Here is a 114,306-nt window from a genome sequence, read left to right as displayed (position 1 = left end):
TTGCCGCCCGCGTGCAGGACGGTCAGCACGACCTCGACGGCCGGCTTGCCCTCGGAGGGCACGATGCCCACGGGGATGCCACGGCCGTTGTCGACGACCCGGACACCGCCGTCGGCGAGGATCGTGACGTCGATGGTGTCCGCGTACCCGGCCAGCGCCTCGTCGACGGAGTTGTCGACGACCTCGTACACCAGGTGGTGCAGACCGCGCTCGCCCGTGGAACCGATGTACATGCCGGGCCGCTTGCGGACCGCGTCCAGCCCTTCGAGCACGGTGATGGCGCTGGCGTCGTACGAAGCCGAGGTGGCGGCCTCACTGTTCACGCCGGCGTCGGTGGACGGGATGTTCTCGTTGGGGTTGCCGGAATCGGCCACGAAGCGCCCTTTCTGGCACAGCACGAGCCGGGCTCCTGGGGGTACCCCCTCTGGGGGAGGGTGTGCCGGAGCGGCTGCGGCATGTTGCGGTGGTAAGCCTTGATCAGCGTGTTGCTCAGCTTTTCCCGGGCGGTCCCCACATTGGGGCGGGATTGTCTTCCAGTCTACCGGTAGGTCTGACATCGATGGGGGTTTGCCGGTACCTGAGTCCCCATGTGCCGCCCTGAACCGGCCTCGATCGGGTCCCGATATGCGGATGGGGGCTCCAAGGGGCTCACAGCGGCACTCAGCGCTTCGAGGCGTCAACCCTTGGCTACTGGGGGGTCAGATGGCGATCCGCCGGTGCCACAGCGGCACTCCGCACCCGTGGTACGGCGCGGCACCGACAGCGCGACCCCCTTGTTCGACGTGATGTACGTCACCCGTACGTATCGCCGGGCCCGGAGCTCCCCGGGGCCCGCAGCGGACCGTAGCGGCGGGCCGGCCCGCCCGGGTTGAGCACCTTGATCATCCGTACCGTGCCGTGCCCCAGGTCCTCGTTGAGGCGGGCGACCAGCGCGGGCGCGAGGTGGCGCAGCTGGGTCGCCCAGGCCGTCGAGTCGCAGCTCACGATCAGCACGCGCTCGTCCTCGTCGTACCGCTGCGGCACACAGTGCTTGGCCAGGTCCTCGCCGACGATCTGCGGCCAGCGGCCCATCACCCCGCCCACCGCCGCGGGGGTCTCCCAGCCGCGCTCGGTCAGCAGCCGGTTGATCGCGGCCCCCAGCGCCATCGGGTCACGGCCGTCCGCGCGCGCGCCGGAGCGCAGCCCGCCACCGCGCCGGGCCTGCTTCTTCTGCCGCGCCGCGTCCCCACGCGCGCGTGCCTGCTCCCTCGCCGCGCGCAACGCCACGCGCGCGAGGTCGACACCGGAGGGTTCGTTCCCGCTCTTCTCCGGGCCCTGGGGGGTGGATTCGCCGGTGCTCATACGCGCTCCACCGTCCCGCCCGACACGGTGTACCGCGCCCCGGCCAGTACATGCGGTACGTCGTCGTCCACGGCCGCGGTGACCAGCACCTGCTCCCCGGGCGCGACCAGCTCGGCCAGCCGCTCCCGCCGGCGCGTGTCCAGCTCGGCGAAGACGTCGTCCAGGACCAGGACCGGCTCGTTGCCCTCGGCCCGCAGCAGGTCGTAGGAGGCCAGACGCAGGGCGAGCGCGTAGGACCAGGACTCGCCGTGGGAGGCGTACCCCTTGGCGGGCAGCTGACCGAGTTTGAGAATCAAATCGTCCCGATGAGGGCCTACGAGGGTGACACCGCGCTCGATCTCCTGCTTGCGCGCCTCCGCCAGGGCCGCCATCAGCTGGACGTAGAGATCCTCGCGCGCGTGGGCCTCGCCGGGCGCGGACGGCTTGTACTCCAGTGCCAGCGGGCCGCCACCGGGGGCCAGCTGCTCGTACGCCTTGTCGGCCAGCGGCTGCAGCGCGGCGATCAGGTCCAGCCGCTGGGCGAGCAACTCGGCGCCCGCGCGCGCGAGATGCTGGTCCCACACGTCGAGCGTGGACAGGTCCATGGCCCGGCCGCCGTGCCGGCGCGCCAGGGCGGCGGTCTTGAGCAGGGTGTTCCGCTGCTTCAGCACCCGCTCGTAGTCGGAGCGCACCCCGGCCATGCGCGGCGACCGCGCCGTGATCAGCTCGTCGAGGAACCGCCGCCGTTCCCCGGGATCCCCCTTGACCAGCGCGAGATCCTCGGGGGCGAACAGCACGGTCCGTACGATCCCCAGCACGTCCCTCGGTCTGACCTGCGAGGACCGGTTGATGCGGGCGCGATTGGCCCTGCCCGGGTTCAGCTCCAGCTCGACCAGCTGCTGCCGCTCGCCCTGCCGGACCTGCGCCCGGATCACGGCCCGCTCGGCCCCCATGCGGACCAGGGGGGCGTCGGAGGCGACCCGGTGGCTGCCGAGGGTGGCGAGGTATCCGACCGCCTCCACCAGGTTGGTCTTGCCCTGCCCGTTGGGCCCGACGAAGGCGGTGACGCCCGGGTCGAGCGGAACCTCGGCCCGGGCGTACGAGCGGAAGTCGGCCAGCGAAAGATGCGTGACGTGCATGGTCGTTTCGCCGGCCTTCCCCAGAGTGCTGTGAACTGTGGATCACGGGGCCCGCGAGGGCGGCCCTGTGGATCCCTGTGGACTACTTCTTCTCTACGGCGTGACCGCCGAACTGGTTGCGCAGCGCGGCGATCATCTTCATCTGCGGCGAGTCCTCCTGGCGGGAGGAGAACCGCGCGAACAGCGACGCGGTGATCGCCGGCAGCGGCACCGCGTTGTCGATCGCGGCCTCCACAGTCCAGCGTCCCTCACCGGAGTCCTGTGCATAACCGCGCAGGCCCTCCAGGTGCTCGTCGTCGTCCAGCGCGTTGACCGCGAGGTCGAGCAGCCAGGAACGGATGACGGTCCCTTCCTGCCAGGAGCGGAAGACCTCGCGGACGTTCTCCACGGAGTCGACCTTCTCCAGCAGCTCCCAGCCCTCGGCGTAGGCCTGCATCATCGCGTACTCGATGCCGTTGTGGACCATCTTCGCGAAGTGGCCCGCGCCGACCTTGCCGGCGTGCACCGAGCCGAAGCCGCCCTCCGGCTTGAGCGCGTCGAAGGCCGGCTGCACCTTGGCGACGTACTCGGCGTCGCCGCCGTACATCAGCGCGTACCCGTTCTCCAGACCCCAGACGCCGCCGGAGACGCCGCAGTCGACGAAGCCTATGCCCTTGGCCGCCAGCTCCTCGGCGTGCTTCTCGTCGTCCGTCCAGCGGGAGTTGCCGCCGTCCACGACCACGTCGCCGGGCTCCAGCAGCTCGGCCAGCCGGTCGATGGTCGACTGCGTGGGCTCGCCGGCCGGGACCATCACCCAGACCACACGCGGACCGCTGAGCTTGCCCACAAGCTCTTCCAGGCTGTGGACATCCGCGAGGTCCGCGTTGCGGTCGTACCCGATGACGGTGTGGCCCGCGCGGCGGATCCGCTCGCGCATGTTGCCGCCCATCTTGCCGAGGCCGACGAGACCGAGCTCCATCAGTTGTGTTCCTTAGGTCGCTGTGGCGGGACAGGCACCTTGGTGCCGAGCCGAGCCTAAACCGCCCTCTTCACGCACAGTTGTGGGCATACGCGCTCATGCGTAGGCCCTGCGACCTGTACTTTTTCCACAGACGCTGCCGAGCCACAGGCAGTGGGTGCCGGGCCCCCGCAAAGGCGCCCGGCACTGTGCACAGCTGTGGAAAACGGTCAGCCGCTGAGCCGCACCGGCATGATCAGGTACTTGTACGCGTCATCGGCCTCGGCATCCACCGCCGGCTTCCCGCTGAGCAGCGCCGGCTTCGTGGAGGTCGTGAACGACAGCTGGGCCACCGGGGAGTCGATCGCGCTCAGGCCGTCCAGCAGGAACGTCGGGTTGAAGGCGATGGAGATGTCGTCGCCCTCCAGCTGGGCGTCGACCCTTTCCACAGCCTGCGCGTCGTCGCTGGACCCGGCCTCCAGGATCAGCACGCCCTGCTCGAAGCTCAGCCGCACCGGGGTGTTCCGCTCGGCCACCAGCGCCACACGCTTGACGGCCTCCACGAACGGCGCGGTCTCGATCACGGCGACGGAGTTGAACTCGGTCGGGAACAGCGTGCGGTACTTCGGCAGGTCACCCTCGAGCAGCCGCGTGGTCGTACGACGCCCCGCGCCCTCGAAACCGATCAGGCCCTCGCCCGCGCCCGACCCGGACAGTGCCAGCGTCACGCTGTCACCGGCGCCGAGCGACTTGGCGGTGTCCAGGAGCGTCTTGGCGGGGACCAGGGCGACCGCGGAGGCGTCCGGGTTCTCCGGCTTCCACAGGAACTCGCGGACGGCGAAGCGGTAGCGGTCGGTGGAGGCCAGGGTGACGGTGTCGCCCTCGATCTCGATGCGCACACCGGTGAGGACGGGCAGTGTGTCGTCACGGCCGGCGGCGATGGCCACCTGGGACACGGCGGCCGCGAAGACCTCGCCGGGGACGGTGCCCGTGGCGTTCGGCATCTGCGGCAGCGCCGGGTACTCCTCCACAGGCAGGGTGTGCAGGGTGAACCGGGAGGACCCACAGACCACGGTCGCCCGTACACCGTCTGTGGAAATCTCCACCGGCCGGTTGGGGAGGGCGCGGGAGATGTCGGCGAGCAGCCGGCCGGAGACGAGGACGGTGCCCTCCTCCTCGACCTCGGCTTCCACGGACACGCGCGCGGAGACCTCGTAGTCGAAGCTCGACAGGCTCAGCTGGCCGTCCTCGGCCTTGAGGAGGAGGCCGGCGAGGACAGGCGCCGGCGGACGGGCCGGGAGGCTGCGTGCCGCCCACGCCACTGCCTCCGCGAGTACGTCGCGTTCCACCCGGATCTTCACCGTAAGCCGCCTCCTGCTGTTGCTACTGAGTCCTCCGACTCGGTGTCACCGCCCACTGCGGAGGGAAGGACACCGGGGACCAGTCTGACGCACCGCACTGACAGTAGGTGCCCGTCGGGGTCAAGTCGCTCCGGGAGGCAGCCGGGCACGAGACGGCGAGTTGTGCACAGCCCCCGCTTCAAAACGATTGCCGAGCTCTCTCTAGTCGGGAGTAGTAGTAGGGCCTGTGGATACCGTGGATAACCGCGTTTGCCCAGCTCAGAGCCAAGATTTTGTCCACGGGGCCTGTGGGTGACGGCGGTGGACAACCGGGGGTGTCTGTGGAGAACAGAAAGTTCTGCACACCCCGCCCACAGCCCGAGGGCAGTTCTCCCCAGCTGCGTCCCCAGGTTTACCCACGTTTCCCACACCCCAATCCGGCACCTTCGTGTGACGGCTTTCACTCGACGCGGTGAGCGGGTGCGTCGCGTTGCCGAACAGTGGACAGCCATGTGGAGAAGCCGGGGATCACTGGGGACAACAGGCTCCGGCCTGTGGGTCGTCAGTGGAAAACCTCGTACACAGCCTGTGGATCCCCGCTCGGTCCACAGCCTGTGGAGATCGTTCGTCCACGATTCCACAGGCAGCTGAGCTGGGCGAACGCCATATGAACACGTTCCCTGTGGATGCCGCTCGGGACAACTCCGCAGTCCCCAGCATGTGGACGGAAGAAACCCAGCGAATCTGTGGAGGATGGCCGTAACCCGGCACTTAATCGAACACCCGGTGGCGACCGAGGAACACTCCACAGCCCGCCGGCGGACCCGGGCAGCCGCGAGCAGCCGTGCCTCCCCCCGGTGCCTCAAGGGCCTGGGCGCCCCTCGGGCACCGACACCAGGGTCCCGCCACCCTGGACGGCGAATATGCCAAAGGGCGCCCTCAGGACTCGTGTCCCGAAGGCGCCCTCGACGTCGGCGCAAGCCAGGCGCAGCCGCCGTCAGCCGTTCTTGATCCGGTTCGTCAGCTCGGTCACCTGGTTGTAGATGGACCGCCGCTCGGCCATCAGCGCGCGGATCTTGCGGTCGGCGTGCATGACGGTCGTGTGGTCGCGGCCACCGAACTGCGCGCCGATCTTCGGCAGCGACAGATCGGTCAGCTCACGGCACAGGTACATGGCGATCTGCCGCGCGGTGACCAGCGCGCGCCCGCGCGAGGTGCCGCACAGGTCCTCCACCGTCAGCCCGAAGTAGTCGGCCGTCGCCCCCATGATCGCCGTCGCCGTGATCTCGGGCGCGCTGTCCTCGCCGCCGGGGATCAGGTCCTTCAGGACGATCTCCGTCAGGCCCAGGTCCACCGGCTGCCGGTTCAGCGAGGCGAACGCGGTCACCCGGATCAACGCGCCCTCCAGCTCACGGATGTTCCGGGAGATCCGTGAGGCGATGAACTCCAGCACCTCCGGCGGAGCGTTGAGCTGCTCCTGCACCGCCTTCTTGCGCAGGATCGCGATACGCGTCTCCAGCTCGGGCGGCTGGACGTCGGTGATCAGACCCCACTCGAAACGGTTCCGCAGCCGGTCCTCCAGCGTGACCAGCTGCTTCGGCGGCCGGTCGGAGGAGAGCACGATCTGCTTGTTGGCGTTGTGGAGCGTGTTGAAGGTGTGGAAGAACTCCTCCTGTGTCGACTCCTTGTCCGCGAGGAACTGGATGTCGTCGACGAGCAGGATGTCCATCTCGCGGTAGCGCTTGCGGAAGCTGTCGCCCTTGCCGTCGCGGATGGAGTTGATGAACTCGTTGGTGAACTCCTCCGAGCTCACGTACCGCACGCGCGTGCCCGGGTAGAGGCTCCGCGCGTAGTGCCCGATGGCATGCAGCAGATGCGTCTTGCCGAGCCCCGACTCCCCGTAGATGAAAAGGGGGTTGTAGGCCTTCGCCGGTGCCTCGGCGACGGCGACCGCGGCCGCGTGCGCGAACCGGTTGGAGGCGCCGATCACGAACGTGTCGAACAGGTACTTCGGGTTCAGCCGTGCCGTCGGCTCGCCGGGACCGCTCGCCGGTGCCGGCTGTGCGCCCAGCGGGCCGGGTGCGCCGGCCGTGGGCAGGTCCGGGCGGCCGGGGCCGCCGCGATGCGCCGGGCCGCCGCCCGTCGGCTGCTCGGGCAGCTCACGGCGGACGGGGTCGCGCTGGTCGTACTCGGTGCGGGAGGGGTCGTACTCGGGGCGCGCGGAGTCGTAGTCCGGGCGCCCCGGGTCGTAGTCGGCGCGCGGGTTGTCGTAATCGCCGCGCTGCTGCTCGTACGACGGCCGGTCCATGCCCTGCGAGCGGTAGTCCGAGGACGGCGAGCCGTAGGCGTCGGGGCCGGGGCCGTAGCCCTTCTGACCGGTGCCGTAGGCGTCCTGGGACGACGGCGACGCGTACGGGTCGCGCTCGGGGAAGCCCAGCCGCGGCTGCTGCCAGCCGTACTCGTCCTGCGCGGGCCGGGGCCAGGCCCCGGGATCGCGGCGCTGGTACTCGGAGGGATACGCCGGCCGTACGACGGGAAGCTGGTCCGCGCGGCCGGTGGGCAGCTGGTCGGCGCGGTGCTGCTCGGCCGACGGCTGCTCGGGGGCGCGGTGGCGGCCGTAGCCCTCGTACGGCCGTTCCTCGTACGTCGGGCCGGACGGCAGCTCGGGTTCTTCGTAGCGCGGATTGGGCGGCTGCTGCACCGGCGCCGCGGGGGCCGGCGGCTCGCCCGCGGAGTCGTCCACAGTGATCGCGATACGGATGGGACGGCCGCACTCGCGGCTCAGCGTCTCGCTGACGACCGGCGCGAGACGGCCCTCCAGTACGCCTTTCGCGAATTCGTTCGGTACGGCGAGCAGAGCGGTGTCCGCGACCAGCGCGAGCGGCTGGCAGCGCCGGATCCAGTGCTCGTCCTTCGCCTCGACACCCTGTCCGCGGCCCTCTCCGAGGAGCTGCTCGAGTACTCGCGGCCACACTGCGGCAAGATCGGCGGGTACGTCAGCCACAGGGCACGCTCTCTCACAGGTCCCACGAACGTGTGATCGCGGAACGGGTCGGGGGGTACTTCGGGTGGTGGGTGGGTCAAACCCGCCGGGGCGGGGGACAAAAGAACGAATCGGAGTTCAGCCACGGTAGTCAGCGTGGCGGGTGCGGTTCAAGTTGTTGTCCCCAGCCTGTGGATAGTGTCTCTCCGTGACCCTCGGTTTGACCGGATGGCGCAGCCCCGCGTACCGTAACCAGGTCGAGTTGTCGATGGCTGCTGCCGCCTGCCTCCGATGGGCACAGATCACGTCAGGTGATCGGGAAGCGGTGCACTCGGGCGTGACGCGAGCTACTCGTGGGCGCACGGTGACAGCCAAGACGGCACCCCGCAACTACCGATTTCTTTCTGGAGCCCCCGAGTGAGCAAGCGCACCTTCCAGCCGAACAACCGTCGTCGCGCGAAGACCCACGGCTTCCGGCTGCGTATGCGCACCCGTGCCGGCCGCGCGATTCTCGCGTCCCGCCGTAGCAAGGGTCGCGCCCGCCTGTCCGCCTGATCCCGATCAGGTCATGACGTCGTGCTGCCTACCGAGAACCGGCTGAGGCGGCGCGAGGACTTCGCGACCGCGGTTCGACGAGGACGCCGGGCAGGACGCCCGACTCTCGTCGTCCACCTTCGTAGCGGTGCCACGGACCCGCACGCGCCTGGGGAGAGCGCTCCCCCGACGCGTGCGGGTTTCGTCGTGAGCAAGGCTGTGGGTGGAGCGGTCGTGCGCAACAAAGTGAAGCGCAGACTGCGTCATCTGATGCGTGACCGAGTCGCTCTGTTTCCCCCCGGTAGCCTGGTAGTCGTACGAGCGCTGCCCGGAGCGGGCGACGCAGACCACGCACAGCTGGCCCAAGACCTGGACGCCGCCGTTCAGCGGCTGCTGGGAGGGGGCGCGCGATGAAGTACCCGCTGCTGGCTCTGATCAAGCTGTACCAGTGGACGATCAGTCCACTGCTGGGGCCGGTGTGCAAGTACTACCCGTCGTGCTCCCACTACGGCTATACGGCCATCGACCGGCATGGTGCGATCAAGGGAACGGCACTCACCGCCTGGCGCATCCTCAGGTGCAATCCGTGGTCGCTGGGCGGTGTGGACCATGTCCCGCCGCGCAAGCGCCCGCGGTGGCACGAAATGCTGCGCAACGCTTGGCGCGCACGCAAGGGCGGGCCCTCCGCCGCCGAACCGGCCACCGAAGCGAAGCCCGGGAGCCCGACTTCCGAGCTTCCTCCGAGCCCGGCCGCAGAGACCTCGTCCCATGCCCAAGGAGCATGATTAGTGGACACGATTGCCAGCCTCTTCAGCTTCATCACAACACCCGTTTCATGGGTCATCGTCCAGTTCCACAAGATGTACGGCGCGATCTTCGGCGCCGACACCGGGTGGGCCTGGGGCCTGTCCATCGTGTCCCTGGTGATCCTGATCCGCATCTGCCTGATCCCGCTCTTCGTGAAGCAGATCAAGTCGACGCGCGCGATGCAGACGCTCCAGCCGGAGATGAAGAAGATCCAGGAGCGCTACAAGAACGACAAGCAGCGCCAGTCCGAAGAGATGATGAAGCTGTACAAGGAGACGGGCACCAACCCGCTCTCCTCGTGCCTTCCCATCCTGGCGCAGTCCCCGTTCTTCTTCGCCCTGTACCACGTGCTCAACGCGATCGCGACGGGCAAGACGATCGGCGTCCTCAACGAGTCGCTGCTCGCCAGCGCCCGTAAGGCGCACATCTTCGGCGCCCCGCTTGCGGCGAAGTTCACGGACAGCGCGGACAAGGTCGCCTCGCTCGGCGCCACGCTGACCGACGTCCGGGTCGTCACCGCGATCATGATCGTTCTGATGTCGGCGTCGCAGTTCTACACGCAGCGCCAGCTGATGACGAAGAACGTCGACACGACGGTGAAGACGCCGTTCATGCAGCAGCAGAAGATGCTGATGTACGTCTTCCCGGTGATGTTCGCCGTCTTCGGTATCAACTTCCCGGTCGGTGTCCTCGTCTACTGGCTGACGACGAACGTGTGGACCATGGGTCAGCAGATGTACGTCATCCGCAACAACCCGACCCCGGGTTCCAAGGCTCAGGCCGCCTACCTGGAGCGCCTGACCAAGCACGTCACGCACGCCGGCAAGGTCAGCCGCCGCAGCGAGAAGACCATCGTCAAGGCGATCGTCGCCAAGGGCCGCGAGCGCAACGAGTTCGAGCGCCGGTTCATCAACGCCCTGAACAAGGCCGGTCTCGCCGCCCAGGCCGACGGCACCGTGGTGAAGAGCACGGCTCAGGCCGCGGCGCAGACCGCGGACGGTGCGGAGACCACCACGGAGGCCGGCACCGCGGCCCGGCGCCAGCAGCCCAAGCGCCAGTCCAAGGCCCAGCGCCAGTCCGGCGGACCCAAGCAGGAGGGCGGGTCCACCTCGTCCACCTCGCTGGAGAAGCCCGACGAGCCGCAGGACGCCAAGCCCGCGGCCGCCCCGCAGGCCCCGAAGTCCGGCTCCGGCACCCGCAGCAAGGCCCAGTCCGGCCAGCGCAAGGGTGGTCCGCAGCGGCCCAAGTCCCCGTCCAAGAAGTAAGAAGGAGCCCATCCCGTGACGGAAGGCACCACCTCCGCCGCTGCCGAGGCTGCAGACGCCCTGACCCGCCTGGAGCAGGAGGGTGAGATCGCGGCGGACTACCTGGAGGGTCTGCTGGACATCGCCGACCTCGACGGCGACATCGACATGGACGTCGAGGCCGACCGCGCCTCCGTGTCGATCATCAGCGACACCGGCAGCCGCGACCTGCAGAAGCTGGTCGGCCGGGACGGCGAGGTGCTGGAGGCACTGCAGGAGCTGACGCGCCTGGCCGTGCACCGGGAGACCGGCGACCGCAGCCGGCTCATGCTGGACGTCGCGGGTTACCGGGCCAAGAAGCGGGCCGAGCTGTCCGAGATCGGCGCCAAGGCCGCCGCCGAGGCGAAGAACACCGGCGAGCCCGTCAAGCTCAAGGCGATGACCCCGTTCGAGCGCAAGGTCGTGCACGATGCGGTCAAGGCGGCGGGACTGCGCAGCGAGTCCGAGGGCGAGGAGCCGCAGCGGTTCGTCGTCGTGCTGCCCGCCTGATCGGCCTCACGTTTCACCGGCCCCGTCTGTTGAGCAGACGGGGCCGAAGTTTGTCAGCCTGGTAGTTCTGGTGGCCGGTGCGCGAAGCGCCGGCGCTGTACGGAAGGACGGTCCCCGTGACGGAGGCAGCGGAGCTTCCCCCCGCGCCCGAGCAGGCTCGGGAAGTGTTTGGTGATCGCTTCTCGGATGCGGTCCGCTACGCGGAGCTGCTCGCCGAGGCGGGCGTGCAGCGTGGCCTGATCGGCCCGCGGGAAGTGCCCCGCCTGTGGGAGCGGCACCTGCTGAACTGCGCGGTGCTCTCCGAGGCCGTCCCCGAGGGAGTGACGGTCTGCGATGTCGGCTCCGGTGCCGGCCTGCCCGGCATCCCGCTGGCCCTGGTCCGGGACGACCTGAACATCACCCTGCTGGAGCCGCTGCTTCGGCGCACCAACTTCCTCACCGAGGTCGTCGAGCTGCTCGGCCTGGATCACGTCACGGTGGTGCGCGGGCGTGCCGAGGAGGTCCTGGGCAAGCTGCCACCGGTCCATGTGGTGACCGCCCGGGCCGTGGCCCCGCTGGATCGTCTGGCCGCCTGGGGCATCCCGCTGCTGCGTCCTTACGGCGAGATGCTCGCGCTGAAGGGAGACACCGCCGAGGAGGAGCTGAAGGCCGCCGCCACGGCGCTCAGCAAGCTCGGTGCGGTGGAGACCTCGATCCTGCATGTGGGTGAGGGCATCGTGGACCCGTTGTCCACGGTGGTGCGGGTTGAGGTCGGGGAGAGCCCGGGCGGTGTGCGGTTCGCGGCCAAGCGTGCCAAGGCGGCCCGGACGGGCCGGGCCCGCCGTCGCCGCTGAGCAGGAGCAGGGATTCAGGCCGGAGCAGGAGCAGGGGTGGCTCTGACCCGTCCTGACGACGAGACGTACTCCACACAAGCTGCCAAACCTACGCAGGCCGGAGTGTCGCGAGGATCCGGTCGCCGCCGCTGTGCATCGTGTTTCACGTGAAACGTCGCTCACTGCTCCACGGCATCATCAGTCGCGGCCGCGCTGCGGCCGAACCTCGCGACCGCAGGCCCCTCGGTTCCCTGGGCGAGGATCCCGTCTCCCAGGGAACTCCATCCCTGGCACAGGGCACTCCGTCCCTCTCCAGGGGCATGGAGTTGTCCACAGAGGTGGATTTCTCCACAGAACACCAGGCCTCACTGGTTCACGACCCCGAAGACATGGGAGGCTCTGTTCATTGCGAGCCTGAAGTCGAGGAGAGTGAATCCTTGCGGTCCGACGCCAACATCGCGGGACCGATGACCGATCCGGTCCCCGGTCCCCGTACCGAGTCGATGGGGGCGGATGTTTCACGTGAAACACCGCCTCCGATGGACGACACTCCGATCGGTCGTGCGGCCCAACTGGCGGTAGAGGCTCTGGGCCGCGCCGGCGAAGGCCTGCCACGGCCGGAGCAGACCAGAGTCATCGTGGTCGCCAACCAGAAGGGCGGTGTGGGCAAGACGACGACCACCGTCAACCTTGCCGCTTCGCTGGCTCTGCATGGCGGCCGGGTCCTGGTGATCGACCTCGACCCGCAGGGCAACGCGTCCACCGCCCTCGGAATCGACCACCACGCCGAAGTTCCCTCCATCTACGACGTGTTGGTGGAGAGCAAGCCTCTCTCCGAGGTCGTCCAGCCGGTCCCCGACGTAGAGGGTCTCTTCTGTGCCCCCGCCACCATCGATCTCGCCGGTGCGGAGATCGAGTTGGTGTCCTTGGTGGCCCGTGAGAGCCGGCTGCAGCGGGCGATCCAGGCGTACGAACAGCCGCTGGACTACATCCTCATCGACTGTCCGCCCTCGCTCGGCCTGTTGACGGTCAACGCGCTGGTCGCGGGTCAGGAGGTCCTCATCCCGATCCAGTGCGAGTACTACGCACTCGAGGGCCTGGGTCAGCTGCTGCGCAACGTCGACCTGGTGCGGGGGCACCTCAACCCCACGTTGCATGTGTCGACGATCCTGCTCACCATGTACGACGGCCGGACGCGTCTCGCTTCCCAGGTCGCGGAAGAGGTGCGCACCCACTTCGGCGACGAGGTGCTGCGGACAAGCATTCCCCGCTCGGTCCGTATCTCCGAGGCGCCGAGTTACGGGCAGACGGTGCTGACTTACGATCCTGGATCGAGCGGTGCCCTCTCGTATCTTGAGGCGGCCCGAGAAATCGCGCTGAAGGGCATCGGCATCAGCTATGACGCGAGCCAGGCCCACATCGGCGTCCAGAACGATCCAAGCATGGTGGAGGGGATCCAGTGAGCGAGCGACGGAGGGGGCTGGGCCGTGGTCTCGGCGCACTGATCCCCGCTGCCCCGACGGAGAAGACCCCGGCTCCGGCCGCGCTGGGGGGCGGGGCTTCTGCCTCCCCCGCGGCCGTCCCGGTGCTGACGACCGACCGCGGGGTTGCCGCGGCGAAGGTGGCGACGCTGCCGCCTGTTTCACATGAAACCGAGGAGCCCGCGGCGGGCCCCGTCATGGAGGCGTCGGCTCCTCCGGTGGGCGCGCACTTCGCCGAGATCCCCCTCGATGCGATCTCGCCCAACCCGCGCCAGCCGCGTGATGTCTTCGACGAGGACGCGCTCCAAGAGCTGGTCACCTCCATCAAGGAGGTGGGGCTCCTCCAGCCCGTCGTCGTACGGCAGCTGGGGCCCGCCCGCTACGAGCTCATCATGGGTGAGCGCCGCTGGAGGGCGTGCCGCGAGGCCGGCCTGGAGGCCATCCCGGCGATCGTCCGGGCCACGGAGGACGAGAAGCTCCTCCTGGACGCGCTGCTGGAGAACCTGCACCGCGCGCAGCTGAACCCGCTGGAAGAGGCTGCCGCCTACGACCAGCTGCTGAAGGACTTCAACTGCACGCATGACCAGCTTGCCGACCGGATCGGGCGCTCCAGGCCTCAGGTCTCCAACACGCTGCGTCTGCTGAAGCTCTCGCCGGCCGTACAGAAGCGGGTGGCTGCCGGTGTCCTCTCCGCCGGACATGCCCGGGCACTGTTGTCCATCGAGGACTCCGAGGAGCAGGACCGGCTGGCTCACCGCATCGTGGCCGAGGGGCTGTCGGTGCGAGCGGTCGAGGAGATCGTGACCCTCATGGGCTCGCGGCCCCAGAAGCCTCAGCGTCCCAAGGGGCCGCGCGCCGGCGCGCGGCTCTCCCCGGCCCTGAACGAGCTGGCGACCCGTCTGTCGGACCGCTTCGAGACACGGGTGAAGGTCGACCTCGGCCAGAAGAAGGGGAAGATCACCGTCGAGTTCGCCTCGGTGGACGATCTTCAGCGGATTCTGAGCACGCTCGCTCCGGGCGAGGGGCCGGTGTTGAGCCAGGAGCTGCAGAACGTTCCGGACGACGAGGACGACTGATCCCGGCCCGACCCACTCGGCCGTATGCCGTATCAAGAGCGGGCCGTGTCCGGTGTGTACCGGAACACGGCCCGCTCTTTGCTTTGAGGCGCTATCGAGTGAATCGCATCGTGGATACGATGCGAGTGGGTATGGCGCATCCACCGGACAGCATCTGCATCTCTGAGTGGGGAGACGGGGCCATGCGATCGATGAGCCGCACCGGACTGGTGAGCGCGGGCCTGAGCCTTGGAGCGGTCGGCGGATTCGTCGGCAGCCTGCTCAGGGAGCGAAGCGCTCTGACAGCCGCTCGTGACGCGGCGGGCGAAGGAAGCGAGGAACAGCCTTCATGGGGCGTCGGCTCGTGCCGCTCACGCTGGACAACCTTCAGGACCTTCCCCAACGCTGTCGGTCGTGTGTCTTCTGGGAGCTTGACCCGGTCAGCGGAGAAGCAGCCGTAAGGGCGGGGACCTCGGCGCTGGAGAAGGAATCGTGGATCTCCGCCGTCCTGCTGGACTGGGGATCGTGCGGCCGGGTGGTGTACGTGGATGACCTACCGGTCGGCTTCGTTCTCTACGCCCCTCCAGCCTATGTTCCACGCTCGACGGCCTTCCCCACGAGTCCCGTCTCGCCGGATGCCGTGCAGTTGATGACGGCGTTCATCATGCCCGGCTATCAGGGGCAGGGGCTGGGGCGAGTCCTCGTGCAGACGGTCGCCAAGGATCTGCTGCGTCGAGGCTTCAAGGCGATCGAGGCCTTCGGCGACGCCCGCTGGAAGGAACCCGCCTGCCTTCTGCCGGCGGATCACCTTCTGGCTGTCGGCTTCAAAACGGTCCGGCAACATCCCACGCATCCCCGACTGCGACTGGAGCTGCGGTCGACGCTCTCCTGGAAAGAAGACGTGGAGATGGCCCTCGACCGGCTTCTCGGGGCGGTCCAGAAGGAACCGGCGCTGAGGCCGCTGTAGCGTCAGCGCAGCGCCATAAGCGAATGGGCCAACCCGGAGGGGTTGGCCCATTCGTGTTTCACGTGAAACACGCACCGTCGCTTGGACGGCACCGCTCGGTTCTTCGCCTTACTCGGCGATGAACTCCTCGAGGTCGCGAACGATCGCAGCCTTCGGCTTGGCACCGACGATGGTCTTGGCGACCTCGCCGCGCTGGTAGACGTTCAGGGTCGGGATCGACATGACGCCGTACTTCGCGGCCGTACTCGGGTTCTCGTCGATGTTCAGCTTGACGACCTCGATCTTGTCGCCGTACTCGGCAGCGATCGCCTCCAGGGACGGGGCGATCTGACGGCACGGACCGCACCAGGCGGCCCAGAAGTCCACCAGGACGGGCTTGTCGTTCTTGAGGACGTCCTGCTCGAAGGAAGCGTCGGTCACATTCTTCAGGGTGCCGGCCACGGCGGGCTCCTTAACTCGATCGTGCGGTGGGGCGGGGGAAGGGGGAAGGTCAGACGGCGGCGGTCTTCTCGGGCTCCGCCTTGTCCTCGTCCGCGAGCGCGGCGAGGAAGCGCTCAGCGTCCAGAGCGGCGGAGCAGCCGGTGCCGGCCGCGGTGATCGCCTGGCGGTAGGTGTGGTCGACCACGTCGCCGGCGGCGAAGACACCGGTCACATTGGTGAGGGTGGTCGGGGAGGCGACCTTCAGGTAGCCCTCCTCGTCCAGGTCCAGCTGGCCCTTGAACAGCTCGGTGCGCGGGTCGTGGCCGATTGCGATGAACAGGCCGGTCACGGGCAGCTCCGACAGTTCGCCGGTCTTGACGTTGCGCAGCTTCAGACCGGCGAGCTTCTGCTCGCCCTGGATCTCGGCGACTTCGCTGTCCCACACGAACTTGATCTTCGGGTCGCCGAACGCGCGCTCCTGCATCGCCTTGGAGGCGCGCAGCGTGTCCCGGCGGTGGACGATCGTCACGGACTTGGCGAACCGCGAGAGGAAGGTGGCCTCCTCCATCGCGGTGTCACCACCGCCGATCACGGCGATGTCCTGGTCCTTGAAGAAGAACCCGTCGCAGGTCGCACACCAGGAGACACCGCGGCCGGACAGGGCGTCCTCGTTCGGCAGACCCAGCTTGCGGTGCTGGGAACCGGTGGTGACGATGACAGCCTTCGCCTTGTGGACCGTGCCCGCGGTGTCGGTGACGGTCTTGATCTCACCGGTGAGCTCGACGGAGACGACGTCGTCCGGGACGAGCTCGGCGCCGAAGCGCTCGGCCTGCGCCCGCATGTTGTCCATGAGCTCGGGGCCCATGATGCCGTCGCGGAAGCCCGGGAAGTTCTCGACCTCGGTGGTGTTCATCAGCGCGCCACCGGCGGTGACGGCTCCCTCGAACACCAGAGGCTTCAGCGACGCGCGCGCGGTGTAGAGCGCCGCCGTGTAGCCTGCGGGCCCGGAGCCGATGATGATCACGTTACGGACGTCGCTCACGGCTTGATTCCTCGTCTCTGGTCTGCGTCAGTCGACCGGTGGGAGCCCGTTTCCGAACTCTCACCCCACCCAACGGATCCTACGGGGCCCGCATTCCCGGTGTGTCGGGGCACACGCATGCGGCGGGGCAACTGACGGAGCAGCCGAGGTGGCCGGGTGCTTTCAAGGACGGGGATAGGACTCTTTCGCCAGGACCTTGCCCGTAGAGGTGGGATCTTGACGCACGCAAGCCGCGTCGACGACATAGGCCGTGACCTGGGCACTGTCATGGCTATCGGGCAGGACGACGAGGTAGGCGCTCTTCCCGGCGTAGGTGCCCACCTTCGAGGCCAGGGCCCGGTCACCCTCGGGAATCGCCCGCCGGACACAGTCCGGTACCGGGACCTCCGTCTGAATCAGCGTGTTCGCGCTCTCCGTCGTCCCCGGGGTGTTCTGCTCGGAGTCGGCGCCGGACCGTGGTCGCTGACTGGTGTATCCCCGCTGGGTGCCCTTCTTCGAAGCCAACAGGTCCCGTACCTGGCTTTGGACACTGGCATGGGAGAAGACACCGATCGACGGACTTGGCTTGCCATGAGCGGTGATGGTCGATGTACCACTGTCGAGCGCCTGGAGCATGAGTGCCCCGGCTCCCAGCACGGCCGCCGTCAGAACACTGCCGAGAACGACGGTCCTGCGGCGGCTGCGCGCGCTCTTCTTCCGCCCGGGTCCGGTCGACGCGTGCGGGCGCCCCGCCGGGCGATCGGTCGGAGCCGATGTTTCACGTGAAACACGTGCCGCGCTCTCCTCTCCGGAGGCGCTGAGCAATGCCTCGGCGGCAAGCGCGGCATCGATCCGGCCGGCCACCTCGGCAGGCATGCGCACCGCTGTCGATGTGGATCCCAGCAGTCCTCGGATCTCCTCCAGCGAGCTGTGGACGTCCGCGCACAGCTCACAGGTCTCCAGGTGGCGCTGTATGTCGGCGCTGCGGCCAGGAGGCAGAAGGCCTTCGGTGAGGTCGGAGATCTCCTCGACGTCCGGGTGCCCGGCCGTGTCCGTCGTCGAAGTCACGCTCGCCCACCTCCGCCCTTCACTACGGCTGAATCGCTCGGTCCCCTGCCCTCGCGGCCCTCGCTCGGAGACCCCGTTGCAGGTGGGACGGATGCCCCCTCCACCCGGTTCCGTCCCTCGCCGGGTTCTTTTCCGCTTCCGGGACCTTCGGGCCGTAGATGAGTGAGCAGAGGCAGCAGTCGCGCTCTGCCCCGGGCGCACCGGCTCTTCACCGTGCCGGTCGGCACGTCGAGAATCCTGGCGGCCTCGGCCACGGGATAGCCCTGCATGTCCACAAGCACCAGCGCGGCCCTCTGGTCGTGCGGGAGGGTGCCGAGCGCTTCGAGGAGCTGACGCTGGACATCGTTCCGCTCTGCCGGCGCCGAGGCCGACTCGTGCGGCTCCAGCAACTGCTCCAGCCGCTCGGTGTCGTCGACGAGTGAGGTCTTCCGTGAGGCCACTTTGCGGGCGCGGTCCAGGCAGGCATTCACCGTGATCCGGTGCAGCCAGGTCGTGACGGCCGACTGGCCCCGGAAGGTATGGGCGGCCCGGTAAGCCGACACCAAGGCGTCCTGGACCGCGTCCGCGGCTTCCTCGCGGTCCCCCAGCGTCCGCAGCGCGACCGCCCAGAGCCGGTCCCGATGCCGCCGCACGATCTCGCTGAAGGCATCGGGGTCGCCTTCCACATGGCGGGCGAGCAGATCCTTGTCGCTCACTCCGTCGTATCCGGCGCCGTCCGCCATCTGCCCCCTCCGGTCCGGGTGAGACGTCAGCCCGTGAACTTCACTTCGCCGATGGCCTGCTTGTAGCCGGCGCCGGCGTACAGCGTGGAGTCATACCCCGAATTCGGCACGGCTGTCAGCCAGACGAGGACATACCGCGTCTTCACCGACTTGGTGACCTTCACGGTAGCGGTGTTGGTCGTCGTCGTGACCTTACCGATCTGCTGCATCGAGTCCAGCGACGGCGGTGTCAGAGAGTCGGCCGCGTACAGCTCGACGGTCGTGTGGTCCCCGCCGTAACGCATGTCGAGGGTGGCCGTGCCGAGTTTCGTGGGCGAGCCGAGGTCGTAGACGATGCCGACGCCCGGCTTGAGCGGAGCGATGGACGGTCCCTCGGTGAAGCTCTTGGTCCGCCAGTACGACGAGGGGTCGCCATCGTAGGTCTTCTGGACGTCGCCCGGGTGCTGGGCGTCTCCCTTGGCGACGAACTCCTGGCTTCCCTGGATGTTTATCGCCGTCTGCTTGTGGTTCGCGCCGCCCTTGTCGCCGTCGCCCGTCGTCTGGCTCCTGTTGGTGTCGTCGGACTTGCCGCTCTGGTTCATCAGGGCGTCCGCCAACTGCCAGCTGCCCAGGCCCAGGGCGGCGATGAGAAGCGCCGACACCGCCCATTTCAGGGCCTTGCCGGTGCGGCTCTGCAGCGGGGGCGGCGGAGTCGTGAGCGGCTGGGTGGCACCGGGATGCGGCGCCGGGCGGCCGTACGTGCCCTGCTGGTAGGTCGTGCGCTGGTACTCCGGCGGGGTGGTGAAGGCCGGCTCGGGTGGGCGGATGCGCGGCATCTCGCCGATCGCCTTCACCAGCTCCTCCGGCGTGGTGCACGGGGCCTCGTGACGGGAGGCGGTGGCACCGTCGTTGACGAGTGCGCGCATGGCCAGTTCGGACAGGCCCCGGTGAATACCGGCCCGCACCTGGTCCGGTGCGATGAGGCCGACACCCTTGGGAAGTCCGGACAGGCCGTACGCGTCGCTCTCGTACGGCCAGCGCTGGGTCAGCGCCGCGTACAGCAGGGCGCCGATCGCCTCGGTGTCGGTGCGCTGCGGGGTGTCGGAGCTGATGCCACGCAGCGCGGCGTTCACGGCGAGGCCCCGGATGCGCCACTGACCGGTCGAGGCGCGCAGGACGGCGTTGGGGTTGAGCCGGAGATGGGCGAGGCCCTCGCGGTGCGCGGCGGCCATGGCCGAGGCGACCTGACTGACCATCTGGTAGGCGTCGTGCGGCTCCAGCGGGGCGTTCGTGAGGAGCGTGGTCAGCTCGGTGGCGTCGGGCAGCCACTCGTGCACGACGTAGACGAGGTCGTTCTCCTCGACGGCGTCGAGGACCTGAACGAAACGGGGGTCGCCGAGCAGCGCGGAGGAACGCGCGGCGGCGAGGACGGAACGGGCCCGCACATGCTCCGCGGGCAGGATGTGGACGCCGACGGCGCGACGGAGTTTCTCGTCGACCGCACGCCAGCTGCTGAATCCGTCCAGACGGGTGACGCACTCCTCCAGTCGGTAACGTCTGGCGAGCTTGTGACCGCTGTGTAGTTCCGGAGGCGAGGCCTTCCGCCCGGAACCGTCGCTCCCGCTCCCTTGTGCCTCGTCGTTGTCCGTGTCCCGCTCCGGGTTCATGGCCACCCCGTCGGCCGTGGACTGGTCCGCCTTGGCGGTCAGCGGCTGCTCACCGCTGTTGTCTGCCACGTCGACGGCAGCCGTGCTCCGTTCCGCCACCGTCGTCCCTGCCTCCCCATCTGTTGCACGCTGTCCGACGCCGAAACCAATTGTGCCCACAGTCCGCCGCTATGCACGACACACGACGGCGGACGATGGTTGTGCGCCTACCCCCGCCTTAGCGGCCCAGACGCCCGCGGACCATGCCCACGAGTGAGTTGAGTTCCTCGATGCGCATCCGGCGGGCGGCCACGAAGAAGATGCCGAGCAGAACGGCCCCGCCGATGATCAGCGCGGCGAAGGAGCCGATGACGCCCTGGCCGAGGGTGCGCCCGATGCCGTAGCAGGCCGCGCCGCTGAGCAGGGCCGCCGGCACCGAGGCGATGCACAGGCGCGCGTACGTCCGCATCACCCGGACACCGTCCAGGTCACCGGCGAGCCGCTTGCGCAGCCGCCGCCAGGCGACACCCACACCGATCGCGTAGGCCAGCCCGTACGCGGCCGCCATACCGGCGACCGCCCAGCGGGCGGGCAACAGGAAGTAGCAGAGCGCCGAGGCCCCCGCGTTGACGACGGCCACGATGACAGTGTTGTAGAAGGGCGTGCGGGTGTCTTCGTACGCGTAGAAGGCGCGCAGCACGACGTACTGCACCGAGTACGGGATCAGGCCGAGGCCGAAGGCCATCAGCATGTAGCCCATGTTGGTGGCCGAGTCGGTGCCCGCGGAGCCGAAGATCAGCGTGCACATCGGAATGCCGAGGGCGAGGAAGCCGAAGGCGATCGGGACGATGGCGACGGCAGTGGTGCGCAGGCCCTGGGAGATGTCGTCGCGGACAGCGCCGGTGTCGCCCTCCGCGGCCGAGCGCGAGATGCGCGGCAGCAGGGCGGCCATCAGGGAGACCGTGATGATGGCCTGCGGCAGGCCCCAGATCAGCTGGGCGTTGGCGTAGGCGGCGAAGCCGGTGCCCTTGACACCGGAGTCCTTGCCTGCGGCGGTGGACAGCTGGGTGACGACCATGGCGCCCGCCTGGTTGGCGAGGACGAACAGGACCGTCCACTTGGCGAGCATCGCGGCCTTGCCCAGGCCGTGACCCCTCCAGTCGAACCGCAGCCGGATCCGGAAGCCCGTCTCGCGCAGGTACGGGATCATCGCCAGCGCCTGGACGACCAGACCGAGCAGCACACCGATGCCGAGCAGGCGCTGGCCCTCCGGCGGGATGTTCGTGACGGTCAAGCCGGAGTGCGAGGCGGTGCCGTAGACCCAGATGAACGCGCTGAGCGACACGATGATGACGATGTTGTTCAGGACTGGAGTCCACATCATCGCGCCGAACTTACCGCGCGCGTTGAGGATCTGACCCATCACCACGTGGATGCCCATGAAGAAGATCGAGGGCAGGAAGTAGCGCGTGAAGGTGACCGTCACGTCGTTGGCGGCCGGGTTGCCGGCGATGGTGGGCGACAGCGCCCGCACCAGGAGCGGCGCGGCGAACATCGCGAGGGCGGTGAGAGCGGCCAGCGCCACCATCACGAGGGTCAGCAGACGGTTCGCGAAGGCCTCGCCACCGTCCTCGTCCTCCTTCATGGACCGCACCAGCTGCGGCACGAAGACCGAGTTCAGGCCGCCACCGACGGTGAGGATGTAGATCATCGTCGGCAGCTGGTAGGCCACCTGGAAGGAGTCGCCGAGGAAGTAGAGGCCGAGTGCCGAAGCGATCAGTGCGGAGCGGACGAAACCGGTGAGGCGGGAGACCATCGTGCCCGCCGCCATCACGGCACTGGACTTCAGCAGCCCGGTGGCCTTGCCGCCCTTCTTCGCGGGTGCGGCGGAGGCTGCGGGAGCCGCTGTCGGCTCGGGTTCCGCGTCTTTGTACGGCCCGGCGGGATCCGGTGCCGCGGCCGGAGCGGGCACGGGCGGTTGCGCCGGGTTCCCCGGGGCAGCCGGGTAGGAGGCCGCGGCGTACGGGTTGCCCTGCCGGGGGCCCTGGCCGGGCGCCGGCGGGTACTGGCCGGCGGGGCCGTAGCCGGTGCCCGCAGCGGTGGCCGGCTGGGAGTAGCCGGGCGGATCCATGGGCGCATGCCCGCCGCTCTGCTGCTGGTCCTTGAAGAGATGCGCGAAGGCGTCCGGTTCGTGGTACTCCTCGCCCGAGTGCGTGACCAGGTCGTCCACGCCCACGAACTGGGTCGTGCGGGGGTTGTCGCCGTACGGCAGGTACGGGGTCGCGCCCTCCGGCTCCGGAGCCGGCGTCTGTGCCCACACCCGCGGGTCGGGCGCGTACGGCGACTGGGCGGGCTGTCCGTAGAGCGGCTGCTGCCCGTAGCTGTCCTGAGGGGGCGGCGGGTGCGCGGCGCGGTCGTAGAGCGCCTCGGCGACCGGATCCTGAGCGGCGAGGTCGCGCCCCCGGTAGGGGTCCTGGTCGTAGGCGTCCTGGAGGTACATGTCGGCCGCTTGCTGCGGCGGCACCTGACCGGGCTCCGGCGGCGTCTCGGGGTAGCCCGAGCCGGCCGCGCCCTGGCCGCGATCACCGTCGTACGGCGCGTTCATGCTTACCCCACCTCATCGTCCCTGGCCCACCGGCCACGACATCGCTCAACGGTCCACTCTCTCACCCGTCCCGGACGGGTCGGGGCTTTCCGGTGCGGTGTCCGGCGCAGGGTCACTCCGGTGCTCCGGGTCGTCTGCCCCGGTGGGCAAGACGGAATCCTCCGGTTCCTCCGAGAGACGTTCTGCGGGGGTGTCGGGGTTCCCGGGCTCGTCGGCGGCCTGATCTTCCGCGTCGGGTCCGTTCTCCTCCGTCTGGCGGGCGGATGCGCGCTTGCGCTGGGTGTACATCCGGAATCCGGCGAGCACGAGGAGGAGCACGCCGCCGCCGATGACCAGCATCACGGTGGGGGTGATCTCGGTGACCTTCACGTCGAAGCTGACGGGATCGCCGTACTTCTGGCCGTCCTCGGTGTACAGCTGGGCGATCACCGTGACCCGGCCGTTGGCATTGGCCGACGTGGTGAACTTCACGGACTGGCTGTGCCCGCCGGAGATCTCCACCGGCTGCTCGGAGTAGGCCTTGCCGCCGATCTTCAGGCGCGTCGGCATGGTCGAGGTGAGGCGCAGGACCAGGTGGCCGACCGGCTGGACGAGGTTGTTCTGGACAGTCACCGGGATGGTCGCGCTGCGTCCGGAGAGCTTGGTCTCCGACTTGTCGATCAGCTTGACCTGGTCGGCCAGCTCGTCGAGCCATGCCTCCACGCCGTCGCGGTAGCTCTGTGCGTGCCAGCTGCTGCCGTGCCACGAGGTGGACATCTCACGGTTTATGGCCCGTCCGAACGGTGTGACGACGCGGGACTGGTCGGAGAGGATCACCTGGAAGCTGTTGAGCTTGTCCTGGGTGCGCGCGATCTGCTCGAAGGCCGTCCGCGGCAGTTCCTGCGAGCGCAGCGAGGAGGGATAGGCGGAACCCCACGGGATACGCGTGGTGGCGTTCGGATCCGGCTTGTCCTTGGCCGCCGCGGAGAGGTTCTGGGACTGGGACCAGTTCCCGTCCTGGAGCGTCTTCAGCGCCGCCGCCATCGCCTGGGCCTGGCTCGCGGTGGGCATGCGCTGCGGGGCGACCACGATGCTGCGCTGCTTGTCCGTCTGCGCGTTCACCTCGAGGCTCTGCGCCAGGAACTCCTGCACGGCGAGGGTGGCGGAGTCCGCTTTCGTCAGGTCGCCCTCGAAGGCCGTGGACAGCCGGGCGTCGGAGACCACTGCCGTGGTGCCGCCGCCGACCGGGCGGGCGGCGGAGGGCGTGTACGGCAGCCCGGCGGTCTCCTGGAGGCTGTCGCTACGGGCGATCACGCGGTCGGCCCCGGCGGAGGTGGCAACCTTCATGATCGCCGGGTCCACGGCGCCCTCCACCGGCCAGGCGAAGTCGGTGCTCGGTGTGACGTGGAGCACCGTCTTGACGGTGGTGGCGGCGACCTCGGTGGCGTCCTTGAGGTGGCTGAGCGAGCCGGTGACGCTGATGCCGTTGTGCGCGAGGGATGCCAGGTCCGGGTCGGCGAAGGGCAGGGCGACGACCTCCTTGCCGACCACTGCGTTCTGCAGGTTCGACAGCCACTGCTTGGCGAGCGCCTGGTGGTCCTTCGGGCCGGGCGTGGTGGTGCCCGCGTTGCCGGGCAGCCGGTAGTTGCCGGTCGCCATCGCGTCCACGGAGGCCAGCAGGTCCGGGTCGATCACCCAGGTGACGTCGAGGTCCTTGCCCAGTTCCACCATCTGGGCCAGCCGGCCGCCCGGTGCGAGCTCCTTGGCCAGGCTGTCGTTGAGGAACACCGGCGTCTGGAGCTCGCCGGCGCCCGTCTTGGCCGTCATGTGGACCGTAGAGATCAGCGGCCACAGGTACGTCGTCTTCGTCTTGGTGTCGGCGTCGGACGGCTGCCACGGCAGGAACGTCCGCTGGATGCCGAGCATCTGGTCCCAGGGCTGGGCGGCGGTCTTGCCGGAGAGGGAGACACCGAACTCGTAGACGCCGTTGTCGCCGAGGTCGAGCTTGTCCACGGGGACAGAGATGCTGAAGTGCTCGGCGACGCCCGGGGTCAGCTTGGCGAACTTCTCCACGTACTTGCCGCCGACCTCGGAGCCGATTTCGCCCGGCAGGTCGTCGGAGTGCTCGGCGACGGAATCGATCGCCGAGCGGGTGCTCAGCATGGGACCCACCTGCAGGCCCACGTGAGCGCCGGTGACGGTCTGCTTACCGTTGTTGGTCACGGTGCCCGACACGGTCAGCGTGTCCCCGTCGGTGGGGGCGCTGGGGGTCAGTGAGTCCAGGGCCACGGACACCGCGTCCGAGGAGGCGGCCTGGGCGGGCGCCGCGGCGGGCAGCTGGAGCAGTCCGGCCAGCAGCGGCGCACCAGCGAGCAGTGCGCCGGTGCGTCGCAGCCACCGGCGGGCAGGTGAGGCACTGGTCCCCTGGAATTCAGCCGCCTCGGCCACGCGCTCGCCCGTCCCTCGTCGTCAGTGGTCGTCGGAATGTGCGTCCACGCATGGTAACGATGCGCGCGGAGGGGAAGTGCCGCGGTCTCCGTCACAAGATCGAGGAACGACCGCGTCCCGTCCTCTATATCCAGTATCGAGGGGAGAGCTTCCGTACGCCTCGAGGGCAGTGCTTGCGACGGGTATGCAAGGAGCTGTCCGCGGCCCCTGGCGGCCGCTGCCCCTCGATCACAGGGAGGTCGCTCCGGGGCGTAAATGGAGGCCGCCCCTGGTCGCCGGGGCACGTACCCTCTTCTGTTGTGCCGAACCCCAACGAAGACACTCCCTCTGCCCTGAGCCAGGCGCAGCAGCGCGCGGTCGCCGAGCTGCTGCGGGTGGCCCCCGTCGCCGACGATCTCGCCCGCCGATTCCAGGAGGCCGGGTTCTCCCTCGCCCTGGTCGGGGGGTCGGTGCGCGACGCGCTGCTCGGCCGGCTCGGCAACGACCTGGACTTCACGACCGACGCCCGCCCCGAGGACGTTCTGAAGATCGTCCGGCCCTGGGCGGACGCCGTCTGGGAGGTCGGCATCGCCTTCGGCACCGTCGGCGCGCACAAGAGTGCCCGTGTCGGAGACACTGATGTGAACTTCCAGATCGAGGTCACCACCTACCGGTCGGAGGCCTACGACCGAACCTCGCGCAAGCCCGAGGTGTCGTACGGCGACTCCATCGAGGAGGATCTCGTCCGCCGGGACTTCACGGTCAACGCGATGGCCGTGGCACTGCCGGAGAAGGAGTTCATCGACCCGTACGGGGGCCTGGAGGATCTCGCGGCGCGTGTGCTGCGGACGCCGGGCACGCCCGAGGAGTCCTTCTCGGACGATCCGCTGCGGATGATGCGGGCCGCCCGGTTCGCCGCCCAGCTGGACTTCGCGGTCGCCCCCGAGGTCGTCACCGCGATGACGGAGATGGCCGGACGCATCGAGATCGTCTCGGCCGAGCGGGTCCGGGACGAGCTGAACAAGCTGATCCTGTCCGACCACCCGCGCGAGGGGCTGGCCCTGCTCGTCGAGACCGGGCTCGCCGACCATGTGCTGCCCGAGCTGCCGGCGCTGCACCTGGAGCGCGACGAGCACCACCGGCACAAGGACGTCTACGAGCACACGCTCATCGTCCTGGAGCAGGCGATCGCCCTGGAGCAGGACGGTCCCGACCTCACCCTGCGCTTGGCCGCGCTGCTGCACGACATCGGCAAGCCGCGCACGCGCCGCTTCGAGAAGGATGGCCGGGTCTCGTTCCACCACCACGAGGTGGTCGGCGCCAAGATGACCAAGAAGCGCATGACCGCCTTGAAGTACTCCAACGAGCTCGTGAAGGACGTCTCTCGGCTGGTCGAACTTCACCTGCGCTTCCACGGCTACGGCACCGGGGAGTGGACGGACTCGGCGGTGCGCCGCTACGTCCGTGACGCGGGCCCGCTGCTGGACCGCCTGCACAAGCTGACCCGGTCCGACTGCACCACGCGCAACAAGCGCAAGGCTGCCGCGCTGTCCCGGGCCTACGACGGTCTGGAGGAGCGTATTGCCCAGCTGCAGGAGCAGGAGGAGCTGGACGCGATCCGCCCGGACCTCGACGGCAACCAGATCATGGAGATCCTGGGCGTGGGCCCCGGCCCTGTCGTCGGCAAGGCGTACAAGCACATGCTGGAGCTGCGTCTGGAGAACGGTCCGATGGAGCACGACGCGGCGGTGAAGGCTCTCAAGGAGTGGTGGGCCGAGCAGAACTGATCTCTGCCGAGCCGGGCGGTGCCATGTTTCACGTGAAACACCCGCCTGGATCAGAACGTGCCGAGGGGCGATGTTTCACGTGAAACATCGCCCCTCCACACGTTCAAGCGCTACTTCTTGTTGTCTCCCAGGCAGAGAACGAATGAGTCGCTGCCTTCTCGCCACGAGATGGCAGCGGTCGTTCCCTGGACCGACTGGCAGGCGAGCATGGCGAGGCTGGTGCTGCCGTCCTTCTTGAGCACCTTGTAGTCCGCCTTCGGATCGCTGCAGTCCAGCTGCTCGATGTTCGGGTCCTTGGCGGTTCCCTTGTTCGTCAGGCAGTCGCCGACGGCCAGCTTCTGGGTGTCGTCGCTGTGGCTGCCGAGGTAGCCGCCGGCCGCCGCGATAAGACCGACGACGATGATGGCTATGCGCACGTACAGCTTGACGTTGCGCTTCGGCCGCTGAGGAGGCACTGCTGCATACGGTGCCGTGCCCTGCTGGGGAAACCCAGGCTGGCCCGGCTGCTGCGGGTAGCCGCCCTGCGGAGGGTGCGGAGCCTGGGGCTGGCCGTACGCCTGCTGGCCCTGTGCGAATGGATTCTGGCCCTGGGGCGGCGGAGTCGTCACTTGTGGGTCCCCCTAGGAGAGTTGGTGAGCAGCGCACATAAGCGGCGCGTAAGACGCACGTAAGTTACCGGGCTCCACTGACACTTCTGTAGCTCAGGGGGCCTCTGTGGCTTTGATGTGACACTCACCGGCGTTCAAAGCGGGCCATAGCCGCAGCAACCGCCCCGTAGATAACGGCGACTGTGACGACCAGCGTTGCCGAGCGTCCGTCCGGGGGCAGCATCAGGGCCGCCACTCCGGCCGCTCCCACGAAGGCCACGTTGAACAGCACGTCGTACACGGAGAAGATCCGGCCGCGGAAACCGTCGTCGACGCAGGCCTGGACGATCGTGTCCGTGGCGATCTTTGCGCCCTGGGTGATCAGCCCCAGGACGAAGGCCGCGACCAGGAGGGGCCCGGTGGCGAACGGGAGGCCGAGGGCGGGCTCCAGTACGGCGGCGGCGCCGGAACACACCATGATCCAGCGCCCGGGCCTGAGGCGTCCCGCCGCCCATGGCGTCACCGCGGCCGCCGCGAAGAATCCCGCACCCGACAGCGCCAGCGCGAGGCCGAGCAGCCGGAGCCCGCCCTCGGGACTCGCGGAGAGGGCGTACCGGCACAGCATCAGCAGAAGCACGAGGAGCGCGCCGTAGCAGAAGCGCATCAGCGTCATCGCGGCCAGCGCCCATGCGGCTTCCCTGCGCCTCGGCGCGGCCAGATGACGGACGGCTGCCCGCAGTTCGCGTGCCGTCGCGGCGAGGGCGGTGGCCATGTGCGGTCGTGTCGGCTGCCGGTCGGGACCGAGGAGCGCGGGAGGCATGGTCAGCGATGCCAGGCCGGCACACAGATATAGGAAGGCACCGAGGAGTACCACCGCCGCGTCGGAGTCGGACGCCAGAAGCCGTACGGCGAAGGCGAGACCGCCGCCCAAGGTCGCGGCCAGTGTTCCGGCCGTCGGGGACAGGGAGTTGGCGAGCAGAAGACGCTCGGTGTCCACCACGCGGGGCAGGGACGCGGACAGCCCGGCGAGGACGAAGCGGTTGACGGCCGTGACGCACAGCGCCGAGACGTAGAAGAGCCAGTCCGGGACCTGGCTGACCATCAGCACGGCGGTGGCCGCGGCCAGCAGGGCGCGCAGCAGGTTGCCGTAGAGAAAGATCTGCCGGCGGCGCCAGCGGTCCAGCAGAACGCCCGCGAACGGGCCGACCAGCGAGTAGGGGAGCAGCAGGACCGCCATGGCCGAGGCGATGGCGGTGGCCGAGGTCTGTTTCTCCGGGGAGAAGACGACGTACGCGGCGAGCGCGACCTGGTAGACGCCGTCGGCGCCCTGGGACAGGAGGCGGATGGAGAGCAGGCGTCGGAAGTACCGCAGGCGCAACAGGACGCGCAGGTCACGGACGACGGGCATGGGGCACAGCCTCACATATGCGGAAGGTCCCCGGGTCATGGGACCCGGGGACCTTCACAGCCCTGGCAGGAGCGTTCTGGTGCGAGTGATCGCCCTCAGGCGCCTTGGCGCTCCGCGGCCTTGTCGAGCTAGCGCTCGACCTCACCGCGGATGAACTTCTCGACGTTCTCGCGGGCCTCGTCGTCGAAGTACTGGACCGGCGGGGACTTCATGAAGTACGAGGACGCCGACAGGATCGGGCCGCCGATGCCGCGGTCCTTGGCGATCTTCGCGGCGCGCAGGGCGTCGATGATGACACCCGCGGAGTTCGGGGAGTCCCAGACCTCGAGCTTGTACTCCAGGTTCAGCGGGACGTCGCCGAAGGCGCGGCCCTCGAGGCGGACGTAGGCCCACTTGCGGTCGTCCAGCCAGGCCACGTAGTCGGACGGGCCGATGTGGACGTTCTTCTCGCCGAGGTCCCGGTCGGGGATCTGGGAGGTGACGGCCTGCGTCTTGGAGATCTTCTTGGACTCCAGGCGCTCGCGCTCGAGCATGTTCTTGAAGTCCATGTTGCCGCCGACGTTCAGCTGCATCGTGCGGTCGAGGATGACACCGCGGTCCTCGAACAGCTTCGCCATGACGCGGTGCGTGATGGTGGCGCCGACCTGGGACTTGATGTCGTCACCGACGATCGGCACACCGGCCTCGGTGAACTTGTCCGCCCACTCCTTGGTGCCGGCGATGAAGACCGGGAGGGCGTTGACGAAGGCGACCTTGGCGTCGATGGCGCACTGGGCGTAGAACTTCGCCGCGTCCTCGGAGCCGACCGGGAGGTAGCAGACCAGGACGTCGACCTGCTTGTCCTTCAGGATCTGGACGACGTCGACCGGCTCCTCCGCGGACTCCTCGATGGTGGCGCGGTAGTACTTGCCGAGGCCGTCGAGGGTGTGGCCGCGCTGCACGGTGACACCGGTGCTGGGCACGTCGCAGATCTTGATGGTGTTGTTCTCGGAGGCGCCGATCGCGTCCGCGAGGTCGAGGCCGACCTTCTTGGCGTCGACGTCGAACGCGGCGACGAACTCGACGTCGCGCACGTGGTAGTCACCGAACTGCACGTGCATCAGGCCGGGGACCTTCGACGCCGGGTCGGCGTCCTTGTAGTACTCGACTCCCTGCACCAGCGAGGCGGCGCAGTTGCCCACGCCGACGATGGCTACGCGAACCGAACCCATTCCGGTTGCTCCCTGTGTGTACGAGTGAGGCCCTGAGTGGGTCTCACGTGGCGGTGTCGCCGGGCGTATCCGTGCGGGGGGTGTCCCCGCGACGGGGCAGGCCGCCCGTCGATCCAGTGGTGGTGTCCTGCTGAGCGGACCCCCCGGACGCGGAACCCTTCAGGTCCCGCCCGGCCCGCTCGCTCTCGATGAGCTCGTTCAGCCAGCGCACTTCGCGCTCCACGGACTCCATCCCGTGGCGCTGGAGCTCGAGTGTGTAGTCGTCGAGGCGCTCCCGCGTACGCGCCAGGGAGGCGCGCATCTTCTCCAGGCGCTCCTCCAGGCGGCTGCGCCGACCCTCCAGTACGCGCATGCGAACATCCCGCGACGTCTGCCCGAAGAAGGCGAAGCGTGCGGCGAAATGTTCGTCCTCGTACGCGTCGGGGCCGGTCTGCGAGAGGAGCTGCTCGAAGTGCTCCTTACCTTCTGCCGTCAATCGGTACACGATCTTCGCTCGGCGTCCGGCGAGGGGAGCGGCGTCCTCGTGGGTGCTGCCCGGCTCCTCGATCAACCAGCCGTTGGCGACCAGCGTCTTGAGGCAGGGATACAGAGTTCCGTAGCTGAACGCTCGGAACACGCCCAGGGACGTGTTGAGTCGTTTGCGCAGCTCATAGCCGTGCATCGGGGACTCGCGCAGCAGGCCGAGTACGGCGAACTCGAGGATGCCGGAACGCCGGCTCATCGTCGCCTCCTCTCGGTCCCGCTGATCGCTCACGCGGGTCTCGCAGTGCCTTCAGCGTCCTTATCTCGCGCTGATGTATCGACTCGATACATCATGACGATAGAACGGCCTTGCGCAAGCGACAAGAGGGGCGGTGGTGAACGGGGTCACATCACCGATTCGTACGGTGCGGGTTGCCTGTTTTGGGGTGAACTTCGGGGCTCGGCGGGTTTTGGCGGTGCGTAGTCTGTGCGGCATGCAGTCCACCGGGAACCAAGTGGCGCCCGGGGAGCGTCGTCGTCCCCGGTGCGGTACGGGTGAATGCAGAACCGACCACATCCGTACTTCGGGGGGACCGGAAACCAGCCGCCGTTCCAGGCGCGCACGGGTGCGCCTGCCCGAGGAGTAATCGTTCGATGAGCGAGCACCGTCGCAAACCGCCGCAGCCGCAGGGAGGCGGACGTGCCGCGGCCCGACGCGGCCAGCCCGGTTCGTCCTCCGGCCGCCGTGCGGCACCGCAAGGCGCCACCGGATCTCCAGCCGACTCCTATGGGTCGGGTTCCCGTGGCTCGGTAGGTGAGGAGCGTCCCTACGGCAGCCGGGCCGAGGCCCGCCGGGCGGCGCAGAGAGGCAACCGCCGCAGAGGTGCCGACAACGCGGGCCTGGGTGGCCGGCGTGGTGCTCCCGGCGGTCCGACCGGTCCCGGGCGTGGCAGAGGCCGTGCGTCGACCGCTCCCGGCAAGAAGCGGATCATCGACTATCCCCGAGCCGGGAAGTACGGCTGGCGCCGCTGGATCCCCTCCTGGAAGCTCGTCTCCGGGCTGTTCATCGGCTTCGTCGGCAGCCTGGTGGTGCTCGTCGGCGTCAGCTACGCGATGGTCTCGATCCCCAACGAGAACGACGCGGCCAAGTCCCAGAACAACGTCTACTACTGGGCCGACGGCAAGCAGATGGTGGCCACGGGCACGGGCATCAACCGGCAGAACATCGACATCTCCCAGATTCCCGACGCCATGCAGTGGGCCGTGATCTCGGCGGAGAACAAGAGCTTCTACCAGGACTCGGGCGTCGACCCCATGGGCATCCTGCGCGCCGTGGTCAACATGGCGCGGGGCGGCCAGACCCAGGGTGGTTCGACCATCACCCAGCAGTACGTGAAGAACACGTACCTGAGCCAGCAGCAGACCATCACCCGTAAGTTCAAGGAGATGTTCATCTCCATCAAGGTGGGGACGAAGCTCAACAAGAAGCAGATCCTCCAGGGCTACCTGAACACCTCCTACTTCGGCCGGGGCGCGTACGGCATCCAGGCGGCCGCGCAGACGTACTACGGCAAGAACGCCGTGGACCTCACGCCGGGCCAGTGCGCCGTGCTCGCGGCGCTGCTCAAGGGCCCGACGTACTTCGACCCGGCGGGCAACGCGGATCTCGACCCGTCGGCGACACAGCAGGCCAACACGCAGCGCTCGCAGGCCCGCTGGGCGTGGATCCTCGAGCAGATGCACAACGATCACCATTTGACCGACGCCCAGTATCAGGAAGCCAAAGCGCATTACCCCATGCCCGACGGCCGTAAGGCGACCAGGGGCATGACCGGCCAGATCAGTTACCTGGTGGACACGGCGAAGAAGTACGTTCTCGCGCACTCCGACATCACGGAGGCCCAGTTCGACCAGGGCGGCTACCAGATCAAGACGACCTTCCGGAAGGACAAGGTCAACGAGCTGGCCGCGGCCGTGAAGAAGGTCCAGAAGGACCGCATCGATCCAAAGCGCCGGGACCTGGACAAGTACGTCCAGTTCGGCGCGGCGTCGGTGGTGCCCAAGGACGGGGCGATCGTGGCCCTCTACGGCGGTGACGGCTACGAGAACGGCCACTTCACGAACAACGCCGACACCTCCGGTGTCCCGGTCGGTTCGACGTGGAAGCCGTTCGTGCTCGCCGCGGCCATGGAGTACGGGACCTACAGGTCCGGCGGGCAGGGCGTCTCCCCGCTGAGCAAGTACAACGGCGACGACCATCTCAAGGTGCTCAATCAGGACGGCAGCCCGGTTCTGAAGAAGGACGGCTCGGTCTTCTACCAGCGCAACGAGAGCGACCACAAGTGGGGCTACATCACGCTGCGCAAGGCGATGGAGCAGTCCATCAACACACCGTTCGTCCAGCTCGGCATGGATGTGGGGATGTCGAAGGTCCGGGACGTCGCCCAGTCGTCCGGCATCCTCAAGGACAGCTTCTCCACGCTCAATCCGTCCTTCGCCATCGGCACCTCGACCCCGAGTGCGATCCGTATGGCTGACGCGTACGCGACCTTCGCCGCGTCCGGTCAGCACGCGGACCCGTATTCGGTGACCGAGGTGAAGAAGAACGGCGAGCAGCTGCCGGGCTTCACCAAGCCGCAGGTCACCCCGGCGATGCCGGACAACGTGGCGAACAACGTGACGGACGTCCTGCAGAACGTGATCCAGAACGGTACGGGTCAGAACGCCAAGGCCCTGGGCCGTACGGCGGCCGGCAAGACAGGTACCACGGACAGCAACAAGTCGGCCTGGTTCGTCGGCTACACCCAGCAGCTGTCCACCTCGGTGGCGATGTTCCGTGAGAACCCGAAGGACCACGAGCTGCTGTCCATGAACGGCACGGCCGGTGTCCCCTCCATCCACGGTGGTGACATCCCGACATCGGTGTGGACCGAATACATGCAGGCCGCGCTCAAGGGAGACAACGACCTCGGCTTCCCGGCCGCCACCGCGATCGGCAACGTCCAGGACGAGGCCGGTGCCCCGACCCCGACCCCGACCGTCAGCATCACGCCGAGCCAGACGCCGAGCAACTCGCCGAGCCCGTCGCCCAGTGACACGCTCACGTCGCCCTCGCCGTCGGCGAGCCAGACGTGCAACGGCTGGAGCTGGAAGTGCGGCACCACTGGAGGCACCGACACGGGCGGCACCACCGGAGGCACCTCGCCGTCGCCCTCCGTCACGGATACGTCCGGGCCCGGAGGCAACAACCGGGGTAACGGCAACGGAGGCATCTTCGCCGGTCCCACTGGTTAGCCATCGGGTCTGACCGGTTGGCGGCCATATGGCGCGCCAAGGGTGTTTCACGTGAAACATGGGCCGCCGCACCCATCAGGTGCGGCGGTCCTCGGCGTTTTCCTGGACAGGTACGGCAGGATGTGCCTCATGCCCAGTGCAGAGATGATGCCCGCGAGCATGCACGAGCCCGAGCCCCTACGGCCCGCCACGGCAGAGCCGGTGCGGCCGACCAGTGAGGACGAGATCGCCCGGGCCGGCAGTGAGCTGATCGGCGGGCCCCTGGGACGACGCGCCCTGCTCGGGACCTCGTGGTGGACCCCCGTTCGGGTTGTCGCGCTCGTGGCGATCGGCATGTTCGCCCTCGGCCTGGTCCAGAAGGCGCCCTGCTACCACAGCGCCTGGTTCTTCGGCGCGAGCAGCCAGTACACAAAGGCCTGCTACTCGGACATCCCGCACCTCTACCAGGGCCGCGGGTTCGCCGACCATCTCGTGCCGTACTTCGACAGACTCCCGGACGACATGTCCGGCGGCATGGGTTACCTCGAATACCCGGTGCTGACCGGTGTGTTCATGGAGGTGGCGTCCTGGCTGACCCCGCACAGCGGCAGCATCCAGCACCAAGAGCAGTGGTACTGGTTCGTCAACGCCGGGATGCTGATGGTGTGCGCCGCCGTTATCGCCGTCTGCGTGGCCCGCACCCACCGTCGGCGCCCCTGGGACGGTCTGCTGGTCGCCCTGGCGCCCGCCTTCGTGCTCACCGCGACCGTCAACTGGGACCTGCTGGCGGTGGCGCTCACGGCCGCCGCGATGCTGATGTGGTCCCGGAGCCGTCCCGTTGCCTTCGGTGTCCTCCTGGGTCTCGCCACGGCCGCCAAGCTCTACCCCGTGTTCCTGCTGGGCCCGCTGCTCGTACTGTGCTGGCGGGCCGGTAAGTGGCGGGAGTACGCCCAGGCCGTGGGCGGCGCGGTGATCGCCTGGCTCGTGGTGAACCTGCCGGTGATGCTCTTCGCCTTCCAGGGCTGGTCGAAGTTCTACACGTTCAGCCAGGAACGCGGCGTCGACTTCGGGTCGTTCTGGCTGATCTGGGCGCAGAACTCCAGCAACCCGCCGGGCACGGGCTTTGTGAACGCCGCCGCGATGGTGCTGGTGGTGCTGTGCTTCCTGGGCATCGTCGCGCTGGCGTTCACCGCGCCGCGCCGGCCGCGCTTCGCCCAGCTGGCCTTTCTGATGGTGGCGGCCTTCATCCTCACCAACAAGGTCTACTCCCCGCAGTACGTCCTGTGGCTGGTGCCGCTGGCGGTCCTTGCCCGGCCCAAGTGGCGCGACTTCCTGATCTGGCAGGCCGGCGAGGTGGCGTACTTCCTGGGTATCTGGATGTACCTCGCCTACACGACCAGTGGCGACGCCCACAAGGGCCTGCCGACGCTCGGATACCACTGGTCGATCGTGCTGCACCTGGCGGGCACGCTCTACCTGTGCGCGGTCGTCGTACGGGACGTCCTCATGCCGGAGCGGGACGTGGTGCGCCGGTCGGGCGACGACGATCCCTCGGGCGGGGTGCTCGACGGCGCGCAGGACGTCTTCGTGCTCGGCGCGGCAGCCCATCCGCCGCGGCACGCCGCCCACTTCGAGGGGCCTCAGGTGGACTGGGGAAGGGCGGAGACGCCGTCCACCGAGGGCCGTTCGCTTTGAGTGAACGCGCCGTCGGAAGGCCATGAAGAAGCACGAAGAAGGCCGTACACGCGGGGCGCGTGTACGGCCTTCTCGCTGTCCTGGCCCGGGCTCAGTGGTCCACGAGCCGGTCGAACTGCGTGGTGGTGTGCCGCAGATGGGCCACCAGCTCGTCGCCGACCTTCGGCTCCGGGGCGTCCGCGGGGACGAACAGGATCGACACCTGCATGTGCGGCGGCTCGGCGAACCAGCGCTGCTTGCCGCCCCAGACGAACGGAGAAAGGTTCCGGTTGACCGTGGCGAGGCCGGCCCGTGCGACGCCCTTGGCGCGCGGCATGACGCCGTGGAGGGCCTTCGGGGCCTCCAGGCCCACCCCGTGCGACGTACCGCCCGCCACGACCACCAGGAAGCCGTCTGAAGCCGCCTTCTGCTGCCGGTAGCCGAACCGGTCGCCCTTGGACACGCGCGTGACGTCCAGGACGGCACCGCGGTACTCGGTGGCCTCGTGGTCCCCCAGCCACAGCCGCGTGCCGATGCGGGCACGGAACCGGGTCTGCGGGAACTGCTGCTGGAGCCGGATGAGGTCATCGGCCTTGAGGTGGCTGACGAACATCGTGTGCAGCGGCAGCCGGGCCGCACGCAGCCGGTCCATCCAGCCGATGACCTCCTCGACGGCGTCCGAGCCGTCGGTGCGGTCGAGCGGCAGATGAAGGGCGAAGCCCTCCAGCCGGACGTTCTCTATGGCCTGGTGCAGCTGGGGCAGATCCTGCTCGCTGATGCCGTGCCGCTTCATCGAGGACATCACCTCGATGACGACACGGGCGCCGACAAGGCCGTACACCCCGTCGATGGACGACACCGAGCGCACCACCCGGTCGGGCAGCGGCACGGGCTCCTCTCCGCGCCGGTACGGCGTCAGCACCAGCAGGTCACCGCCGAAGAAGTCCTTGATGCGCGCGGCCTCGTAGGTCGTGCCGACGGCGAGCAGGTCCGCACCGAGCCGCGTGGCCTCCTCGGCCAACCGCTCGTGCCCGAAGCCGTAGCCGTTGCCCTTGCAGACCGGGACGAGTCCCGGGAACTGCTCCTGCACGTGCTTGTGGTGCGCCCGCCAGCGCGCGGTGTCGACGTAGAGCGTGAGCGCCATGGCCGGACCCGGAACCTTTCTCGTGGCAGCGGTCTGTCAGAGGTGTGAGAGCTGTGAAGCCTATGGAATCAAACGCCCGGGGTTCAGCGGCGCGACATGTAGATGTCGAGTGCCTTGTGGAGCAGCTTGTTCAGCGGGAAGTCCCACTCGCCGAGGTACTCGGCGGCCTGACCGCCGGTGCCGACCTTGAACTGGATCAGGCCGAACAGGTGGTCCGTCTCGTCCAGCGAGTCGGAGATGCCGCGCAGGTCGTAGACGGTGGCGCCGAGCGCGTAGGCGTCGCGCAGCATCCGCCACTGCATCGCGTTCGAAGGCCGGACCTCACGGCCGATGTTGTCGGAGGCGCCATAGGAGTACCAGACGTGTCCGCCGACGATCAGCATCGTCGCCGCGGACAGGTTCACGCCGTTGTGCCGCGCGAAGTACAGCCGCATCCGGTTGGGGTCCTCGGTGTTGAGGGCCGTCCACATGCGCTGGAAGTACGACAGCGGGCGCGGCCGGAAGTGGTCGCGCACAGCGGTGATCTCGTACAGCCGCTGCCACTCGGCCAGGTCCTGGTAGCCGCCCTGGACGACCTCGACGCCGGCCTTCTCGGCCTTCTTGATGTTGCGGCGCCACAGCTGGTTGAGGTTCTTGTGGACCTCTTCCAGGGAACGGTTCGCCAGCGGCACCTGGAAGACATAGCGGGGCTGCACGTCGCCGAACCCGGCGCCGCCGTCCTCGCCCTGCTGCCAGCCCATGCGGCGCAGCTTGTCCGCCACCTCGAAGGCGCGCGGCTCGATGAAGTCCGCCTCCAGGTCCCGCAGACGCTTGACGTCCTGGTCCTGGATGCCCTTCTTGATCGTCTCGGCGTTCCAGCGCCGGATGATCACCGGCGGGCCCATCTTCACGGAGAAGGCGCCCTGCTGCTTCAGGTGCGCCAGCATCGGCTGGATCCAGTCGTCCAGGTTCGGCGCGAACCAGTTGATGACCGGGCCCTCGGGCAGATAGGCGAGGTAGCGCTTGATCTTGGGCAGCTGGCGGTAGAGGACCAGGCCCACGCCGACCAGCTCGCCGGTGCGGTCGTCGAACCAGCCGAGGTTCTCCGAGCGCCACTCCGCCTTCACATCGGCCCAGGCCGGAACCTGCATGTGGCTCGCCGCCGGCAGGCTCTGGATGTACGCCAGATGTTGCTCGCGGCTGATGGTCCTCAGGGTCAGGCTCATGTCGGGGCGCTCCTCGGGCTGGTGTGTCCCCATGGGTACAGGGGCTCCGGCTCTCGCGCCGAAGCCTACTGCGCCGTGCGAGCGCCCCGACTGGCCGTACTGCTTAGAACCCGACTGGGCGTCTTGCTAGAAGAGGCCGCCGAACAATCCGCCGTTCGCCATGCTGATGAGGAAACCGACTCCCGAGGCGCCCATACCCACTACGAGCCCGAAGCGCTCCCGCGTGGTCACCGAGATCCATTGTCCGTAGACCCCGACGAGCAGCCCCACCAGTCCCGTCCACGAGGACAGCAGGTGCAGGCCGGAGAAGAAGGACGTGATGAAGGACAGCACGCCGAGGGCGAGCGTGGCCGCCGTCAGTGCGTCCTGGAGCGGACGGCGCTTGCCGTCCGTGGCGAAGAGGGAACCGGCGACGTTGGGATGCAATGCCTGTGCCATGGGCACCTCCTGCGGAAGACGGCGCACAGTAGCGCCGTACACACCCGACGTGTACAGGGTGACGGCCTTCCCGGGCGGATTTCAACCGGAAGCGGGTGTGCGGGTAGTCTGTAGCGTCTGCACTGGTGTCTGCCCATGCCTGCCCAGGTAACACTGCGGGATCCCTCAGAGGCCCCCGATTGTCAGTGGCGGCCGATACCGTTGCGTACGCATCACGACCCTCCTGCCACGGAACGACCGTGGCCGCTGAGTCCAAAGGAGGTGGGTTCCACATGCGTCACTACGAGGTGATGGTCATCCTCGACCCCGATCTCGAGGAGCGTGCTGTCTCCCCGCTGATCGAGAACTTCCTGTCCGTCGTCCGTGACGGTGGCGGCAAGGTTGAGAAGATCGACACCTGGGGCCGTCGTCGTCTCGCCTACGAGATCAAGAAGAAGCCCGAGGGCATCTACTCGGTCATCGACCTGCAGGCCGAGCCTGCGGTCGTCAAGGAGCTCGACCGCCAGATGAACCTGAACGAGTCGGTCCTCCGGACCAAGGTCCTCCGCCCCGAGATGCACTGAGCCCTCGCGCTCAGCTGATCTCGGGATTCGAGTAGCAGCACCAAGCAGCCAGCAGCAAACCCGCCGAGAGGTTCCCCCATGGCAGGCGAGACCGTCATCACGGTCATCGGCAATCTTGTCGACGACCCCGAGCTGCGCTTCACCCCGTCCGGTGCGGCGGTCGCGAAGTTCCGCGTCGCGTCCACTCCCCGCACCTTCGACCGTCAGACGAACGAGTGGAAGGACGGCGAGAGCCTGTTCCTGACCTGCTCGGTCTGGCGTCAGGCGGCGGAGAACGTCGCCGAGTCGCTTCAGCGAGGCATGCGCGTCATCGTGCAGGGCCGGCTGAAGCAGCGGTCCTACGAGGACCGTGAGGGCGTCAAGCGCACGGTCTACGAGCTGGACGTCGAGGAAGTCGGCCCCAGCCTGCGCAACGCCACGGCCAAGGTCACCAAGACCGCCGGTGGCGCTCGCGGTGGCCAGGGCGGTTACGGCGGCGGTGGCGGCCAGGGTGGCGGCGGCTGGGGCGGAGGCCCCGGTGGCGGCCAGCAGGGCGGCGGTGCTCCGGCCGACGACCCGTGGGCGACCGGCGCTCCTGCCGGTGGCAACCAGGGCGGCGGCCAGGCCGGCGGTGGCTGGGGCGGAGGCTCCGGCGGCGGTGGCGGCTACTCGGACGAGCCCCCCTTCTAGGTCCTCGGACCAGGGGCGGGCCGTACCCCAAACTTCTTGATCACACAGGAGAAACACCATGGCGAAGCCGCCTGTGCGCAAGCCGAAGAAGAAGGTCTGCGCTTTCTGCAAGGACAAGGTCACGTACGTGGACTACAAGGACACGAACATGCTGCGGAAGTTCATTTCCGACCGCGGCAAGATCCGTGCCCGCCGCGTGACCGGCAACTGCACGCAGCACCAGCGTGACGTCGCCACGGCCGTCAAGAACAGCCGTGAGATGGCGCTGCTGCCCTACACGTCCACCGCGCGCTAAGGGAAGGGTGACCGACTCATGAAGATCATCCTCACCCACGAGGTCTCCGGCCTCGGTGCCGCTGGCGACGTCGTTGACGTCAAGGACGGTTACGCTCGCAACTACCTGATCCCGCGGAAGTTTGCCATCCGCTGGACCAAGGGTGGCGAGAAGGACGTCGAGCAGATCCGCCGCGCTCGCAAGATCCACGAGATCCAGACCATCGAGCAGGCCAACCAGGTCAAGGCTCAGCTCGAGGGCGTCAAGGTCCGCCTGGCGGTCCGCTCCGGCGAGTCCGGCCGTCTCTTCGGTTCCGTCACCCCGGCCGACATCGCGTCCGCGATCAAGGCGTCCGGTGGCCCCGAGGTCGACAAGCGCCGCATCGAGCTGTCCGCCCCGATCAAGACCCTGGGCGCCCACGAGACGTCCGTGCGTCTGCACCCCGAGGTTGCCGCCAAGGTCAACATCGAGGTCATCGCGGCCTGACGCTGCGCTCGGCTCGAGCCGCTAAGAGGGGCCGCCCCGCAGGGGGCGGCCCCTCTTCGTGTGCGGTGCCGGAATTCTCCGCGGTCAGGTGCGGCATGTTTCACGTGAAACCGGGACGGTGTGACGGCCCCGCCGATCCGGTCAGCGGATGGCGCCGGTGACGATCCAGCGACCTGAGCGCGCGCGTAGCCACAGGGTCAGCATGCGAATGGTCATCATCAGCGTCATCGCCGCCCACAGCGCGGTGAGCCCTCCGCCCAGGGTGGGGATGAGCAGGGCGACCGGAGCGAACACCGCGAGCGTGACGACCATGGCCCCGGCCAGGTATGGGCCGTCGCCCGCGCCCATCAGGACGCCGTCCAGCACGAAGACGATCCCGCAGATGGGTTGTGAGAGCGCCACCATCAGCAGCGCGGGCAGGGCCGCGTCCTTGACCACGATGTCATTGGTGAACAGTGGCAGGAACAGCGGGCGGGCGGCCACCACGAGCAGACCGAGGACCACACCGGTCGCGACGCCCCACTGGACCATGCGACGGCAGGCCTCACGCGCTCCTTGCGCGTCGTTCGCACCGAGATGGCGTCCGATGATGGCCTGTCCCGCGATCGCTATCGCATCGAGAGCGAAGGCAAGCAGGCTCCACAGGGACAGGATGATCTGGTGGGCGGCGATGTCGGCGTCGCCCAGATGTGCCGCGACCGCGGTCGCGATCATCAGGATGGCCCGCAGTGACAGTGTGCGGACCAGGAGCGGAACGCCTGCCTGGGCCGAGGCCCGGATTCCGGCGGCGTCCGGACGCAGGGAAGCCCCGTGCCTACGGGCCCCGCGTACGACCACGGTCAGATAGACGGCCGCCATGCCACACTGGGCGATGACCGTGCCCCAGGCCGAACCGGCGATGCCGAGCCCGGCACCGTACACGAGTCCCGCATTCAGGGCGCCGTTGGCGACGAAGCCCGCGACGGCGACAAAGAGCGGGGTTCTGGTGTTCTGCAGTCCGCGGAGCACTCCTGTCGCGGCGAGGACGACCAGCATGGCCGGGATGCCCAGTGAAGAGATGCGCAGGTACGTCGTGGCGTAGGGAGCCGCGGTCGCGGAGGCGCCGAAGAGCTGCACGATGCCGGGGGCCAGCGGAAGGACGACGGCGATGACGGCGATGCCGAGCAGCAGTGCCAGCCAGATGCCGTCCATGCCCTGGCGGATCGCGGCCTGCAGATCGCCGGCACCGACGCGCCGGGCCACGGCGGCGGTGGTGGCGTAGGCGAGAAAGACGAAGACGCTCACCGCGGTGGTGAGCAGGGCTGAGGCAACACCGAGGCCGGCGAGTTGGGCGGTCCCGAGATGGCCGACGATGGCACTGTCCGCCATGACGAAGAGAGGCTCGGCGACGAGTGCACCGAAGGCCGGTACGGCCAGTGCGACGATCTCTCTGTCGTGCCGCCGTCGGGAAGCCTCGGGTATCGCGGGAGCCTGTGTCATGTGCACTAATCTAATCGTCCACAGGTAAGTGATGCAATGCCTGAATGACCCTTACCCCTGCTCTCTGGGCGTGTCCTTTCGCGCACCGTTCGAAGCGATCTCGGCCCGACTGGGGAAGTTTTTCTTCTGCACAGCCGGTGGATGGTAAAGGTGCAGGTCAGAGCGATCTTGTGCGGGGGAGGGAGGGCTTGTTCACAGGCCCGTCCACCGGGTCGTGCACAGGTTTCGGCGAGTTCTCCACAGCATCCGGGCCGTCGTCCACATGGCCTGTGGATAACCAGATTGGCTGACGGTGCCGGCAGGCCTACCGTTGTCCGGCGCCCTCTCCTTTCCTCGGCTCGGAAAGCGTCGTTTCCTCGGCCTGGGAATCGTCACAAATCCGACGCGTCGGGACCGGAGTTGGGCCTCTCATTTGTCAGTGTCGTGCCGTACAAAAGAGGACACGGCGAGGTCCGCCGTGCGGACGGGAGGAGGTGGCTCGGTGAGCATTTCCGAGCCCTTGGACGATCCGTGGGCCGATGCCGGGCCCAGTGATCGTCTGCCGGCCTCCCGCCGGTCCGGTGGCGGCGGCCGGGGCCGTGACGAACAGCACGACCGGGGCCGGGAAAACGCTTCCTGGGACGAGGGGGGCCACTCCTTCGAGCGGGTCCCCCCGCAGGACCTGGACGCCGAACAGTCGGTGCTGGGCGGCATGCTGCTGTCCAAGGACGCCATCGCCGACGTCGTCGAGATCCTCAAAGGCCACGACTTCTACAAGCCCGCGCACGAGACGATCTACCAGGCGATCCTGGATGTCTATGCCAAGGGTGAGCCGGCCGACCCGATCACCATCGCCGCCGAACTCACCAAGCGCGGCGAGATCAACAAGGTCGGCGGGGCCGCGTATCTGCACAGCCTCGTCCAGACGGTGCCGACGGCGGCCAACGCCGAGTACTACGCGGAGATCGTCCACGAGCGGGCGGTGCTGCGCCGCCTGGTCGAAGCCGGCACGCGCATCACGCAGATGGGATACGCGGCCGACGGCGACGTGGACGAGATCGTCAACAGCGCCCAGGCCGAGATCTATGCCGTCACCGAGCAGCGCACCAGTGAGGACTATCTGCCGCTCGGCGACATCATGGAAGGCGCTCTCGACGAGATCGAGGCGATCGGCTCGCGCAGCGGTGAGATGACCGGTGTGCCGACCGGCTTCACCGACTTCGACTCGCTGACCAACGGTCTGCACCCGGGCCAGATGATCGTCATCGCCGCCCGACCCGCCATGGGTAAGTCGACGCTCGCGCTGGACTTCGCGCGGGCCGCCTCGATCAAGCACAACCTGCCGAGCGTCATCTTCTCGCTCGAGATGGGCCGCAACGAGATCGCGATGCGTCTGCTGTCCGCCGAGGCCCGGGTCGCCCTGCACCACATGCGGTCCGGCACGATGACCGACGAGGACTGGACCAGGCTCGCCCGCCGTATGCCGGACGTCTCGGCCGCGCCGCTCTACATCGACGACTCCCCCAACCTGTCGATGATGGAGATCCGCGCCAAGTGCCGGCGCCTGAAGCAGCGCAACGACCTGAAGCTGGTCGTCATCGACTACCTCCAGCTGATGCAGTCCGGCGGCTCCAAGCGCGCCGAGAGCCGTCAGCAGGAGGTCTCGGACATGTCCCGTAACCTCAAGCTGCTCGCCAAGGAGCTGGAGATCCCGGTTATCGCGCTCTCCCAGCTCAACCGTGGCCCCGAGCAGCGCACGGACAAGAAGCCGATGGTCTCCGACCTGCGTGAGTCCGGCTCCATCGAGCAGGACGCCGACATGGTCATCCTGCTGCACCGCGAGGACGCCTACGAGAAGGAGTCCCCGCGCGCGGGCGAGGCCGACCTGATCGTGGCCAAGCACCGTAACGGCCCCACGGCCACCATCACGGTCGCCTTCCAGGGCCACTACTCCCGCTTCGTGGACATGGCCCAGACCTGATCCGGAAGCCGGCCCGGGAGGACTGCGTCCGCTCGGGCAAATGGACTCGACGTCCGCCGCCCGAGCAGCTGAACTGGGCCCATGACGTCATCTCAGGAAGAGCTGCTCCCCGGAACGCGCCGCGCCCTGCTGCACCGGATCGCCGTCGCCCAGGCCGAAGGGCGGGCGCCGTCGCTGGTCGCGGCTGTGGTGCGGGGCGGACAGGCGGTGTGGCACGGGGCGCGGACCTCGGTGGACGGGCACGGGCCGGACGAGAACGTGCAGTACAGGATCGGGTCCATCACCAAGACCTTCACCGCCGTCCTGGTGATGCGGCTGCGCGACGAGGGCTTGCTCGACCTCGGTGACCCGCTGGAGAAGCACCTGCCCGGCACCGGCGCGGGCGAGGCGACGATTGCCGAACTGCTCGCGCACACAGCGGGGTTGGCGGCCGAGTCGCCCGGGCCCTGGTGGGAGCGGACCCCGGGCACCCTGCGCCCGGAGCTGAGCGATGTGCTTGGCGAGCAGCCCCTGCTGCACCCCGTCGGCCGGCGGCACCACTACTCCAACCCCGGCTACACGGTGCTCGGCGCCTTGGTGGAGGAGCTGCGAGGCGCTCCCTGGGAGGAGGTGCTGCGCAGCGAGATTCTCGAGCCGCTCGGACTGCATCGTACGAGCGCGCAGCCGCAGGCTCCGCATGCCGGCGGATGGGCCGTGCATCCGTGGGCGGACGCGATGCTGCCGGAGCCACTGGAGGACCTGGGCAGGATGGCGCCGGCCGGCCAACTGTGGTCGACCACGGGGGACCTGGCGCGGTTCGCCGCGTTTCTGGCCGCGGGTGACGACCGGGTGCTGAGCGCGGAGTCGGTGCGGGAGATGCGCACGCCTGCGGCACCCACCGAGGCGGCGGACCTGCTGGACGGGGCCACGTACGGACTCGGTCTGCAGATCCAGCGCCGTGACGGCCGGCTCCTGGTCGGCCACTCCGGTTCACTGCCGGGCTTCCTCGCGAACCTCACCCTCAGTGTGGAGGACGACGTGGCTGCGGTGGTGCTCGCCAACTGCACCAGTGGACCGCTGCTGGGAGCGGTGGGTGCCGACCTGGTGCGGATCGTCGCCGAGGCGGAGCCGCGGATCCCGGAGCCCTGGCGGCTGCTGAGCGAGGTCGACCCTGCGGTCCTGGACCTGGTGGGGCAGTGGTACTGGGGGACCAACGCCTTCGGTCTTCGGGTGAGCGCCGATGGCCTTCTCGCGCTCGGTCCGCTGACCGGCAGCGGCCGGCGCTCCCGCTTCCGCTCCAACGGTGACGGCACCTGGACGGGGCTGGAGGGCTATTTCGCCGGAGAGCTGTTGCGGCCGGTACGGCGCGCGGACGGGTCTCTGAGCCATCTCGACCTCGGCTCGTTCGTGTTCACCCGGCAGCCGTACGCCCCCGAGGCGCCGGTTCCCGGCGGCGTGGATCCGGAGGGGTGGCGGGGCATCGGCTAGCCGTCCTCGGTGTAGGGGGTGTGTTTCACGTGAAACACACCCCCTACGGTGTTCCTGGTCCGGCGGCGCTGTCAGAGCGGCAGTTTGAAGCCCTCGTGGGTGGCGCTGAAACCGAGCCGTTCATAGAAACGGTGGGCGTCGGTGCGCGTTTTGTCGGACGTGAGCTGCACCATCCGGCACTCCAGCCGGCGGGCGGTGTCGATCGCCCACTCGATCAGCAGGCTGCCCAGCCCGCTGCCCCGCTCATCCGCGTGGATGCGGACGGCCTCGATGAGCGCGCGGGTCGCCCCCTTGTGGGAGAGCCCCGGAATGATCGTGAGCTGGAGCGTCCCGACCACGCGGCCGTCGCGTACGGCCACGACGAGGTGCTGGTTCGGGTCGGCCTCCAGGTGTCCCAGCGCGACCTGGTACGGGGTCATGTTGTCGGGGGACTCGCGCTGGGCACCGAGTGGATCGTCGGCGAGCATTGCGACGATCGCCGGAAGGTCATCGGCGGTCGCACGTCGTATTTCAAGATCTCCCATGCGTGCACCTTATGCAGGCACGTTCAGGGACTCCACGACCCGTACGAGCGGGGCCAGTTCGGGATTCCTGGAAGCCTCGTCCAGGGCCTCGCGCAGGGCGGCGTCATTGGTGGGGCGTGCCTCCTCCAGCAGTCGCAGGCCCGCGTCGGTGACGTTGGTGTAGATGCCGCGCCGGTCGGTGGGGCACAGGTAGCGCTCCAGCAGGCCGCGGTCCTCCAGCCGGGTCACCAGGCGCGTGGTGGCGCTCTGGCTGAGGACGACCGCGTCGGCGACCTGCTTCATCTGCAGATGGCCGCCCTCGCCGTCGTGCTGGCGGCTCAGCACGTCGAGCAGTGAGTACTCGCGCACGCTCAGGTCGTGCTTCGCCTGCAGGGCGCGCTCGATATGCGCCTCGATCCTTCCGTGCAGGGCGGAGAGGGCGCACCAGCCCTGTGCGAGGGCAGTGAGTGCGGGGTCCGTCGCTGTCATGGGCGTTCTCCTCCGTCCCGGAACGGCTGCATCCAGGGTAGAGCAAGTCCGCAATAGAGCGCGATTGCATGTAGTCCGCGTCTGCAAGTATTGTTGGACGCAGGCAAAGCGCATCTGCAATCAATTGGGAAGGTACCCCCCATGCCTCTCGCGCTCCTGGCCCTCGCGATCGGGGCTTTCGGAATCGGAACGACGGAATTCGTGATCATGGGCTTGCTGCCCGAGGTCGCGGGTGACTTCGGGGTCTCCATCCCCACGGCGGGCCTGCTCGTGACGGGCTACGCCCTCGGTGTGGTCATCGGCGCCCCGCTGATGACCGTGCTCGGCACCAAGGTCTCGCGCAAGCGCATGCTGACGCTGCTGATGGGCCTCTTCATCGCCGGAAACCTGCTCTCCGCCGTCGCCCCCGCCTTCGCGATCATGCTGATCGGACGCGTGGTCGCCTCGCTCGCTCACGGTGCCTTCTTCGGTATCGGCTCCGTCGTGGCGGCCGAGTTGGTGGCGCCCCACAAGAAGGCCGGCGCCATCGCCATGATGTTCACCGGCCTGACCGTCGCCAATGTCATCGGCGTCCCGCTGGGCACGCTCATCGGCCAGCATGTCGGCTGGCGCGTCACCTTCGCCGTCGTCGCCGCGCTCGGGGTCGTCGGCCTCGTCGGCATCGCCAAGCTGGTACCCGAGATGCCGAGGCCCGAGGGTGTGCACCTGCGGCACGAACTGGCCGCCTTCAAGAACGTCCAGGTCCTGCTGGCCATGGCGATGACCGTCCTCGGCTTCGGCGGCGTCTTCGCGGCCATCACCTACATCGCGCCGATGATGACCCACGTCGCGGGCTTCGCCGACGGCTCGGTGATCTGGCTGCTGGTCCTGTTCGGCCTCGGCATGGTCGGCGGCAACCTCATCGGCGGCAAGTTCGCCGACCGCGCCCTGATGCCGATGCTGTACGTGTCGCTGGGCGCCCTCGCCCTCGTCCTGGCGCTCTTCACGCTCACCGCGCACAACAAGATCGCGGCGGCCGTGACCATCGCGCTGATCGGCGCTCTGGGCTTCGCGACCGTACCGCCACTGCAGAAGCGCGTGCTCGACCAGGCGCACGGCGCCCCCACGCTGGCGTCGGCCGTGAACATCGGCGCCTTCAACCTGGGCAACGCACTGTCCGCCTGGCTCGGCGGCACCGTGATCGCGGCCGGCTTCGGCTACACGGCCCCCAACTGGGTCGGCGCTGCCCTCGCCGCGGCCGCCCTGGTCCTCGCCGTCCTGTCGGCGGCGCTGGAGCGCCGTGACGGCGCCCGCAGCACCGTGGTCGCCTCCGGGACGCCCGCCGCCCGGCAGACGCCGGTCCACCACTGAGTCCCCTCGCACCACAGGGGCCTCCCCCCGGTATCCCAAGACCTCCGTGCCGCGGCTCTCGTTCCCGGCACGGCAAGCATCCCCTCTCAGCAACACCCGAGGAGAGAACCTCCATGAGCACCACCGCCGTCGCCCCGCTGTCCATCGAGGACGCCGAACTGCTCGTCGCCGCGGCCCGCCGTGCGGCCGAGGAAGCCGGGGTCACCGTCAGCGTCACCGTCCTGGACGCGGGCGGCCACCTGCTCGCCTTCCGCCGGGACGACCGGGCCGTACTGATCTCCGGCGAGACCAGCACCCGCAAGGCGTACACAGCACTGCAGCTGAACACCCCCACCGCCGACCTGGTCGACGCCGTGCAGCCGGGCGGCGTCTTCCACACCCTGCCCACGGCTCTTGACCGGCCCCTGCTGTTCATCGCCGGGGGAGTGCCCATCCACCGGGACGGACGGCTGATCGGCGCGATCGGCGTCGGCGGTGGTGCGCCCGATCAGGACCACGGCTTCGCCACCGCGGCCGTACGGGCACTCGCCTGAGCCACGAGCCCACAGTGACAACGCCGGTCCCGCCGCACGACGCGGCGGGACCGGCGTTCGTCGCACAAAGACTCAGCCCGCGGCGACAGTCAGCGGTGCGAACCTGCGGGTCCAGTCGCCCGGGAGGTCAGCGATGCCGTACGTCATCACGGCGTTGAAGGCCACGGAGGCGAGCCCTCGTGCCTTCGCCCATGTCAGCAGTTCCTCATGCCGTACATCGATGTCGGTGCGCAGGGGACGGTCCGTGTGGGCTGCCAGCGAGCTGATCAGGGCCATGGCGGTCTCCGTGTCCCGGGCCACCAGGGGACCGACAACATGGGTGTCCATGTTGGGCCACGCGGCCGTGTAGCCGATGATCCGGCCGTCCTGCTCGGCCACCCGCAACTGGTCGGCGAAGGCCGGCAGGCGGGTGATCAGGGGAGTGCGGTCGGCGCCGAACACCTCTTCGTCGAGACGCAGGATCGCGGGCAGATCCTCCGCGGCGGCGGCACGCGTGAACACGTGGGTCTCCGGCCCGCCGGGAGTGAAGCGGCCCCTCAGCATCTCCGCCCGGCCCGCCACCTTGAAGCCCAGCTCCTCGTACAGGGGACGGCCGTTGGGTGTGGCGTGCAGGGTGAGCGGTGTGGTCCCCATGGTCGACACGACATGGCGCATCAGGCGGCGCCCGACGCCCTGGCGGGCATGGCGTTCGGCCACCAGGACCATGCCGATGGCGCCGAGATCGGGGCGCCCCCATGGGCCGTACTCCGTAACGACGCATGCGGCGACGAGACCACCCTGAGGGTCGTCGATGCCGAAGCCCTTTCCGGCGGTGAGGAGGAATCCCCACTTGTGTTCCTCGCGTGGCCACCCCCGGTCCTCGGACAAGTCGGCGCAGGCGGTGAGATCGCGAAGCGTCAGACGGCGGATGGGCAGAGCGGCGAGGGAAGGAGTCGACACGCAGGTCAGGCTGTCCGACCGGCACCTTCGACGTCCACCCGTTTCCCTGCAGACACACGTGCTTTTGGTCATGTCGTGGCCCTGTGCACAGCCGGTGGACAGGCGGGAGTGTTTCACGTGAAACCTCGGCGGCCGGTTAGCCTCGGGCGCCATGGCGAGACTTCATCTCTTCGATCTTGACGGCACATTGCTGCACGGCAGTACGGCTCCGGTGGAGATTTCCCGCCAGTTGGGGCTGGTAGAGGAGACCGTGGCGCTGGACCTGGCGATCGCGGAGGGGCGGATCGGCGCGCCGGAGTATGCGGCGCGGGTGTACGACCTGTGGTCCGGTCTGACCGAGGCGCATGTGAGCGCGGCATTCGAGGCGGCTCCCTGGCTGGACCGCATCCGTGAGGTCTGGGCAGAGATCAGAGACGCCGGCGAATACTGCGCGGTGGTGTCGCTCTCGCCGTCCTTCTTCGTGGAGCGCCTTCTTGACTGGGGCGCTCATGCGGCTCATGGATCCCGCTTCCCGGCCGTCCCGTTCACCGAGCCCGTGGATCCGTCCGGGGTGCTCAGTGCCGCGGCCAAGGTGACCATTGCCGACCGGCTCTGCGAGGAGTTCGGCGTGGCACGGGCGGACTGTGTGGCGTACGGCGACTCGATGTCGGACAAGGACCTGTTTGCTGTCGTACCGGTTTCCGTGGCGGTCAATGGGGACGCCCACCTGGCAGAACTCGCTACGTACTGGTACACGGGGCGGGATCTGTGGGATGCCTATGAATTGGTTCGTCCTGCCCCGTAGTTGTCGGACTTCATGGTTCGCACCCTTGCCCGATTCGTGAGGAAGGAAGGGGGGACTTGTGTGCACGGCGACGGCCGGTAGGGTCGACTCCGGTTCACGTCCGGGATGGGGTCCACAGTCCCGTGCGGGCCGAGAGCAGGGCAAGCAGCCTAGTGGGACGGAAAGCGCGAGACCCGCGTTTCCGGGTATGCGACCGCGGCATCCGATCGGGATGTAACGCTGCGGGGTGCTACGGCAGGCCGCCCGCCGGGGGAAAGCATGCACCTCCTTCGAGGAGGGAGGTGCGCAGACCGACCGCTAGACGTTCGAGGCGAGGCAACCATGGATGCTCCGACCACCACGTCGGGGGAGAACGGAATGTCGGGCGGGTCCGGCTGGTTCACTCCGCGCACGGAACCGTCGGCTCCACTGCCGCCGGACAGCCCAGAGCGCGTGCCGGCTCAGCGACCGGCGTCTGTCGTCGAGGAGGGGTCTGCGGACGCCATCCTCATACGCCGCACGTTGGCCGAGATAGCCCCGATCGCCGACAAGGTCACCTCTTACTTCTACGCGCTGCTCTTCGTCCGCCATCCCGAGCTGCGGGCACTGTTCCCGGCCGCGATGGACGGCCAGCGGGAGCGTCTGCTGAAGGCGCTGCTCACCGCGGCCGAGCACCTGGACAACACCTCGGTGCTCGTCGACTACCTGCAGGGCCTGGGTCGTGGACACCGCAAGTACGGGACGCGCGCCGAGCACTATCCGGCCGTCGGGGAATGCCTGATCGGCGCGTTGAGCAACTACGCCGCCACCGTCTGGAGCCCGGAGGTCGAGGCGGCCTGGGTGCGGGCATACACGACGATCTCCCAGGTCATGATCGACGCTGCGGCGGCGGACGAACTGCGTTCTCCGGCCTGGTGGCAGGCCGAGATCGTCACCCACGATCTCAGAACTCCCGACGTCGCGATCCTCACCGTCCGCCCCGGCCAGCCCTATCCCTTCCTTGCAGGCCAGTACACGAGCGTGGAGACGCCGTGGTGGCCACGGGTGTGGCGGCACTACTCGTTCGCGTCCGCGCCCCGCTCGGACGGTCTGCTGACGTTCCATGTGAAGGCCGTACCGGCCGGCTGGGTCTCCAATGCGCTGGTGCACCGGGCGCGGCCCGGAGACGTCGTACGCCTCGGGCCGCCGACCGGCTCCATGACCGTTGACCATACGACCGACAGCGGACTGCTCTGTCTGGGCGGCGGCACCGGCATAGCGCCCATCAAGGCTCTGGTCGAGGACGTCGCCGAGCGTGGAGAGCGTCGGCCTGTCGATGTGTTCTACGGTGCCCGCACCGACCACGACCTCTACGACATCGACACCATGCTCCGGCTCCAGCAGAGCCACCCTTGGCTGTCCGTCCGGGCGGTCATCGACCAGCAGGCCCATGTCCAGCTCCCCGACGCCCTGCGCGACTACGGCCCCTGGTACGAGTACGACGCCTATCTCTCGGGCCCGCCCGGAATGATCCGTAGCGGCATCGACACGCTCCGGGACATCGGCATCCCGTCGAACCGCATACGGCATGACTCGGTGGAGGAACTGCTCGTCGTCGGGAACTGAGTGCGCTACCCGAGGTCGGGAGCGTGCATGGCGCGCACCCCCTCGATATTGCCGTCCAGATAGTGGCGCAATGACAGCGGCACCAGGTGGACGGAAGCGATGCCGACCCGAGTGAAGGGGACGCGGACGATCTCGTACTCACCGGCCGGCTCGTCCACTTCAGGGCCGTGCCGCCGGGTAGGGTCCATGGACTCCAGTCGGCAGACGAAGAAGTGCTGCACCTTCACGCCGGTCGCGCCGCCGTCCTCGCCGATGTGCTCGACGGTGTCCACGAAGCACGGCACCACATCGGTGATCTTGGCTCCGAGTTCCTCGGACACCTCCCGGTGCAGGGCATCCACGACGGTCGGGTCCTCGGGTTCGACCCCGCCACCGGGAGTGACCCAGTAGGGATCGACACCGGGCTTGGTGCGCTTGATCAGGATCAGGTCGTCACCGTCGAGGAGAATGGCACGGGCGGTGCGCTTGACCACGGGTCGGACGGTCATGGGAGAAATGTGGCCCGGCTGGTTCCACGTGAAACATCGCAAGGAGTCACCTTGTGATCGCCTTCCGTGGACGCTGTGACGGGAGGTCTCAGCACCAGGCCGTGGCCGCCCGCTGAAGCCACTCATGGGCCCGTGCAACGTGAGGCATGGCGAGGGTGCCGGTGCGCACCACCAGGAAGTAGGTGCGCAGCGGCGGCACGGCCGGATCGTGCAGTGTCGCGATCGTGCCGTCTTCGAGGGCGGAGGCACACAGATAGCGGGGCAGCACCGCAAGTCCGGCACCCGCGATCGCGCAGGCGAGCACCGCGCGTAGATCCGGAACGATGACCGTGCCCGAGGCGGCTGGGCGTGAGTCGAAGACGGAGGCCCAGTAGCGCGAGACGAAAGGCAGCGACTCGTGGACCTCGACGACGGGCAGATCCTCCAGTGCGGGCGCCCCCTTCAGGCGCAGTGCCTCCGCACCGATCCGCTCCACCCAGCGAGGGGCGGCGACCAGCACGTGTTCCTCGTCGCAGAGCGGAGTCGCGGTCAGCAGAGCGCCGCGCGGACGGGCCGTACTGATGGCCAGATCATGATGTCCGGCGGCCAGTCCCTCCAGCGTTTCCTCCGCCGTGCCGAAGGAGGCGCGGAGCGCGAATCCCTGGCCGTCGTCGCCGGTCAGCTCGGTCAGGGCGGGCAGGGCGCGTTCGGCGGTGAACTCGGGCGGGCCGGCGAGGTGGAGGGTTCTGAGCGAGGACTCGTCGTCCAGGCCGCTCTCGGCTATCTCGACCAGGGCGTCGAGATGGGGAGCGGCCTTGTGTGCGAGCTCGTCGCCGATGGTCGTCGGGGTCACCCCGCGCGCCTGACGGAGGAAGAGAGGCTTGCCGAGCTGTCGTTCCAGTGTGCGAATCTGCGAGGTGACGGCGGGCTGGGAGAGACCGAGCAGGGCGGCGGCGCGGGTGAACGAACCAGCCCGGTGCACAGTGACGAAAGTGCGCAGCAAGGCCAGGTCCATGGCGTGCCCTCCCTTTGTCTCTGCCCTCCTCCGGCCCCCAGGCAGGACCCAACTATAAATAAGTCGATAGGTCTTTGTCGCTAGCGTGATTGGACACTGACGGAGAGTCAACTAGCCTTGTTCGCACGGTTCTTCGCGCGCAGGAACCGAAGACGGTCCGAGCCACGAGGGGGGAGGCTCGGACCGTCGTGCGCCGTCGGCCGGACGGCCATGGGTCACTCGGCGGACTCGGCCGACTCGTCCAGGGCCCGCAGCACGTCGGCGATGAGATCCTCGGGATCCTCGGCGCCGACGGACATACGGATGAAGCCTTCCGGGACCGCGTCCCCGCCCCAGCGGCGGCGCCGCTCGGCCGTGGAACGCACACCGCCGAAGCTTGTGGCGTCCTCCACCAGGCGCAGGGCCTCGAGGAATCGTTCGGCACGCGCGCGTGTCGGCAGCGTGAAGGAGACCACGCAGCCGTAGCGGCGCATCTGCTGCGAGGCGGTCTTGTGCGAGGGGTCGTCGGGCAACCCGGGGTAGCGCAGGCCGGACACCTCGGGCCGCTGCTTCAGCGCCTCGGCGACCGCGAGGGCGGTGGCGTTCTGCCGGTCGACGCGCAGTTGGAGCGTGGCGATGGACCGGTGCGCGAGCCAGGCCTCCATCGGCCCGGAGATCGCGCCGACGATCTTGCGCCAGCGTCGTACGGCGGCCATCGCCTCGGTGTCGCGGCCGGCGACATAGCCCAGCAGCACGTCACCGTGGCCGGTGAGCTGCTTGGTGCCGCTGGCCACGGAGAAGTCGGCGCCCAGCTCCAGCGGACGCTGCCCGAGCGGGGTGGCGAGGGTGTTGTCGACGGCCACCAGGGCGCCCTGCGCGTGGGCCGCCTGCACCAGTCGTCGGATGTCGCACACGTCGAGCCCCGGGTTCGACGGGGACTCGATGCACAGCAGCCGGGCGCCGTCGAGAACTCCCAGCTGGGCCTCGCCGCCGGTGGGGGCGGTGCGCACCTCGACGCCGTACGCCTCCAGCTGGGCGCGGACCAGCGGCAGCACCTGATAGCCGTCGGAGGGCAGCACGACGGCGTCCCCGGCGCGCAGCTGGGAGAACAGCACGGAGGAGATCGCCGCCATGCCGGAGGCGAAGACCAGCGTCTCGACATCGTCCCGCCCGGGCGCCTCCAGCTCGCCGATGGCCCGTTCCAGCAGCGTCCAGGTCGGGTTGTCGTCACGGCCGTACGAGTACGGGCCCGTCACCTCGCCGGGCAGATGGAAGTGCGCCGCGAACACCGGTCCGGGCAGGGTCGGCTCGTGCTTGACCGGTTCGGGCAGTCCGGCGCGTACCGCGCGCGTACCGTCGCCGGTACCGCCCTGGTCCCCGGGGGTGTCGCTCATGCGGCCCGTCCTTCCAACTGCTCGCGTACGGCGGCGAGCAGACCGACGCTCGCCGCCTCGATCATCCCAAGGCATTCCTCGAAGCCGTCCCGGGGTCCGTAGTACGGATCCGGCACGTCGAGGTCGTCCCCGGCGGAGGGATCGTACGAGCGCAGCAGGCGGACCTTGCGCGCGTCCTCCTCGGTGGGCGCGAGGCGGCGCAGGGCCTTGAGATGGCCGGCGTCGAGGGCGATCACCAGGTCGAGGCGGGAGAACCACGACGGCTGGAACTGGCGGGCGATGTGATCGCTGTCGTAGGCGTGCTCCTCGAGGACCGAGACGGTCCGCGGGTCGCCGGGCTCGCCCTCGTGCCAGCCGCCGGTGCCGGCGCTGTCGACCTCCACCCGGTCCTCGAGGCCGGCCTCCGCCACGCGCGCGCGGAAGACGGATGCGGCCATCGGGGAGCGGCAGATGTTGCCGGTGCACACGAAGCAGACGCGGTAGGCCATCGTGTGCTCAGTCCTCGTCGGGCAGGACGACGTGCAGCGCCCAGGAGACGACGGAGACGATCAGGCCGCCGACGACGGCCGTCCAGAACCCCTGCACGTGGAAGCTCAGGTCGAGCTTGCCGCAGACCCAGGAGGTCAGCAGCAGCATCAGCGCGTTCACGACCAGGGTGATCAGGCCCAGGGTCAGGATGAACAGCGGGAAGGTGAGGACCTTCACGATCGGCTTGACCAGCCAGTTCACCAGGCCGAAGATCAGCGCGACGACGATCAGCGTGCCGGCCTTCTTGGCCGTGCTGTCACCCGTCAGAGTGATCTTGTCCAACAGCCAGACGGCAACCGCAAGGGCGCCCGCGTTGGCGATCGTCTTGACTACGAAATTCTTCATGTGTCTGATCGTGGCAGACCGGATCGGAACAGTGCAGAGGCGAGGGCGACAGAGGCGATGAAGGCATTCCGGCTGGACGAACTGGAGACGGAGCGAGCCGCCAACGAGGGGGCGTACCTTCAGTTCCTGCGGGAGCGGAACATGTCCGTCGGCCTCTACGCCCTCAACGCGGGCGAGCACGACCCGCAGAAGCCGCACAACCAGGACGAGGTGTACTTCGTCGTCAGCGGCAGGGCGTCGATCACGGTGGGACTGGAGACGACCGAGGTGGCGCGGGGCAGCGTGGTGTACGTGCCGGCCGGGGTTGCCCACAAGTTCCACCACATCAGCGAGGACCTGAGGGTTCTCGTCGTCTTCTCTCCGCCCGAGGCGTGAGCCGGGGCCCCCGGGTTCCCTAGGGGACGGGTCAGGGGAGGACAAGGGGCGCGAGGCCCCCGCGGGACCCCTCGTCGGCCCTAGCATCGAGTGCAGAACATCAAGGCCGTACGTGAAAAGGCGTACGAGCACTCAGACGTACGAGACGCAAAGGACGAGGGCGATGCGAGAGATCTTCGCGGGACTGCCGTGGTGGGTGAAGTGGGTCGCGGTGCCGGTCATCGCCCTGGTCGTGTTCGGCGGCCTGATAGCAACCGTGGTCGGGTTCGTGATCGGTCTGCTGTTCAAGGCGCTGATCTTCGTCGCTCTGGTCGGCGGACTCATCTACATCGTGCGCAAGTTCATGTCGAGCTCCTCGTCGCGCAGTGACTGGTGACAGCCCCGGGGACTGGTGACCGGTGACGGCATCACCGGTTCCCGGCAAGGCGATCACCGGTTTCCCTCGGGCGAGGGAAGTTTCCCCGTGTGGCCGTCTGCGTGCGGCGGCGGACGATTAGAGTCCGGAACTCCCGCGGGGTCCGGCCCCGCGGGCGGCGCAGATCCCCACCGTGCTCTTCCCCTGCACGGGCTGCCCCTCGCGCTCCGGGAGTGACCCTTGGCCACGGTTGAAACCGCACCTGCAGATCCGCACGCACCCCCCACCCCACCGCGCTCCTGCGCGCCGCCGGCCCAGCGGCCACCCTCCGTCGTGGTCCCGGGACAACCACACCCCAACGCCGCCTCCGGTCCACCGCACACCATCGACATCCCCGGAGCACCCCACCCAGCGGACACCTCCGGACCGCAGCACACCACCGACGCCCCCGGCCCGCCGGCGGCCGCGACACTCATCGGATCCGTCCAGCGCGCCATGCGCCTTCTCGAGGCCGTCGCCGCACATGCGTACGGCGCCCCCGCCAAACAACTCGCGCGCGAGACCGGCCTCGCCCTCCCGACGACGTACCACCTGCTGCGCACCCTGGTGCACGAGGGCTATCTGCGGCGCGAGAAGGGGCTGTTCTTCCTCGGCGAGGCAGTCGAACGACTGGGCAGCAGCGGAGCACAGCAGAAACGTCGCAGCGCGGTGGCGGACACGCTCGCGCACTGGCGCGATTCCATCGGAGTGCCGGTGTACTACGCGATGTACCGGGACGGCGAGATCGAGGTCATGTGCGTCTCCGAGTCCCCCGAGGCGCCGGCGGTCGAGGAGTGGGCCGACTTCCGCGAGACCGGCCACGCGCACGCCATCGGGCAGTGTCTGCTCTCCCAGCTGGACGAGGACGCCCGCCGCGACCATCTCGCGCGCTACCCCGTGCAGTCCATCACTCCGTACACGGTGCGTGACAACAACGCCCTGTTGCGACGACTGGCCCGGATGCCACGCATGGAACCGGTGGTGGAGCGTCAGGAGTACGCCCTCGGGACGGTCTGCGCGGCGGTCCCGATCACGGTCGGCACCACGGTGGCCACGATGGCCATGTCGCTGCCCGCCCACCAGGCCGACCGGCTGCTGCCCGCGGCGCGCCAACTGCAGGCGGAGATCGGGCGGCATCTGGGGGCGCTCACCTTCCCTATCAGTATCTGAAAACTTACTCCTTGTGATCTGCCGTGTACGTTCAGCAAGATTTGACCACGGTTAGAGGGATCAGGCCCGGCCAGTCGACGTCCATACGACGGGGTAGACGATGCGCGAGTCCGTACAGGCAGAAGTCATGATGAGCTTTCTCGTGTCGGAGGAGCTCTCCTTCCGCATCCCGGTGGAGTTGCGCTACGAGACCAGTGATCCCTATGCCGTCCGGCTCACCTTCCATCTGCCCGGTGACGCACCGGTGACCTGGGCGTTCGGGCGTGAGCTGCTGATCGACGGCGTCGGCCGGCCGTGCGGGGAGGGGGATGTGCACATCGCGCCCGCCGATTGCGAGGTGCTGGGCGAGGTGCTGATCAGGCTTCAGGTGGGCAGCGACCAGGCCCTGTTCCGGTCCTCCGCGCCGCCGCTGGTGGCCTTCCTGGACCGCACGGACAAGCTGGTGCCGCTCGGTCAGGAGGGCGCGCTGGCCGATTTCGACGCCCATCTGGAAGAGGCCCTGGACCGCATCCTGGCCGAGGAGCAGAGCGCCGGCTGAAGCGTTACGGCACGGGCGCCAGGTGCTCCGCCGTGCCGCCTGGAATCGTGCAGGAACGCTTCTGCAATGGGGAGCTGAGGTTCGGTCGGCTACCTCGGCGCGCATCGGCCGCGCCGGCACCGGCTCACTGCTTGCGTGAGTCGGCCATGGACGGGCCTGCTGCTGCTTGAGTCCGGCCCCAGACGGGCTGGCTCACTGCCGCTCGCGTCGGCTTGCTCGCCTTACCGCTTCCGGCGTCGCCCCCGGCCCCCGCGTGCCGGGACGGGCTGTGCCCCGGCCGGTGCCGGGGTGCTCGGACCGGTGCGGTCGGCCGAGACCACCAGGGCGGCGAGCAGTGTGGTGACCGGGACCGAGGCGACCAGGCCGATCGAGCCGACCAGGGTGCGCACGATCTCTTCGGCGACCAGCTCGCTGTTGGCGACCGTGCTCACGCCGCTCTGTGCGATGGAGAAGAGGAGCAGGAGCGGCAGTGCGGCTCCGGCGTAGGCGAGGACGAGGGTGTTGACCACGGAGGCGATGTGGTCGCGGCCGATGCGGATGCCCGCCCGGTACAGTCCGCGCCAGCCCATCGCCGGGTTGGCCTCGTGCAGTTCCCAGACGGCGGATGTCTGGGTCACGGTGACGTCGTCGAGGACGCCGAGGGAGCCGATGATGACGCCGGCGAGCAGCAGTCCGCTCATGTCGATCTTCGGATAGAGGCCGTGGATCAGGCCGGTGCTGTCGTCGGTGTTGCCGGTGAGGGCGGCCCAGCCGATGAACTGCGAGCCGAGCACGCCGATCAGCATCAGCGAGGCGAGTGTGCCGAGCACCGCCACCGAGGTGCGGGCCGACAGGCCGTGGCACATGTACAGGGCGATCAGCATGATGGCGCTCGATCCGACCACGGCGACGAGCAGCGGGTTCGAGCCCTGCAGGATCGCAGGCAGGATGAACAGGGTCAGCACCAGGAAGCTGACGGCCAGCGCGACCAGTGCCATCACGCCCCGCAGCCTGCCGACCACCACGACGGCGAACGCGAAGATCCCAGCGAGCAGCGCCATCGGGAACTTCCGGTTCACGTCGGTCACCGAATACTGCAGGTCCTTCGGCGCCGAGGGTTCGTAGGCGGCCACCACCTTCTCGCCCTGGTGCAGTTGCCGGGGCTGGTCGGGCTGGACGATCTCGGTGAACGTACGGCCCTTGTCCTTGCCGGTGTCGACCCGGACTGTCGCCTTCTTGCAGCTTCCCTTCGCCCCCTGCTCCGCCGGCGTGGTCTGGGCGGTGGAGGTGTCACCGGACGGGGCGCCACCGGAGGCGTTCACCGACGTGCAGCTCACCTCGATGACCCTGGTGACCGTGGCCTGCTGCGTCTCCCGGTCGAAGCCGACGCCACTGCGCTTGTGGGACGGGGCACCACCGGGCCAGAGCACCACCAGGCCGACGACCACCGCCACAGTGAACGGGACCAGGATCGCGGCGATGACCTTGCGCAGGTGCTTGGAGACGGGGGCGGCGGGTCCATGGCTGTGCCCGTGCCCGTGGCCGCTCCCACGCCCGTGTCTGTGGCTGTGACCGTGTGCGTGACCGCCTGCCTGTCCGTGGTCCTCACCGTGGCCCTCAGCGCGGCTGTCGTCGCGGACGCTTTCCGGTCCGGGGGCCCGGCCGTCGCCTTGTCCCGAGCGCGGTCGGCGACGCGGCTCGGGCGGCCGATACGGGTGCTGCTGCATTCGGGTCACCGCCTGATCATTGCAACAGCGGCAGGGGGCCCACTGTTCACCGCGCCACAAATGACGCTAGCGTGGAGGCACCTTTGCACACGCGGGAGCTCGGAGCACCGGGCTGAGAGGGCGCTGACCTCCGTACGCGCAATGTTTCACGTGGAACAAGCGATGTTCCGCGCGAAATGTCGCCAGACGGAAACCGCTGCGTCGACCGCCGAACCTGTTACCGGGTAATGCCGGCGTAGGGAGTAGGTCTCATGACCAACAAGGACGCACGCACGCCTGCCTCCGTCCAGGACGAGAAGTCCCAGGAGGCCGGGAAGTCCATCGGATGGCACAAGGCGTACGTCGAGGGTTCGCGCCCCGACCTGCGCGTGCCGGTCCGTCAGGTGCACCTCACCAACGGGCAGTCGGTCACGCTGTACGACACGTCGGGCCCGTACACCGATCCGCTCGTCGACACCGACGTCCGCAGGGGCCTGCCGCCGTTGCGGGAGAACTGGATCATCGCCCGCGGTGACACCGAGGAGTACGCGGGCCGTCCCGTCCGTCCCGAGGACGACGGGATCAAGCACACCTCGCCGCGCGGTGGGTTGCGCAACCTGGACGCGGTCTTCCCCGGACGGCCGCGCCAGCCACGGCGGGGCCGGGGCGGCGAGGCGGTGACCCAGCTCGCGTACGCCCGCCGGGGCGAGATCACCCCGGAGATGGAGTACGTGGCCATCCGGGAGAACGTCTCTCCCGAAGTGGTCCGCGAGGAGATCGCGGCGGGCCGGGCGGTGCTGCCGGCCAACGTCAACCACCCGGAGATCGAGCCGATGATCATCGGCAAGCGGTTCCTGGTGAAGGTCAACGCCAACATCGGCAACTCCGCGGTGACCTCCTCCATCGAGGAGGAGGTGGAGAAGATGACCTGGGCGACCCGTTGGGGTGCTGACACGGTCATGGACCTGTCCACCGGTCGCAACATCCACACGACCCGCGAGTGGGTGCTGCGCAACTCCCCCGTCCCCATCGGCACGGTGCCGCTGTACCAGGCCCTGGAGAAGGTCGACGGCAGGGCCGAGGAACTGACCTGGGAGATCTACAAGGACACGGTCATCGAGCAGGCTGAGCAGGGCGTGGACTACATGACCGTCCACGCGGGCGTCCGGCTGCCGTACGTGCCGCTCACCGCCAACCGCAAGACCGGCATCGTCTCGCGCGGTGGCTCGATCATGGCCGCCTGGTGCCTGGCGCACCACAAGGAGTCTTTCCTGTACGAGAACTTCGAGGAGCTCTGCGAGATCCTCGCCGCCTACGACGTCACGTACTCGCTGGGCGACGGTCTCCGGCCGGGCTCGATCGCGGACGCCAACGACGAGGCACAGTTCGCGGAGTTGAAGACGCTCGGGGAACTCAACCGGATCGCCAGGCGTTTCCACGTACAGACGATGATCGAGGGCCCGGGACATGTCCCGATGCACAAGATCAAGGAGAACATCGACCTTCAGCAGGAGATCTGCGATGAAGCTCCGTTCTATACGCTCGGCCCGCTGACCACGGACATCGCCCCGGCGTACGACCACATCACCTCCGGTATCGGCGCCGCGATGATCGCCTGGTGGGGCACGGCGATGCTCTGCTACGTCACGCCCAAGGAGCACCTGGGCCTGCCCAACCGTGACGACGTCAAGACCGGCGTCATCACCTACAAGATCGCCGCGCACGCGGCCGATCTCGCCAAGGGGCACCCGGGCGCCCAGGAGTGGGACGACGCACTGTCCGACGCCCGCTTCGAGTTCCGGTGGGAGGACCAGTTCAACCTCGCCCTGGACCCGGACACGGCCAGGGAGTTCCACGACGAGACCCTGCCGGCCGAGCCTGCCAAGACCGCCCACTTCTGCTCCATGTGCGGGCCGAAGTTCTGCTCGATGAAGATCTCGCAGGACATCCGCCGTGAACACGGTGGCAGCCGGGCCGAGATCGAGGAGGGCATGGCGCAGAAGTCGAAGGAGTTCGCGGCGAGCGGGAACAGGGTGTACCTGCCGATCGCCGACTGACGGCTTCTCTCTGGGCGGTGCTCGCCCGTGGTGCGCCATGAGCACCGCCCAGGGCCGCCGGCGTTGCGGTTCGCTGCGGCGCGGCAACTGCTGAGGCTGAGCCGGTCGCCGACTGGATGGCGGAGCCGGCCGGGGCGGGGCGCACCGGCGGGCCGCCCGGTCGGGCCCATGTCGGCCGGGGCGCGGTCCATGTCCGGGCTGCCGTGGGGTCACTCGGGCTGGTGCTCCGGGCCGCCGAAGTCCGGGCTCGTGTAGTCGGGGCTGGTGAAGCTCGGCCGGCCGGACTGGGTGCCGTCGTCGGGGCTGCTGAAACCGGGGCGGTCGTACCCCAGCCGGGGCATCCGCCCGCGCGGGGCGGGCGGGGTCGTACGGCGCGCGGGGGTCGGTGCGGGCTCGGCGAGCGCCTCCGTGAGGAACGGCACGATGCCGCGCTCCAGCAGGGCGTCCCGCCAGGCCTCTCTCGCGCTGTCCAGTTCCCGGTGTGCTGCGTCCAGTGCCTGGGCCTGTTGCGAACTGCCGTTGCGCAGGGCGGTGAGGAGCAGTCCGACGGCGGCGACGAGGATCGTGGCCGCGGTCACCGCGCCGAACACCCACCCGGCGGTGAGCATGGTCTGGGCGAAGGCCTGTCCGGGGCTGAGGGTCTTCAGGATGTAGCCGACGAGCAGGAAGATCGCCGCGGCGGTTCCGGAGAGGACGGGTGCCAGTACGGCGATGACCGCGACGGCGCCCGCGCCGGTGCTCTCGGCCGCGTCGCCGAAGGTGGTGACGAGCCCCGTCGTGGCCGAACTCCGGTCCACGGGAGCGGCGCCACCGGAGGCCGAGGGGGCCATCGCCGGCTGACGCAGTTCCTGGCGGACCTTCACATAGTGCTGGTATTCGGCCGCGGCAGCGGCCGTTATCAGTGCGGTGGCGTTGAGCGCCATGGTGCGTAGTTGTTCGGGATTGAGCCGCTGTCCGACAGCGGCCAGTTCCGGCCGCTGTGGTGCGGAGCGCAGCGCCTCATCGAGGAGCCGCTCGAATTCCTGGCGGTCCTCGTTCTGCAGGTGCTGCGGAACGCTGTTCATGTGCATCCCCCGATGCTCCGTAGGGCTTGGGGCTCGCACGCCGGCGAGCCGTCGGGCAGAAACGGAGGGGAGCCTGCTACGGATAAGCCGATGGTAGAGCCGTGACGGCACACGGTGACAGGGGGTTGCCGGAAATTGCCCTTCGGCTCGCGGGCACCCCGCCGGGGGCGGTCTGCCCGCAAAACGGTCAGGTGGCCAGGGGCAGTTGCCGGACCAGGAGCTTTCCGGCCATGGTCACCCCGCCGTCCATCGCGATGGCGAGCCCGTCGGCATAGACGTGCGGCCCCTCCACGACCGGGCCGGAGCCCTCCTCGCCGTCCTCGGAGCCGACCTCGCCGAGCAGGTAGGGGATCGGGCTGTGACCGTGAACGACGCGGGTGCCGCCGTACGTATCGAGGAGGGAGCGCACGGCGTCGGAGCCGCCCTCGTCGCGGAAGGAGAAGCGCTTGGTGAACTTGCGGAACAGATCCCAGCACTCGTCCGCGTCGTTGCGGGTGAGGGTCTCGCGGACGGTGTCGTTGACTGCCTCGATGGAGTCGCCGTAGTCGAGGTAGGCGGTGGTGTCCGAGTGCACGAGCAGATAGCCGTCGACCTCCTCGACGGCGTCGAGGCGGGCCATCCACTGCAGATGGTGGTCCTGGAGGCGGTCCATGTCGGTCTTCTGACCGCCGTTGAGCAGCCAGGCGGCCTGGAAGGTGGCGGTGCCCGCACCGGAGTTGACGGGGGTGTCGCCGAACCGCTTGGCGCCGAGCAGCAGCAGCTCGTGGTTGCCCATGAGGGCCTTGCAGTAGCCGCCGGCCGCCGCGGCCTCGGCGGACAGCCGCATCACGAGGTCGATGACGCCGATGCCGTCGGGTCCGCGGTCGGTGAAGTCGCCGAGGAACCACAGCCGGGTGGTGCCGGCGCACCACTGGCCGGAGGCGTCGATCAGCCCCTGCTCCTGCAGTGCGGCCACCAGTTCGTCGAGGTACCCGTGGACGTCCCCGACGACGAACAGCGGTCCGGGCCCGGTGGCGGGCTGCGGCGCCGGGGCCGAAGGTGCCGTCTCGACGGAGACCTGGAGCGTCTCCGTCCGGTTGATGACGGGCAGGTCGCGCTGGGTGGGGGTGTAGCTCTCGGGGTACGCCTCGTCGGCGGGCGGCGCGGTGTCGCCCGGGTGGGCGGTGCGGACGTACGGACCGGTCTCGTGGACGTACGCGGGTACCCGGAAGTCGCGCAGTGTCGCCGTCCGCTCCACTTCGGGTCCCTGACCGGCCCCCTGAGTCATCAGACCCCTCCACCATCGCGCCGCATCTGCACCCCTTCGGACTGCCTGGTCGCAGCGGTCCGCGGTGTCGTGGGCCCATCATAGGAATGCGCATCGCGCCGTGTGATGACCCAGGGGTGGTGAATCGGAACAAGACTCCAGTTCACCGCGGCTTTCGCCCCGTTTGGGCAGGTGTTCGGCCGGCTCTGCACCGACCGAACACCCGGCCCGCCGGCCGCCGGCCCGCCGAGCCCCCTCCCCCGGCCGGCGCGCGCACGGGGCGAGCGCCCCGCTTTCCGGCGTTATTTCTCGTCCGGCGTCCGCGGCGGGCTGACCGTGGTGCGCGGCGAGCGCCGCTGTGAGGAGGTGCGCACGATCAGCTCGGTCGGTATCACCTGCTCGACCGGCTGGTCCGACTCCACCCCCTCGATGGCGTCGATGAGGAGCTGGACTACCGCCGTGCCGATGCGGCGGGGCTTGAGGGAGAGCGTGGTGATGGGCGGCTCGGTGCTGGCGTACACCATGGACTCGCTGCAGCACACAAGCAGCAGGTCGTCGGGGACACGGAGCCCGTAGCGACGGGCGGCGGCCAGCAGGTCGGTGCCGTTGGGGTCGAACAGGCCGTAGACCGCGTCGGGCCGGTCGGGGCGGGCGAGCAGCCGGTCGGCTGCGACGGCGCCCGCGCACGGGTCGTGCGCCGGGTAGGCCTCGTAGACCGGGTCCTGGCCGACCCGCTCGCACCAGCGCAGGTAGGCGGTGGTGGACAGGTGGGTGTACGTGTCCGTCGTCGTGCCCGTGAGCAGGCCGATGCGGCGGGCGCCGGCGTCGGCGAGGTGGTCGAGGATGCCGAGGACGGCGGCCTCGTGGTCGTTGTCGACCCAGGCGGTGACCGGCAGCGAGCCGGCCGGGCGGCCGTCGGAGACGACCGGCAGTCCCTGCCGGACGAGCTCGCTGACCACCGGGTCCTGGTCGGAGGGGTCGATGACGACCGTGCCGTCCAGGGCGACGTTGGACCACACGTCGTGGCGGGAGGTCGCGGGCAGGATCACGAGGGCGTAGCCGCGGGCGAGCGCGGCCGAGGTGGCGGCTCGTGCCATCTCGGCGAAGTACGCGAACTCCGTGAAGGTGAAAGGTTCATCCCCGTACGTCGTCACGGTCAGGCCGATCAGACCCGACTTGCCGGTACGGAGGGTGCGGGCGGCGGCGGAGGGGCGGTATCCCAGCCGGTCGGCGACCTCGCGGACGTGGCGCCGGGTGGCATCCGGGAGCCGGCCCTTGCCGTTGAGGGCGTCGGAGACGGTCGTGATGGAGACTCCGGCGGCGGCGGCCACGTCTCTGATGCCCGCCCGGCCCGGCCGGCTGCCTCGACGTGAGGTTTCCGCGCGGCTCACCTGGTGCTTCCCTGCTGCTGTCATGGCGAGCCGATAGTAGGGCTCATGTGGTGGGGTAGTGCGGACGCATATGCACGCGTTGACAGGCACGTTTCTGCATGGTCACCCGGGGTCAACTGACTTAGAAAACAAGGTAGTTGAACGATTCTTCGGTAGGACGTGGCGTAGTGACGCGTATGAACCTGCCAACTGCCCGATGTCTCGAAGAGGTCTCAACTCACCTGCACGGGGGATGCGCGCTACGGCGTGAGCCACCGGCGCGTAGATATATGTACGGCGCGCCCCCTGGAACGTACGCCTTCGTACGGTGATGCCCCGGGATGGCGCCGGGCCGGACGCGCTTCACGTTTTGCCGGGCCGCCACCTGTACGCACCGGGGCCGAATCCTCATAAGGTGAGGAGTATTGGAAGCCGGCGGCGTCGACGGTCCGCCGGTGGTCGCGAGGAGGACTGCGGTGAGCGAGACGAGCCCCAAGCTGCGCGCCGAGCTGGAGGGTATCCCCACCTACAAACCGGGCAAGCCCGCCGCGGCCGGAGGGCCGGTCGCCTACAAGCTGTCCTCCAACGAGAACCCTTACCCCCCGCTGCCCGGCGTGATGGAGAGCGTGACGGCGGCCGCCTGCGACTTCAACCGCTACCCGGACATGGCGTGCACCGGGCTGATGGCCGAGCTGTCGGAGCGCTTCGGCGTCCCGATCTCCCACCTGGCCACCGGCACCGGCTCGGTGGGCGTCGCCCAGCAGCTCATCCAGGCCACCAGCGGTCCCGGCGACGAGGTGATCTACGCCTGGAGGTCCTTCGAGGCGTACCCGATCATCACGCAGATCAGCGGCGCGCGGTCGGTGCGGGTGCCGCTCACGCCCGGCGATGTGCATGACCTGGACGCGATGGCGGACGCGATCACCGACCGGACGCGTCTGATTTTCGTCTGCAACCCCAACAACCCGACCGGCACGGTGGTGCGGCGGGCCGAGCTGGAGCGGTTCCTCGACCGGGTGCCCGGCGATGTCCTGGTGGTGCTGGATGAGGCCTACCGCGAGTTCATCCGCGATCCTGAGGTGCCCGACGGCGTCGAGCTGTACCGGAACCGGCCCAACGTCTGCGTCCTGCGTACCTTCTCCAAGGCCTACGGGCTCGCCGGGCTGCGCGTCGGTTTCGCGATCGCCCATGAGCCGGTCGCGGCGGCGCTGCGCAAGACAGCGGTGCCCTTTGGTGTCAGCCAGCTCGCGCAGGAAGCGGCGATCGCCTCGCTGCGGGCCGAGGACGAGTTGCTCGGCCGGGTCGGTTCGCTGGTGTGCGAGCGCACGCGGGTGGTCGATGCGCTGCGCGGGCAGGGCTGGACGGTGCCGGAGACGCAGGCGAACTTCGTGTGGCTGCGGCTGGGGGAGCGCACGGTCGCGTTCGCTCAGGCCTGTGAGCAGCACGGTGTGGTGGTCCGGCCGTTCCCGGGCGAGGGTGTGCGGGTGACGGTCGGAGAGAACGAGGCGAACGACATCTTCCTGAAGGTGGCGGAGGCGTTCCGCAAGGAGCTGTAGCGCCGCGAGGGCTCTACTCGTCGATCAGTTCCACACGGATGGGGTCGCCGTCTCGTACGGTCGCCAGCACCCTGGCGTCCCCGTCCAGACTTCCCAGGATGTTGCACGGGCTCGCGAGGCGGCACTCGTCGCCTCGCGAGATCGGAGTGGGGCCGTAGGGGAGGGCGAGCGCGTCGCCGTCCGTCCAGAAGGCCACCGTGCCTGGCTCCACGACCTGCCGGGCGTCCGTTTCACGTGAAACAGAGACACCTGTGTCGAAGTAGACCTCCTCGCCCCATGTGCAGGCGCTGGAGGTGAGCGGCAGTGCCTTGGCGAGGGCCTGTGCGGTCGCTGTGTCTACGTCGAAGGTCGCGGTGATGTTGCCCGCGGGCCAGGAAATACGTATCTGCATGACGCGCAATTCAACAAGATGTTGAAGTCGCTGCCAAGGTCTTGACTCCGTGGCGATAGGACCACCCCGCCCTACCGGGCCGAAAATCGGTACGTCATAATGGCTTGTGAATGTGAACGCGTTCACAAGCGCGTCCCGTTTGCCCTGTATGTGTGCAACAGACGGGGCGAATCGCCGCTGTACCACGGCGCAGTAAGGAGAGTGACGACGTGGACCTGGCTCTGGCGCCGGAGACGCTGGCGCGCTGGCAGTTCGGCATCACCACCGTCTACCACTTCCTGTTCGTCCCGCTGACCATCTCCCTGGCCGCCCTCACGGCCGGGCTGCAGACGGCCTGGGTGCGCACGGAGAAGGAGAAGTACCTCAGAGCGACGAAGTTCTGGGGCAAGCTCTTCCTGATCAACATCGCGATGGGCGTGGTCACGGGCATCGTGCAGGAGTTCCAGTTCGGCATGAACTGGTCGGACTACTCCCGCTTCGTCGGTGACATCTTCGGCGCCCCGCTCGCCTTCGAGGCGCTGATCGCGTTCTTCTTCGAGTCCACCTTCATCGGCCTGTGGATCTTCGGCTGGGACAAGCTCCCCAAGAAGATCCACCTGGCCTGCATCTGGATGGTCTCGATCGGCACGATCCTGTCGGCGTACTTCATCCTCGCGGCCAACTCCTGGATGCAGCACCCGGTCGGCTACAAGATCGACAAGGTGAAGGGGCGCGCGGAACTGACCGACTTCTGGGCCGTGCTGACCCAGAACACCGCCCTCAGTCAGGCCTTCCACACCCTCTCCGCAGCCTTCCTGACCGGCGGCGCCTTCATGGTGGGCATCGCCGCCTACCACCTGGCCCGCAAGAAGCACATCCGCGAGATGAAGACCTCGCTGCGGCTCGGACTGATCACCGTCGTCATCGCCGGTCTGCTCACCGCGATCAGCGGCGACACGCTCGGCAAGGTCATGTTCAAGCAGCAGCCGATGAAGATGGCCGCGGCCGAGGCGCTGTGGGACGGCCAGAAGCCGGCACCGTTCTCGATCTTCGCCTACGGCGATGTGGAGAAGGGCCACAACACGGTGGCCATCGAGATCCCGGGGCTGCTGTCCTTCCTCGCCGACGACTCCTTCAACTCGTACGTCCCCGGCATCAATGACATCAACAAGGCCGAGCAGCAGAAGTTCGGACCGGGCGACTACCGGCCCAACATCCCCGTCGCCTTCTGGGGCTTCCGCTGGATGATCGGCTTCGGAATGGCCTCCTTCGCCATCGGCTTGGCCGGACTGTGGCTGACCCGCAAGAAGTTCATGCTGCCGCAGCATCTGCGGGTCGGCGAGGACGAGGTGCCACATCTGGTGCTGTTCAAGAACAAGGCGCTCAGCCCGAAGCTCACGCCCTGGTACTGGCGCATCGCGACCTGGACCCTGGCCTTCCCGCTGATCGCCAACTCCTGGGGCTGGATCTTCACCGAGATGGGCCGCCAGCCGTGGGTCGTCTACGGCGTCCTGCAGACCCGGCACGCGGTCTCCCCCAGTGTCTCCCAGGGCGAGGTCCTCACCTCGATGATCGTCTTCACCACGCTGTACGCGATCCTCGCCGTGGTCGAGGTCAAGCTGCTCGCGAAGTACGTCAAGGCCGGCCCCCCGGAGCTGACCGAGGCCGACCTCAACCCGCCCACGAAGATCGGCGGCGAAACCCGTGACGCCGACAAGCCGATGGCCTTCTCGTACTAGGCCGGGGGGACAGTCATGCAACTTCACGACGTCTGGTTCGTCCTGATCGCCGTTCTGTGGACCGGCTACTTCTTCCTGGAGGGCTTCGACTTCGGGGTCGGCATCCTCACCAAGCTGCTGGCCCGCAACCGGCCGGAGCGGCGGGTGCTGATCAACACCATCGGGCCCGTCTGGGACGGAAACGAGGTGTGGCTGCTCACGGCCGGCGGTGCGACCTTCGCGGCGTTCCCCGAGTGGTACGCCACCCTCTTCTCCGGCTTCTACCTGCCGCTGCTGATCATCCTGGTGTGCCTGATCGTCCGGGGCGTCGCCTTCGAGTACCGGGCCAAGCGGCCCGAGGAGAACTGGCAGCGCAATTGGGAGACAGCGATCTTCTGGACCTCGCTGATCCCGGCGTTCCTGTGGGGCGTGGCTTTCGGGAACATCGTGCGAGGTGTGAAGATCGACCAACACTTCGAGTACGTCGGCAGCTTCGGGGATCTGCTCAATCCCTATGCCCTGCTCGGCGGTCTGGTCACGCTGACGCTGTTCACCTTCCACGGAGCGGTCTTCACCGCGCTGAAGACGGTGGGGGACATCCGGGTGCGGGCACGGAAGCTGGCTCTGTGGGTCGGTCTCGTCACGGCCGTGGTGGCGGCCGGCTTCCTCCTGTGGACGCAGGCCGACAGCGGTGACGGCAAGAGCCTGGTGGCGCTCGTCGTGGCGGTTGCCGCCTTGGTGGCCGCGTTGGTGGCCAACCAGTTGGGCCGTGAGGGATGGGCGTTCGCGCTCTCCGGCGTCACCATCGTGGCCGCCGTGGCGATGCTCTTCCTGTCGCTCTTCCCGAACGTCATGCCGTCCACGCTCAACGGGGACTGGAGCCTGACGGTCAGCAACGCCTCGTCGAGCCCCTACACCCTGAAGATCATGACGTGGCTGGCAGCCATTGCCACGCCTCTCGTGGTGCTGTACCAGGGCTGGACCTACTGGGTCTTCCGCAAGCGGATCGGCACGCAGCACCTTGCTCCCGATGCTGCGGCCGGCGCCGCACACTGAGTCCGGCGAGGGTGTGTTTCACGTGAAACACACCCTCTGGACCGAAGGGCATGTTTCACGTGAAACCAATCGATCCGCGTCTGCTGCGCTATGCCCGCGCCACACGCGTCTTCCTCGTGGCGGTCGTCGCTCTGGGAGCCGTTGGTGCGGGGCTGGTCGTCGCCCAGGCGATGCTCATCGCCGAGGTCGTCGTCGGTGCGTTCCAGCACGGGCAGTCCGTCGCTGAACTGCGCACCCCCCTGCTGCTGTTGGCCGCCGTGGCCGTGGGCCGGTCGGTTGTCGCGTGGCTCACCGAACTCGCCGCCCATCGGGCGAGTGCGGCGGTGAAGTCCGAACTGCGGGGGCGTCTCCTCGACCGGGCGGCGGCGCTGGGCCCGGGATGGCTGGCCGGGCAGCGCACCGGTTCACTGGTGACCTTGGCCACGCGTGGCGTCGACGCCCTTGACGACTACTTCTCGCGCTATCTGCCGCAGCTGGGGCTCGCGGTGGTCGTGCCGGTGGCTGTGCTGGCGCGGATCGTCACCGAGGACTGGGTGTCGGCGGCGATCATCGTCGGCACTCTGCCCCTCATTCCGCTCTTCATGATGGTGATCGGCTGGGCCACGCAGTCCCGGATGGACCGTCAGTGGAGGCTCCTCTCCCGGTTGTCGGGGCATTTCCTCGACGTGGTCGCCGGCCTGCCCACGCTGAAGGTGTTCGGTCGGGCAAAGGCACAGGCCGAGTCCATCCGCCGGATCACCGGCGAGTACCGGCAGGCCACCCTGCGCACCCTGCGAATCGCCTTCCTCTCCTCCTTCGCGCTGGAGTTGCTCGCCACGCTGTCGGTCGCCCTGGTCGCGGTGACGATCGGCATGCGGCTCGTGCACGGTGACATGGATCTGTACATCGGCCTGGTGATCCTCGTGCTGGCGCCCGAGGCGTACCTTCCGTTGCGGCAGGTCGGCGCGCAGTACCACGCGGCGGCGGAGGGGCTGGCCGCCGCGGAGGAGATCTTCAGCGTGCTGCAGACGCCGGTTCCGGCGTCCGGAACCGGTGCGGTGCCATCGGGCGCGGTTGCCTTCGAGGGGGTCACTGTTCGCTATCCCGGTCGGTCGGCGGACGCGGTGACGAGCGTGTCGTTCAGCGTCGAGCCCGGTGAGACGGTCGCGCTGGTGGGGCCGAGTGGGGTGGGCAAGTCGACGCTGCTCAATGTGCTGCTCGGGTTCGTCTCGCCCAGCGAGGGGCGGGTCCGGGCCGGGGGAGCCGATCTCGCGGAACTCGACCTGGAGGAGTGGCGGTCGCGGATCGCGTGGGTGCCGCAGCGGCCGCATCTGTACGCCGGGACCGTCGCGGAGAACGTGCGGCTGGCGCGGCCCGAGGCGGATGACGGTGCCGTACGGCGGGCGCTGCGGGACGCGGGTGCGCTGGAGTTCGTGGACGCGTTGCCCGAGGGGGCGGAGACCGTGCTCGGGGAGGACGGGGCCGGGCTGTCGGCGGGGCAGCGGCAGCGGCTGGCTCTTGCCCGCGCCTTTCTCGCCGACCGGCCCGTGCTGTTGTTGGACGAACCGACAGCCTCGCTGGACGGGGGGACGGAGGCGGAGGTCGTCACGGCGGTAAGGAAGCTTGCGGTGGGTCGTACGGTGCTGTTGGTGGTGCACCGGCCGGCCTTGCTGGAGGTTGCGGATCGGGTGGTGCGGCTGGAGAACGGCGGGTTGTCGAGCGCCGAGCCGTTGAGCGCCGCGTTGCCGAGTGCCCGGAGCTGCGGCGGGCCTGCCAGGGAGCTCCGCCCCCTGGACCCCCGTCCTCACCCACCGGCCACCCGACTCGGTGGGCTGGACGATGGGCCGCAGGCCGGTCGCCTCGGTGGGCTGGACGGTGGTCCGCAGGGCTCCGGGTCCGGTCGGCTGGATGGTGGCTCGCAGGGCCCGGGGACCGGTGGTCTGCATGGTGGGCCGGAGCGGGATCGGCGGGGGCAGGCGGAGATCGGCTCGTCGGCGTCTTTGCGCGGGCAGTGGGAAAGTGGCTCGGTCGTGCGGGCTTCGGCGCGGCCTCGGCGTGTGCTTGCGCGGGTTCGTGCACTGGCCGGGCCGCGGCGGGGCCGTCTGGTGTCGGCGTTGGTGCTCGGGGGTCTCGCGCTCGGTAGCGCCGTTGGGCTGATGGCGACCTCGGGATGGCTCATCTCGCGGGCGTCGCAGCAGCCTCCGGTGCTGTATCTGATGGTGGCCGTGACGGCCACGCGGGCGTTCGGCATCGGGCGGGCCGCGTTCCGGTACGCCGAGCGGCTGGTGTCGCACGACGCGGTGCTGCGGATGCTGGCCGACACCCGGGTCGCGGTCTACCGGCGACTGGAGCGACTCGCGCCGGCGGTGCTGCGGACCGCCCGGCGCGGCGATCTGCTGACCCGGCTCGTGGCGGACGTGGACGAGCTCCAGGACTACTGGCTGCGCTGGCTGCTGCCCGCGTCGGTCGCCGTCGCCGTCTCCGCCGCGACCGTCGGCTTCACGGCATGGCTGCTTCCCGAGGCCGGCGCCGTCCTCGCCGCGGGTCTCGTGGCGGCCGGCGTCGGCGTCCCGCTCGTCACCGCGACCGTGGCCCGGCGGACCGAGCGACGGCTGGCCCCGGCTCGGGGCGCCCTTGCCACCCGGGTCACCGACCTGCTCACCGGCACCGCGGAGCTGACCGTCGCCGGCGCGCTGCCCGCCCGTACGGACGCGGCCCGGCGAGCCGACGGCGCCCTCACCCGGATCGCCTCGCGTGCCGCCGCCGTGACCGCGCTCGGCGACGGGCTCACCGCGCTGATCTCCGGCCTGACCGTCACGGCGGCCGCGTTCTGCGGCGCCCAGGCGGTGGCCGCGGGCCGGCTCGGCGGCGTGGCGCTGGCCGTGGTCGTCCTCACTCCCCTGGCCGCCTTCGAGGCCGTACTGGGGCTGCCGCTCGCCGTGCGCCACCGGCAGCGGGTGCGGCGGAGCGCCGAGCGCGTCCACGAGGTGCTGGACGCTCCGGAGCCCGTCCGCGAACCCGAGCGGCCCCGGCAGGCGCCCGCCACGCCGTTCCCGGTGGTGGTCAAGGGGCTGGCCGCGCGGTACGACGGGCAGCGGCGTGAGGCGCTGGCCGGCTTCGATCTCACCCTGGAGGAGGGGCGACGCATCGCGGTGGTCGGGGCGTCCGGTGCCGGCAAGACGACTCTCGCCCAGGTACTGCTGCGCTTCCTCGACCCGCAGGAGGGTTCGTACACGCTCGCCGGTGTGGACGCGTATGCGCTGGCCGGTGACGACGTACGGCGTTTCGTCGGGCTGTGTGCCCAGGACGCGCACCTCTTCGACAGCTCGGTGCGCGAGAACCTGCTGCTGGCCAGGAAGGACGCCACCGAGGCCGATCTGCGCAGGGTGCTGGACCGGGCCCGCCTGCTGGACTGGGTGGACGGGCTGCCCGACGGCCTGGACACACTGGTCGGCGAGCACGGGGCCCGGCTGTCCGGCGGTCAGCGGCAGCGGCTGGCGCTGGCCCGCGCCCTGCTGGCCGACTTCCCCGTCCTGGTGCTCGACGAGCCTGCCGAGCATCTGGACCTGCCGACGGCCGACGCGCTGACCGCCGATCTGCTGGCCGCCACTCAGGGCCGTACAACGCTGCTGATCACGCACCGGCTGGCGGGACTGGAGGCGGTGGACGAGGTGATCGTGCTCGACGCGGGCCAGGTGGTGCAGCGGGGAAGCTACGCGGAGCTTCTCGCGGTGGACGGGCCGCTGCGGGCGCTCGCGCGGCGGGAGGCTGAGGTGGATTCGCTGGCCGGAGCGCGGTGACCGTCACTCCGGTCACCGGCTTCCACCAGGCCCAGGGGTGTTTCAGAAGCGGTCGGCGAGCAGTTGCTCGATCACGACCGCGACGCCGTCCTCGTTGTTGGCGACCGTACGGCCCGACGCGGCGGCGACGACGTCCGGGTGGGCGTTGCCCATCGCGTACGACTGGCCGGCCCAGGTCAGCATCTCGACGTCGTTGGGCATGTCGCCGAACGCGACGACCTCCTCGTGCGAGATACCGCGCTCGGCGCAGCAGAGGGCGAGCGTGCTGGCCTTGGAGACGTCCGGGCCGCTCAGTTCCAGCAGGGCGCTGGGGCTGGAGCGGGTGACGTTGGCGCGGTCGCCGATCGCGAGCCGGGCGAGGGTGAGGAAGGCGTCCGGGTCGAGGTCGGGGTGGTAGGCCAGGATCTTGAGCACGGGCTGGTCGGCGTCCGGGCCGTGGGGGGCGAGGAGGCGCTCGGCGGGCAGGAGGTTGTCCGGTATCTCCATGTGCAGCTTGGGATAGTCCGGCTCCTGGTGGAAGCCGTACGTCTGCTCCACCGCGTACACCGTGCCGGGTGCCGCCTTGCGCAGCAGCCGTACGGCGTCCAGGGCGTTCTCGCGGGCCAGTTCGCGGACCTTCACGAAGCGGTGGGCGCCGGGGCCGCCGTGCAGGTCGACCACGGCGGCGCCGTTGCCGCAGATCGCCAGGCCGTGACCGTGGACGTGGTCGCTGACGACGTCCATCCAGCGGGCCGGACGGCCGGTGACGAAGAAGACCTCGATGCCCGCATCCTCGGCGGCGGCCAGCGCGGCCACGGTGCGCGGGGAGACCGACTTGTCGTCGCGCAGCAGGGTGCCGTCGAGGTCGGTGGCGATCAACCGCGGCCGTACGGCGGCGGACGGGGTCCCGGGCTGTCTGGTCGCTGAGGTCACCGGGTCATTCTCGCGCATATGCCAGCACGACCGTGCGGAACTCCGCACAGATGAGACACAGATGACGCCCGGCTCGCGCCACGGTGCCGGTCAGTCCAGCTGGGCGGCGGCCTCCATGGCGATCTGCTCGAAGACCTTCTCGTCCGTGGCGAAGTCGGAGTCCGGGATGGGCCAGTGGATCACGATCTCGGTGAAGCCCAGTTCCCGGTGCCGGCCTGCGAAGTCCACGAAGGCGTCCAGGGACTGAAGCGGCCGAGCGCGGTCCGGGGTGAAGCCCGTGAGCAGGATCTTGTCCAGGCCGGCCATGTCCCGCCCGGCGTCCGCGCAGGCCTCGGACAGCTTGGCGATCTGCCCGCGCAGGGCCTCGACGGACTGCTCCGGGGTGCCGTTCTCGTACAGCTTCGGGTCGCCGGTGGTCACCCACGCCTGGCCGTGCCGCGCGGCGAGCCTGAGGCCGCGCGGTCCGGTGGCCGCCACCGCGAACGGCAGCCGGGGCCGCTGCACGCAGCCCGGGATGTTGCGGGCCTCGTGCGCCGAGTAGAAGCGGCCCTCGTGCGTCACCGCGTCCTCGGTGAGGAGCCGGTCCAGCAGCGGTACGAACTCGGCGAACCGGTCGGCGCGCTCGCGCGGGCTCCACGGCTCCTGGCCCAGCGCGGTCGCGTCGAAGCCGGTGCCGCCGGCGCCGACGCCGAGGGTGATCCGGCCGCCGGAGATGTCGTCGAGGGAGATCAGCTCCTTGGCGAGGGTGACCGGGTGCCGGAAGTTCGGCGAGGTCACGAGCGTGCCGAGCCGCAGACGCTCGGTGGCGGCAGCGGCGGCGGTCAGCGTCGGGACCGCGCCGAACCACGGGCCGTCACGGAAGCTGCGCCAGGACAGGTGGTCGTAGGTGTACGCCGTGTGGAAGCCGAGCTGCTCGGCCCGCACCCAGGCCGAACGGCCGCCCTCGCTCCAGCGGCGGTACGGCAGGATCACGGTGCTCAGACGCAGACTCATGCGTCCGAGGGTAAGCGGACCGACTGACAGGGGACCAAACGGTCACCGAACGGGGTTGCTTCGCCACAGCCTGAACAGGATCAGCGCTTCGTGGTCGGCCGGGCAGCCGGGCAACGCCGGGATCCGCACCTTCAGTGTGGGCCCGAAAACCGCAGGTAGCGCGGGGGGACGGTCTTCGTCAGCCAGACGCCGTTGGCGCTCATGTGGAAGACGTGGCCGTCGCGGTGCATGGCTCCGGCGTCGACGGTGAGCACCACGGGACGGCCGCGCCGCGCGCCGACCCGGGTGGCGGTCTCGCGGTCGGCGGAGAGGTGGACGTCGTGCCGACGCATGGGCCTGAGGCCGTACGCCCGGATCGCGTCGAGGTTGCGGGCCACGGTGCCGTGGTAGAGGTACGGCGGCGGGGTCGCCGGCGGCAGGCCGAGCTCGACCTCGATGCTGTGGCCCTGGCTGGCGCGGATGCGGCTGCCTTCGATCGCGAAGCGATGTTTGTCGTTGGCGGCCACCACGTGGTCCAGTTCCTCGCGTGTGAACGGGAAGCCGTGGGCGGCGGCCGCGGCGATCAGCGTGTCGATCTCGACCCAGCCGCCCTGATCGAGGGTGAGCCCGATGCGCTCCGGTTGGTGGCGCAGGTGTTTCGAGAGGTACTTCGACACCTTCACGGTGCGTCTTTCGTCCATGTGTCCAGGGTGCGGGAGAGACATGGATCACGCAGGTTATTTTCGTTCCCAGGTTTGGTCCACAAGCAAGTGGTGTTATCCACAGGGGAATTGACGAGTCTGTGGACAAGTAGCCTGTGGATCAGGGGGGGTTCGTGAAGTTCCTTGAGGTGACCGGCTCCTGAGGTCGGAGGGTCCAACGCGGGTGTTGTGCGCAGCATTCGGCTGCCAGTGCGATGAACTCGGAAACGTACTGTCGCCCAACAAGCCTTCACACAGCCCGGATCGGCCCAGTGGGAGAGGCGACGAAACCGGTGTGCGAGGACTCTTGCGCAGGCTTCTCCACGTCCAGGTGGGTGCGCAGAAGCAGCCACAACTCCCGGAGGAATGCGGGGAACTGCGCGGCCACCCACAACGCACCCACACCCGGCGGCGGCCTCCCCACCACGGCGCGATCCCAGGTCCTCACACCTTCGGCTCCACCCGGGCGAGCCCCCTCAACGCCCCTGGAACAAAACGCGACAGGAGATGCGCCCCTCGCGCCTCCGGTGTCACCGGCACCACCGCCCTGTTGCGGGCCACGGCGTCCAGGATCGCCTCGGCTACCTTCTCCGGTGGGTAGTTGCGCAGGCCGTACAGGCGGGCCGAGCTCTTCTGGCGGCGGCGTTCCTCCGCCTCGTCCACACCGGCGAAGCGGGCCGTGGAGGTGATGTTCGTGTTGACGATGCCGGGACAGATGGCGCTCACCCCGATGCCCTGTCCGGCGAGTTCGGCGCGCAGGCACTCCGAGAGCATCAGCACCGCGGCCTTGGAGGTGCTGTAGGCGGGCAGGGCCCGGGAGGGCTGGAAGGCCGCCGCGGAGGCGGTGTTGACGATGTGGCCACCCTGGCCGCGCTCGGCCATCCGCGCGCCGAAGAGCCGGCAACCGTGGATCACCCCCCAGAGATTGACGTCCAGGACCTTGCGCCAGTCCTCGGAGGTGGTGGCGAAGAAGGAGCCCGACAGCCCGATGCCCGCATTGTTGACCAGCACGTCCAGCACGCCGTACTCGCGGTGCACCTTCTCCGCGAGCTTCTCCATCGCCTGCTCGTCGGAGACGTCGGCCGTCTCCGCCCAGGCCTCGGGCGCGCCGATCAGCCGGGACAGCTCGGCGGTGCGGGCGGCGGCCTCGGCGTCGCGGTCGACGGCCACCACGCGCGCGCCGGCCTCCGCGAACGCAAACGCCGTGGCCCGGCCGATGCCGCTGCCGGCTCCGGTGATCAAGACCAACTGGCCGCCGAACCGGTCGGCGTGGCGGCCGGTGGCCTTCGGTTCGGGGCGGCCGCCGTCCACGGACATGATGAATTCCTCGATCCAGGAAGAGAGTTGATCAGGGCGGGTGCGCGGGACCCAGTGCTTGGCCGGGAGCGTGCGGCGGGTCAGCTGGGGCACCCACCGCTCCAGGTCGTCGTACAGACGCTCCGAGAGGAACGCGTCGCCCTGGGGCGTGATGAGTTGCACGGGCGCGTGCGCGTACGCGTCCGGGCGCGGCCTGAGCAGCCGGGCGCGGACGTTGTCCCGGTAGAGCCAGGCGCCGTGTGCCGCGTCGGAGGGCAGGGACGAGGTCGGGTAGTCGCCCCCCGGGACCTTCTCCACCCGCTGGAGGATCTTGGGCCAGCGTTTGCCGAGCGGTCCGCGCCAGGCCAGCTCCGGCAGGGCCGGTGTGTGCAGCAGGTACACGTACCAGGACTTGGCACCCTGGCCGAGGAGTTGGCCCACCCGGCGGGGCGTGGGACGCCGCACGCGCGCGTTGATCCAGTGTCCGAAGTGGTCCAGGGACGGGCCGGAGATCGAGGTGAAGGAGGCGATACGGCCCTCGGTGCGGCCGACCGTGGCGAACTCCCAGGACTGCACCGAGCCCCAGTCGTGCCCGACCAGGTGGACCGGCCGGCCCGGGCTGACCGCGTCCACGACGGCCAGGAAGTCGTCGGTGAGCTTGGGCAGCGTGAAGCCGCCGCGCAGCGGCCTGGGCGCCGTCGAACGGCCGTGGCCCCGGACGTCGTACAGGACCACGTGGAAGCGGTCGGCCAGGCGGACGGCGACCTCGGACCAGACCTCCTTGCTGTCCGGGTAGCCGTGCACCAGCACCACCGTGGGCTGCTCCGGATCGCCCAGCTCGGCCACGCACAGCTCGATCCCGCCGGTCGCCACCCGGCGCTCCCGCGCACCTTTCAGCGTCACGTCCGCCGTCGCTCCTCCCGACACGCCCGCCGTCACTTCTCCTCCGCCCAGCGCCGCACGTGCGGCAGATCGTCGTCCAGCCAGAACGCGCTCTGCTCGGGGTCCTTCGAGTCGGTGACCACCAGGATCTCCTCGAACTTCGCGCCCGTACCCCGGAAGCCGAGGTGCGGTTCGACCGCCCACAGGCCCGGCTGCGGCGGATGGTCGGAGAAGCGGTACGGCGACCACAGCGGGGACCAGCCCTCGCGGTGGCCGTGCAGCGCGTCGGCGGCCAGGCCCTTCAGGGACTGCGTACCGAAGCCGAACAGACGGGGGGAGAAGCGGCGCTGCTTCACGCGGTCCACCTTGTGGGCGATCACGCCGAAGGGGTACGCGCGATGCCGGTTGGCATAGCCCTGGCGGACCATGAGCCGGTCCACGTCCTCGTAGATCTCGCGCAGCGGGCGCCGCTCGCGCACCTCGCGCAGGATCAGCTCGCGGTGCGCCTCCAGGTCGGCCATCAGCCGGTCCTGGACCGGGTTGACGCCGAGCGAGCCCGAGTAGCCGATGTCCGCCGTGTATCCCTCGTAGACCGGGGCCATGTCCAGGATGAACGGCATCCCCGGCTCCAGGGCGCGGTCGGTGGGGAAGAACTGCAGGGGTATGCGGAAGTTCACGAACGCGGTGCGGTCGCCGAACCAGGCGAAGGGCAGGTGGAACCAGTCCCGCACCCCGCGCTCGCGCAGCCACTCCCGCTGCATGCGCGCCGCCCCGCGCTCGGTCACGCCCGGCTCCAGCCGCGCCGCGATCGCTTCCGCGCATTCGTAGGCGAGGCGCTGCACCCGCCTGAACCCCCGTAGCTCCACCGAGAGTTCGCTGCTCACTGCCGTCGTCATGCCGCCCCGTCCCGTCGCCGCGCCGACTCGTCCCGTCGATGCGCCGACTCGTCTGTGGACCGCTGTACTCGTCCGTAACTTGACACTGGTGAATGTGGCAGTTGTTAGAGGCGGCGTCAATAGGAGGGGTGACGGGCTGTGGAGAACCCGGGGTAACCCTGAGGCACGGCATCCCCTAGGGCCCCGTAATACCTGGGTCTGACGCGAAGACGGCTCTGAGGTCTGACGACCGGCGTGGCCTGAATCACTACCGTCGTAGGCGTGACTGTGATCGCGACCGAAAGCCTGAGCAAGCGGTTCCCCCGGGTGACCGCGCTCGACCGGCTGTCCGTGGACATCGGGCCCGGTGTGACCGGACTCGTCGGAGCCAACGGCGCCGGCAAGTCCACCCTGATCAAGATCCTGCTGGGTCTGTCCCCCGCCACGGAGGGCCGCGCCGAGGTGCTCGGCCTCGACGTCGCCACCAAGGGCGGCGCCATCCGCGAGCGCGTCGGCTACATGCCGGAACACGACTGCCTGCCACCGGACGTCTCGGCCACCGAGTTCGTCGTCCACATGGCGCGCATGTCCGGCCTGCCGCCCACCGCCGCGCGTGAGCGCACCGCGGACACCCTGCGCCACGTGGGTCTGTACGAGGAGCGCTACCGCCCCATCGGTGGCTACTCGACGGGCATGAAGCAGCGGGTCAAGCTGGCCCAGGCGCTGGTGCACGACCCGAAGCTGGTGTTCCTGGACGAGCCGACCAACGGCCTCGACCCGGTCGGCCGGGACGAGATGCTCGCACTGATCCGCCGCATCCACACCGAGTTCGGCATCTCGGTCCTGGTCACCTCCCACCTCCTCGGCGAACTGGAGCGCACCTGCGACCACGTCGTCGTCATCGACGGCGGCAAGCTCCTGCGCTCCAGCTCCACCACCGACTTCACCCAGACCACGACCACGCTCGCGATCGAGGTCACCGACAGCGACACCCACCCCGACGGCACCCGCGCGGTCCGCGACGCGCTCCACGCGCGCGGGGTGGAGACCGAGAACGAGGGCGCCGGACTCCCCGGCGCCGGACACATCCTGCTGCTGACCGCCCAGGGCGAGGAGACCTACGACGTGGTCCGGGACGTCGTCGCCGACCTCGGCCTCGGCCTGGTGCGCATGGAGCAGCGCCGGCACCACATCTCCGAGGTGTTCACCAGCAGCGCCGAGCACAGCGGCGACGAGCAGCGGAAGGAGGCCGTCCGCCATGGCGGTTGAGCGCCCTTTGCAGCCCCTGACCTCCCCCGCGGGCGACCAGACCCGCATCCACGACATCGGCTACCGCGGCTACGACGGCCCGCGCCTCGGCCGCGCCTACGCCCGCCGCTCGCTGTACTCGCAGTCCCTGCGCGGCGCCTACGGCCTCGGCCGCTCGGCCAAGTCCAAGGTGCTGCCGATGCTGCTCTTCGCGGTGATGTGCGTACCCGCGGCCATCATGGTGGCCGTCGCGGTCGCCACCAAGGCGCACGAACTGCCGGTGGCCTACACCCGCTACGCGATCATGCTGCAGGCCGTGATCAGCCTGTACGTCGCCGCGCAGGCACCCCAGGCCGTGTCGCGTGACCTGCGTTTCAAGACCGTACCGCTGTACTTCTCGCGGCCCATCGAGACCGCCGACTACGTACGCGCCAAGTTCGCCTCGCTCGCCTCGGCGATCTTCATCCTGACCGCCGCTCCCCTGCTCGTGATGTACGTGGGCGCGCTGCTGTCCAAACTGGGTTTCGCCCACCAGACGAAGGAATTCGCCGAGGGACTGGTCTCCGTGGCCCTGCTCTCCCTGCTCTTCGCCGGCATCGGCCTGGTCATCGCCGCCGTCACCCCGCGCCGCGGCTTCGGTATCGCCGCCGTGATCGCGGTGATGGTCATCTCCTACGGAGCGGTCAGCACGCTCCAGGCCATCGCCAATGTGCAGAACCACACCTCCGCCATCCCCTGGATCGGCCTGTTCTCGCCCATCACGCTCATCGACGGCGTCCAGTCGGCCTTCCTGGGCGCGACCGCCCGCAACCCCGGAGCGGTCGACCCGTCGGCCGGTCAGGGCGTGGTCTACGTCCTGGTCGTGCTCGCCCTCATCGCCGGCAGCTACGGCCTGCTGATGCGCCGCTACAAGAAGGTGGGACTGTGACCACGCTCAGCATCGACCACGTCTCGCGTTGGTTCGGCAACGTGGTCGCCGTCAACGACATCACCATGACCATCGGCCCCGGCGTCACCGGCCTGCTCGGACCCAACGGCGCCGGAAAGTCCACACTGATCAACATGATGGCCGGCTTCCTCGCCCCCTCCACCGGCACGGTCACCCTCGACGGGCAGCCGGTGTGGCGCAACGAGCAGATCTACCGGCACATCGGCATCGTCCCCGAACGGGAGGCGATGTACGACTTCCTCACCGGCCGCGAGTTCGTCGTCGCCAACGCCGAGCTGCACGGTCTCGGCGAGAAAGCGGCCCAACGGGCGCTCGCCACGGTCGAGATGGAGTACGCGCAGGACCGGAAGATCTCCACGTACTCCAAGGGCATGCGGCAGCGCGTGAAGATGGCCAGCGCCCTGGTCCACGACCCGTCGCTGCTGCTGCTGGACGAGCCGTTCAACGGCATGGACCCGCGCCAGCGCATGCAACTGATGGACCTGCTGCGGAAGATGGGCGACGAGGGCCGCACGGTGCTGTTCTCCTCGCACATCCTCGAAGAGGTCGAACAGCTCGCCCGGCACATCGAGGTCGTCGTCGCGGGGAGGCACGCGGCCAGCGGCGACTTCCGCAAGATCCGCCGGCTGATGACCGACCGTCCGCACCGCTATCTGGTCCGCTCCAGCGACGACCGCGCCCTCGCGGCCGCGCTGATCGCCGACCCCTCGACGTCCGGCATCGAGGTCGACCTGACCGAGGGCGCGCTGCGCATCCAGGCCGTCGACTTCGGCCGCTTCACCGCCCTGCTGCCGCGGGTCGCCCGCGACCACGGCATCCGGCTGCTCACGGTCTCGCCGTCCGACGAGTCCCTGGAGTCCGTCTTCTCGTATCTGGTCGCGGCGTAGGAGGCCGAAGATGTACGACCCCACCGTCGCCCGGCTCACCTACCGGGCCCTGCTCGGCCGCCGCCGGGCCCTCATCCTCGGCGCACTGCCGCTGCTGCTGATCGTGATCTCCGTGGCCGTGCGCGGCCTGACCGGAGCCGACGACCAGACGGCCTCCGACGTGCTCGGCGGTTTCGCGATCGCCACGATGGTGCCGATCATCGGCGTCATCGCGGGCACGGGCGCGATCGGACCGGAGATAGACGACGGCTCCGTCGTCTATCTCCTGTCCAAGCCACTGAAGCGCCCGGCGATCATCTTCACCAAGCTGATCGTCGCCATCGCCGTGACCATGGTCTTCTCGGCCGTGCCGACCCTGATCGCGGGCCTGATCCTCAACGGCAACGGCCAGCAGGTCGCCGTTGCCTACATGATCGCCGCGCTGGTGTCCTCCATCGCCTACTCGGCGCTGTTCCTGCTGCTCGGCACGGTCTCCCGGCACGCGGTGGTCTTCGGGCTCGTCTACGCGCTGGTCTGGGAGGCGCTGTTCGGCTCACTGGTGCCCGGTGCGCGCACCCTCAGCGTCCAGCAGTGGTCGCTGGCCGTCGCCCACAAGGTCGTCGGCGGTGACCTGGTGACCTCGGACGTGAGCCTGCCCACGGCCACCGTGCTGCTGGTGGCGGTGACCGTGCTGGCCACCTGGTACGCCGGGCAGAAGCTGCGGACGCTGAAGCTGGCGGGCGAGGAGTAGGCACGACGGGGCCCCGGCCAGGCACAGCGGGGGCCCGCCCGGCTCCGGCGGCCTTGACGGCGACTTCACCTCGGTCCGGGCAGACTGGACAAAACCGGATGTACGGCTAGGAGGCCGGTGATGGCAGAGGAGACGCCGAGCGGCGACGGGCGGGGGCGGCCCGAGGGGTCCGGGGCTGACGTCTGGGACGGCCTGGTCCTGGACGAGGACTTCATACGGGGTGCCGAGACCTCCGAGCCGTCCGCCCGGGCCCGCATGCTCGCCGCCCGCTGGCGCGCCGAGGCCCCCGAGCCGCAGCCCTGGCGCTCGGACGAGCCGCCTGCGGGCTGGTTCTTCGGCAAGGCGCGCAGACGCAGGTGGCGTCGGCGGTAGCCGCGCGTCTTTTATTCGGTGGCAGCCAACTCGGCGGTGGGGCACAGTGGTTGTGCCCCATCCGCCGGGATCCTCCCGGCGTCGTGTACCGGGAGTGGAGGTGGGCGATGTCCATGCACGGCAGTACGCCCAGCTCCCGACAGGGCAGCCCGAGGCCGGCTCCGGAGTAGTCGCTACCCCTCCGTGGAGCCACGGGAGCTGCCCGGGGCGGCCGCTTCGAGCACGCGATGTCGCTCTCGCGTGGGCCGCCCACCCGGAGGATTGGCCGAGTGGTAAGGCACCGGTTTGCTAAACCGTGGTCGGGCCTGGAAAGCCCGCGCACGTTCGATCCGTGCATCCTCCGCGAGACGTTGTCACTGGGACGCCGCCCGGCCTGCCCGGGTCCGCGCCGCGGTTCCCGGCGGGAACCAGCTGCTAGGCCAGCAGTCGCTCCAGCACCACCGCTATGCCGTCCTCCTCGTTGGAGGAGGTCACCTCGTCGGCCACCGCGCGGAGTTCCTCGTGGGCGTTGGCCATGGCCACGCCGCGGGACGCCCAGGCGAACATCGGGATGTCGTTGGGCATGTCGCCGAAGGCGATCGTGTCCGCGGCCTTCAGGCCGAGGCGGCGGGCCGCCAGGGAGAGGCCCGTGGCCTTGGACAGGCCCAGCGGTAGCAGCTCCACAATGCCCTCGCCCGCCATGGCGACGGTGACGAAACCGCCGGCGGCCTGCCGGGCGGCCTCCGCCAGCTCGTCGTCGCCCATCGTCGGATGCTGTATGTAGATCTTGTTGAGCGGAGCCGTCCAGAGGTCGGACGCGTCCGTGAAGGGGGTCGCGGGGAGCTTGCCGGTGACCGCGTAGCCCGGGCCAACCAGCACCTCGCCGTCGAGGCCGTCCCGGCTGGCCGCGAGGTACAGCGGACCCACCTCGGCCTCGATCTTGGCCAGGGCCACACCCGCCAGCTGCCGGTCCAGGGTGACCGAGGTCAGCAGGCGGTGCGCCCCGGCGTCGTAGACCTGCGCGCCCTGGCCGCAGACGGCGAGGCCCCGGTAGCCGAGGTCGTCCAGGATGTGCCGGGTCCAGGGGACCGCGCGGCCGGTGACGACGATGTGGGCCGCGCCCGCCGCGGTGGCCGCGGCGAGCGCGTCTCGGGTGCGTTGCGAGACCGACTCGTCGGAGCGCAGGAGCGTTCCGTCGAGGTCGGTCGCGATCAGCCGGTAGGGCAAGCCGGTCACTTGGCGACCGGCTCCAGGACCTCCCGGCCGCCCAGGTACGGACGCAGCACTTCGGGGACGCGGACGGAGCCGTCGGCCTGCTGGTGGTTCTCCAGGATCGCCACGATCGTGCGCGGTACGGCGCACAGTGTGCCGTTGAGCGTGGCGAGCGGCTTGACCTGCTTGCCGTCGCGGACGCGGATCGACAGGCGGCGGGACTGGAACTCGGTGCAGTCCGAGGTCGAGGTCAGCTCGCGGTACTTGCCCTGGGTCGGGATCCACGCCTCGCAGTCGAACTTGCGGGCGGCCGAGGCACCGAGGTCACCGGAGGCGACGTCGATCACGCGGAAGGGCAGCTCCAGCGAGGTCAGCCACTGCTTCTCCCACTCCAGCAGCCGCTGGTGCTCGGCCTGGGAGTCCTCGGGGGCGACGTACGAGAACATCTCGACCTTGTCGAACTGGTGCACACGGAAGATGCCCCGCGTGTCCTTGCCGTGCGAGCCGGCCTCGCGGCGGAAGCAGGGCGAGAAGCCCGCGTACCGCAGGGGCAGCTTGTCGGCGTCGAGGATCTCGTCCATGTGGTACGCGGCCAGCGGGACCTCGGAGGTGCCGACCAGGTACAGGTCGTCCTTGTCGAGGTGGTAGACGTCCTGGGCCGCCTGGCCGAGGAAGCCGGTGCCCGCCATGGACTGCGGGCGCACCAGCGCAGGGGTGAGCATCGGCGTGAAGCCGGCCGCGGCGGCCTGCGCCATCGCCGCGTTCACCAGCGCCAGCTCCAGCAGGGCGCCGACACCGGTGAGGAAGTAGAAGCGGGAGCCGGAGACCTTGGCGCCGCGCTCGACGTCGATCGCGCCGAGCAGCTGGCCGAGCTCCAGGTGGTCCTTGGGCTCGAAGCCCTCGGCGCCGAAGTCGCGGATCGTGCCGTGCGTCTCCAGCGTGACGAAGTCCTCCTCGCCGCCGACGGGCACGTCGGGGTGGACGAGGTTGCCGAGCTGGACCAGCAGCTCCTGGGTCTCGGCGTCGGCCGCGTCGCGCTCGGCGTCGGCGGCCTTGACGTCGGCGGCGAGCTGGCTCGCCCGCTTCAGCAGCTCGGCCTTCTCGTCGCCGGTGGCCTTGGGGATGAGCTTGCCGAGCTGCTTCTGCTCGGCGCGCAGCTCGTCGAAGCGGACGCCGGAGGACCTGCGCCGCTCGTCGGCAGACAGGAGGGAGTCGACGAGCGCGACGTCCTCTCCACGGGCGCGCTGGGACGCGCGCACACGGTCGGGGTCCTCACGGAGCAGGCGAAGGTCAATCACGAGGCCAAGGCTACCGGTGCGGGCTTGCCACTCACGACTCCCTATTCCACGGACTCCGGATTCACCACTTTTGTCGCTTACGTTCCGTTATACGGTAATTGCAGAACGTGTCGGAAGATATCGGAACGCGTCACAAAGCGTCGGAATGCGTCGTGACGCGTCGGAACAAGCCGTCAAGGACGAGTGTCTCACTCCCTGGGACGGGGCAGTGTTCCGGCGCCGGGTTGACCGGATTTCCTTGTGGAGAACGGCACTTCGCGGGCCCGCTGTCCACAGCCGTCCACACCCTCCCAAGAGTTATCCACAGCCTGTGTGGAAGATCTGTGGACTTCGGAATTGATCACTCCGGATCATCGTGACGGACTCAAGAATTCCCAGGACAAACCCATGTCACACCCACTTTTGAGTGGAAAGGGGTCGCTCCAAAAGATGAATCAACGGAAACGAGTGGACGAAGGGTGAGGTGCAGGATGGTGGCCGCATCAGGGGCGCAAGCGGAGATTTGTCGACCGGCTCACACACCCTTGTCGACTTGTCCCCAGGTCGAGAAGCTGACCTGTGGATAACTTCTGTGGATAACGAAGATATGCAGGTAGTACTGGCCGGAAGCAGCCTACGGCCGCCTCAGAACCGGCCGTCCTGGCAGCGCGCCACCCAGTCCGCCGCGACCATGAACTCCTCGTCCGACGTCCCCGGCCGGGTCCCCGGAGCCTTGTCCGGCCCGATGTCCGCACGCGGATAGGAGCCGAGGAAACGCACCTGCAGACAGATCCGCTTCAGACCCATCAGCGCCTCCGCCATCCGCCGGTCGGAGATATGGCCCTCGGCGTCGATGCAGAAGCAGTAGTTGCCGATGCCGGCGCCGGTCGGCCTGGACTGCAGCAACATGAGGTTGATGCCGCGCGAGGCGAACTCGCCGAGCAGGTCCCGCAGCGCGCCGGGGTGGTCGTCGCGCTGCCACAGCACCACCGAGGTCTTGTCGGCGCCGGTCGGCGCGGCGGGCCGGGCCGGGCGGCCGACCAGCACGAACCGGGTCTGCGCGTTCTCCGCGTCGTGGATGCCGGTCTCCAGGGCCTCGAGGCCGTACCGGGCGGCGGCGAACTCGCCCGCGAAGGCGGCGTCGTAGCGGCCCTCCTGGACCAGGCGGGCCGCGTCCGCGTTGGAGGCGGCCGACTCCCAGTGCGCGTCCGGGAGGTGCCCCCGCATCCAGTTGCGCACCTGCGGCTGGGCCGCCGGATGGGCGGAGACCGTCTTGATGTCCGTGAGCTTCGTGCCGGGCCGGACCAGCAGCGCGAAGGTGATCGACAGCAGCACCTCGCGGTAGATCGTCAGCGGTTCGCCCGCGACCAGCTCGTCCAGGGTGGTGGTGATGCCGCCCTCGACGGAGTTCTCGATCGGCACGAACGCGGCCTCGGCCTCGCCGGCCCGCACCGCGTCCAGCGCGGACTGCACCGACACATAGGGGACGAGCTCCCGGGTGGCCGCTTCCGGGAGGGTCCGCAGGGCGACTTCGGTGAAGGTGCCCTCGGGGCCGAGATATGCATAGCTCGCTGGCATGTCCTCACCCTAATGGCGCCACGGCGAGCCGTCCCCTCTGTCTCACGACAGCCACTCGACCGGGTGGTTTGACGCCGGAAAGCCCAGCAGAACCCGTAAACCCCGTAACCCCGGCGGACTCCGGGCTAGCCCTCCAGCAGCCGTTGCCCCACGTACTCGCCCGTCGCCGCCCCGCCCGGCACCGCGAACAGGCCGCTCGCCTCGTGCCGGATGTACTGCGACAGCGCGTCGCCCCGGTCGAGCTTGCGCTGCACCGGGACGAAGCCGCGCAGCGGGTCGGCCTGCCAGCAGACGAAGAGCAGACCGGCGTCGGGCGTGCCGTCCGTGTCGAAGCCGTCGTGGTAGGAGAAGGGGCGCCGCAGCATGGCCGCGCCGCCGTTCCTGTCGGGCCGGGTGATCCGGGCGTGGGCGTTGAGGGGGACGACGTACTCGCCCTTGGCGTCGGCCTTCTCCAGGTCCATCGGGGTCGTCTCGTCGCCCCCGGACAGCGGCGCTCCGTCGGACTTCCGGCGGCCGATGACCGCCTCCTGGGCCGGCACCGACAGCTTCTCCCAGTCGTCGAGGAGCATGCGGATGCGGCGTACGACGGCGTAGGAGCCGTTCGCCATCCAGGCCGGCTCGCCCGAGGAGGGCACGAAGATCCGCCGGTCGAAGTCGGGGTCGGCCGGCCTGGGATTGCGGGTGCCGTCCAGCTGGCCCATGAGGTTGCGGGCGGTCATGGGGTGCGCGGTGGCGCCCGGGGTGCGGTTGAAGCCGTTCATCTGCCAGCGCAGCCGGGCCGCGCCGCCCGCGTCCTTCTGGATCGCGCGCAGGGCGTGGAAGGCGACCAGGGCGTCGTTCGCACCGATCTGCACCCACAGGTCGCCGTCGCTGCGCGCCTTGTCGAGATGGTCGGAGGAGAAGTCCGGCAGCGGGTCCAGCGCGCTCGGCCGCTGCTGCTCCAGACCGGTCCTGCCGAAGAAGGAGTGGCCGAAGCCGAAGGTGATCGTCAGCGAGGAGGGACCGGCGTCGCGGGCCACATCGGTGTCGTCGTGCGGCGCCGCCTCGCCCGCCATCAGCCGCTCGGCGGTCGTGGACCAGCGGCGCAGCAGGGCCGTGGCCTCCTTGCGTCCGGCGCCCGCGACCAGGTCGAAGGCGGCGAGGTGGCCGCGCGCCTGGAGGCCCTCGGTGATGCCGGGCTGATGTTTCCCGTGAAACATCGCCCGATCGGAGCCCACCGAGCTCAGCGGGGTGGCCGGGGCGGGCGCGGCGGCATAGCCCACGGCCCCGCCGGCCGCGCCGAGAACGAGCCCGGTGGCGCCCGCGGTGCCGAGCAGGGCGCGCCGGGAGAGGCCCGCGCCGTTGCCGGAAGTGGCCTCCGGCGCGGGGGACTCGGGCGTACGGGCCTGGGGGACGGACTGGTCGGGCATGGTGTCGTTCAGCCGATCTGCGCGTTCTTGGAGACGGTCACCTGGTCGATGTCGGAGGTCCGCACGGTGACGGCGATCTTCCAGTCGCCGGCCATGGGGATCTGCACTCCGCTCGCCGACCAGTGGCCGGTGGTGATGCGGTCGGGGGTCACCGGGAGCGGGCCGATCTTCTTGGCCTCGAGGGTGAAGGCCACCTTCACCTCGGGGATGTCGAAGGCCCGGCCGCCCGGCCGCTGGACGTACACATGCATCTCGTTGCCACCCACACGCGCGGGGTCGAGGTCGATGCTGACGACGCCCTTGCCGTCGGTGCCGCCGGTGTCGAAGGGCATGTCCAGGGTCAGCGCGCCGTTGGAGGGCGCCGTGGCCGAGGCGGAGGAGGACGAGGAGGCCGCCTTGGCGTCCAGTTCGGTGCGGCCCGGCTCGGTCTGGGTCAGCCAGGTGGTCACGGCGAGCAGCACGACCGCGACACCGGCTTCGGCGAGCACCGTACGGCGCAGCCCGAAGCGGTTCGCGTCGCCGTCCCGCAGCCGCTTCTGCCGGGCGACGTCCATCGCGGCCCGCTGCCGGGCGAGCTGGGCGGCACGCTGGGAGTCACCGGAGCCGGTGTTCTTTCCGGCCGCCTTCGCCGCGGTGACGCGCTCCTTCTCGGCCTCCCCGCTCTCGGCCTCCCCGTCGGCGTCGGCCATGGCGGCGTTGTCGGCGAGCCGCCCCGTCCACCGTCGCGAGATCGAGGCGATGCCGACCAACAGCGCCACCAGCCCGATCTTGACCAGCAGCAACTGCCCGTAGCGGGTGTCGGTGAACGCCGACCAGGCGCCCAGCTGCCGCCAGGACTGGTAGATACCGGTGGCGACGAGCACGACGACGGAGCCGAAGGCCAACCGTGAGAAGCGCCGGACGGCGGCGGACTCCACCGGTGTCTCGGCGGGCGCCCGGTACAGGGCGACCAGCAGGGCGGTGAGCCCGCCCAGCCAGGTGGCGACGGCGAGCAGGTGGACGACGTCGACGGGCATGGCGATGCCCGGCTGGAGCCCGACCGAGGCGTGCTCGGCCATGGCCCAGCTGCTCGCGAGGCCCGCCGCGACGACCACGCCGCCGATGGCGAGCCCGAAGGTGAGATCGCGCTTCTCCTGGCCCTCGTCGCGCTTGGTGTAGGCACCGAAGAGGACGGCGATGAACAGCGCGGCGGCGGCGAGCAGCAGCAGCCGGGAGACCAGCGTCGCGCCGGTCTTGGTCTGCAGCACCTGGCCCAGCAGTCCGAGGTCGAAGACGTCGGCGAGCTTCCCGGAGGTGGTGTACGAGCCGCGCAGGAGCAGCAGCCACAGGGTGGCCGCCGTCAGCGTGAGCCAGCCGCCGACCACCAGCCGCTGCAGGGCCCGTACGCCCGCGCCGCGCTGCCAGCAGGCGAGCACGAAGGCCGCGCCGCCGGCGAGCACGATGAACCCGGCGTACGACGCGTACCGCCCGATCGCGTAGAGCCCGCCCACGGCTCCGCCGCCCGCGACCGGCCCGGTCCCGGAGACCACGGTCTGCGAGGGCGCCCCGATGGAGAAGGTGTAGGCGCCGGAGACGGGGTGGCTGTCGGCCGAGACGACCTGGTAGGTCACCGTGTAGGTGCCGTTGCCCAGACCGCTCCTGAGCTTCACGGCGTACGTCGTCCCGCTCAGGTTGGCCGGTGTGCCGGTCTGGACCGGCTTGCCCCGGGGGTCGAGGACGCGCAGGGAGTCGTCGTTCATCGCCACCTTCTCGGAGAAGGTGAGCGCCACCTGGGCGGGTGCCTGCTTGACCACCACCCCCTGTGCAGGGTCGCTGCCGGTCAGGGCCGCGTGCGCGGAGGCCGGTCCGGCACCCGCGAGCAGTGCGCCCATGACGGCGAGGAGCAGCAGCACCAGGGTGCGCAGGCTGCCCCGGTGTCCCGTGGGGGTGATGGTCCGCGTCACGGTGTCGGTCCCTCCCTCAGTGGCCGGTCGACGGGTTGTACGTGGCGGACTTCACCGGCATCTCGACGGTGAGGGGCCCGGACTTGGTGAAGGTGAGCTTCACGGTGACCGTCTGGCCCTGCTTCGGCTTGCGCTTCAGCTTCTCGAACATCAGATGGTTGCCGCCGCTTTTGAACACGAGTTGACCGTGGGCGGGTATGGCGAAGGAGCTCTGCTCCCGCATGGCGCCGCCCATGGTGCTGTGCATGGTGATCTGGCCGGCGACGTCACTGGTCACCGAGGTCAGCTCGTCCCCGGCGCCGCCCTTGTTGGTGATCGTCAGAAAGCCGGCGGCCATGTCGGCGGAGACCGGCTGCGGTATGTAGGGCCCGCTCACCGACAGTTCGGCCTTCGAAGACCCGGACCCCGCCCCGGAGCCGGAGTCCGAGCCGGAGCCGGAGCCGGAGTGCGAGCCCGAGCAGCCCGCGAGGGCCAGGGCGCCGGCGAGCGCGGCGGCCGTGGTGAGGAGGGCAGAGCGGCGCCTCACGGATTCGCCCCCTTGACGAGCTTGGGCAGGTCCTTGGTGTAGTCGTCGACCGTGGCGTCCTCGCCGTAGAGGACGTAACCGCCGTTCGTCTTCGGGGAGAAGGCGATGACCTGGGTGCCGTGGACGGAGACGAGCTTGCCGTTCTTGTCCTTCGTCGTCGGCTCCACGGAGATGCCGACGGAGCGGGCGCCGGCCTGGATGGTGGCGAAGTCCCCGGTCAGGCCGATGAACTGCGGGTCGATGCCCTTGAGCCACTTGCCCAGCTCGGCCGGGGTGTCGCGGCCGGGGTCGGTGGTGACGAACACGACCCGCAGGTCGTTCTGCTCGGCCTGGGGCAGCGCCTTCTTGGCGACGGCGATGTTGCTCATCGTCGTCGGGCAGATGTCGGGGCAGTGGGTGTAGCCGAAGTACAGCAGGGTCGGCCGGCCCTTGGTCTCCTGGCGGAGGTCGTACTTCTTGCCGTGCGTGTCGGTGAGGACCAGGTCCGGCTTCTCGAAGGGCTGGTCGAGGACCGTGGCGGGCTTGGCCGAGCCGGACTCCTCCGAGACCACGGAGACCGGCGACTTGTCGTCGTTCCCGCTGCCGCAGGCGGAGAGGGTCAGGGTGGCGGCGGCGAGCAGCGCGGCCGCGGCGAACGTCTTCTTGCGCATAGAGAAATGTCCCAGATGTGAGTAATCCGGCGCGCACCGGGGGTCGTACGACGGCCAGGACAGCGTCGCACGCACCGTACGCCCCCCGGTGCGCGGTGCGGTCCGGTCTAGGCGGTCCGGCGGCGGCCGGCGAGGACGCCGTAGGCGACGCCCGCGACGCCGACGACGATGCCGACCACGGCGAGCACGCGCGCGGTGGTGTCGGTGTCATGGGAGTCGGTGGCGGCGGCCGCGTTCGCGGTCCTGTCGGAGGCGCCCGCGGCGCTCGCCGTGCCGTGGTGGTCGTCGGTCGCGGCGGACAGCTCAAGCACCGGCGCCGGGTTCTCCGGCTCGTCCTGCCCGGCCTGCGGCACCTCGATCCAGCGCACGACCTCCTTGTTGGAATACGTCTGGATCGCCTTGAAGGCGAGGTGGTCGGTGTTCTCGGGCAGGGCGCCGAGGGAGAGCGGGAACTTCTGGAAGTATCCGGGCTGGATGCCCTTGCCGTCGGCGGCGGTCCAGGTGACCTTGGTGACGGCCTCGTCGATCTTCTCGCCGTGCATGGTCAGCGGCTTGTCCAGCTTGGACTTGGTGACCTGCACGTTCCAGCCGGCGACGGGCTCGGGCATGACCGAGGCGAGCGGGTGGTCGGCCGGGAAGCTGACCTCGATCCTGGTGGTCGAGGCGTTGTCGCGCTCGTTGGGGACCTTGAAGTCGACGACCGCGTAGCCGCCCTTGGCCGCGGCGCCCTCCGGCTGCACGGAGACGTGTGCGAAGGCGGGGACGGACAGCGCCAGTACGGCCGTGCCCGCGACGCCGGCGGCGGCAAGGGCACGGGAAGCGATACGAGAAGCCTGCATGGCAGGAGCACTCCACTCTGAGAGTTCTGGTGACGACGAGAGGTACGCGTGCGCGTGGCCGTGCCCTTGGGTGGGCTCACGGTGCGCACGCGCGCGTGCCGCGCGACGGCGGCAGTCCTCTCCCCGCGTCGGTGGAGTGGTGCGCGCGTCGCGTCAGGCGGCGAGACGGAAGCCGGCGGCGGGCGGGCCGCGCCGGATCACCGTGTGCTGGAGTGCGGTGGTGTGCGGGCCGGGCGCCTCGTCCCGGGCGGTACGACGGCCGCGCGGGAGGAGCCGTGCGCCGGGCAGCAGCCCGGCGCACAGGGCGCGCGCCAGCGCGAGGGCAGCGCGCAGGGACCGTACGAGCGCCCCCTCGGTGACTCCGTGCGCCGACAGTTCGATCAGACGCAGCAGCGCCAGGTCGCCGCGGCGCAGCAGCCAGCCCGCGGCGACGGCCGCGAGGACGTGGCCGAGCAGCATCGGCAGCGAGGGCAGCAGCGCTGCGGAGGGGCCGGTGGCGTCGTACGCGTGGCGCATGCCGCCCATGACCGCCACGGGGCGGCCCGAGCGGTCGACGAGGTGCGCGGCGAGCAGCAGATGGAAGGCGCGCCCCGGGGTCAGGGCGGTCGGGCTCGCCCCGCACAGCAGCCGCGCGGCCTGCTCGACCAGCGCGGTGTCGCTGAGCGAGGAGACCGCCGAGCCGGTGGAGTTCATCGACTCCGTCGACCCCGTCGCCATCCCCCCGGCGGCCATGGCGGTCCCGTGCTGGCCCAGCCCGAACAGCGTGTGCAGCGCGGTCTGGCCGAACGCGAGGAGCGCGGCGATGCCCGGCAGCGAGCGGGTCCGCCCGGCGAGCGGCACCACGAGCAGCAGACAGCCGAGGAAGCCCGCGCCCAGCGTCCACAGGGGCACGCCCGCGCAGGAGGCGAGGGTGTGCCCGCACGCGGCCAGCGCGACGCAGACCGCGGCGAACACCGCGGCCCGCAGGATCCGGAGCCCGGCTCCGGGATGCGCCGTGCGCGGGTGGGGGGCAGTCATGGCGGCCTCATCATCGCACTGCGCCGACGGGCCTCCTGCGGCAGGGCCGGGAGAACGCCCCTCATACACCGATTCCTCCCTGAGCGCATCGGCTGTATGGGCGGAGTCACGTCAACTGTGTGCTTACGGCCCTCTACGGGCGGCAATACGTATCGGTATGTCGTTCCGCGGCCAGGAGGCTGGAGCATGAGCATCTGGTGGTCACTCCATCTGCGCCGCGAGGCAGCGAGCGTGCCGCTCGCCCGGCGGCTGTTGATCGGCACCATGGAGACGGCGGGCGTCGACCCCGAGATCTCCTACGACCTGTCCGTCGCCCTGACCGAGGCCTGCGCGAACGCCGTCGAGCACGGCGGGAACACGCCGCACGGCGGCTCCTCGGAGGCGTACCGGGTGACCGCGTATCTCGACGGCGAGAAGTGCCGTATCGAAGTGGCCGATTCCGGGCCGGGGTTCGCCCGTACCCAGGAGCTGCGGCCCGCCCGCGCGGACGCCGAGCACGGCCGCGGGCTCTGTCTCATCCGGGAACTCGCCGACCACGTCCACATCGGCGCCAAGCCCGGCCGGGGCGGCACGGTGGTCAGCTTCGACAAGATCCTCAAATGGACGAAGGATCCCTCACTGCTGACGGCATAGTGAGGGCATGGAGATCGAGAGCGGCGACATAGCGACCGGGGTGACGCTACGGCTTCTGGCCCGGGCCGACGCGGGCGCGCTGAGCGCGGCCTACGTGGACAATCGTGAGCACCTGCGGCCGTGGGAGCCGCGCCGGCCGGAGTCCTTCTTCACCGAGGCGGGACAGCGGGAGCGGATCGACGGGCTGCTGGGGCTGTACTCCGGCGGTGCCGCGGTGCCGCTGGTGTTCCAGGCGGCGGACGGGCGGATCGTCGGGACCATCACCCTGACCGGGATCGTCCGGGGGCCTTTCTGCAGTGCCTCCCTCGGCTACTGGGTGGCCGCCGACCAGCAGAAACGCGGCCTGGCCACGGCCGCGGTGGAGCGGGTCTGCCGGATCGCGCGGGACACGGTGGGGCTGCACCGGATCGAGGCCTCCACGCTGGTCGGGAACACCGGATCGCAGCGGGTGCTCGCGAAGTGCCGCTTCGAACCGATCGGCATGGCCCCGGACTACCTGCACATCGACGGGGAGTGGCGGGACTGCCGGCTGTTCCAGCGGATCCTGCACGACCGCGATCCCGCCTTGTGACGAGCCCCTCGCAGCCTCTCTCAGGCGTCCAGCACCTTCGCCAGCACCTCCAGCGCCTCCGGATACACCCGCTCGCGGGGCGTGCCGTAGCCGACGACCAGGCCCTGCGGGCGGTGTCCGTCAGGTGTGTGCCAGTGGTCGCCGAGGGCGCCCAGGGCGAGGCCCTCCGCCTCCGCGCGGGCCAGCACCTCCGCCTCGTCGGGCACGTCGATCAGCGCGTGCAGCCCCGCCGCGATGCCGTGCACGCTGCGGCCCGCCCCCAGCCGGTCCAGCAAACGGTCCCGGCGGCGCCGGTAGCGCAGCCGGCACGCGCGCACGTGCCGGTCGTAGGCGTGGCTGTCGATCAGTTCGGCGAGGGCCAGCTGGCCGATGGTCTCGGTGTGGTGGTCGCTGTGCAGCTTGGCGTCGGCGACCGCGTCGACCAGGGGCGGCGGCAGCACCATCCAGCCGAGCCGGAGCGCGGGGCCGAGCGTCTTGGAGGCGGTGCCGAGGTACACGACCTGGCCCGGTGCCATGCCCTGCAACGCGCCCACCGGCTGGCGGTCGTAGCGGAACTCGCCGTCGTAGTCGTCCTCGACGATCAGTCCGCCACGCGCGCGTGCCCAGTCGGCGAGCGCCCGCCGCCGCTCCGGGCGCAGGGTCACCCCCGTCGGGTACTGGTGCGCCGGCGTGACCACCACGGCGGCGGCCTCGCCCAGCTCCTCGGGACGGACGCCGCGCGCGTCGACCGGCGCCGGCAGGACCGTTCCGCCATTGCGCCGCACGACCTCCCGGTGGAACGGCAGCCCCGGGTCCTCCATGGCCACGGCGGCGCCGTCCAGCACGCGCGTGAGCAGCGCGAGGCCCTGGACGTACCCGGAGGTGATGACGATCCGCTCCGGCGGCGCCAGCACCCCGCGCGCCCGGCCCAGATAGCCGGACAGCGCCGTGCGCAGCTCGATCCGGCCGCGCGGGTCGCCGTAGTCGTACGCCAGGGAGGGCGCTGTCGCTATGGCCCGGCGCAGCGCGCGCAGCCAGGCCGCCGCCGGGAACGCGCCGACGTCCGGACTGCCGGGGCGCAGATCGAAACGCGGGGCACGCGTGCGTGCCGCCGTGCCGGGTTCCGCCGAGGCGACGGGCGGCAGCTCGGCGACCCGGGTGCCCGAGCCCTGGCGTGCCGTCAGATATCCCTCGGCGACGAGCTGGTCGTAGGCGGCCTTGGCGGTGCCGCGCGAGATACCGAGGTCGGTGGCGAGCCGCCGGGTGGCCGGCAGCCGGGTCCCGGGCACGAGGCGCCCGTCCCGTACGGCGTCCCTCAGCGCCCGCTCCAGGCCGATGCGGCGTCCGTCCGCCGAGTCCGGCTCCAGGTGCAGATCCACACCGACACCGGACCAGAAGTCGTCCACGAGAACCTTCCCCCCAGGCACGCGAATGGCCGGGCACCTTCCCGGTACCCGGCCATTGAAACCCAGATCAGCCCTTCAGCGCGGCCATCCACGCCTCGACCTCGTCGCTGCGGCGCGGCAGGCCCGCCGAGAGGTTCCTGTTTCCGTCCTCGGTGACGAGGATGTCGTCCTCGATCCGGACGCCGATGCCCCGGTACTCCTCCGGCACGGTCAGGTCGTCGGCCTGGAAGTACAGTCCCGGCTCGACGGTCAGCACCATGCCGGGCTCCAGGACACCCTCCACGTACGTCTCGGTCCGCGCGGCGGCGCAGTCGTGGACGTCCATGCCGAGCATGTGGCCGGTGCCGTGCAGGGTCCAGCGGCGCTGCAGGCCCAGCTCCAGGACGCGCTCCACCGGACCCTCGACCAGACCCCACTCGACGAGCCTCTCGGCGAGCACGCGCTGGGCGGCGTCGTGGAAGTCGCGGTACTTGGCGCCCGGCTTCACGGCCGCGATGCCGGCCTCCTGGGCCTCGTACACGGCGTCGTAGATCTTCTTCTGGATCTCGCTGTACGTGCCGTTGACCGGCAGCGTGCGGGTGACGTCGGCGGTGTAGAGGGTGTGGGTCTCCACGCCCGCGTCCAGCAGGAGCAGGTCGCCGGAGCGGACCGGGCCGTCGTTGCGGACCCAGTGCAGGGTGCAGGCGTGCGGGCCGGCCGCGCAGATGGAGCCGTAGCCGACGTCGTTGCCCTCCACGCGCGCGCGGAGGAAGAACGTGCCCTCGATGTAGCGCTCACTCGTGGCCTCGGCCCTGTCGAGCACCTTCACGACGTCCTCGAAGCCGCGGACCGTGGAGTCGACGGCCTTCTGCAGCTCGCCGATCTCGAACGCGTCCTTGACCAGCCGGGCCTCGGAGAGGAAGACGCGCAGCTCCTCGTCGCGCTCGGCGGTGACCTTGTCGGTCAGCGCGGCCTCGATGCCGGCGTCGTAGCCGCGCACCACGCGCACCGGGCCGGTGGCCTCGCGCAGCGTGCCGGCCAGCTCGCGCACGTCGGCGGCCGGGATGCCGTACAGCGCCTCGGACTCGGCGAGGGAGTGGCGGCGGCCTACCCACAGCTCGCCCTGGCCGGAGAGCCAGAACTCGCCGTTCTCGCGGTCCGAGCGGGGCAGGAGGTAGATCGTTTCCTCGTGGCCGTCGTCCTTGGGCTCCAGGACCAGGACACCGTCCTCGGTCTGGTTGCCGGTGAGGTACGCGTACTCGACGGAGGAGCGGAAGGGGTACTCGGTGTCGTTCGAGCGGGTCTTCAGGTTGCCCGCCGGGATGACCAGGCGCTCGCCCGGGAAGCGTGCGGAGAGCGCGGCGCGGCGGCGCGCGGTCTCGGCGGCCTGCGGGACCGGCCGCAGATCACGCAGCTCCGTGTCGGCCCAGCCGGACTTCATGTTCTCGGCCAGCTCGTCGGAGACGCCCGGGTACAGGCCGTTCTTCCGCTGCTTGATGGGCTCCTCGGACGCGGTCTCCGGGCCCTCTGCGGTAGCAGAGTCGGGCACAGCCGGGTTGAGCTCGTCGGACACGTGATCCTCCTCGATACGCCATGTGATCTCCCCCGGGGCCCGCGCGCTCCTGCTTGTGGCCGAGCGGGGGCCTCCATCATCGTACGGTCGTACCGTGGGCGGACCGGGGTCGGATGACCTGTTATGCCCGGTCATGCCGGTCCCTGGGTGCGTGGCTCAGTCGAAGCGGGCCGCCAGCAGCACCACGTCCTCCTCGCTGTCGGCCTCGTCCAGACCGTCCGGCAGGACGGTGCGCAGGACGTGGTCGGCGATGGCGCCGGGGTCGTGGCGCAGCGTGCGCGGGATGCTCGCGGCGGCCGTGTGCAGGCGGGCGAAGGCACGGTCCGTCGGGTCGCCGGTGCGGTGCAGCAGCCCGTCGGTGTAGAGCAGGACCGTCTCCCCGGCCTCGGCCTGGAACTCGACGCTGGGCGCCTCCCAGCAGGCGAGCATGCCGAGCGGCGCGGAGACGGAGGTCTCGGCGAACTCGGTGCGCCGATCGCCGATCAGCAGCGGCGGGCTGTGTCCGGCGCCGGCCAGGGTGATCTTGCGCAGGGCGGGCTCGCAGTAGGCGAACAGCGCGGTGGCCGAGCGGGCGGGTTCGGTCAGCCGCAGCAGCAGCTCCAGGTCGGACAGGACGGCGACCGGGTCCTCGCCCTCCATCACGGCGTACGCGCGCAGGCTGGCGCGCAGCCGGCCCATCGCGGCCACGGCGCTCGGGCCGGAGCCGGTGACCGAGCCGACGGACAGGCCGAGCGCGGCGTCCGGCAGCGGCAGCGCGTCGTACCAGTCGCCGCCGCCGCGCGGGCCCGTGCGGTGCCGGGCGGCGAGCTGCACGCCGGGCACGCGGGGCAGCCGGGTGGGCAGCAGTTCCTCGGTGATGGTCGCCACGCGCGCGCGGGTGCGTTCCACCTCCAGCAGGCGGGCGAGGTGCTCGGTGGCGTGCCGGACGTAGAGGCCGACGAGATGGCGCTGCCGCTCGTGGGGTTCGGCCGGTTCGTCGTAGAGCCATACGGCGGCGCCGAGGCGGCCGGCGGAGTCGGTGGCGAGGGGCAGGGCGTAGCTGGCGGCGTAGCCGAGGCGGACGGCCACCTCCCGGTGCCGGGGGTCGAGGCCGTCCTCGGCGAGCAGGTCGGGATGGACGGCCTCGGTGGCCGTGCCGGTGTCGTACGGCAGCGCGCCGCGCGGCACGGTCTCGATGTGGCCGAGGTCGGCCCGGCCTAGTCCGAGGCCGAGGGTGGTGCGGGGGCCGAGCCCGTCGCCGGGTTCCAGGGCGACCAGGCCGCGGCGGGCGCCGACGAGGGCGGCTCCGGCGCGCAGGAGTTCGTGGAGGGCCGCGTCCAGCGCGTTCGTGCGGGACAGGCGCTCGGTGAGTTCGTGGAGGGTCGTGAGGTCCGAGACCCAGCCGGCCAGCCGGTCCTGGAGGAGGGCGCCGGGCGCGGGGGTGTTCGGGGCGGGGACGGGAGCGGTGTCCGGGGAGGGACCTGCGCCGGCGGCGGGGGGAGTGGGCGCAGTGTGTGCGGGCGTCGGAACCGCTGCATCGATTCCAGCCACTTTCGGAGGGTGCGGGGCGTTCATGGCGTCCGGCCTTCAGACCGGTGCGTATTGCTGAAAAGCATCGCAAACCCCCATGTCATTCTGCGCCGCTAGCAGTGTCTCCACATGTACACGCACTCGTGAGGGGATGTCCAGCATTGTCCTGCGGGGATTCCTGGTGTCCATGAGTCGGACGAGGTTTCCCTCGAACCCCTTGCCTTACTGCCAAGTTGGCTGAAAACTGCACCTGGTATCGGTCCATTGCGGTCGACTGGCCTTGCTCCACGGAGCGTCACAGCGGTCGTGATGGGTACGTACTCGGTGAAGGCCAGGGGTGGTTGGGGACCACCCGGAACCTGGCGACGGACCCGGGCGTCATAGCCACCGACGGCCGAGCCCCATCCTCCCTGGCGGAGGCGGAGAGAAACACGCGCGACGGCAAAACGCCATACTTCGCCACCCCCGCGCCGCAGCCCTGCCTGTGAAAGACGCACTATGGACGCGGACGCGGCCCACGCTCGACCCCCTGGGGTTCCCCCTGCCGTGCGCAGGGGTGTGATGCGCCAACAGGTACGCACAGTGAAGTGATCGACACATGTTGTGATGTGGACCACGGTGTTGCCAGCGGTGCAACGGAAAGGAACGAGCGCTCATGCGCGAGATCCTCGGAAGGCGACGCAGGCTCCTGTCCAGGCGGAACGACGGGAAGCCCGGGCGGAACGACGGCAAGGCCGAGCTGATCGGCGCGGCCCTGACCTTTGCGACAGCATGGCAGTGGCCGGTACTCCCGGGCGTGGCCCCCGACCCGCAGGGCCGGGCCCGCTGCGCCTGCCCCGACCCGGAGTGCACGGTGCCCGGTGCGCACCCCTTCGACCCCGGTCTGCTCGCCGCCACGACCGACGCCCGCATGGTGCGCTGGTGGTGGACCAACCGGCCGAGCGCGCCGGTCATCCTGGCCACCGGGGGCAAGGCGCCCTGCGCGGTCAGCCTGCCGGCGCTCGCCGCCTCCCGCGCCCTCGCCCTGCTCGACCGGCGGGGCATGCGCCTCGGCCCGGTGATCGCCTCCCCGACCCGCTGGGCGCTGCTGGTGAAGCCGTACTCCATGGAGCAGTTGGGCGAACTGCTCTACGCCAAGGACTTCGTCCCCGGCTCCCTGCGCTTCCACGGCGAGGGCGGTTACCTCGCCCTGCCCCCGTCCGAGACCGGCCGGGGCGCCGTCCGCTGGGAGCGCGCCCCGCTGCCCGGCTCGGCCTCGCCCTGGGTGCCCGACGTGGAGGCCGTGGTGGACGCCGTGGTCGACGCCCTCACTCGTACGGGTGTGAGCGCGCCCGAGTTGTAGGGGTGTCGGGCGTGGGCGGGGCCGCGAACCGCGCCGGCTCGTTATGTTCCGCACATGCTGCGAATGTCTGGGGGACATGGCCGTCGGTTCTCCGAGGGGCCATCTGGGCGGCACGGCCGCCGATCAGTGCGAGGCGCGGCGCGGCCGCAGAGGGTGGAAGCGACTGCGGCGAGCGCGCCGGACTCCCGGAAGCTGCGACTGCTCGCGCTCCTGGGCGCCGTGACGGCCGCGGTCGTGCTGCCGCTCGCCGTGGCGTCCGCCGTGCAGGTGGGCGGGGCGGCCGGGCACGCGGGGCCCGGGAAGGGTCGGGAGACCGTGCCGGCCGCTGGGCGTGCGGGCGCTTCGGGGCGCGCCTTCCAGCACGCTTCGGGACGTGCCTCCGAGAGCGACGAGGCCGCCGGGAGGGGGCCGGGCTCCAAGCGTGACGACGCCGGTTCCGGGCCGGAGGACGCCAAGCTGCCCTCGCTCGACCGGTCCCCCCGGCTGCTCGGGCTGGGCCTGGGCACCGCCATGCGGTGCGGCCCCCAGCTCACCTCCCCCGACGGCATCGAGGCGCAGACCTGCGTCCTGTCCGAGGACACCGACACCTGGGCCCGCACCTACTACCGCAACTCCACCGGCAAGTCGCTGGATGCCGTGCTCAGCCTGATGGGTCCGGGCGGCCGCAGTCTGGAGACGCACTGCGTCACGGGCGGCGACGACGAGCCCGCCACCTGCGAGACGCCCCGTGAACGCAGCCGGGGCGGCATGGACGCCTACACGGCCGTCACCGAGTTCGCCACGCGGGGAGCCAACGGCAGGCTGCTGCTGCGCTCGGGCAGCGACTCGCCGGACACCGACGGCAACACCCGTATCGGTAACAAGAGTTAACGGCGTTTGACGCTCCGCGACGCGCTGTCCACGTCGTGGCGGGCATGGAAAGACCCGGTTGCTGGCGACGGGGGATGCACCAGCAACCGGGCTACTGGAACGGTAACAAGAGATCGGCGGTTCGCAAATTCCGGCTGGGGCATTCGGCCACCGATTTCCCTGTCACCAGGGGGAGTTGTGACAGGAGTCACCCGCTTCGCCGGCCGTGCGCGCGCCTGACCGACCGTTCAGTGGACAGACGCGCGCGGCGGCGTCAGCTGAGCGTGACCTGCCGGTTGGTCAGTCCGCCACGCGCCCGGCGCTCGTCCGGGGTGAGCGGCTCGGTGGCGGCCAGGGCGGCGGCGAGGCGCTCGGCGAACTCGGCGGCCGGCTTCTCCACGTCGTCCGCCGTGACCCCGCTCGGCAGGTCCCAGACCGGCACGGTGAGGCCGTGAGCACGGAAGGAGCCCACGAGCCGGGTGCCCTCGCCCAGGTGGGAACGGCCCGCGGCGTGCAGCCGCGCGAGAGCGTCCAGAAGCTGCTCCTCCGGGTGCGGCATCACCCAGCGCAGGTGGTTCTTCTCCGGGGTCTCGCACCAGTACGCGGCGTCCACACCGCTCAGCCGCGCCGTCGGGATGGCGGCGGCGTTGGCCCGCTCCAGGGAGGCGGTCACCTCGGGCGTGGCGTTCTCCGCGTCCGGCACCCAGAACTCGAAGCCGCTGTGCACGACCGGCTCGAACGGTGCCTGGAGGTCGAGCACGTCCTGCAGCCGCGGACCGCCGGCCGGGGCGCGACGGCCCTGCACCGGGGTGCCGGGCTCGGCCCGCAGGGCGCGCTGAAGGGTGTCGGCGAGGTCGCGGCTGAGGTCACCGGACGCCGTGTCGTTCTGCAGGCCGAGCAGGACCGAGCCGTCGTCGCGGCGCAGCGCGGGCCAGGCCATCGGCAGCACCGTGGCCAGCGTGACCGACGGGACGCCCTCGGGCAGGCCGTCCTTGAGGGTCAGCTCGACCGTCGCGGCGGGCACCAGCTCGCGCAGCGCCACCCAGTCGCACTCGCCGGGCAGCCCCTCGAACGGGCGGTGCACCAGCTCGGTCGCGGCGTGTGCCGCGGCCCGGCCGTGGCACGCCTTGTAGCGCCGGCCGCTGCCGCAGGGGCAGGGCTCGCGGGCGCCGACAACCGGGACCTCCGCATCGCTGAGCTGCGGCCGCTCGGCCTTCGTCTGGGGTCGCTTCTTGGCCATCGTGCGTGTCTCCCGGTTACGGCTCTTCTCGTACGGGCGCGAGCCTAGCCGTTCAGGCCATGACCGGCTGGAACCTGTGGACAACGCACGCCCGCACGACGCCAACGGTGTGAACCTGTGGACAACTTCGGGCGCCCCGCGGCTCGGTCATGCTCCTGCCGACGGGGGTGCCGACCGCCGGTTCGGCCCTTGACCGCGGGCCGGCCTCTGACCGCGGGCCGGCCTTTGACCGCGGGCCGGCCTTTGACCGCAGAGCAGTTCATGGCCTTCGGTGCAGTCCTCGACCGCTCGGTGTAGCCCTCGAACGCCGGTGCTGGCCCGTGCCCGTCGGGCGCGGGCTGGGTTCGTCCCCCGGTGCGGATCGTTGGTCTGCGTCTGCGTCTGCAGCTGCGGTCCTCGGTCTTCGTCCATGGGCGCGGCTCCTCTGGCTTCGCCCGCCGAGCGCGCCTCTCGGTCTCCGCCCGCCGGTTGGGTCCTCGAGCTCCATCCGCAGGCCGAGGGCCTCGACCGCTTCTACCGACCCGGGTTTTCCACGGCGTGGCTCAGGTCCTCGACTGCGCCCGCCGTCGGCCCAGCCCCTCGACCGTGTCCGTCGGTGCGGCTCTCTTGCTGCATCCGCCGGTCCAGGTCCTGGGGCTCCATCCCCGGCCCAGGTCCTGGGCCGTGCCCCAGTTCAGCCCACCTCCGCGTCCGTGCCCTCAGCCCAGGTCGTAGACCAGGGCCCCTCAGCCCAGGTCGTAGACCAGGCCCCTCAGTCCAGGTCGTCGAACGCGTCCGCGAAGTCCAGGCCGGGCATGGCCGGGAGTGCGGGGGAGGTGACGCGCGTAGCGAAACCGTCCCGGCGGCACCCGACATCGGGATCGTGGACGGCTTCGTGGACCACCACCCAGACCGTCACCTCGCCGTGGACGTCGTCGCGGACGCCCCAGTCGTCGGCGAGCGCCGTGATGATGTTCAGCCCGCGACCGCCGTGCGCGGTCACCGACGGGGTGGCCGGCACCGGACGGGTCGGTCCGCCGCCGTCCGTCACCTCGACGATGAGCCGGCCCCGCGCGTCGAGCCGCCACGCGGCGCGCACATCGCCGTCGCCGGCCAGCGCGTCGCCCAGCGGCCGCCCGTGTTTGCAGGCATTGCTCAACAGTTCGGAAAGGATCAGTACGGCATCGTCGATGACCGATTCGGACACGCCCCCGCTGCGCAACTGCGAACGCATCCGGTGCCTCGCCTTCCCCACGCCCGCAGGGCCATGGGGTACGGCCATGCTCGACGACGTGGGCACCTCCTGTGCCACCACCAACGCCACCCCCGAGACCTCCTTTGCCCCACGCCACGGTGTGGATGCCCCATTGGCCTGTACCGGAAACCGGCCAATCCTCTTCCGGTGACGCATTCGCAACGAACCTGCACGGAGCGAACGCGCCGGAGCACTCCCTGTGACCAAGGTCTATTCCTCGGCCGCCGTATGGCTGGACTTCAGTGGCTGGATTTCAGTGGTGTGGCCGAGAGTGGAGGATTCCGGTAGCCGCACAGCGGGGTCAAGGGGGCGGACCGGGCTACTTACCGGCCTCTTGAGGTCACACGCGCCCCAGCTGACGCAGGACCGCGTGCGGGCGGTTGGTGATGATGGCGTCGATGCCCAGCTCCACGCAGAGATCGACGTCCTCGGGCTCGTTCACGGTCCACACGTGCACCTGGTGGCCGGCGCGTTGCAGCCGCTCCACATAGGCGGGGTTGCTGCGCACGATGCGGATCGAGGGTCCCGCGATCCGCACGCCCGCGGGCAGCCGTCCGTCGCGCAGCCGGGGCGTGAGGAACTGCACCAGGTAGACCGTCGGCAGCGTCGGCGCGGCGGCACGCACGCGGTGCAGCGAACGCGCCGAGAAGCTCATGATCCGGACCTGGGACTCGGCCGCCGAGGCCGGCGCGTCCAGGCCGAACCGCTTCAGCAGCGTCAGCAGCCGCTCCTCGACCTGCCCGGCCCAGCGCGTGGGGTGCTTGGTCTCGATCGCGAGCTCCACCCGCCGCCCGGCATCCGCGACCAGCTCCAGCAGCCGCTCCAGGGTGAGCACGGAGGTCTCCTCGCGGTCCTCCGGCCGGTGCTCCCAGTCGGGCTCCTCGTCCCGTCCGCGCCAGGCCTCGCGGGTCTTCCAGGAGCCGAAGTCGAGCGCGGCGAGATCGGCAAGCTCCAGTGCGGAGACGGCACCGCGGCCGTTGGAGGTACGGTTCACGCGCCGGTCGTGGACACAGACCAGATGGCCGTCGGCGGTCAGTCGTACGTCGCACTCGAGGGCGTCCGCGCCGTCCTCGATCGCCTTCTTGTAGGCGGCCAGGGTGTGCTCGGGCGCGTCTTCGGAGGCGCCCCGGTGGGCGACGACCTGGACGGAGCGCTGTAGTGCGTGGGTCACCGCGTCATGGTGCCACCGTCGGGGGGTGCGCGGGGCGGCCGGGGTGTACCCGGTGCCCGTTTATGTAACTTTTGCCAGTAAGGCCCAATGTAAGGACTGGCCATGGACCCACAGCCACCGCTTATGGTGCTCTGACGGCTCGTGGGAAAAGCTGACTGCATACAAACGGCACAGTGAAGACCGACACCAGCGCCATGCACAGCTGCCGAGCGTGACCGAGTGCGACCGAGAACAACAGCCGTGGACCGAGGAGAAGAGCTGTGAGCACCGAGAACGAGGGCAACGAGGTACCCCAGGCCCCGTCCGCACCTCCCGTGCCGGTGGCCTCTCCCACCCCTTCCCCGCAGGGCACCGCCCCTGAGGGCACCGAGCCGACGGCTCCCCTCCCGCCCGTCCCCCAGGACGCTCCGGCCGCGCCCGAACCCCAGCCGGGCCGGCCCGCCACCGCGCACGCATCCGGCCCCTCCGCCTCGGGTCCGGCCCCCGACGGTTCCTGGCCGCCTCCGCCGCCGGCCGACCCGCCCTACGGAGAGGGTGCGTCCCACGGTGACGGCGCCTTCTACGGCGACGGCGGTGCCGGTGCCGCCGGCGGCTTCGGTGCGGGTGGTGCGGCTGGTCCGGGTGGTCCGGGTGGCCCCGGCGGCTGGGGAGCGTCGTACCAGCAGCCCGCCCCCGAGCCGCGCAACGGACGCGGCGGTCTCGTCGCCGCGGTCCTGGTGGCCGCGCTGGTCGCGGGTGGCCTGGGCGGCGGTCTGGGCTACACCCTGGCCAAGAACAACGACAGCAGCGGCTCCACCACCGTCTCCGCCTCCGACGGCAGCGCCGCGCAGGTCAAGCGCGCGCCCGGCACGATCGCCAACGTGGCCGCCAGGGCGCTGCCCAGCACGGTCACCATCGAGGCCGAGAGCACCAACGGCCAGGGCGGCACGGGCACCGGGTTCGTCTTCGACAAGCAGGGGCACATCGTCACCAACAACCACGTGGTGGCGGACGCGCTCGACGGCGGCAAGCTGACCGCCACGTTCCCGAACGGCAGGAAGTACGACGCCGTGGTCGTGGGCCACGCCCAGGGCTACGACGTGGCGGTCATCAAGCTCAAGAACCCCCCGTCCGACCTCAATCCCCTCCCCCTCGGAGACTCCGACAAGGTGGCCGTCGGCGACGAGACGATCGCCATCGGCGCCCCCTTCGGCCTGTCCAACACGGTGACGACCGGCATCATCAGCGCCAAGAACCGCCCGGTGGCCTCCAGCGACGGCAGCTCCGGCAGCAAGGCGTCGTACATGAGCGCCCTGCAGACCGACGCCTCGATCAACCCGGGCAACTCCGGCGGTCCGCTGCTGGACGCCTCCGGCGCGGTCATCGGCATCAACTCGGCGATCCAGTCGAGCAGCAGCGGCGGTTTCGGCTCCGGCCAGTCCGGCTCGATCGGCCTGGGCTTCGCCATCCCGATCGACCAGGCCAAGTACGTCGCCCAGCAGCTGATCGGGACCGGCAAGCCGGTGTACGCCAAGATCGGCGCGTCCGTGTCCCTGGAGGACTCCACCGACGGCGCGAAGATCACCGACCAGGGCGCGGCCGGTTCCGCCCCGGTCGAGTCGGGCGGCCCGGCCGACAAGGCGGGCCTCAAGCCGGGTGACGTCATCACCAAGCTGGACGACATGGTGATCGACAGCGGCCCGACCCTGATCGGCGAGATCTGGACCCACAAGCCCGGCGACAAGGTCACGATCACCTACAAGCGCGGCGGCCAGGAGCACACGGTCGACCTGACTCTGGGCTCCCGGGTGGGCGACAACTGACCCTGCGGGTCACGCGCGCGTGGGCCGCGCCTCGCAGGAGCTTCTCTGAAGGAGCTTCTCTGAGGGGGCGCCTGTCGCGCGGCACAACCGGCCCACCACGGCTCGGTCCGGGCCGGTAATGTGTACCCGCGCCGCCGGACTCCGGCAGCGCGGGGAGGCGTGCCCGAGCGGCCGAAGGGAACGGTCTTGAAAACCGTCGTGGCAGCGATGTCACCGTGGGTTCAAATCCCACCGCCTCCGCACAGGCCGTAGCCGGTGCAGGTCATGACCGGTGCAGTCGGAAGGGGTGCCTCTCGCCGAGAGGCACCCCTTCCGTATTCAGCCCGCCACGCTCGTCATGGAGCCCGCCATGGTGGTCAGGGCCGGTGCCCCGTCATCCGTGCCGCCGAGGCGATCGTCGCGCGGGCCTCGCGTTCGGACAGGCCGGTGCCCAGGGCGGCCTCGGTCAGGGGGTCGACCAGGGCGGGGCCGATGCCGTTCTCGTAGGCGCGGCAGGCCGCCCAGAAGAGGCGGGTGTTGCGCTGGCCCTCGTGTGCGGAGAGGACGAACTGGACCAGGCCGCGGCCGTGGTCACCGGCAGCCGGAGGGCTCGGGTGGGGATGCGGGGGCCGGGGTGGCGGCACCAGCAGGCGCAGCAGGGACGGCGGGCAGGCGGCGGGGGCCAGGTGCGCCGTGCCGGGGGCGGTCGTGTACACGCCGTGGTCGGTGCGGGAGCCGGGGCCGACCAGGTAGCCGCCGGCGCCCCGGATGTCGATGCCGGGGGCGAGACGCCCGGCGGAGTTCGGTACGACGACGTCCGGCGGGCCGGTGAGCCACAGGTGGCGCCCGCCGCTCGGGGTGCGCACGACGACCGTCTCCGGAATGGTGAACAGATGGCGCAGCGCAAGTTCGCGCAGCGCGGTCGAGGAGTTCGTGTCGGACTTGGTGTCCAGGTCGACGCCGATCAGGTGGTACGGCGGCAGTCCGCAGGCGATGCCGTAGCCGGTCGCCCAGGGCGCCGCGGCGAACAGCTCGCGGATGCGGACGGGGTCGGTGGAGGCGTCGTACACCCCGTGGCCGAAGCGGCCGCACTCGCCGTGACAGGGAGGTCCGGCCGGGTCGGGGTCGTCGCGGTGGGGGGAGCGCAGGGCCGGGAGCTTCGTCCGGGACAGGGGCATGACGGCCAGGCCGCGTTCGGCGGCTGACAGGGCGTGTGCGAGGGCCAGCGTCGTGGCCTGCCGGTCGGTGTAGGCCATGCCTCCATGCTCGTACGTACGTTCGAAAAAGGGAAGAGGGGGCGGCGGTGACGCGCCGGGGCCGGGGAAATTGGCCGAATGCGTGAAGGAACGATTCACCCCTTGTACCGCTTGGTAGGCGAAAGCGCCGACTGGCCCCTCCTGGTGGGGTACGGCACGAAAGATGGCGATAAGGGTTTATCGACATGTCATCACGCTTGCGTGCGAATCGGGCCTTCCGTGGTGGTTCGCCGGGGATTCGGTGGGCAACTCTGGTCTCGCGACGTCGTCTACCACCGTCGGAGCGGTCGGCCAACTGCCCTGACACAAGCCGAACTTCACGTACTTCCGGCCCTAGGGCCGCACAGTTCTCGGTTCTGGAGGAACAACATGGCAAGCATCCGTACAGCCCGCGTTCTCGCCGCCGTCGCCGCGCTCCCGCTCGCAGCCGCCCTCTTCGGCGGCGTCGCGGCCGCCGACAACGGCGCCTTCGCGGACAACGGATCGAGCGCCAACACCGGTGTGGCGGGCATCATCGGCAGCGGAGTCGGCCACGACAACAACGGCAACTCGTCGACCACGCAGCAGAACGCGGTCGGCAACGGTGCCTCGAACCAGAGCAGCACCGCCCAGGTCAACGGCTCTGCCTGGACGGCCGTCCAGCAGGGCAACGAGAACGTGGCCATCCACTTCACCGACCTGTGGTGACCCGCGGGCGAGGCCCCTCCCGGTGAGGGCCCTCGTGGGGTGTGCTTCGGGGTCGTAACACGTCTGCGCGGCGGTACTTCGGTGCCGCCGCGCAGGCGTTTTCCCGCGCCCTGCGCCGTTCCGTTCCGGAAGGCGACGACCTTGACACCCGTCCCTATCTGACGGACAGTCAGAAACTGTCCTGTCAGGTACGCGAGGCCGGGAGGGCCCGCCGTGCACCTCGCCCCCACCGAGCGGCAGCAACGCCTGCGCGCCGAACTCCGCGCCTACTTCCGCACCGTGCTCCCGGACCCGCGCGAGCGTCGCGAACCGGCCGCCACCCGCGCCCTGTTGCGCCGCATCGGAGCCGACGGCTGGCTGGGCCTCGGCTGGCCGGTCGAGTACGGCGGCCAGGGCCGGGGCGCGGAGGAGCAGTTCGTCTTCTTCGACGAGGCGTACCGGGCCGGCGCCCCGGTCTCCATGGTCACGCTCAACACCGTGGGCCCCACCCTCATGAAGTACGGCAGTCAGCGGCAGAAGGCCTACTTCCTGCCCCGCATCCTCGGCGGGGAGGCCGTCTTCGCGATCGGCTACACGGAGCCGTCCGCCGGCACCGACCTGGCCTCGCTGCGCACCCGTGCCGTGCGCGAGGGTAAGGGCTGGCGGATCGACGGGCAGAAGGTCTTCACCTCGGGCGCCCAGCACGCCGACTGGATCTGGCTCGCCTGCCGCACCGACCCGGAGGCGCCCAGGCACCGGGGCATCTCCGTCCTCCTCGTCCCGACCGACGCGTCGGGGTTCTCCTGGACGCCGATCGAGACGGTGGGCGGGCAGACGACGACGGCCACGTACTACGACGGCGTCCGCGTCCCGGCCGACAGCCTGGTCGGCACCGAGAACGAGGGCTGGTCGCTGATCACCGGCCAGCTCAACCACGAGCGGGTCGCGCTCGCCGCCCTCGGCATGCAGGCGGAGGACTTCCTCGCCGCCGCGCTCACCGCCGCCCGTACACCCGATCCGGTGACGGCAAGGCGCCGGATCGACGAGCCGTGGATACGTTTTCGGGCGGCCGAAGCGCATGCCCGGCTGGCGGCATCGCGCCTGCTCAGCTGGCGTTTGGTGGCGGACGTGGGGGCGGGGCGAGTGGCCCCCGGGGACGCCAGCGGGGTGAAGTTCGCGGGAACTGAATCGGCTGTCGCGACGTATCGCATGTGTCAGGAGATCGCCGGGGAGGCGGGCCTGGTCCGCTCCGGTTCGCCGGGTGCGTTCGGGGACGGCGAACTGGAGCGGCTGAACAGGGCGGCGCAGATCAACACGTTCGGGGGCGGGGTGAGCGAGGTGCAGCGGGAGATCGTCGCGACGACGCGACTCGGGATGACGAGGGGGCGGCGATGAGCGCGGCAGAGGTGGTCCCCGACCCGCTGGGCGCGCGCCTCAAGGCGTACGAGGGGCGGCCGGCCGCCGTCGCCGGGGTGGGCAGGGACCCGGTGAACGCGCCGATGATCCGGCACTGGTGCGAGGCCATGGGCGACACCAACCCGGCCTACTCGGGCCCGGACGCCATCGCCCCGCCCACCATGCTCCAGGCCTGGACGATGGGCGGCCTGTCCGGACACCAGGGCCGCACGGGCGCCTACGACGAGCTGCTGTCCCTCCTCGATACCTCGGGCTGTACGGCCGTGGTGGCCACCGACTGCGAGCAGGAGTATCTGCGGCCCCTGCGCCCGGGTGACCAGGTCGCGTTCGACTCGGTGATCGAGTCGGTCTCCGGCCGCAAGACGACGAAGCTGGGCACCGGGTACTTCGTCACGACCCGCACGGACGTCCGGGTCGACGGCGACCTCGTGGGCACCCACCGCTTCCGCATCCTCAAGTACGCCCCGGCCCGCCGGAAACCCCCGGCCCCGCGCCCCCGCCCGGTGGTGGGCCGGGACAACGCCGGGTTCTGGCAGGGCGTGGCCGAGCGCAGACTCCTCATCCAGCGCTGCACGGACTGCGGCACCCTGCGCCACCCCTGGCTGCCGGGCTGCAACGCGTGCGGCTGCCTGGACTGGGACACGGTCGAGTCGACCGGCGAGGGGACGGTCTACTCGTACGTGGTGATGCACCACCCGCCGTTCCCGGCCTTCGACCCTCCCTACGCGGTCGGCCTGATCGAACTCGCCGAGGGGGTGCGGATGGTGAGCAATGTGACCGGGGTGCCGTACGACAAGGTGCGCATCGGGTTGCCCGTCCAGGTGGAGTTCCGCACCTACGAGGACGCGGAGGGCGCGCAGGTCCTCCCGGTCTTCCGGGCCGTCGACGGCCACGGCGAGGGCGGGGCCTGACATGGACTTCACGCCCACCGAGGCCCAGGCCGAGGCCCGTGACCTGGCCGCGCGGATCTTCGGCGACCTCGCCACCCACGAGCGCCTGGCGGCCGCCGGCACCGGCAGCGACCCCGCGCTGTGGAAGTCCCTCTGCGCGGCCGGCCTGGTCGGTGCCGTGGCGGACCTGGGCCTGCTGGGCCTGGTCCTGCTCCTGGAGGAACAGGGGCGTACGACGGCCCAGGTGCCCTATGCGGCGAGCTGCGTGTACGGCGTCCTGGCTGTCGCGGCCCACGGCAGCCCCGAGCAACGGGACCGTCTCCTCCCCGCCCTGGAGGACGGATCGGCGGTGGTGACCGGGGCGTTCCCGGCCCAGGACGCCGTACGAGCCCCGGCGCCGGGGGAGCTGACCGGCACCGTCCCCGTCGTGCCCTGGCTCCGGGACGCCACCCATGTCCTGGTCGCCGACACCGGCCGCCGGCTGTGGCTGGCGCCGCTCGGCCAGGGCGTCGGCATCACCCCGGTCGAACTGACGGCTCCCTGGTCGGCGGCCCGGCTCACCCTCGACCGGGCACCGGCCGAACCGCTGGGCGGCCCGGGCGCCTACGCCGACGTCCTCGCCACTGCCCGCACGGCCTTCGCCGGACTCCAGGCCGGGGTGTGCGCGGGCTCCCTGGCCCGGGCCGTGGCGCATGTCGCGGGCAGGGAGCAGTTCGGGCGCCCGCTCGCCACCCGCCAGGCCGTCCAACTCCGCGCCGCCGACGCCCACATGGACACCGAGGCGATACGGGTGACCGCCTATGAGGCCGCCTGGAGGCGGGACGCGGGACTGCCGTACGCCACCCATGCGCTGACCGCCGCCTGGTGGGCGTCCGAGGCGGGGCACAGGGTGGTGCACACCGGCCAGCATCTGCACGGCGGTGCGGGAGCCGATCTCGGCCACCCGGTGCACCGCCACTTCCTGTGGGGCCGGCAACTGGACGCGTATCTGGGCTGCGGGGCCGAAGTGCTGCAGGAACTGGGGGAGTTGATCGCGCATGGGGAGTGAGTCGTGAACACGGCGCCGACGACGGCACTGACGGCGGGCGCCGCACTGCCCCCGCTGGAGATCCCGGTCACGCGGACGCTGATCGTGGCCGGGGCGATCGCGTCGCGGGACTACCAGGACGTGCACCACGACGCCGAGTCGGCCAGGCAGAAGGGCTCCCCGGACGTCTTCATGAACATCCTGACGACGAACGGACTGGTCGGCAGATACATCACGGACCACTTCGGCCCGACGGCGATGCTCCGCAAGGTCGCCATCAGGCTCGGGGCGCCCAACTATCCAGGAGACACGATGGTGCTGACGGGCACGATCGAGGCGGTCGACGGCGACACCGCCACCGTACGGGTCGTCGGCGCCAACGCCCTCGGCAGACATGTGACAGGCACGGTCACCGTCACGGTCCCGGACGCCGGGGGCCGCTCATGAGTCCCCGGGCGCGCGAGACCCTGGCCGGGCGCGCCGCGATCGCCGGGATCGGGGCCACCGAGTTCTCCAAGGACTCCGGGCGCAGCGAACTGCGGCTGGCCGTGGAGGCGGTGCGGGCCGCGCTGGACGACGCGGGGCTGGCGCCGGCGGACGTGGACGGGATGGTGACGTTCACGATGGACACCAACCCGGAGATCACGGTGGCCCAGGCCTGCGGGATGGGCGAGCTGTCCTTCTTCTCCCGGGTGCACTACGGCGGCGGTGCGGCCTGCGCGACCGTGCTCCAGGCCGCGCTCGCGGTGGCGACGGGCGTGGCGGAGGTCGTGGTCTGCTACCGCGCCTTCAACGAACGCTCGGGCCGGAGGTTCGGCGCCGGCGTGCAGCACCGGGAGCCGTCGGCGGAGGGCGTGGCGCTCGGCTGGGTGCTGCCGTTCGGGCTGCTCACACCGGCCTCGTGGGTGGCGATGGCGGCCCAGCGGTATCTGCACGCGTACGGGCTGACGCCGGAGGTGTTCGGGCATGTGGCCGTGCTGGACCGCAAGTACGCGGCGACGAACCCGGCGGCGTACTTCCACGGCCGCCCGATCACGCTCGCCGAACACGCGGCGTCCCGCTGGATCGTGGAGCCGCTGCGGCTGCTGGACTGCTGCCAGGAGACCGACGGCGGGCAGGCGCTCGTCGTCACCTCGGTGGAGCGGGCCCGGGACCTGCGGCATCCCCCGGCCGTGATCGCGGCGGCCGCCCAGGGCGCCGGCCGGGCGCAGGAGCAGATGACCAGCTTCTACCGGGACGATCTGACCGGCCTGCCGGAGATGGGCGCGGTGGCCCGCCGGCTGTGGCGGTCGTCCGGACTCGGCCCGGCCGACATCGACGTGGGGATTCTCTACGACCACTTCACACCGTTCGTGCTGATGCAGCTGGAGGAGTTCGGGTTCTGCGGAAAGGGGGAGGCGGCGGACTTCGTGGCCGAGGAGCGGCTGCCGCTCAACACACACGGGGGTCAGCTCGGTGAGGCCTATCTGCACGGGATGAACGGCATGGCGGAGGCGGTGCGCCAGCTGCGGGGCACGGCGGTGAACCAGATACCGGGCGCGAGGCGGACCCTGGTGACGGCCGGCACCGGGGTGCCGACCTCGGGGCTGGTCCTGACGGCTGACGGCTGACGGCTGACGGCTGACGGCTGACGGATGACGGTTGACGGCTGACCGGCGGGCCGCCTCCCCGCTCCCGGCGCCCGGGCGTGCGGCCGGGCCCGCCCCGGCCTCAGGGTCGGACCAGTGGGCGGAGCCAGGCCGGACCGGGGCGGAGTCAGGGTCGTACCCGCAGACGGGGTGGATCCGCCGTCCACCTTCAGGAGGTGGAGCTGCCCCCACCCCTACAACCTGAGGGGGACGCCGCTTCGGGACCTGCGGGCGATCCGCCGCCGGGGGTCCGCTCCTAGCGTGGAGCCATGACCACACCCGTGTGCACCAGCGCCTCGGCCGTTGCCGCACCAAGGCGGCAGAGCCTCCCGCACCCCCGGCTCCGGCCGAGCGGCGAGGCTCCGACCTACCCGACGTTCGCGTCGTACGTGCGGGCTCGTCAGCCGGTTCTGCTGCGCACCGCGCGCTCGCTCACCGCGAACATCTGCGACGCGGAGGACCTGCTGCAGACGGCGCTCGCCAAGACCTACG

General features: G+C 69.9%; 103 protein-coding genes and 2 tRNA genes (2 of these 105 cut by a window edge). 50 read left to right on the top strand and 55 right to left on the bottom strand.

Annotation, left to right across the window (positions count from 1 at the left end; all coding sequences use genetic code 11):
- The 6 genes from gyrB to dnaA form a co-directional block, all read right to left on the bottom strand.
- Positions 1-398: the 5' portion of a DNA topoisomerase (ATP-hydrolyzing) subunit B gene (gene gyrB, locus ABT288_RS01115; protein WP_351601101.1), read on the bottom strand. Its footprint begins 1,672 nt before the window's first position; only the first 398 of its 2,070 coding nucleotides appear in the window; the start codon lies at positions 396-398; its stop codon lies off the left edge, out of view.
- Between the two features lie 394 nt (positions 399-792).
- A complete protein-coding gene (locus ABT288_RS01110; protein WP_351601098.1) occupies positions 793-1,341 on the bottom strand; it encodes a DciA family protein in 549 nt (182 codons plus the stop codon).
- On the bottom strand, positions 1,338-2,459 hold the full coding sequence (gene recF, locus ABT288_RS01105) for a DNA replication/repair protein RecF (RefSeq protein ID WP_351601095.1): 1,122 nt from the start codon (positions 2,457-2,459) through the stop codon (positions 1,338-1,340). The genes ABT288_RS01110 and recF overlap by 4 nt, the downstream gene beginning before the upstream one ends.
- An 82-nt stretch (positions 2,460-2,541) precedes the next feature.
- Entirely contained in the window at positions 2,542-3,417 is an 876-nt protein-coding gene (gene gnd / locus ABT288_RS01100; RefSeq protein WP_351601092.1) for a phosphogluconate dehydrogenase (NAD(+)-dependent, decarboxylating), read from the bottom strand.
- A gap of 209 nt (positions 3,418-3,626) precedes the next feature.
- Positions 3,627-4,757: a DNA polymerase III subunit beta gene (dnaN, locus tag ABT288_RS01095; RefSeq protein ID WP_351601089.1), complete on the bottom strand. Its 1,131-nt coding sequence runs from the start codon at positions 4,755-4,757 to the stop codon at positions 3,627-3,629.
- A gap of 976 nt (positions 4,758-5,733) precedes the next feature.
- Positions 5,734-7,740, bottom strand: a complete 2,007-nt coding sequence (gene dnaA / locus ABT288_RS01090) for a chromosomal replication initiator protein DnaA (protein WP_351601086.1) — start codon at positions 7,738-7,740, stop codon at positions 5,734-5,736.
- A 396-nt stretch (positions 7,741-8,136) separates the two neighbouring features.
- On the opposite strand from dnaA, the gene rpmH reads away from it, so the two are divergent.
- The 9 genes from rpmH (at position 8,137) to ABT288_RS01045 (ending at position 15,168) form a co-directional block, all read left to right on the top strand.
- Complete coding sequence (gene rpmH / locus ABT288_RS01085) at positions 8,137-8,274, top strand: 50S ribosomal protein L34 (RefSeq protein WP_003956500.1); 138 nt, start codon at positions 8,137-8,139, stop codon at positions 8,272-8,274.
- Between the two features lie 21 nt (positions 8,275-8,295).
- Positions 8,296-8,667: a ribonuclease P protein component gene (gene rnpA / locus ABT288_RS01080; RefSeq protein WP_351601083.1), complete on the top strand. Its 372-nt coding sequence runs from the start codon at positions 8,296-8,298 to the stop codon at positions 8,665-8,667.
- Positions 8,664-9,038, top strand: coding sequence for a membrane protein insertion efficiency factor YidD (gene yidD, locus ABT288_RS01075; protein WP_351601080.1), 375 nt, complete (start codon positions 8,664-8,666; stop codon positions 9,036-9,038). The genes rnpA and yidD overlap by 4 nt, the downstream gene beginning before the upstream one ends.
- Before the next feature lie 3 nt (positions 9,039-9,041).
- Positions 9,042-10,325 (top strand): membrane protein insertase YidC, encoded by a 1,284-nt coding sequence (gene yidC, locus ABT288_RS01070; protein WP_351601077.1) that lies wholly within the window; start codon positions 9,042-9,044, stop codon positions 10,323-10,325.
- A 15-nt stretch (positions 10,326-10,340) separates the two neighbouring features.
- Positions 10,341-10,853: a Jag family protein gene (locus ABT288_RS01065; protein ID WP_351601074.1), complete on the top strand. Its 513-nt coding sequence runs from the start codon at positions 10,341-10,343 to the stop codon at positions 10,851-10,853.
- A 116-nt stretch (positions 10,854-10,969) separates the two neighbouring features.
- Positions 10,970-11,686 carry a 16S rRNA (guanine(527)-N(7))-methyltransferase RsmG gene (gene rsmG / locus ABT288_RS01060; RefSeq protein ID WP_351601071.1) on the top strand — a complete coding sequence of 239 codons (717 nt, stop codon included), beginning with the start codon at positions 10,970-10,972 and terminating at the stop codon, positions 11,684-11,686.
- A 368-nt stretch (positions 11,687-12,054) separates the two neighbouring features.
- Complete coding sequence (locus ABT288_RS01055) at positions 12,055-13,128, top strand: ParA family protein (RefSeq protein ID WP_351601216.1); 1,074 nt, start codon at positions 12,055-12,057, stop codon at positions 13,126-13,128.
- Positions 13,125-14,222, top strand: a complete 1,098-nt coding sequence (locus ABT288_RS01050) for a ParB/RepB/Spo0J family partition protein (RefSeq protein WP_351601068.1) — start codon at positions 13,125-13,127, stop codon at positions 14,220-14,222. The genes ABT288_RS01055 and ABT288_RS01050 overlap by 4 nt, the downstream gene beginning before the upstream one ends.
- 328 nt (positions 14,223-14,550) lie before the next feature.
- Positions 14,551-15,168 (top strand): GNAT family N-acetyltransferase, encoded by a 618-nt coding sequence (locus ABT288_RS01045; RefSeq protein WP_351601065.1) that lies wholly within the window; start codon positions 14,551-14,553, stop codon positions 15,166-15,168.
- Positions 15,169-15,276: 108 nt separating this feature from the next.
- Here the strand turns inward: ABT288_RS01045 and trxA are convergent, their stop codons facing one another.
- From trxA to ABT288_RS01010, 7 genes are all read right to left on the bottom strand, one after another.
- Positions 15,277-15,609, bottom strand: a complete 333-nt coding sequence (gene trxA / locus ABT288_RS01040; protein WP_351601062.1) for a thioredoxin — start codon at positions 15,607-15,609, stop codon at positions 15,277-15,279.
- 49 nt (positions 15,610-15,658) lie between these two features.
- Complete coding sequence (gene trxB / locus ABT288_RS01035; RefSeq protein ID WP_351601059.1) at positions 15,659-16,630, bottom strand: thioredoxin-disulfide reductase; 972 nt, start codon at positions 16,628-16,630, stop codon at positions 15,659-15,661.
- A gap of 162 nt (positions 16,631-16,792) precedes the next feature.
- A complete protein-coding gene (locus ABT288_RS01030; RefSeq protein WP_351601056.1) occupies positions 16,793-17,485 on the bottom strand; it encodes an RsmA family anti-sigma factor in 693 nt (230 codons plus the stop codon).
- A 188-nt stretch (positions 17,486-17,673) separates the two neighbouring features.
- A complete protein-coding gene (gene sigM, locus ABT288_RS01025; RefSeq protein WP_351601054.1) occupies positions 17,674-18,399 on the bottom strand; it encodes an RNA polymerase sigma factor SigM in 726 nt (241 codons plus the stop codon).
- A gap of 26 nt (positions 18,400-18,425) precedes the next feature.
- Positions 18,426-20,144, bottom strand: coding sequence for a protein kinase family protein (locus ABT288_RS01020; RefSeq protein WP_351601052.1), 1,719 nt, complete (start codon positions 20,142-20,144; stop codon positions 18,426-18,428).
- 118 nt (positions 20,145-20,262) lie between these two features.
- On the bottom strand, positions 20,263-22,629 hold the full coding sequence (murJ, locus tag ABT288_RS01015; protein WP_351601049.1) for a murein biosynthesis integral membrane protein MurJ: 2,367 nt from the start codon (positions 22,627-22,629) through the stop codon (positions 20,263-20,265).
- 45 nt (positions 22,630-22,674) lie between these two features.
- Positions 22,675-25,056, bottom strand: a complete 2,382-nt coding sequence (locus tag ABT288_RS01010; protein WP_351601048.1) for a DUF6049 family protein — start codon at positions 25,054-25,056, stop codon at positions 22,675-22,677.
- Positions 25,057-25,355: 299 nt separating this feature from the next.
- On the opposite strand from ABT288_RS01010, the gene ABT288_RS01005 reads away from it, so the two are divergent.
- A complete protein-coding gene (locus ABT288_RS01005) occupies positions 25,356-26,822 on the top strand; it encodes a CCA tRNA nucleotidyltransferase (protein WP_351601045.1) in 1,467 nt (488 codons plus the stop codon).
- Positions 26,823-26,932: 110 nt separating this feature from the next.
- On the opposite strand, the gene ABT288_RS01000 is transcribed toward ABT288_RS01005, so the two are convergent.
- The 4 genes from ABT288_RS01000 to ABT288_RS00985 all read right to left on the bottom strand — a co-directional run bounded on the left by ABT288_RS01000 (position 26,933) and on the right by ABT288_RS00985 (position 30,749).
- On the bottom strand, positions 26,933-27,277 hold the full coding sequence (locus ABT288_RS01000) for an LppU/SCO3897 family protein (RefSeq protein ID WP_351601042.1): 345 nt from the start codon (positions 27,275-27,277) through the stop codon (positions 26,933-26,935).
- A gap of 277 nt (positions 27,278-27,554) precedes the next feature.
- The gene (locus ABT288_RS00995; protein ID WP_351601039.1) at positions 27,555-28,817 is read right to left on the bottom strand and encodes an MFS transporter; all 1,263 of its coding nucleotides are present in this window, start codon (positions 28,815-28,817) and stop codon (positions 27,555-27,557) included.
- 128 nt (positions 28,818-28,945) lie between these two features.
- The gene (locus ABT288_RS00990; protein ID WP_351601036.1) at positions 28,946-30,028 is read right to left on the bottom strand and encodes an inositol-3-phosphate synthase; all 1,083 of its coding nucleotides are present in this window, start codon (positions 30,026-30,028) and stop codon (positions 28,946-28,948) included.
- A 43-nt stretch (positions 30,029-30,071) separates the two neighbouring features.
- Positions 30,072-30,749, bottom strand: coding sequence for a PadR family transcriptional regulator (locus ABT288_RS00985; RefSeq protein ID WP_351601033.1), 678 nt, complete (start codon positions 30,747-30,749; stop codon positions 30,072-30,074).
- A 395-nt stretch (positions 30,750-31,144) separates the two neighbouring features.
- Here ABT288_RS00985 and ABT288_RS00980 point away from each other — a divergent pair, with 395 nt between their 5' ends.
- Together ABT288_RS00980 and ABT288_RS00975 are read left to right on the top strand one after the other, a co-directional pair.
- On the top strand, positions 31,145-33,784 hold the full coding sequence (locus tag ABT288_RS00980) for a transglycosylase domain-containing protein (RefSeq protein WP_351601031.1): 2,640 nt from the start codon (positions 31,145-31,147) through the stop codon (positions 33,782-33,784).
- 129 nt (positions 33,785-33,913) lie between these two features.
- Complete coding sequence (locus tag ABT288_RS00975; protein ID WP_351601028.1) at positions 33,914-35,458, top strand: glycosyltransferase family 87 protein; 1,545 nt, start codon at positions 33,914-33,916, stop codon at positions 35,456-35,458.
- Positions 35,459-35,549: 91 nt separating this feature from the next.
- Here ABT288_RS00975 and ABT288_RS00970 read toward each other — a convergent pair whose 3' ends face one another.
- From ABT288_RS00970 to ABT288_RS00960, 3 genes are all read right to left on the bottom strand, one after another.
- Positions 35,550-36,581 carry an alanine racemase gene (locus ABT288_RS00970; protein ID WP_351601025.1) on the bottom strand — a complete coding sequence of 344 codons (1,032 nt, stop codon included), beginning with the start codon at positions 36,579-36,581 and terminating at the stop codon, positions 35,550-35,552.
- A gap of 83 nt (positions 36,582-36,664) precedes the next feature.
- Positions 36,665-37,786, bottom strand: a complete 1,122-nt coding sequence (gene femX, locus ABT288_RS00965) for a peptidoglycan bridge formation glycyltransferase FemX (protein ID WP_351601021.1) — start codon at positions 37,784-37,786, stop codon at positions 36,665-36,667.
- Positions 37,787-37,912: 126 nt separating this feature from the next.
- Positions 37,913-38,224 (bottom strand): hypothetical protein, encoded by a 312-nt coding sequence (locus ABT288_RS00960; protein WP_351601018.1) that lies wholly within the window; start codon positions 38,222-38,224, stop codon positions 37,913-37,915.
- A gap of 272 nt (positions 38,225-38,496) precedes the next feature.
- Here ABT288_RS00960 and rpsF point away from each other — a divergent pair, with 272 nt between their 5' ends.
- The 4 genes from rpsF to rplI all read left to right on the top strand — a co-directional run bounded on the left by rpsF (position 38,497) and on the right by rplI (position 40,216).
- Positions 38,497-38,787, top strand: a complete 291-nt coding sequence (gene rpsF, locus ABT288_RS00955; protein ID WP_351601015.1) for a 30S ribosomal protein S6 — start codon at positions 38,497-38,499, stop codon at positions 38,785-38,787.
- Between the two features lie 78 nt (positions 38,788-38,865).
- The gene (locus ABT288_RS00950) at positions 38,866-39,456 is read left to right on the top strand and encodes a single-stranded DNA-binding protein (protein WP_351601012.1); all 591 of its coding nucleotides are present in this window, start codon (positions 38,866-38,868) and stop codon (positions 39,454-39,456) included.
- A 58-nt stretch (positions 39,457-39,514) separates the two neighbouring features.
- A complete protein-coding gene (gene rpsR, locus ABT288_RS00945; RefSeq protein ID WP_003949403.1) occupies positions 39,515-39,751 on the top strand; it encodes a 30S ribosomal protein S18 in 237 nt (78 codons plus the stop codon).
- Positions 39,752-39,769: 18 nt separating this feature from the next.
- On the top strand, positions 39,770-40,216 hold the full coding sequence (gene rplI / locus ABT288_RS00940) for a 50S ribosomal protein L9 (protein ID WP_351601009.1): 447 nt from the start codon (positions 39,770-39,772) through the stop codon (positions 40,214-40,216).
- Between the two features lie 141 nt (positions 40,217-40,357).
- Here rplI and ABT288_RS00935 read toward each other — a convergent pair whose 3' ends face one another.
- A complete protein-coding gene (locus ABT288_RS00935) occupies positions 40,358-41,695 on the bottom strand; it encodes an MATE family efflux transporter (protein WP_351601006.1) in 1,338 nt (445 codons plus the stop codon).
- A 481-nt stretch (positions 41,696-42,176) separates the two neighbouring features.
- On the opposite strand from ABT288_RS00935, the gene dnaB reads away from it, so the two are divergent.
- Both dnaB and ABT288_RS00925 read left to right on the top strand, forming a co-directional pair.
- Positions 42,177-43,655: a replicative DNA helicase gene (gene dnaB, locus ABT288_RS00930; RefSeq protein WP_351601003.1), complete on the top strand. Its 1,479-nt coding sequence runs from the start codon at positions 42,177-42,179 to the stop codon at positions 43,653-43,655.
- Between the two features lie 81 nt (positions 43,656-43,736).
- On the top strand, positions 43,737-45,122 hold the full coding sequence (locus tag ABT288_RS00925; RefSeq protein ID WP_351601000.1) for a serine hydrolase domain-containing protein: 1,386 nt from the start codon (positions 43,737-43,739) through the stop codon (positions 45,120-45,122).
- Between the two features lie 71 nt (positions 45,123-45,193).
- Here ABT288_RS00925 and ABT288_RS00920 read toward each other — a convergent pair whose 3' ends face one another.
- Both ABT288_RS00920 and ABT288_RS00915 read right to left on the bottom strand, forming a co-directional pair.
- Positions 45,194-45,646, bottom strand: coding sequence for a GNAT family N-acetyltransferase (locus ABT288_RS00920; protein WP_351600997.1), 453 nt, complete (start codon positions 45,644-45,646; stop codon positions 45,194-45,196).
- A 9-nt stretch (positions 45,647-45,655) separates the two neighbouring features.
- The gene (locus tag ABT288_RS00915; protein WP_351600994.1) at positions 45,656-46,114 is read right to left on the bottom strand and encodes a MarR family winged helix-turn-helix transcriptional regulator; all 459 of its coding nucleotides are present in this window, start codon (positions 46,112-46,114) and stop codon (positions 45,656-45,658) included.
- A 141-nt stretch (positions 46,115-46,255) separates the two neighbouring features.
- Here ABT288_RS00915 and ABT288_RS00910 point away from each other — a divergent pair, with 141 nt between their 5' ends.
- On the top strand, positions 46,256-47,464 hold the full coding sequence (locus ABT288_RS00910; protein ID WP_351600991.1) for an MFS transporter: 1,209 nt from the start codon (positions 46,256-46,258) through the stop codon (positions 47,462-47,464).
- 113 nt (positions 47,465-47,577) lie between these two features.
- Complete coding sequence (locus tag ABT288_RS00905) at positions 47,578-47,997, top strand: GlcG/HbpS family heme-binding protein (protein WP_351600988.1); 420 nt, start codon at positions 47,578-47,580, stop codon at positions 47,995-47,997.
- A gap of 72 nt (positions 47,998-48,069) precedes the next feature.
- Here the strand turns inward: ABT288_RS00905 and ABT288_RS00900 are convergent, their stop codons facing one another.
- Positions 48,070-48,936 carry a GNAT family N-acetyltransferase gene (locus ABT288_RS00900; protein WP_351600986.1) on the bottom strand — a complete coding sequence of 289 codons (867 nt, stop codon included), beginning with the start codon at positions 48,934-48,936 and terminating at the stop codon, positions 48,070-48,072.
- A gap of 151 nt (positions 48,937-49,087) precedes the next feature.
- Between ABT288_RS00900 and ABT288_RS00895 the strand changes: the two genes are divergently transcribed.
- Positions 49,088-49,720 (top strand): HAD family hydrolase, encoded by a 633-nt coding sequence (locus ABT288_RS00895; RefSeq protein WP_351600984.1) that lies wholly within the window; start codon positions 49,088-49,090, stop codon positions 49,718-49,720.
- Positions 49,721-49,978: 258 nt separating this feature from the next.
- Positions 49,979-51,304 (top strand): globin domain-containing protein, encoded by a 1,326-nt coding sequence (locus tag ABT288_RS00890; protein ID WP_450863854.1) that lies wholly within the window; start codon positions 49,979-49,981, stop codon positions 51,302-51,304.
- A 5-nt stretch (positions 51,305-51,309) separates the two neighbouring features.
- On the opposite strand, the gene ABT288_RS00885 is transcribed toward ABT288_RS00890, so the two are convergent.
- The 5 genes from ABT288_RS00885 to ABT288_RS00865 all read right to left on the bottom strand — a co-directional run bounded on the left by ABT288_RS00885 (position 51,310) and on the right by ABT288_RS00865 (position 55,032).
- Positions 51,310-51,792, bottom strand: coding sequence for an NUDIX domain-containing protein (locus tag ABT288_RS00885; protein ID WP_351600978.1), 483 nt, complete (start codon positions 51,790-51,792; stop codon positions 51,310-51,312).
- Between the two features lie 88 nt (positions 51,793-51,880).
- Positions 51,881-52,786, bottom strand: coding sequence for a LysR family transcriptional regulator (locus tag ABT288_RS00880; protein WP_351600975.1), 906 nt, complete (start codon positions 52,784-52,786; stop codon positions 51,881-51,883).
- 215 nt (positions 52,787-53,001) lie between these two features.
- On the bottom strand, positions 53,002-54,159 hold the full coding sequence (locus tag ABT288_RS00875; protein WP_351600972.1) for a cystathionine gamma-lyase: 1,158 nt from the start codon (positions 54,157-54,159) through the stop codon (positions 53,002-53,004).
- Positions 54,156-54,647 carry a low molecular weight protein-tyrosine-phosphatase gene (locus ABT288_RS00870; RefSeq protein WP_351600969.1) on the bottom strand — a complete coding sequence of 164 codons (492 nt, stop codon included), beginning with the start codon at positions 54,645-54,647 and terminating at the stop codon, positions 54,156-54,158. The genes ABT288_RS00875 and ABT288_RS00870 overlap by 4 nt, the downstream gene beginning before the upstream one ends.
- Positions 54,648-54,654: 7 nt before the next feature.
- Positions 54,655-55,032: a phage holin family protein gene (locus tag ABT288_RS00865; RefSeq protein WP_208899920.1), complete on the bottom strand. Its 378-nt coding sequence runs from the start codon at positions 55,030-55,032 to the stop codon at positions 54,655-54,657.
- 57 nt (positions 55,033-55,089) lie between these two features.
- On the opposite strand from ABT288_RS00865, the gene ABT288_RS00860 reads away from it, so the two are divergent.
- From ABT288_RS00860 to ABT288_RS00845, 4 genes are all read left to right on the top strand, one after another.
- Positions 55,090-55,407 carry a cupin domain-containing protein gene (locus tag ABT288_RS00860; RefSeq protein WP_351600966.1) on the top strand — a complete coding sequence of 106 codons (318 nt, stop codon included), beginning with the start codon at positions 55,090-55,092 and terminating at the stop codon, positions 55,405-55,407.
- A 163-nt stretch (positions 55,408-55,570) separates the two neighbouring features.
- Positions 55,571-55,783, top strand: coding sequence for a DUF5326 family protein (locus tag ABT288_RS00855; RefSeq protein ID WP_351600963.1), 213 nt, complete (start codon positions 55,571-55,573; stop codon positions 55,781-55,783).
- A 219-nt stretch (positions 55,784-56,002) separates the two neighbouring features.
- Positions 56,003-56,971, top strand: coding sequence for an IclR family transcriptional regulator (locus ABT288_RS00850; RefSeq protein WP_450863859.1), 969 nt, complete (start codon positions 56,003-56,005; stop codon positions 56,969-56,971).
- A 100-nt stretch (positions 56,972-57,071) separates the two neighbouring features.
- Positions 57,072-57,509, top strand: a complete 438-nt coding sequence (locus ABT288_RS00845) for an SsgA family sporulation/cell division regulator (RefSeq protein ID WP_228621692.1) — start codon at positions 57,072-57,074, stop codon at positions 57,507-57,509.
- 221 nt (positions 57,510-57,730) lie between these two features.
- On the opposite strand, the gene ABT288_RS00840 is transcribed toward ABT288_RS00845, so the two are convergent.
- Positions 57,731-59,215 (bottom strand): YibE/F family protein, encoded by a 1,485-nt coding sequence (locus ABT288_RS00840; protein WP_351601211.1) that lies wholly within the window; start codon positions 59,213-59,215, stop codon positions 57,731-57,733.
- Between the two features lie 251 nt (positions 59,216-59,466).
- Here ABT288_RS00840 and thiC point away from each other — a divergent pair, with 251 nt between their 5' ends.
- Complete coding sequence (gene thiC, locus ABT288_RS00835; protein WP_351600959.1) at positions 59,467-61,251, top strand: phosphomethylpyrimidine synthase ThiC; 1,785 nt, start codon at positions 59,467-59,469, stop codon at positions 61,249-61,251.
- Between the two features lie 209 nt (positions 61,252-61,460).
- Here the strand turns inward: thiC and ABT288_RS00830 are convergent, their stop codons facing one another.
- The 3 genes from ABT288_RS00830 to ABT288_RS00820 all read right to left on the bottom strand — a co-directional run bounded on the left by ABT288_RS00830 (position 61,461) and on the right by ABT288_RS00820 (position 64,976).
- On the bottom strand, positions 61,461-62,321 hold the full coding sequence (locus tag ABT288_RS00830) for a hypothetical protein (RefSeq protein ID WP_351600956.1): 861 nt from the start codon (positions 62,319-62,321) through the stop codon (positions 61,461-61,463).
- Between the two features lie 181 nt (positions 62,322-62,502).
- Positions 62,503-63,582, bottom strand: a complete 1,080-nt coding sequence (locus ABT288_RS00825; protein WP_351600953.1) for a metallophosphoesterase — start codon at positions 63,580-63,582, stop codon at positions 62,503-62,505.
- A gap of 281 nt (positions 63,583-63,863) precedes the next feature.
- Positions 63,864-64,976, bottom strand: a complete 1,113-nt coding sequence (locus ABT288_RS00820) for a LacI family DNA-binding transcriptional regulator (protein ID WP_351600950.1) — start codon at positions 64,974-64,976, stop codon at positions 63,864-63,866.
- A 431-nt stretch (positions 64,977-65,407) separates the two neighbouring features.
- Here ABT288_RS00820 and hisC point away from each other — a divergent pair, with 431 nt between their 5' ends.
- Positions 65,408-66,487, top strand: coding sequence for a histidinol-phosphate transaminase (hisC, locus tag ABT288_RS00815; protein ID WP_351600946.1), 1,080 nt, complete (start codon positions 65,408-65,410; stop codon positions 66,485-66,487).
- 13 nt (positions 66,488-66,500) lie between these two features.
- Here hisC and ABT288_RS00810 read toward each other — a convergent pair whose 3' ends face one another.
- Positions 66,501-66,878, bottom strand: a complete 378-nt coding sequence (locus tag ABT288_RS00810) for a cyclophilin-like fold protein (RefSeq protein WP_351600943.1) — start codon at positions 66,876-66,878, stop codon at positions 66,501-66,503.
- Between the two features lie 209 nt (positions 66,879-67,087).
- Between ABT288_RS00810 and ABT288_RS00805 the strand changes: the two genes are divergently transcribed.
- Genes ABT288_RS00805 through cydD form a run of 3 tightly spaced genes read left to right on the top strand, consistent with a single transcriptional unit; the run spans position 67,088 to position 73,410 of the window.
- Complete coding sequence (locus ABT288_RS00805; protein ID WP_351600940.1) at positions 67,088-68,596, top strand: cytochrome ubiquinol oxidase subunit I; 1,509 nt, start codon at positions 67,088-67,090, stop codon at positions 68,594-68,596.
- Between the two features lie 15 nt (positions 68,597-68,611).
- Positions 68,612-69,631: a cytochrome d ubiquinol oxidase subunit II gene (gene cydB, locus ABT288_RS00800; RefSeq protein WP_351600937.1), complete on the top strand. Its 1,020-nt coding sequence runs from the start codon at positions 68,612-68,614 to the stop codon at positions 69,629-69,631.
- Between the two features lie 59 nt (positions 69,632-69,690).
- Entirely contained in the window at positions 69,691-73,410 is a 3,720-nt protein-coding gene (gene cydD, locus ABT288_RS00795; RefSeq protein WP_351600934.1) for a thiol reductant ABC exporter subunit CydD, read from the top strand.
- Between the two features lie 42 nt (positions 73,411-73,452).
- Here cydD and ABT288_RS00790 read toward each other — a convergent pair whose 3' ends face one another.
- From ABT288_RS00790 to ABT288_RS00770, 5 genes are all read right to left on the bottom strand, one after another.
- Complete coding sequence (locus tag ABT288_RS00790; protein WP_351600931.1) at positions 73,453-74,340, bottom strand: HAD-IIB family hydrolase; 888 nt, start codon at positions 74,338-74,340, stop codon at positions 73,453-73,455.
- A 72-nt stretch (positions 74,341-74,412) separates the two neighbouring features.
- Positions 74,413-75,315, bottom strand: a complete 903-nt coding sequence (locus tag ABT288_RS00785; protein ID WP_351600928.1) for an LLM class flavin-dependent oxidoreductase — start codon at positions 75,313-75,315, stop codon at positions 74,413-74,415.
- 131 nt (positions 75,316-75,446) lie between these two features.
- Positions 75,447-75,995: an RNA 2'-phosphotransferase gene (locus tag ABT288_RS00780; RefSeq protein WP_351600925.1), complete on the bottom strand. Its 549-nt coding sequence runs from the start codon at positions 75,993-75,995 to the stop codon at positions 75,447-75,449.
- Positions 75,996-76,439: 444 nt separating this feature from the next.
- Positions 76,440-78,194 (bottom strand): SDR family oxidoreductase, encoded by a 1,755-nt coding sequence (locus ABT288_RS00775; protein ID WP_351600922.1) that lies wholly within the window; start codon positions 78,192-78,194, stop codon positions 76,440-76,442.
- 32 nt (positions 78,195-78,226) lie between these two features.
- Positions 78,227-79,069: a M24 family metallopeptidase gene (locus ABT288_RS00770; RefSeq protein WP_351600920.1), complete on the bottom strand. Its 843-nt coding sequence runs from the start codon at positions 79,067-79,069 to the stop codon at positions 78,227-78,229.
- A 267-nt stretch (positions 79,070-79,336) separates the two neighbouring features.
- On the opposite strand from ABT288_RS00770, the gene ABT288_RS00765 reads away from it, so the two are divergent.
- The 6 genes from ABT288_RS00765 (at position 79,337) to ABT288_RS00740 (ending at position 83,577) form a co-directional block, all read left to right on the top strand.
- Complete coding sequence (locus ABT288_RS00765; protein ID WP_351601208.1) at positions 79,337-80,317, top strand: ABC transporter ATP-binding protein; 981 nt, start codon at positions 79,337-79,339, stop codon at positions 80,315-80,317.
- Complete coding sequence (locus ABT288_RS00760; RefSeq protein WP_351600916.1) at positions 80,307-81,224, top strand: ABC transporter permease subunit; 918 nt, start codon at positions 80,307-80,309, stop codon at positions 81,222-81,224. Before ABT288_RS00765 ends, ABT288_RS00760 begins: the two co-directional genes overlap by 11 nt.
- Complete coding sequence (locus ABT288_RS00755; protein WP_351600913.1) at positions 81,221-82,132, top strand: ABC transporter ATP-binding protein; 912 nt, start codon at positions 81,221-81,223, stop codon at positions 82,130-82,132. The genes ABT288_RS00760 and ABT288_RS00755 overlap by 4 nt, the downstream gene beginning before the upstream one ends.
- A gap of 10 nt (positions 82,133-82,142) precedes the next feature.
- Positions 82,143-82,862 (top strand): ABC transporter permease, encoded by a 720-nt coding sequence (locus ABT288_RS00750; protein WP_351600910.1) that lies wholly within the window; start codon positions 82,143-82,145, stop codon positions 82,860-82,862.
- A 120-nt stretch (positions 82,863-82,982) separates the two neighbouring features.
- Positions 82,983-83,234 (top strand): SGM_3592 family protein, encoded by a 252-nt coding sequence (locus ABT288_RS00745; RefSeq protein ID WP_351600908.1) that lies wholly within the window; start codon positions 82,983-82,985, stop codon positions 83,232-83,234.
- A gap of 255 nt (positions 83,235-83,489) precedes the next feature.
- Positions 83,490-83,577 (top strand) — tRNA-Ser (locus ABT288_RS00740).
- Positions 83,578-83,648: 71 nt separating this feature from the next.
- On the opposite strand, the gene ABT288_RS00735 is transcribed toward ABT288_RS00740, so the two are convergent.
- The 9 genes from ABT288_RS00735 to ABT288_RS00695 form a co-directional block, all read right to left on the bottom strand.
- Positions 83,649-84,449 carry an HAD family hydrolase gene (locus ABT288_RS00735; protein ID WP_351600906.1) on the bottom strand — a complete coding sequence of 267 codons (801 nt, stop codon included), beginning with the start codon at positions 84,447-84,449 and terminating at the stop codon, positions 83,649-83,651.
- Positions 84,446-85,723 (bottom strand): serine--tRNA ligase, encoded by a 1,278-nt coding sequence (gene serS, locus ABT288_RS00730; protein WP_351600904.1) that lies wholly within the window; start codon positions 85,721-85,723, stop codon positions 84,446-84,448. Before serS ends, ABT288_RS00735 begins: the two co-directional genes overlap by 4 nt.
- Before the next feature lie 624 nt (positions 85,724-86,347).
- Positions 86,348-87,280, bottom strand: a complete 933-nt coding sequence (pheA, locus tag ABT288_RS00725; protein WP_351600901.1) for a prephenate dehydratase — start codon at positions 87,278-87,280, stop codon at positions 86,348-86,350.
- Between the two features lie 125 nt (positions 87,281-87,405).
- Positions 87,406-88,689: an iron uptake transporter deferrochelatase/peroxidase subunit gene (efeB, locus tag ABT288_RS00720; RefSeq protein WP_351600898.1), complete on the bottom strand. Its 1,284-nt coding sequence runs from the start codon at positions 88,687-88,689 to the stop codon at positions 87,406-87,408.
- Between the two features lie 8 nt (positions 88,690-88,697).
- Entirely contained in the window at positions 88,698-90,632 is a 1,935-nt protein-coding gene (locus tag ABT288_RS00715; protein WP_502972711.1) for a copper resistance CopC/CopD family protein, read from the bottom strand.
- A gap of 16 nt (positions 90,633-90,648) precedes the next feature.
- A complete protein-coding gene (locus ABT288_RS00710; RefSeq protein WP_351600895.1) occupies positions 90,649-91,158 on the bottom strand; it encodes a copper chaperone PCu(A)C in 510 nt (169 codons plus the stop codon).
- Positions 91,155-91,808 (bottom strand): SCO family protein, encoded by a 654-nt coding sequence (locus tag ABT288_RS00705; RefSeq protein WP_351600892.1) that lies wholly within the window; start codon positions 91,806-91,808, stop codon positions 91,155-91,157. The genes ABT288_RS00710 and ABT288_RS00705 overlap by 4 nt, the downstream gene beginning before the upstream one ends.
- 107 nt (positions 91,809-91,915) lie before the next feature.
- A complete protein-coding gene (locus ABT288_RS00700) occupies positions 91,916-92,647 on the bottom strand; it encodes a YcnI family copper-binding membrane protein (protein WP_351600888.1) in 732 nt (243 codons plus the stop codon).
- Between the two features lie 153 nt (positions 92,648-92,800).
- Entirely contained in the window at positions 92,801-93,664 is an 864-nt protein-coding gene (locus tag ABT288_RS00695) for a hypothetical protein (protein ID WP_351600885.1), read from the bottom strand.
- Between the two features lie 186 nt (positions 93,665-93,850).
- On the opposite strand from ABT288_RS00695, the gene ABT288_RS00690 reads away from it, so the two are divergent.
- Together ABT288_RS00690 and ABT288_RS00685 are read left to right on the top strand one after the other, a co-directional pair.
- Positions 93,851-94,297 (top strand): ATP-binding protein, encoded by a 447-nt coding sequence (locus ABT288_RS00690; protein WP_351600882.1) that lies wholly within the window; start codon positions 93,851-93,853, stop codon positions 94,295-94,297.
- 7 nt (positions 94,298-94,304) lie between these two features.
- The gene (locus ABT288_RS00685) at positions 94,305-94,868 is read left to right on the top strand and encodes a GNAT family N-acetyltransferase (RefSeq protein WP_351600880.1); all 564 of its coding nucleotides are present in this window, start codon (positions 94,305-94,307) and stop codon (positions 94,866-94,868) included.
- Between the two features lie 20 nt (positions 94,869-94,888).
- On the opposite strand, the gene pdxR is transcribed toward ABT288_RS00685, so the two are convergent.
- The 3 genes from pdxR to ABT288_RS00670 all read right to left on the bottom strand — a co-directional run bounded on the left by pdxR (position 94,889) and on the right by ABT288_RS00670 (position 99,359).
- On the bottom strand, positions 94,889-96,253 hold the full coding sequence (pdxR, locus tag ABT288_RS00680; RefSeq protein ID WP_351600877.1) for a MocR-like pyridoxine biosynthesis transcription factor PdxR: 1,365 nt from the start codon (positions 96,251-96,253) through the stop codon (positions 94,889-94,891).
- A gap of 67 nt (positions 96,254-96,320) precedes the next feature.
- Positions 96,321-97,805, bottom strand: coding sequence for an aminopeptidase P family protein (locus ABT288_RS00675; protein ID WP_351600874.1), 1,485 nt, complete (start codon positions 97,803-97,805; stop codon positions 96,321-96,323).
- A gap of 156 nt (positions 97,806-97,961) precedes the next feature.
- On the bottom strand, positions 97,962-99,359 hold the full coding sequence (locus tag ABT288_RS00670) for a PP2C family protein-serine/threonine phosphatase (protein ID WP_351600871.1): 1,398 nt from the start codon (positions 99,357-99,359) through the stop codon (positions 97,962-97,964).
- A gap of 610 nt (positions 99,360-99,969) precedes the next feature.
- Between ABT288_RS00670 and ABT288_RS00665 the strand changes: the two genes are divergently transcribed.
- Both ABT288_RS00665 and ABT288_RS00660 read left to right on the top strand, forming a co-directional pair.
- A complete protein-coding gene (locus ABT288_RS00665; protein WP_351600868.1) occupies positions 99,970-100,656 on the top strand; it encodes a bifunctional DNA primase/polymerase in 687 nt (228 codons plus the stop codon).
- Positions 100,657-100,809: 153 nt separating this feature from the next.
- A complete protein-coding gene (locus tag ABT288_RS00660; RefSeq protein ID WP_351600865.1) occupies positions 100,810-101,526 on the top strand; it encodes a hypothetical protein in 717 nt (238 codons plus the stop codon).
- Between the two features lie 253 nt (positions 101,527-101,779).
- Here the strand turns inward: ABT288_RS00660 and ABT288_RS00655 are convergent, their stop codons facing one another.
- The 3 genes from ABT288_RS00655 to ABT288_RS00645 all read right to left on the bottom strand — a co-directional run bounded on the left by ABT288_RS00655 (position 101,780) and on the right by ABT288_RS00645 (position 105,150).
- Positions 101,780-102,745, bottom strand: a complete 966-nt coding sequence (locus ABT288_RS00655) for a DUF5926 family protein (protein WP_351600862.1) — start codon at positions 102,743-102,745, stop codon at positions 101,780-101,782.
- A 751-nt stretch (positions 102,746-103,496) separates the two neighbouring features.
- A complete protein-coding gene (locus ABT288_RS00650; protein ID WP_351600859.1) occupies positions 103,497-104,135 on the bottom strand; it encodes an ATP-binding protein in 639 nt (212 codons plus the stop codon).
- Between the two features lie 184 nt (positions 104,136-104,319).
- A complete protein-coding gene (locus ABT288_RS00645; protein WP_351600856.1) occupies positions 104,320-105,150 on the bottom strand; it encodes a glycerophosphodiester phosphodiesterase in 831 nt (276 codons plus the stop codon).
- Positions 105,151-105,410: 260 nt separating this feature from the next.
- Here ABT288_RS00645 and ABT288_RS00640 point away from each other — a divergent pair, with 260 nt between their 5' ends.
- Together ABT288_RS00640 and ABT288_RS00635 are read left to right on the top strand one after the other, a co-directional pair.
- Positions 105,411-106,952 carry a S1C family serine protease gene (locus ABT288_RS00640; protein ID WP_351600853.1) on the top strand — a complete coding sequence of 514 codons (1,542 nt, stop codon included), beginning with the start codon at positions 105,411-105,413 and terminating at the stop codon, positions 106,950-106,952.
- Positions 106,953-107,105: 153 nt separating this feature from the next.
- Positions 107,106-107,192: transfer RNA gene (locus ABT288_RS00635), tRNA-Ser, on the top strand.
- A 116-nt stretch (positions 107,193-107,308) separates the two neighbouring features.
- On the opposite strand, the gene ABT288_RS00630 is transcribed toward ABT288_RS00635, so the two are convergent.
- Entirely contained in the window at positions 107,309-108,187 is an 879-nt protein-coding gene (locus tag ABT288_RS00630) for a bifunctional DNA primase/polymerase (RefSeq protein ID WP_351600851.1), read from the bottom strand.
- Positions 108,188-108,556: 369 nt separating this feature from the next.
- Between ABT288_RS00630 and ABT288_RS00625 the strand changes: the two genes are divergently transcribed.
- The 7 genes from ABT288_RS00625 to ABT288_RS00595 form a co-directional block, all read left to right on the top strand.
- Positions 108,557-108,874, top strand: a complete 318-nt coding sequence (locus tag ABT288_RS00625; RefSeq protein ID WP_351600848.1) for a hypothetical protein — start codon at positions 108,557-108,559, stop codon at positions 108,872-108,874.
- Positions 108,875-109,087: 213 nt separating this feature from the next.
- Positions 109,088-110,248 carry an acyl-CoA dehydrogenase family protein gene (locus ABT288_RS00620; RefSeq protein ID WP_351600845.1) on the top strand — a complete coding sequence of 387 codons (1,161 nt, stop codon included), beginning with the start codon at positions 109,088-109,090 and terminating at the stop codon, positions 110,246-110,248.
- Positions 110,245-111,180: a bifunctional MaoC family dehydratase N-terminal/OB-fold nucleic acid binding domain-containing protein gene (locus ABT288_RS00615; protein WP_351600842.1), complete on the top strand. Its 936-nt coding sequence runs from the start codon at positions 110,245-110,247 to the stop codon at positions 111,178-111,180. The genes ABT288_RS00620 and ABT288_RS00615 overlap by 4 nt, the downstream gene beginning before the upstream one ends.
- Before the next feature lies 1 nt (position 111,181).
- Entirely contained in the window at positions 111,182-112,207 is a 1,026-nt protein-coding gene (locus ABT288_RS00610) for an acyl-CoA dehydrogenase family protein (RefSeq protein ID WP_351600839.1), read from the top strand.
- A gap of 27 nt (positions 112,208-112,234) precedes the next feature.
- The gene (locus tag ABT288_RS00605; protein ID WP_351601202.1) at positions 112,235-112,633 is read left to right on the top strand and encodes a MaoC family dehydratase; all 399 of its coding nucleotides are present in this window, start codon (positions 112,235-112,237) and stop codon (positions 112,631-112,633) included.
- Complete coding sequence (locus tag ABT288_RS00600) at positions 112,630-113,796, top strand: lipid-transfer protein (RefSeq protein ID WP_351600836.1); 1,167 nt, start codon at positions 112,630-112,632, stop codon at positions 113,794-113,796. Before ABT288_RS00605 ends, ABT288_RS00600 begins: the two co-directional genes overlap by 4 nt.
- Before the next feature lie 287 nt (positions 113,797-114,083).
- Positions 114,084-114,306, top strand: partial view of a SigE family RNA polymerase sigma factor gene (locus ABT288_RS00595; protein ID WP_351600832.1) — the beginning only. 371 nt of this gene lie beyond the right edge of the window; the window shows 223 of its 594 coding nt (coding positions 1-223); its start codon is at positions 114,084-114,086; its stop codon lies beyond the right edge, outside the window.

Source organism: Streptomyces sp. NPDC001093 (assembly GCF_040298985.1).
In the GTDB taxonomy this organism is placed as follows: domain Bacteria; phylum Actinomycetota; class Actinomycetes; order Streptomycetales; family Streptomycetaceae; genus Streptomyces.
This window is presented reverse-complemented; position numbering and strand designations above follow the sequence as displayed.

What these genes read in the sequence shown, in the direction of transcription:
- ABT288_RS00995 (WP_351601039.1), bottom strand. Translation starts at nt 28,817, where the DNA reads ATGCCCGTCGTCCGTGACCTGCGCGTCCTGTTGCGCCTGCGGTACTTC.
- ABT288_RS00915 (WP_351600994.1), bottom strand. Translation starts at nt 46,114, where the DNA reads ATGACAGCGACGGACCCCGCACTCACTGCCCTCGCACAGGGCTGGTGC.
- pheA (WP_351600901.1), bottom strand. Translation starts at nt 87,280, where the DNA reads ATGCCAGCGAGCTATGCATATCTCGGCCCCGAGGGCACCTTCACCGAA.
- ABT288_RS00975 (WP_351601028.1), top strand. Translation starts at nt 33,914, where the DNA reads ATGCCCAGTGCAGAGATGATGCCCGCGAGCATGCACGAGCCCGAGCCC.
- ABT288_RS00885 (WP_351600978.1), bottom strand. Translation starts at nt 51,792, where the DNA reads ATGACCGTCCGACCCGTGGTCAAGCGCACCGCCCGTGCCATTCTCCTC.
- ABT288_RS00990 (WP_351601036.1), bottom strand. Translation starts at nt 30,028, where the DNA reads ATGGGTTCGGTTCGCGTAGCCATCGTCGGCGTGGGCAACTGCGCCGCC.
- ABT288_RS00825 (WP_351600953.1), bottom strand. Translation starts at nt 63,582, where the DNA reads ATGACTCAGGGGGCCGGTCAGGGACCCGAAGTGGAGCGGACGGCGACA.
- efeB (WP_351600898.1), bottom strand. Translation starts at nt 88,689, where the DNA reads ATGCCCGACCAGTCCGTCCCCCAGGCCCGTACGCCCGAGTCCCCCGCG.
- ABT288_RS00630 (WP_351600851.1), bottom strand. Translation starts at nt 108,187, where the DNA reads ATGGCCTACACCGACCGGCAGGCCACGACGCTGGCCCTCGCACACGCC.
- cydB (WP_351600937.1), top strand. Translation starts at nt 68,612, where the DNA reads ATGCAACTTCACGACGTCTGGTTCGTCCTGATCGCCGTTCTGTGGACC.
- ABT288_RS00895 (WP_351600984.1), top strand. Translation starts at nt 49,088, where the DNA reads ATGGCGAGACTTCATCTCTTCGATCTTGACGGCACATTGCTGCACGGC.
- ABT288_RS00890 (WP_450863854.1), top strand. Translation starts at nt 49,979, where the DNA reads ATGCACCTCCTTCGAGGAGGGAGGTGCGCAGACCGACCGCTAGACGTT.
- ABT288_RS00685 (WP_351600880.1), top strand. Translation starts at nt 94,305, where the DNA reads ATGGAGATCGAGAGCGGCGACATAGCGACCGGGGTGACGCTACGGCTT.
- murJ (WP_351601049.1), bottom strand. Translation starts at nt 22,629, where the DNA reads ATGAACGCGCCGTACGACGGTGATCGCGGCCAGGGCGCGGCCGGCTCG.
- ABT288_RS00690 (WP_351600882.1), top strand. Translation starts at nt 93,851, where the DNA reads ATGAGCATCTGGTGGTCACTCCATCTGCGCCGCGAGGCAGCGAGCGTG.
- ABT288_RS00830 (WP_351600956.1), bottom strand. Translation starts at nt 62,321, where the DNA reads ATGCACATGAACAGCGTTCCGCAGCACCTGCAGAACGAGGACCGCCAG.
- gnd (WP_351601092.1), bottom strand. Translation starts at nt 3,417, where the DNA reads ATGGAGCTCGGTCTCGTCGGCCTCGGCAAGATGGGCGGCAACATGCGC.
- ABT288_RS00970 (WP_351601025.1), bottom strand. Translation starts at nt 36,581, where the DNA reads ATGGCGCTCACGCTCTACGTCGACACCGCGCGCTGGCGGGCGCACCAC.
- ABT288_RS00770 (WP_351600920.1), bottom strand. Translation starts at nt 79,069, where the DNA reads ATGACGACGGCAGTGAGCAGCGAACTCTCGGTGGAGCTACGGGGGTTC.
- ABT288_RS00700 (WP_351600888.1), bottom strand. Translation starts at nt 92,647, where the DNA reads ATGCAGGCTTCTCGTATCGCTTCCCGTGCCCTTGCCGCCGCCGGCGTC.
- ABT288_RS00910 (WP_351600991.1), top strand. Translation starts at nt 46,256, where the DNA reads ATGCCTCTCGCGCTCCTGGCCCTCGCGATCGGGGCTTTCGGAATCGGA.
- ABT288_RS00980 (WP_351601031.1), top strand. Translation starts at nt 31,145, where the DNA reads ATGAGCGAGCACCGTCGCAAACCGCCGCAGCCGCAGGGAGGCGGACGT.
- rpsR (WP_003949403.1), top strand. Translation starts at nt 39,515, where the DNA reads ATGGCGAAGCCGCCTGTGCGCAAGCCGAAGAAGAAGGTCTGCGCTTTC.
- ABT288_RS00865 (WP_208899920.1), bottom strand. Translation starts at nt 55,032, where the DNA reads ATGAAGAATTTCGTAGTCAAGACGATCGCCAACGCGGGCGCCCTTGCG.
- ABT288_RS00615 (WP_351600842.1), top strand. Translation starts at nt 110,245, where the DNA reads ATGAGCGCGGCAGAGGTGGTCCCCGACCCGCTGGGCGCGCGCCTCAAG.
- recF (WP_351601095.1), bottom strand. Translation starts at nt 2,459, where the DNA reads ATGCACGTCACGCATCTTTCGCTGGCCGACTTCCGCTCGTACGCCCGG.
- ABT288_RS00600 (WP_351600836.1), top strand. Translation starts at nt 112,630, where the DNA reads ATGAGTCCCCGGGCGCGCGAGACCCTGGCCGGGCGCGCCGCGATCGCC.
- ABT288_RS01055 (WP_351601216.1), top strand. Translation starts at nt 12,055, where the DNA reads ATGGGAGGCTCTGTTCATTGCGAGCCTGAAGTCGAGGAGAGTGAATCC.
- ABT288_RS00920 (WP_351600997.1), bottom strand. Translation starts at nt 45,646, where the DNA reads ATGGGAGATCTTGAAATACGACGTGCGACCGCCGATGACCTTCCGGCG.
- ABT288_RS00985 (WP_351601033.1), bottom strand. Translation starts at nt 30,749, where the DNA reads ATGAGCCGGCGTTCCGGCATCCTCGAGTTCGCCGTACTCGGCCTGCTG.
- ABT288_RS00670 (WP_351600871.1), bottom strand. Translation starts at nt 99,359, where the DNA reads ATGAACGCCCCGCACCCTCCGAAAGTGGCTGGAATCGATGCAGCGGTT.
- ABT288_RS01045 (WP_351601065.1), top strand. Translation starts at nt 14,551, where the DNA reads ATGGGGCGTCGGCTCGTGCCGCTCACGCTGGACAACCTTCAGGACCTT.
- ABT288_RS01110 (WP_351601098.1), bottom strand. Translation starts at nt 1,341, where the DNA reads ATGAGCACCGGCGAATCCACCCCCCAGGGCCCGGAGAAGAGCGGGAAC.
- ABT288_RS00925 (WP_351601000.1), top strand. Translation starts at nt 43,737, where the DNA reads ATGACGTCATCTCAGGAAGAGCTGCTCCCCGGAACGCGCCGCGCCCTG.
- ABT288_RS00855 (WP_351600963.1), top strand. Translation starts at nt 55,571, where the DNA reads ATGCGAGAGATCTTCGCGGGACTGCCGTGGTGGGTGAAGTGGGTCGCG.
- ABT288_RS00650 (WP_351600859.1), bottom strand. Translation starts at nt 104,135, where the DNA reads ATGCGTCACCGGAAGAGGATTGGCCGGTTTCCGGTACAGGCCAATGGG.
- thiC (WP_351600959.1), top strand. Translation starts at nt 59,467, where the DNA reads ATGACCAACAAGGACGCACGCACGCCTGCCTCCGTCCAGGACGAGAAG.
- ABT288_RS01030 (WP_351601056.1), bottom strand. Translation starts at nt 17,485, where the DNA reads ATGCCTGCCGAGGTGGCCGGCCGGATCGATGCCGCGCTTGCCGCCGAG.
- ABT288_RS00820 (WP_351600950.1), bottom strand. Translation starts at nt 64,976, where the DNA reads ATGACAGCAGCAGGGAAGCACCAGGTGAGCCGCGCGGAAACCTCACGT.
- ABT288_RS00745 (WP_351600908.1), top strand. Translation starts at nt 82,983, where the DNA reads ATGGCAGAGGAGACGCCGAGCGGCGACGGGCGGGGGCGGCCCGAGGGG.
- sigM (WP_351601054.1), bottom strand. Translation starts at nt 18,399, where the DNA reads ATGGCGGACGGCGCCGGATACGACGGAGTGAGCGACAAGGATCTGCTC.
- ABT288_RS00610 (WP_351600839.1), top strand. Translation starts at nt 111,182, where the DNA reads ATGGACTTCACGCCCACCGAGGCCCAGGCCGAGGCCCGTGACCTGGCC.
- ABT288_RS00960 (WP_351601018.1), bottom strand. Translation starts at nt 38,224, where the DNA reads ATGGCACAGGCATTGCATCCCAACGTCGCCGGTTCCCTCTTCGCCACG.
- rpsF (WP_351601015.1), top strand. Translation starts at nt 38,497, where the DNA reads ATGCGTCACTACGAGGTGATGGTCATCCTCGACCCCGATCTCGAGGAG.
- ABT288_RS00750 (WP_351600910.1), top strand. Translation starts at nt 82,143, where the DNA reads ATGTACGACCCCACCGTCGCCCGGCTCACCTACCGGGCCCTGCTCGGC.
- ABT288_RS00780 (WP_351600925.1), bottom strand. Translation starts at nt 75,995, where the DNA reads ATGGACGAAAGACGCACCGTGAAGGTGTCGAAGTACCTCTCGAAACAC.
- ABT288_RS00695 (WP_351600885.1), bottom strand. Translation starts at nt 93,664, where the DNA reads ATGACTGCCCCCCACCCGCGCACGGCGCATCCCGGAGCCGGGCTCCGG.
- ABT288_RS00810 (WP_351600943.1), bottom strand. Translation starts at nt 66,878, where the DNA reads ATGCAGATACGTATTTCCTGGCCCGCGGGCAACATCACCGCGACCTTC.
- ABT288_RS00760 (WP_351600916.1), top strand. Translation starts at nt 80,307, where the DNA reads ATGGCGGTTGAGCGCCCTTTGCAGCCCCTGACCTCCCCCGCGGGCGAC.
- ABT288_RS00950 (WP_351601012.1), top strand. Translation starts at nt 38,866, where the DNA reads ATGGCAGGCGAGACCGTCATCACGGTCATCGGCAATCTTGTCGACGAC.
- ABT288_RS00870 (WP_351600969.1), bottom strand. Translation starts at nt 54,647, where the DNA reads ATGGCCTACCGCGTCTGCTTCGTGTGCACCGGCAACATCTGCCGCTCC.
- ABT288_RS00875 (WP_351600972.1), bottom strand. Translation starts at nt 54,159, where the DNA reads ATGAGCGACACCCCCGGGGACCAGGGCGGTACCGGCGACGGTACGCGC.
- ABT288_RS00845 (WP_228621692.1), top strand. Translation starts at nt 57,072, where the DNA reads ATGCGCGAGTCCGTACAGGCAGAAGTCATGATGAGCTTTCTCGTGTCG.
- femX (WP_351601021.1), bottom strand. Translation starts at nt 37,786, where the DNA reads ATGAGCCTGACCCTGAGGACCATCAGCCGCGAGCAACATCTGGCGTAC.
- ABT288_RS00905 (WP_351600988.1), top strand. Translation starts at nt 47,578, where the DNA reads ATGAGCACCACCGCCGTCGCCCCGCTGTCCATCGAGGACGCCGAACTG.
- ABT288_RS00655 (WP_351600862.1), bottom strand. Translation starts at nt 102,745, where the DNA reads ATGGCCAAGAAGCGACCCCAGACGAAGGCCGAGCGGCCGCAGCTCAGC.
- ABT288_RS00785 (WP_351600928.1), bottom strand. Translation starts at nt 75,315, where the DNA reads ATGAGTCTGCGTCTGAGCACCGTGATCCTGCCGTACCGCCGCTGGAGC.
- yidD (WP_351601080.1), top strand. Translation starts at nt 8,664, where the DNA reads ATGAAGTACCCGCTGCTGGCTCTGATCAAGCTGTACCAGTGGACGATC.
- ABT288_RS00880 (WP_351600975.1), bottom strand. Translation starts at nt 52,786, where the DNA reads ATGGACCTGGCCTTGCTGCGCACTTTCGTCACTGTGCACCGGGCTGGT.
- rplI (WP_351601009.1), top strand. Translation starts at nt 39,770, where the DNA reads ATGAAGATCATCCTCACCCACGAGGTCTCCGGCCTCGGTGCCGCTGGC.
- ABT288_RS00860 (WP_351600966.1), top strand. Translation starts at nt 55,090, where the DNA reads ATGAAGGCATTCCGGCTGGACGAACTGGAGACGGAGCGAGCCGCCAAC.
- ABT288_RS00840 (WP_351601211.1), bottom strand. Translation starts at nt 59,215, where the DNA reads ATGCAGCAGCACCCGTATCGGCCGCCCGAGCCGCGTCGCCGACCGCGC.
- ABT288_RS00665 (WP_351600868.1), top strand. Translation starts at nt 99,970, where the DNA reads ATGCGCGAGATCCTCGGAAGGCGACGCAGGCTCCTGTCCAGGCGGAAC.
- ABT288_RS00625 (WP_351600848.1), top strand. Translation starts at nt 108,557, where the DNA reads ATGGCAAGCATCCGTACAGCCCGCGTTCTCGCCGCCGTCGCCGCGCTC.
- ABT288_RS00790 (WP_351600931.1), bottom strand. Translation starts at nt 74,340, where the DNA reads ATGCGCGAGAATGACCCGGTGACCTCAGCGACCAGACAGCCCGGGACC.
- ABT288_RS00935 (WP_351601006.1), bottom strand. Translation starts at nt 41,695, where the DNA reads ATGACACAGGCTCCCGCGATACCCGAGGCTTCCCGACGGCGGCACGAC.
- ABT288_RS00705 (WP_351600892.1), bottom strand. Translation starts at nt 91,808, where the DNA reads ATGCGCAAGAAGACGTTCGCCGCGGCCGCGCTGCTCGCCGCCGCCACC.